Consider the following 115,343-nt stretch of genomic DNA (forward strand, 5'->3'; position numbering starts at 1 on the left):
CCAACGGCGCGGGCGCCGAGCAGGCCGACGACGCGCACGTACGGGTCTGGGGGCGGGCTCCGGGGCCGGACGTGCTCATCGGGCCAGGCGATCCCGGGAGCGAGCCCACCCGGTTCGGGTCGCTCGCCATGCGCCTGTGGGCACCCTTGCTGACGGCAGAGGACGTGGTACGGCTGTGACGACAACCATCGGCCGCACCCCCGTACTCGCGCCCGCCTCGTTCGACGTCTGCGGTCCCCTACCCACCGGCACCACGGTCCTCGAGGCGAGCGCCGGCACCGGCAAGACCTTCACGATCGCCGCGCTCGCCGCCCGCTACGTCGCTGAGGGCCACGCCACGCTGCCCGAGCTGATGCTGGTCACGTTCGGCCGGGAGGCCAGCCAGGAGCTACGCGAACGGGTCCGTGAACGGCTCGTGTCGGCCGAGCGGGCTCTGGCCGACCCGCCGGCCGCGCGCAGCGGTGACGACGAGGTGGTCCGGCTGCTCGCCGACGTGGCCGACCACGAGGTCGCGGCCCGCAGAGCCCGGCTCGCCCGCGCGCTGGCCCAGTTCGACGCCGCCACGATCGCCACCACCCACCAGTTCTGCCAGCAGATGCTCGCCGGGCTGGGTGTCGCGGGCGACGGCGATCCGGACGCCGTGTTCGTCGACTCGATCGACGACCTGGTCACCGAGGTGGTCGACGACTTCTACGTGCGCAAGTACGGCGCGCACGCCGCGGGCACGCCCGCCTTCAGCCGGTCCGAGGCGCTCGTGCTGGCCCGCCACGCCGTGTACGACAGGCAGGCGCGGCTCGAACCCCTCGACGCCGCCCCGGGGAGCACCGCACATGTCCGCCACCGCTTCGCCGTCGCGGTGCGGGGGGAGGTGGCCCGCCGCAAGCGGGCGCAGCGGATCTACACCTACGACGACATGCTCACCCGGCTCGCCGACGCACTGGCCGACCCTGCGCGGGGAGCGCCGCAGCGGCTGCGCGACCGGTACCGCGTCGTGCTCGTCGACGAGTTCCAGGACACCGACCCGGTGCAGTGGGACATCCTGCGCCTCGCCTTCCACGAGCACACCACGCTGGTGCTGATCGGCGACCCGAAGCAGGCGATCTACGCCTTCCGTGGCGCCGACGTCGTCAGCTACCTCGACGCCACCGAGAGCGCGCGTCAGCACGCCACGCTCGCCCGTAACTGGCGCAGCGACGCCTCGCTGCTCACCGCGCTCGACGTCGTGTTCGCGGGCGCGGCGCTGGGCGACCGGCGCATCACCGTGCATCCCGTCGAGGCCGCGCATCACGGCAGGCGGCTGGCCGGAGCGCCGGTCGACGCGCCGCTGCGGATCCGGGTGGTTTCCCGCGTCGGGCTGCCCCGGGCGCCCAAGCGCGACCTCGCCGTCGTCGGCCCGGCGCGCGATCTCGTCGCACGCGACGCGGCGGCAGACATCGCCGCGCTGCTGGCGAGCCCGGCACGCGTCGCGGGCGAAGCGGTGGTGCCGGGCGACGTGGCCGTGCTGGTGCGCACCAACGAGCAGGGCTCGCGGATACGCGACGCCCTGGCCGCGGCGGGTGTCCCGGCCGTGCTCTCGGGCACGGCGAGCGTCTTCGGCACCCCGATCGCCCGCGAGTGGCTCACCCTGCTCGAGGCGCTGGAGCAACCGAGGGCGTTCCGCGCCCGCGCGGCAGCTCTCACCTGTTTCCTGGGGCACACGGTCGAGGAGCTGTGTGGTCCCGGTGCCGACGATCTGCTCGACGCCCTCGGCGGCACGCTGCGCCTGTGGGCCGCTGTGCTGCACGACCGCGGCGTCGCGGCCCTGCTGGAAGCGGTCACCACCGCCACCGCGCTGCCCCGTCGCCTGCTCTCCACATCCGACGGCGAGCGGCGGCTCACCGACCTGCGCCACGTCGCGCAGGCTCTGCACGCGGCGGCCGTAGCCGAGCACTTGGGCCCGGCGGCGCTCACCGACTGGCTGCGCCACCGCATCTCCGACGCCGCGGAGGACGTCGGGGCGGAGCGCAGCAGGCGCCTGGAGTCCGACGCCGCCGCGGTGCAGATCATCACCATCCACCGCAGCAAGGGCCTGGAGTTCCCGATCGTCTACGTGCCGTTCGGGTGGGACCGCAACGTCCGCGACCCCGAGGTGCCGCTGCTGCACGACGAGTCGGGCGCCCGCGTGCTCGACGTCGGCGGCGAGACCGGCGAGGGCTGGAAGGAACGGTGCGCGCGGCATCGGGTCGAGGAAGCCGGGGAGGACCTGCGCCTCTTCTACGTGGCGCTCACGCGCGCGCGTTCCCAGGTGGTCACGTGGTGGGTGCCGGCCACCACCACCGCGACGTCGCCGGTACACCGGCTGCTCATCGGGCGCCCGGCCGAAGGCACCGAGCCTGCGGAGGCCTACCGGGTGCCGCCCGACGCTGCGGCTCTGGCCGCGCTGCGTGAGCTGGCCCGCGCCGAGATCGCGGTCGAGGAGGTCGGGCAGCGGCCCGCCGCTGATTTCACCGCGGCCGGGTCCGAGCGGGGTGACCTGCGCGCGGCCGAGTTCATGCGGCGGCTCGACAGCGACTGGCGCCGCACCTCCTACAGCGCGCTCACGGCCACCGCGGGCCACGGCCCCGGGGTCGGCAGCGAGCCCGAAGAGCCCGGCACCGACGACGAGGGGAACCCGGAGGGCGAGGAGGCGGACGGCAGCGGAGCGATCGGGGAGATCGGGGAGACGGACCAGCCCGCCGAGGGCGAGGGGGTGGCGTCGCCGATGGGCGAGCTGCCGGTCGGCGCCGGGTTCGGCACCCTCGTGCACGCGATCTTCGAAGCAGCCGATCTCACGGCGGCCGACCTGCCGGCCGAGCTCACTGCCCACGCCCACGAGCAGCTCGCGATTCACCCCGCCCCCGGCGTCGACGCCGACGTGCTCGCCACCGCGTTGCTGCCTGCGGCGCTCACGCCGCTGGGGCCGCTCGCCGGTGGGCTCCGGCTCGCCGACATCCCCCCGCGCCACCGGCTCGCCGAGCTCGACTTCGAGCTTCCCCTCGCAGGCGGCGACGGGCCCGGCGCCGCCGTGCCGCTCGGCGCGGTAGCGCCGTTGCTGCGCCGCCACCTGGCGGCCGACGACCCGCTGGTGGGCTACCCGGATGTCCTCGCCGGGCTTCCCGAGCAGCAGCTACGCGGCTACCTCACCGGCAGCATCGACGCCGTGCTGCGGCTACCGGACGAGCGGTTCGCGGTGGTCGACTACAAGACCAACTGGCTGGGCCCGCTCGGGCCTGACGGCCGGGCGCCGCTCACCTCGGCCCACTACACGCCCGCGCGTCTCGCCGACGCGATGATCGCCGCGCAGTACCCGCTGCAGGCGCTGCTGTACTCGGTCGCGTTGCACAGGTTCCTGCGCTGGCGACAGCCCGGGTACGAACCGGGGCGCCACCTGGGCGGCGTGCTCTACCTGTTCGTCCGTGGCATGTGCGGCGCCGACACACCCGTGGTCGACGGTGTTCCGTGTGGGGTGTTCAGCTGGAAGCCGCCCGCTGCACTGGTGGTCGAGCTCTCCGCGCTGCTCGACGGCGAGGTCGCGCGATGACCGGAGTGGCCGAGGCCCCGGCCGGGCCGACATCCGCCGTGGCCGCCGAGGCCGGGCCCAGGCACGACGGTGCCGCCGCCACCGGCGCGGCGGGGGCCGGGAGCGCCGCCACGCCGGTCGATCCGGGGGACATGCGGCTCGCCCATTCGGCCACCGGCCTGCTCGCCGCGTTCAACGCCGCGGGTGTGCTGGAGCCGTCCGACGTCCACGTCGCCACGAGGGTGGGGCGGCTCGGTGGTGAGGCGCGCGAAGAGGTGCTGCTCGCGGTGGCGCTGGCTGTGCGTGCGGTGCGGCAGGGCTCGGTGTGCGTCGACCTCGCCGACGTCAGCCGCACGGTCCTGGGCGAGGGCGACGAGCTCGTCGACGTATCCGCCCTGCCCTGGCCGGATCCCGCGGGCTGGCTCGCGATGTGCACCGCCGGGCCCCTCGTCGCCGACGGGGCGGACGCGCCGCCCGGCCGGCCGCTGCGGGCGGTCGACGGGCTGCTCTACCTCGACCGCTACTGGCGTGAGGAGGAGCAGGTGCGGTGCTCGCTCGGTGAGCGGGCAGCAGCCGCCCCGCCGCAGGTCGACCTGCCGAGGCTCGCCGCCGGGCTTCACCGGCTCTTTCCGGCCCCCGGCTCGGAGAAACAGCGGCTCGCGTCGGCGGTGAGTGCGCTGCGCAGGGTCACCGTGCTGGCCGGTGGTCCGGGCACCGGCAAGACCACCACCGTCGCGCGGTTGCTGGCGCTGCTGCACGACCAGCCCGGGCCCCCACCCCGCGTCGCGCTGGCCGCTCCCACCGGCAAGGCCGCGGCACGCCTGCAGGAGGCGGTGGCGGCGGAGCTCCCGGCGCAGCTGCGAGGGCGTGTGCCCGAGGCGGCCACCCTGCACCGGCTGCTCGGGTGGCGGCCCGGCACCCGACGCTTCCGCTACGACCGCACCCAGCGGCTGCCGTTCGACGTGGTGGTCGTCGACGAGACGTCCATGGTGTCGCTCACGATGATGGCCCGGCTGCTCGAAGCTGTCCGGCCGCAGGCGCGGCTGGTGCTGGTCGGCGACCCCGACCAGCTCGCATCCGTCGAGGCCGGGGCGGTGCTGGGCGATCTCGCCCGAGCTCCCGGCCGTCCCGAAGCCGCCCTTGATGCAGCGCTGGCCGAACTCGGCCTGCCCGGTGGGGTGGTGAACGGTGTCGTCACGCTCGACCACGTCTGGCGTTTCGGCGGCGCGATCGCCGAGTTCGCCAGAGCGGTGCAGGCAGGCGACGCCGACGCCGCGGTCGCTCTGCTGCGCAGTGGCCGCCCGGACCTCGCCTTCGCTGCGGCACCCGATGCGGTGCGCGACGACGTCGTGCAGGCGGGGCGTGAGCTGGCCAGGGCGGCAGCCGCGGGCGAGGTGGAGACCGCGCTGGCCGCGCTCGAACAGCACCGGGTGCTGTGTGCCCACCGGCAGGGCCCCTACGGGGTGGCGCGGTGGACCATGGAGATCGAGCGATGGCTCGGCAGCCCCCACGCCGCGCGCGCCGGCGCCCCACGAGGGAGCGCGCCGGCCGGCCCCTGGTACCCCGGCCGCCCGGTGCTGGTCACCGCCAACGACTACGACACCGGCCTGTTCAACGGCGACACCGGCGTGGTCGTGGAACGGCCCGAGGGGCTGCGGGTCGCCTTCGCGCGGGGCGGGCCGCCCACGCTGCACGCGCCGGCGCGGCTGTCGGAGGTGGCCACGGTGCACGCCATGACGGTCCACCGCGGGCAGGGCAGCCAGTTCCGCCGGGTCACCGTGGTGCTGCCCCCTGCCGAGTCACCCTTGCTCACCCGGGAGCTGCTCTACACCGCCGTCACCAGGGCGCGGGAGTTCGTGCGGGTCGTCGGCACGGAGGAAGCCGTCCGCGCAGCGGTGCAGCGCCCGGTCGGGCGGGCGAGCGGGCTACGACGCCGGCTCGGCCTGGAGAGCTGAACGGGCCTGTCCGTGCGGAGCGCGGTGATCGAGGGGGCGGTGATCTTGTCCACACTCGGTAGCCCCGGCCCTGCTGGTGCGCTCGGGTTGAGAGGCAAGGGATTCGTAGCCCTCCGACCGACCGCCCGGATGCCGTATCGCCTGCACGCCTTGGAGCGCCGCTCATGCACGCACCACGCCTTGCGCCGACCCTGAACGACTCGACCGACAGCACTCGCGCCTCTCTTCTCGATGCCGCGCGGGCGATCGCACCCGTGCTGCGGGACAACGCGGATCAGGCCGAGCGCGAGAGCCGACTGACGGCCGAAGCCACAGAGGCGCTCCGCGCGGCGGGCCTCTTCCGTCTCGGTGTGCCCCACGCCGTCGGCGGATCGGAGACCGACCTGGCAACCTGCATCGACGTCGTGTCCGAGGTGGCCGTGGCGTGTCCGTCGAGCGCATGGATCGTGGCCCTCTCCTACGGCATTCAGCACATCGGGGCGTCGTTCGGTGACGCCGTCCGCCGCGAGGTGTGGGGCGATGGCCCCGACGTTGCCATGTGCGGTTCGTTCACCGGGCACGGCCTCACCGCCACTCGCACCGAGGGCGGCCAGATCGTTTCCGGTCGCTGGGCCTCCAGCTCCGGCTGCTATCAGGCGGGCTGGTCCGCGATCGGCGTGCCGATCCTGGACGAGAACGATGTGCCGGTCGACCGGGCACTCGCGATCGTGCCTCTCGACGCCCTCTCCATCGAGGACACCTGGGACATGGTCGGGATGCGCGGAACCGGCAGCCACACGCTCGCGGCCGAGCGTGTCTTCGTGCCGGACCACCGGATCCGCCGTTTCGCCGACATCGCGGAGGGGGCCTCGCAGCCCAGCGAGCCGGTGTACCGGATCTCCACCGGCGCCTTGAGCCTCGTGCTCGTCGCGCCCCTGCACGGAATCGCCCGAGCGGTCTTCGCGCAGACGATGGAACTGGTCGATGGCGGCAAGCCCCTCGCCCTGTCGATCTACACGCGGCTTGCCGACTCACCGAGCGTGCAGGCCACGCTCGCCGATGCCGTGAACCTCATCGACTCGGCCTGGTTGCACATGAGCCGTTCCGCGGATTTTCTCGGCGCAACTGCTGCGGCGGGACAGCAGCCGGACATGGTCGAGCGCACACGCGTACGGATGGATGCCGCCTATGCGTGTCGATGCCTGAGCGACGCGGTGCAGCTTCTCCTGACGGTGAGCGGTGCGAGCTCGCTCTCGCGGGCGAAGGTCATCCAGCGCTACTGGCGGGATCTCGAGACCGCAGCTCGTCATCCCGCCCTCAACGGTGGCCTCAGCCGGGAGATGTACGGCCGGGCGCTCGTCGGCGCCCAGGATCAGGTCAGCCCTCTGATCTGAACTCCGACTCCGAACTCCGGCCGATTCGATCACGTTCGCCGGCGGGACGGCGCGGCGGAGATCTGCGGCGCTCCCCGGCCCCGATCATGTCCCGGTGACGGACAAGCACGAGACTCCGGCCCGAGCGGACCTCGGCGCACAGCAGCACCCGGACACCCACGGCGATCGGCCGCGCCGTCCGGTCCCTGATCCCGCTCAGGTGACGGACAAGCACGAGACTCCAACCCGAGCGGACACCCTGGCAACGCAGCGGCATCCGGACGCTTCCGGTGATCGGGCGCGTGCCGCTGCCGATGTCCGCAACGTTCCCGTCCGCGGCGACGGCGCTGCGCCTCGGCGGCCGAAGTTGTCGTCCCAGGTCCTCGTGCGGTTCGGGATCGCCGCGGTGGGTGTCCTCGCTCTGATCGCCGGTGGTGTGGGCTCGTTCGTGCTGGGCAGCGACGCGGCCGCGGTGGCCGTGCTCGCCGCCGGGACGGCGTTGCTGATCGTCGCCGTGGTACTGCCCCGGCTCACCGAGCTCGACGTGCGGAAGGACGGCGTGAGCCTGAAGCTCACGCAGGAGGCCGCCGCCTCGGGAGCACCCGTCGCCGCGGCCGTGATGGAGAACTCCGGGTTGTCCCGCTTCGCGATCGCCTACGAGATCGTCCACGCCGAGCTCCGGGGCGACCCCGAGCTCGATCACGCGCGGGTGCACCTCCAGGACGTCCTTGTGGAGCGGGCCCGGGCCATGGCCTTCGGTTCCAAGATCCCCGCCGCTGAGGTGCGCGCCCTCGTCCTCGAAGGATCACCGGTGCTGCGCATCCTCGGTATCGGGTTCATGAAGGGCGACCCGGCGACCGCCGACGTGGGGCTCCTGGCGTCGGCGGTCGCCGCCCCGGCGTCGGCGAACGAGCAGTTCCAGGCCCTCGCCGTGATCGAGCAGCTGTGGTCGAGGTGGAGCCGCGACGAGCGGCAGTACCTCCGGAGCCGCATCCGCTCCACGGACTTCCCGCCCGGCACGGGGCGGTCGGCCCGTGCGGCAGGCATCCTCGATCTGCCCGTGGAGCCGCGGCCGCCCCGGACCTGAGCTCATGGTGCGGGGCGGCCGTCAGGCCACCGCCACCGGCTGTGCCTCGCGCTCGCGGACCGCAGCCCGGCGCAGCGCCCGGTACAGCAGGTTGGGATCCCCCAGCCGCCTGCGTAGCTCCCGCTCGAGGCCCGCGATCGGATAGAGGTTCTGCGGCGCCCGCGAGTCCTTGTACTCCGCCGAGGCGAACCGCCCCAACGTCACCTGGCTCCGCGACGCGAGCGTGACGACGTCCCCGGCGGGAAGCTCCGCGCTGCACTCCACCCGCACCACCCCGGCCCAGGGGGCGCCCGGACGGCAGGGCAGCCGGAGGTACCAGGTGTGGCGCCGCCACGGAGCCTCGATCCGGAACACCGGCGTGCGCTGGCCCGCGCCGAGCGTGGCGATCACGGCAGCGAGCTGCGGCGGGAGGTAGTTGCTGTGGTGGGTCTTGACGTAGCCGATCGTGCGGGGCAGGTGCTGGCGGCCGCGCAGGGAGCCATCGAGCACGAGCAGGTCGTCGAGATCGCCGTCGGCGCCGGGATGCTCAGGGGCCAGGTGGCCGCCACGGGCGGCGGTGGCGGCGGCGAACTCCGTGTCGGCGAGCGCCCTCTGCAGGGCAGAGCTGAGCACCTGGCCGGGAGCCACGCCACTGCGCTCGTCGGTGCGCTGCGCCTGGTACGTGCCGGCGCCGGTGGAGATGTCGTCGGCCTCCGGGGCCGTGCTGAACAGACCACGGCGGACCTCGGGCGGCAGCAGGTGGGCGCCGTCGCGGCAGCAGCACACGGCCCCGGCTGCGTAGGAGGCGCACAGCGCGGGGGATGCCTGTCCTTCCTGCTCCTCCACCCACACCTGCGCATCGACTCGCCGCACGCCGTCGACGAACAGCACCGCGGCGGGTGGCCGGATCGATGGGTCGGGATCGATCGGGTGCCAGGTCTGCACCGGCTGCTCGACGTCGAGGACGACCTCGGCGGCCGACTCGCTGAGCTCGGACTCGACGCTCGCGCCGTAGGACGGGTCCCAGGCCTCGACGGCGAACCTCACAGGCCCTCCCGCGTGACGGATGAGGTGCGCTGGTCTCGGCGCACGGCGAACCGTACCGGTACCCGTTCGGCCAGCGCGGCCACGTGCGTGATGACACCGACCATGCGATCGCCCCGCGTGGAGAGGCTCTCCAGCGTGCCCGCGACGACCTCGAGGTTGGTCTCGTCGAGCGTGCCGAACCCCTCGTCGAGGAAGATCGACTCCAGGCGGGCCGCTCCCTTCGCGGCGAGCCCGGACATCTGCGCCGAGAGGGCCAGGGCCAGTGCGAGGCTCGCCTGGAACGTCTCGCCGCCCGACAGCGTTTTCACCGGCCGCCGTGCGTCGGCGTCGGCGTGGTCGATCACCAGGAACTCGCCGCCCTCATGGGTGAGCTCGAACTGGCCGGCGGAGAGCTCGGCGAGACTCCTGGAGGCATCGGCCACGAGCGCGTCGAGGGCAGAGGCCACCAGCCAACGTGGGAACCCGTCGGAGCGGAGCAGGTTGCCGAGCAGCTTCGCGACCTGCTGGGCGGACTCCGCCTCGTCGCGATCGGCGCGGATCTTCTCGGCCGACGCCCGTCGCTCCGCGATGCGCTCCTGCGCCGACCGCGAGCGCGCGAGCACCGCGGCGACGGCGGCGGGCGCGCTGGTGCCGACCGGCGGGGCAGCGGTGACCTGGTGGGCGAGAAGGTCCTCCTCGATCCGTCGTTCGACGGCATCGCGGGCCTCCCGGACCGACCGCGCGGCCCGCTCCGCCTCGGCGAGCCGTTCGGTTCGAAGCGCCGCCTCGCGCTCGGCCCAGCCGGTGAGCGCCTGCCATCCCGCCAGCAGTTCGTCGCCGCCCACGGCGGGCGCACCGAGCGGGACGAGCGGGTCGCGGGCCTGGCGCAACGCCTCCCAGGCCGCCCGGACCTCCCGCCCGACGTCGTCGGCGGTGCGTTCCGCGGAACGCAGCGCCGCCCGGGCGCCACGCAGCTGCGCGTCTGCCTCCCGGCACGCGACGTCAAGGGCGTCGAGCCGGGTGAGCTCCTCGGCGGCCTCGGCGTCCGACGGCGCATCTGCGAGGGCGGCCTCGAGCTGCGCGGTGCGCCGCTCGATCGTCTCGACGGCACCGCGGGCGTCCTGTTCGGCGCGGGCGGCGGAGGTCTCGTCACGCCGGCGCTCGGCTGCGGCCCGGTCGGCCGCGGCCAGTGACTCTTCGGCGGTGTGCCGGTGGCGCTCGGCCGACACGGCGGCCTCCTGCGCGGACGGGAGGCCGGCCGCGCGCTCCTCGGCGGCCTCACGCGCCCACGCGACCAGTGCCGTCCAGCCGCCGAGGACGTCGCCGTCGGCGACGGCGGGGACCCCCAGCGGTACCAGTGGGTCGCGCGCAGCTCGCAGGCCTGCGGTGGCCGCGGCGACCTCGGAGCGCAGCTCTTCCACCCCGGCTGCGGCGTCGTCGCGGCTGCGCCGGGCGCCACGCACCGCGGCGGCTGCCTCGTCGGCGGCGGCGGCGAGCCGGTCGAGTTGGCCGAGCGCTGCGTCGATCTCCGCCGCCTCCGGCACCGCGCCGGGGACCTTCTCATCCGCCCGGCCGGGCAGCACGCCCTGCAGCGCCGACGTGAGACGCACGACCGTGGCGTCGAGCCGCTCCGACTCGGCGGCGATCCGCTCGCGTGCCGCGGCCGCGGCCGCCTCCCGGCGGCGGGCCTCGTCGAGGGCCCGCTCAGCTGCGGCGACGGCCCGTCGCGGAGCGTCGGGGTCGGCGCCGGAGCTGCTCGGCAGCGGCGGGGGCAGCGTCGCGACCACCTGCGCACACACGGGACACGCATCGCCTGCGACGAGTGTGGGCCGCAGCGAGGCGGCGAGGTCGGCCCGCTGCGCGAGTGCCTGCTGCTCGTGGGCGTGGTCGAGGCGATGGCGGGTCTCGGCGACCAGCGCTGCGGCGGCCGCGATCTCCTGCTGGGCAGCGGCGGCACGTTCCGCGACGGCGCGCTGCTCCACCCTGACGCCGTCGAGATCGTGGCGGTCGCGCCTGGCCTGCTCCAGCGGCCCGCGTGCCGGCGCCGTGGCGAGGGCCGTGCGTGCCTGGGCGTCGGCGCTCTCGGCCTCGGTGAGCGCGGCGGCGGCCCGGTCGAGAGCGGTGGCGGCCGCGGATCGGCGTCGATCGAGCGCATCGAGCCCTGCAGGCACAGTCACCGACCGCAGGGTGTCGCGTTCGACCGTGAGCCGGCGCAGAGACTCCTGGGCTTCGGCGAGCGCGGCCACCGAAGCGTCACGGTGCGACCGCGCCTCGTCGACGCTTGCCCGGGCGTCGGCGGCGTCGCTCACCGCGGTGGCATAGGCCGCGCTCGTCTTCTCGTGGCGCTCCCGTGCGCCCGGCAGCTCGCCGGACAGGCTCGCGAGCTCGGCGTGGTGGCGCCGCGCCTGTTCGAGCGGCCCTCTGGCCGGGGCCGCGGCGAGCCGCTCCCGGGCGGTGGTGTCGGCGGACTCGGCGACGGCGGCGCGCTCGGCCGCTGCGGCTCTTTCCTGGGCGACGGCGCGCTGCCGCGCGTCGAGCTCGGCGAGGCCACCGGGCACGGTCAGCGCACCGAGCTGCTCCCGCTCGCGGCGCAGCCTGGTGACCTGCTCCTCCGCGGTGTCGAGCGCGGCCGCCGCGCCCGCCAGTTCAGGAACTGCTACGCCGACGCGCTCCGCGAGCGTCTCCAGCTCGCTCACCCGCGCGGAGGCCTCCTCTTCGGCCTCCGGCGTGGCGTCGGCGTAGGCGGCGAGTTGCTCGGACAGCACCTCCGCCCGCTGCCGTGCCGCCGCCGCCTCGCTGTTAGCCTCCCGCGCGATCACGTCATAGACACCGAGTCCGAGGATCCGCACCAGCTTCTCCTGGCGCTTGCGCGGCTCGGTGTGCAGGAACTCGGCGAAGTCGCCCTGCGGCAGCACCACGCAGGTGCAGAAGTCGCCGAACGGCAGCCCCAGGAGGTCCTCGACAGCCTTGGTGACAGCGCCTGCGCCATCGGCGAGCGGCTCGGTCTCCTCGTCCGGGCCGCCGATGCCTGCGGCGTCGCGCAGCCGCTCCAGCCGGGCGCTGCGCACCGACACGCCCCCGGTGGCCGCCCGCCGCAGCTCGCGCGCTGCGACGTACCGCGCACCGCCCACGTCAAACACGAGCCGGACCGTGCCGCGGTTGACGGTGGGCGCGAGCGCGAGCGCCACCGTGCGGCTGTTGTCCCAGCGCGGTACCGAGCCGTAGAGCGCGAACGTCATCGCGTCGATCACGGTGGACTTGCCCGCGCCCGTGGGGCCGACCAGCGCGAAGTACTCCGCGCCGGTGAAGTCGAGGGTGGTGGGCTCGCGGAAGGACCCGAACCCGGCGATCTCCAGCAGGACCGGTCGCATCAGTGGGCTCCGGTGACACGGTCGTGCAGCCGCGCGAACAACTGCTCGACGCGGGGGTCGGCCACGTTCCTCGTGCCGAGGTACTCCCGGAACAGTTCGGACGGAGCGCGTTCCACCCCGGACGCAGGCCGCGACGACGTGACGGGCGCGGCGAACTCGGGGTCGATCCGCACCTCCAGTGCCCCCGGCAGCATCGCCATCACCTCTTCTCGTAGCCCGGCGCGGGCGGGCTCGCGCACCCACACCCGCAGGAAGTCCTCGCCCACGGTGCCCGCGAGCACCGACAGTTCGGCGACCGTGCCGCGCAGCGTCCGCAGCCGCCGCCCGGCCGTGATCGGGATGTCGGTGACCTTCGCCGGGGTGCCCGGCGCAGCCTCGACCAGGCAGACGACCGGGGTGTTGTCCTGCTCGCCGAAGTCGATGGCGAGCGGCGCGCCGCAGTAATGCACGGGGCAGGGCGCGTCGACGCGCTGGCGGCGGTGCAGGTGGCCCAGGGCCACGTAGTGCGCCTCGATGGGGAAGATCGTGGCAGGCACCGCGTACTCGAAGATCGACTGTGCCGCCCGTTCGCCGCCCCCGAAGGTGGCGTTGAGGATCGTGAGGTGGGCCATCACCAGGTTCACCGCATCGTCGCGGAAGCCGGCGGTGAGTCGCTCGAGGATGTCGCGAAGCTGCTGGTCGTAGGCACCGGTGTTCTCGGCGGGTGTGTTCGTGACCAGCTCGGCGGCGCGCACCGCGTAGCGCTGCGACAGGAACGGCAGCACCGCGACGGTGGCCCGCTCCCCCGTGGACCGGGCCGTGAACTCGACGACCCCGCCCCGCTCCGCCGTGCGCACGGACCCGACCAGCGTGATTCCCGCGACGCCCGCGAGCGGCCGGTAGGCGTCGATGGTGGGGGCGTGGTCGTGGTTGCCCGCGATCGCGATGACCTCCGCGCCTCGGGCGAGGCCCATGAGCGTGCGGATCACGAGCTGCTGGGCCTGCGCCGACGGCGCCGCGGTGTCGTAGAGGTCGCCCGCGACGAGCACCGCGTCGACCTCGTGCTCACGCGCGATCGCGACGATCTCGCGGAGCACCTGCTCCTGCTCGTCGAGGCGCGAATGGCCCTTGAGCGTCTTGCCGACGTGCCAGTCGGACGTGTGCAACAGCCGCATGAGGTGGTCATCGTAGGCGCGGGCTCCGTCAGGATCGGGGACGCACGCCGCAAGCGGTCCCGGAGCCGCTCGTCCGACGGGTCGAAGCCCCCGATGCGAGCATGGGCGCGTGAAAAAGGACGTCGGCGTCGTCGTCGCAGTCAGCCGCAGCTCGGAGCACGAGTTCAGCAAGCCGGTCGAGGACAGCATCGAGCTGCTGGCCGGCCTCGGCGTCCGCGACGACGCGCACGCCGGCGTCACGGTGCAGCACCGTTCGCGCGTTGCGGTGGACCCGACCCAGCCGAACCTGCGGCAGGTCCACCTCATCCACGCCGAGCTGCACGACGAGCTGCGGAGCAGGGGCTTCGACGTAGCCCCCGGCCAGTTGGGCGAGAACATCACCATCCGCGGTCTCGATCTCCTCGGGCTCCCCCGCGGCACCCGGCTGCACATCGGCGCCGAAGCGATCGTGGAGGTCACCGGCCTGCGCAACCCCTGCGCCCAGATCGACGGTCTGCAGCGCGGGCTGATGAAGGCCGTGCTGGACCGTGACGTGGAGGGCCGGCTGGTCCGCAAGGCGGGGGTCATGGGCGTCGTCATCGCCGGTGGTCACGTCCGCCCCGGCGAAGAAATCCAGGTGGAACTCCCGACGGGACGAGCGGTCGCCCTAACCCCCGTCTGACACCACCACCGAACGAACGGCACTCTCGTCCGATAGAGCGGGACGAACGCGCCGTCCGCCCAGCAGCACGCCCGCTGGCATCCCGCCCCAGCGATGGACGACCGGCACCCTCGCCCACGAGGCCCGAACGAGCGGGCCACTCACCCAACAGCACCCGTCACGCCCAAAGCCCGGCCCAGCACGGAACGAGCGGCCCATCCATCCATCAGATCCGCACAAACGGGCCAACCGTTCAACGCAGCGCTGGCGCACCCGGCCCCACCAAGGGCAAGCGGGCCGTGCATCCAGCAGTACTAACGCGCCGTTCACCCAACAGCACCTCTCACACCCGCACTCGCCCCCAAGGCTGGCTCAGCACGAAACGAACGGCCCGTTCATCCACTAGGTCCGCACAAGCGGGCCAATCGTTCAACCGCAGCGCTGACCGCCCCGGCCCACACCACGGGGCGAGGGGCTCGTGATCTACTCCGGCGCGCAGTCCACCCAACAACACCCCTCGCGCCCGGACCCGCCCCAAAGCCCGGCTCGGCATGGAACGAGCGGCCCATTCATTTACTAGATCCGCACAAGCGGGCCAACCGTTCAACCGCAGCGCTGACCGCCCCGGCCCACACAACGGGGCGAGCGGCTCGTGATCTACACCAGCGCGCCGTCCACCCAACAACACCCCTCGCGCCCGGACCCGCCTCAAAGCCCGGCTCGGCATGGAACGAGCGGCCCGTTCATCCACTAGGTCCGCACAAGCGGGCCAATCGTTCAACCGCGGCGCTCGCCCCACCCGGCCCCACCACGGACGAGCGGGCCGTTCGTCCGATAGGTCCGGGCGAGGGGGCCGTTCGTCCAGTCCCGGCGGCGCTGTCGCCGCCGCGCTCGGGCGTAGCGTCGGGGCGTGGCTTCCGGAGTGGTTGCGGCGCTGGCGTATGCCGGCCCGCCGCCGTTGACGCTGGTACGGACGTTCACGTCCTGGCGGTTCACGCCCGGCGTCGCGGCAGCGGTGGCCGTTCTCGGCGGCGGCTACGGAGTGGGGTTGCGCCGCCGGCCGGCGGCTGCGGGAGCGTGGCCGCGCGGGCGGACCGTGAGCTTCGCCGCCGGAGTCGTGATCATCGCGCTCGTCGGGATGTCGTTCCTCGGCGTGTACGACGACACGCTGTTCTGGGTGCGTGCCGTGCAGAACATCGTGCTGCTGATGGTGGTGCCGATGCTGCTGGCGATGGGGGCGCCGTTCACGCTGCTGCGCGACCTGCTGCCCGTTCCGGCGCGCGCCCGGCTGTCGCGGCTGCTGCACAGCAAAGCGGCCCGGCTGCTGACGTTTCCGCTGGTCGTGACGGTCGTCCTCACCCTGCCCCTGCTCGTGCTCTACCTCAGCCCGCTCTACGAGTTGACCCTGCGCAGCGCCGTGGCGAGCGCGGTGGCCGGGCTGGTGCTGGCCACCACCGGGTTCATCTACTTCTGGACGCGCTTCCGCATCGACCCGGCCCCCCGCACGGACCCCTACGGCGTGACGCTCGCGATCACCGTGGTGGAGATGATCGGGGACGCCGTGCTCGGTGTGGTGCTCTGGCTGGGCCCGCTGGTCGCGGCCGGGTACTACACCGCGCTCGCGCGCGACTGGGGGCCGAGCATTCAGGTCGACCAGTGGCTCGGGGCCGGGGCGCTGTGGATCGGCGGCGACGTGGTGGGGTTGCCCTTCATCGGCGTGGTGTTCGCGCGGATGACCCGCGAGGACCATCAGAAAGCCGTCGTGATCGACGCCGAACTCGACGCACGCGACGCCGAGAGAGCCGCCGCGACGGCCGAGCCGGACGGCCCGCAGGAAGCGGACCGTCCGCGGCTGTGGTGGGAGGACGACCCGGAGCTGTCGCACCGGTTCCGGCGGCGTTGAAGCCCGGCGGCTAGGCGATGCCGGCCGCGTGGGGTGAGGCCGGAGTTTCCGGCTCGGCGGGCCGGGCGGCGTCAGCGCGGCGTGCGGCGACGACCGCGATGACGAACAGCCCGATCGCCACGACGCCGTGCAGGACCCCCAGCCCGGCGACCGCGCTGCCGAAGATGCCCAGCAGCACCTGGACGACAACCGTGACCAGAGTGATCGCGGCCCACAGCACGCCGCCCGGCACCTTTGCGAAGAAGGACGCGATCAGCAGCAGCACCGCGATCACCGGCACGATCATCTGCCCGTTGATCCCGTGCACCATGATTCCTTCGGCCCCGGTGTACGTCGCCGTGTGGTTCCGGATGGCGGCCGCATCCAGCACCCCACCGTCGGCGATCCACTTCCTCAACCCGAAGAAGGCGAACGCGATCAACGCGGTCTGGATGACGACCTCGAGCGCCACCAGGTAGGCGAGAACGCGATAAACGGACCTCATGCACAACTCCTTGCCGCTGAGCGGATTGTGATCGGCGGCAGCACCGGCGCCATCGCCCGGAACGGGCGTATCCCCCCAATGTGCACAATTCACGGCGGCGTACCGGAATCTGCACTGCCCGCGCGGTTCGCACGCGGAACCGCACCAGCGCGGCCTTCGCGGCGCCACACTACCGCCATCGACGTGGATAGTTCGCCGGCCTTGCGCCGACGCCCCATCCGGACGAACTCGGCCCATCTCCCGAGGTCGGAGCCATCTCGGCCGCGATCTTCGAATCCGGGCGTTCTGCGCACCCGAGCCCGATGCGTCGATCATTTCCGGGGGCGAAGTGATCGCCGACACTTCCGGCTTACAGTGCCAGCCAATCCGCTGCTACATTTTTGACCGTCACAACTGACTGTGAAATGGCCGCTACGGGCGATCTCAAAACTGTGCCGCACTGGTGCGGATGAATCCGAAAGCACAAGAGTCGATCGGCACCGCGCCGGGAGCGGCGGCCGGCGTTCGACCGCGATGGAGGAACACCGTGCCCTGTGCCCACAGCCACCCGAGCGTGACCCGATTGCTGCAGCACTGGGCGGTCACGCAGCCCGTCACGGTCGCGCTGCGCTTCGAGGATCGAAGCTGGACCTGGACCGAGCTGCTCGATCGGGTCCGTCGTCTGGCCGGTGCGCTCAGGGAGGCGGGGATCGGCGCCGGCGACAGGATCGCCTTCCTGGGAAGGAACCATCCGGCAGCCCTGGAGCTCGTGCTGGCCGGGGCCTGGATCGGGGCGGCGACGGTGGTCGTCAACTACCGGCTCGCACCGGCCGAGATCGACCACGTCGTGCAGGACGCCGACGCGGCGGTCGTCGTGGTCCGCCCGGAGTTCGCTCCCGTGCTCGCGGATCTCGGGTACCAGCGCCGGGTCGTGGCGGTCGGCCCGGAGTACGAGGAGTGGCTCGAATCGGCAGCGCCGCCCGGTGAGCCGCGGGACGCCGACGTCGACGAGCCGTTCCTGCAGCTCTACACGTCAGGCACGACCGGCGTCCCCAAGGGCGCCATGCTGACCCACCGCAACCTCGCGGCCCACAGCGAGGCCGTCTCCACGCACGTCGGCCTCACACGCACGAGCGTGGACCTCGTTCCGATGCCGCTGTACCACGTCGGCGGGCTGGCCTGGGCACTTCTGGCGCTGCACCGTGGGGCGACGCTGATCCTCGTTCCCGATGTCAGGCCCGCCCAGTTGGTCGACATGATCGAGACCTTCCGTGTCACACACGCCTTCGTGGTGCCGACCGTCCTCGCCGGGCTGGTGGAGCTCCCCGACCTCGCCGAGCGGGATCTCTCCTCGCTGCGGGGTCTCACCTATGGCGGCTCACCGATGCCGCTCCCGCTGCTCCGCCGCCTGCTGGCCATGACCGATGCCGGCCTCTACCAGGTCTACGGAGCCACCGAGGTCTCCGGCGTCGCCACGGTGCTGGACTCCGCGGACCATCGCGCACCGATCGACGACCGGCACCTGAGTTCTGCGGGCCGGCCCCTGGCGGGCATCGAGGTGGCCATCGAAGCGTCGACCACCGGTGAGGCCGTCCCGTCCGGGGAGGTCGGTGAGATCCTCCTGCGGGGCGAGCAGGTGATGGCCGGCTACTGGAGGCAGCCCGCCGCCACGAAGGCCGCCCTGCTTCCCGGCGGCTGGCTCCGCACCGGCGACGCCGGCTACCTCGACGACGACGGCTATCTGTTCGTCGTCGACCGGATCAAGGACATGATCATCAGCGGTGGGGAGAACATCTACGCCGCAGAGGTGGAACGCGTGCTGGGCGAACATCCCTCGGTTGACGAGGTGGCGGTGATCGGCGTGCCCGACGAGAAGTGGGGCGAGGTCCCGAAGGCCGTGGTCGTTCCTGTCGGGCCGCGCCACCCGGACGCCGCGGAGCTGCTCCGGTTCTGTCGTGGGCAGCTCGCCGGATACAAATGCCCGAAGTCCCTGGACTTCGCATCCGCCCTGCCACGCAACGGGGCCGGGAAGATCCTCAAGCGAGCGCTCCGCGAGCAGTACCGACGCGGTGCTACGTACTGAACGGCCGATCCCGTCGGCGCCGGCGCCGGCGGCCTAGCTCGTGGATCTGATCACCCCTGATCGGCCCACATCGGCGGTGCCACGAGAAGCCGGCAACGACCTGGCACCGGATACATGCGCACTGCGTGCCGCGAACAGCGCGAAGGCGAACAGCAGGATCCCGTTGATCCCGTGCAGGATCCCCAGTGCGGGTGCATCGATCGCGAACAGGCCCAACAGCACCTGGACGACGACCGAGAGCAGGACGATCACGGCCCACCCCACGGCCTTCGACACCTTCGCGAAGAAGGCGGAGATCAGGAGCAGGACGGCGATGGCCGGGACGATCATCTGCTCGTTCGTGGCGTGGAGTTGGAATCCGACGACTTCACCGAACCCCTCCGCATGGTGCTGGACGATGGCCTCGTCCAGCACGCCGCCCTCATCGATCCAATGCCTCAAACCGAACACCGCGAAGGTCATCATCGCGCCCTGGACCAAGACCTCGAGCGCGATCGCGTAGGCCAGGACTCGATAGACAGTTCTCATGCGCAAACCCCGATGCCGAACCAGTTGATGACCGGATGCCGAGCCCGCGCCACTGCGCCGTCGTCCGGAAGACTGACAATTCCGCCGGTCCGCGTTATTCGGCAGATCCCCCCAACACCACCGCCGGCCACGAGGCTCGCTCCAGGAGCCGCACCACTGCAGTTCCCCCGACGCGCAGCCTAGTCGCCACCTACCCGACCGAGGGACCGCGGCACCGGTTTGCCTGGTTTTCGACATTCCTGCAGAACGAACCGTGCGCCCTGATCGAGCGGTCCGCATCAGAAAAATCAGAGCAGCCGAGGAGGAATCCTCGTCTCGCTCACCGTTCCGTCGGACCCCCGCTCCACACGGTAGGCGTACACGCCGGGTCGATCCGCCACCGCCTCGACGAACTCGGTGCCCCGATAGTGGATGCCGACACCGTTGTCCGTGGCGTAACCGGCGCCGAACGTGCCGTTCCCGATCAGATCGTGAAAGAGTGGCCGACGCCTTTTCTCGGCGTCGTAGTGCACCCCGTTCGAGTACGGAAGAAAGCCCAGCCCATTGGTGAGAGGCGCGAGCTGCCGCCCGAACGAATCGGTGGTGCCGCTCTCGTGCCAGCAGATCGACCCGGCCGAGACACCGCCCAGCACCACCCGGGATTCCCAGCATTCTCGAAGGATCCGGTCCAGCCCATGCACCCGCCAGACCGCGAGCAGGTTGGCGGTGCTCCCACCGCCGACCCAGATCACGTCCTGGGAGAGCAGGTGCCCCCGCACGTCCTCGACGTTCGGCATCGCGAACAGGGCCAGGTGAGACGCCTGCACGTCGTGGGCGGCGAAGGCGGCGTAGAAAGTGGCGATATCGGTGACCGCATCGCCGGTGGCGGTGCCGATGAAGCACACCTTCGGACGCGCGGACGCCCGCGCCAGCTCGAAGGCGTGGGAGAAGATCGGACCGGGGTCGTAGTCGATCTCGTTCCGGTCCCGGAAGGCGAAGCCCATCGAGGTGGCGAGGATCGTGGGAGCGTCAGCGGTCATGCGCTGATCGAATCATCACTCTCAGAACGGGGCGTCGTCTTCGTCGTCCGGCGCCACCGGGAGCCGCGCGAACGGGTCGCGCCGCACCGCACCGTTGGTGGCTGCGCCGGCGCGTTCCGGGTCGCCCGCCGACTCCGAGAGCCGGGTGGCCCAGGCCGGGAACGGGAACTCGACGGCCAGCGGCACCGGGATCTCCGGCTGCGAGACGAACATGGTGCCCGGCTTCGCGATCGTGGCGCGCTGGCGCTGCGACGCCGGCAGGAAGCCGTACTCGGGCCGCCCGGCCTCGGCGGGGTCGAGCCTGCCGACCACCTTCACCGAGGAGTTCGAGACGATCCGCCGCTCCACCTCGCTCGCCGTCTGCTGGGCGCCGATCAGGATGATCCCCAGCGACCGGCCGCGCTCGGCGATGTCGAGCAGCACCTCCTTGATCGGGCTCGAGCCCTCCCGCGGCGCGTACTTGTTCAGCTCGTCGATCATCGTGAACAGCAGCCCGCCGGGCCCGGCTGCCTCCTTGCGGGCGGTCTCGGACGCGAGCACCACGCCGACGACGAACCGCTGGGCGCGCTCGGGGAGGTTGTGCAGGTCGACCACCGTGACCTGGTGCGCGTCGGTGCTCACGCGACGGCCGGGTGTGTCGGTGAGGTCGCCGCGGACGATCGTGCGCAACGGCTTGAGGCTCGAACGCAGCCGGCGAAGGAACGCGTTGATCGTGCCGGTGCCGGTGACGGGGCCTGCCCAGTCGCGGCGGTCGTCCTCGTCGGTGAGCCGGTCGGAGACGAACTCCACGAGGTCGTCGTAGGTGCGCAGCACCTTGCCGCCCACCGCGACGGCGCCGTCGCCGACGGCTTCCGCCTCGCGCCGCAGCCGCGCGGCGACCTGGTGGATGACCATCGTGTACTGGTTGCGCTCGTCCTCCGCGTCGGCGAAGACGTAGGGCAGCAACTCCTCGGCGCAGAACTCGGCGAGCGTCCACCAGAAGGCGGTGACGCCGCTGGTGCGGCCGGTGACGTGCGGACGTCCGGAGAGGTCGTCGGGGGTGGGCGGGGCGAAGAAGCCGGCCGAGGCGAACGGTGCGGCGAGCAGGCCGAGCTTGGCGTATGCCTCGCGCAGGTCGTCGTCGAGGCGCCTGTTGGCCTGGTCGAGGAACAGCAGGTCCTCGCCCTTCACGCTGAAGACCAACGCCTTCGCGTTGACCGACCGCCGCCCCAGCACACCACTGCGGAAGATCGAGTACAGCAGGAAGAGGGCGAAGCTCGTCTTCGTCGCGACGCCGGAGATGCCGCTGATCGAGACGTGGCCGCCGCGGGTGCCGTCGAGGAACTCCAGGTTGACGTAGATCGGCTCGCCGTCACGTCCGAGCCCGACGGGCACCTTGAGGCTCATCTGGTCGAAGTACAGCGCCCGCGCGCGCTCCTCTCCGGTGGCACGCTGGGCAAGCGATCCGGGCGTGGGCGGGACGTAGCACTCCGGTTCCACCCGCGTGGTGGTGACCTCCGCGACCTCCTGCACGTGAGCGGGCAGCACGCCGTCGGCGATGAGGAAGACGTCGGAGCCGAAGGTGGCTCCCTCGTGCCGGGCCCGGACCTCGGTGACCACCCCGGACGTCAGCACCGGACCGATCCCCGGCACGGGACGGACGGTGACCACGACGTCGTCGAGCTGCAGATACTGCTCGGGCGCGAGCGCCACGCTGAACTGGAGCGGGGTGGAGTCCTCGGTGCCGACGACGCGGCCGACAGGCGCTTCCTCGGACACGGTGCCTCCTCATCACTGCTGGTGGGACCCTAACCGGCCACGACCGCTCCACGACCGGGGGGCCGTGACCGTGAGCAGCCGATTGGATGACGCATTGTGTCGGGGACCGGTGGTTGGCTGTGCGCCGTCCCAACTGTCCTCGCGTTCCACTCCACTGGAGGCGCGCCATGCCGACGCGTGACGATCCGTGGCCCCCCGGCACCCCGTGCTGGGCCGACCTCGCGGTCCCCGACGTCCGGGCGGCCACGGAGTTCTACGGCCCGGTCTTCGGGTGGTCGTTCGTCGACTCGGGAGCGCAGTTCGGCCATTACCACGTCGCCCGCACGCACGACCGGGCCGCGGCGGCGATCGGGTCGCTCCAGCAGGAGGGCCAGCCGTCGTCCTGGACGGTCTATCTGGCCAGCGACGACGCCGACGCCACCGCGAAGCTCGTGGGCGCGGCCGGGGGCAGCGTGCTCATCGATCCGTTCGACGTCCCGGGCAACGGCCGCATGCTCGTCGGGCTCGACCCCTGCGGCGCCTCGTTCGGCGTCTGGCAGGCAGCGGGGCAGATCGGCATCGAGATCTACGACGAGCCGGGCGCGCTGGTCTGGGCAGAAGCCCGGCTCACCGACCTCGAGGCAGGCAGACGCTTCTATGCAGCGGTTTTCGGGCACACGTTCCAGCCGAGCCCGGACATGCCGGGCGACTACGAGACGTTCCAGGTGGGCGGTCGGACGGCAGGCGGCATGGGCGGGAAGGTCGGTCCGGCCGGGATGCCCGCCCATTGGCTGCCCTACTTCGCCGTCGCCGACGTCGACGCGGCAGTGGGCACCACCGAGCACGGCGGCGGCGCGGTGGTCACCGGGCCACAGGACACGCCGTTCGGTCGGATGGCAGTGCTCATCGACCCGTTCGGGGCCGCGTTCGCCGTACACGGCGAGCCCTCGGCGGAGCCGCACGACTCCTGACGGTCGGCCACGCTCACCCGTCGGAGCGGGCCTGCCGGGTCAGCTCCGTGATGCGCACGTGGGCATCGGGGTACCGGGCGAGGAGGTCCACACGCTCGCCGAGCCGGAAGCCCGTCCAGTCGAACGGAGGCGCGGTCGTCGTACCCACCAGCGACCACTCCCCCTGCGGTCCGGAGCCCTGCCACGTACCCGCCGGCACCACCACCTGCGGCCGCTGCCCGGCCGCGAGGTCGGGCCCGAGCACCGGTTCGTCGACCCGGCCGCCGGGATGCAGCAGGAGCAGTCGCAGAGGTGTCCCGGCGTACCAGTGGTAGGTCTCGGTGGAGTCGAGGCGGTGCAGAGCGGAGAAGTCGGGGGCCAGCAGCAGGTAGTAGATCGCCGAGGAGTGGGCGTCGAGGTGGGTGCGCCGGAACAGGCCGCCCTCGCCGGGCAGCGGCTCCAGGCCGAGCAGCGCGGCCACCCGCTCGCCCTCGGCGCGGGTCACCATGCCGGCACCGCCGACATCCCGCCGTCCACCACGAGGTCGTGCCCGGTGATCCAGCGGGCCATGGGCGATGCCAGGAAGACGCACGCGTCGCCCACATCGCGGCTCGCGCCCAGCCTGCCCAGCGGCGCGGCCCGTTTCCAGCTCTGCACCCCGTCGGGCCAGTCCTGTGCCAGGCCGGGGCGGTCGATCAGCCCGGGCGACACCGTGTTGACCCTGATCCCGGCGCCGCCGTATTCGAGCGCCGCGCTGCGGGCGAGCATGATCGTCGCCGCCTTGGACGCGGAGTAGTGCGCGTGCCCGCCGGCCGGGCGGGTGCCCTCGACCGACGCGATGAGCGTGATCGACCCGCCGTGTCCCGTCATGACGGCGGCCGCCGCCTGCACGGTGGCGAAGGCGCCTGTGGCGTTGGCATCGAGCACCTCGCGCCACGCCTCGACGCTCATGCCGGGAAGCGCCGCCACGGGCTGCACGCCTGCGGCTGCGACCACGGCGTCGAGCCGTCCGTATCGCTCCACGGCCACCGCCATCAGCGCCGCGCACTCCTCGGGCCGGGTGAGGTCGGCCATGGCGGTCGCGGCCTGGCCGCCCCGGTCCGCGATCCCGGCCGCCACCGCCGCCGCTCGGTCCGCTCCCCGATGGTGGTGCACGATCACGGCCGCTCCCGCGGCCGCCAGACGCGCAGCGATCCCGGAACCGATGCCACCACTCGCTCCGGTGACGAGCCCGACGGTGCCGGAGAGGTCAGGGAGGCCACAATCCTGGCGTGGAGGCACGGCTGGAGTGTGCCGGACGGGGCCGGAGAGCAGGATCGGCCCGCGTTCGGCGTGGCGCGCGATCGTGGGGCGAGTTGATCACGGTAAGTAGTCATTATCGTTGCGAACTGCACGTTTGGACGAACTGCGGGGTGTCATGACCGCCCCTTCAGCCGAATACGTCAACCACTACTAGTCTTATTGCGTTGGATACGTCACTCGCGATTGACAGGACTCCGCGCCCGGCGACATCTCGTTCGCCGATGAGCGCACATGCGCCTGCACGTGCGGGTACTATTCGTAACACTCACACGGTAGGGGGTAGGGGAATGGCTGCTGGCGAGCTCGATCGGCTCGCAACAGGCCTCCTCGAAGGGTTGGGCAAGGAGTACTGGGGCTTCGTTCCCCGGCTCGCGGGCGCCACCGTCGAGCAGTTGGGAGCCACCCGAGCGGTGGGATGGAGCCTGGGAAGCATTCACCGTTACGACCGCACCCTGCGCGCTCTGGGGCCGTTGCGCACCCAACTGATCTGCATGAGCATCTCGCTGCACAACGGATGCCGGTACAACGCCTACGGCCACGCCTACGCGGCCGAGCTCATCTATTTCCGCAAGCGTGGACGGCTGCTTCCGATCGACCCGGAGACTCTGTCCGAGTGGGTCGACCTGCATCCCAACGAGCTGCGCGACCGGCTGTGCGACATGCTGCAGCACGCCGACCTGCACGTCGAGGTCATCTGGATCGACCGCACGCTCGCCCTCGCCACCGGCGAGCAGGAAGCGGTCGACCAGGACGAGGCGCGTATCGCCCATCTCGTCCGCATGTTCAGCGTTCTCGACGCCGTCGCGATCGCCGGCAAGATCGAGCCGGACGAGGCCCACGACCCCATCAACAAGGACACCGCGCTCAAGGCCCGGCACGCGGCCATGCGTAGCACGATGGCGTGAGCTAGAACTGGGCGGTGCTCGCGCCCACCCGCCTCCGCACGGAGGCCCCCCACCGCGAGATCACCCGACTTCCGACGCACCCGGTCGTCGCGCTCGCGCTCACGGCCACCGCCTATCTCGCCGCGTCGCTCGCACTGCACCATCGCGTGCTGGGCGACCTGGCCGGCTCCACCACCGGCTGGACCTCCGACGCCCACCTGTTCGTCTGGTGGTTGAACTGGTTCCCCTGGGCTGCCGGCCACGGCGAGGACCCGCTGTTCACCACGTTCCAGCACTACCCGACCGGCGTGAACGCGATGTGGAACACCTCGGTCCCCCTACTCGCGTTCCTGCTGGCCCCGATCACCCTGACCGCTGGGGCGGTCGCTGCCTTCAACATCGGAATGATTCTCGGTCCGGTGGTTTCCGGTCTGGCTCTCGTACTGGCACTGCGGCCGTACATCAATCGATGGCTGCCGCGCTCAATCGCCGGGCTACTGTATGCATTCTCGCCATTTGTCGCGGCGCACAGTTCGGTCGGCCACATCAACCTCGTCTGGGCCATCCTGCCGCCCATCCTCCTGTGGGCGATGCACGCCATCTTCGTCACGCCGGGTGCCCGCCCGGCCCGCGCGGGCATGCTGCTCGGTGGCGGATTCGCCGTACAGACCGGGATCTACTCGCAGACCGCGGCGCTCGGCGGCGTCGCACTTGTGGTCGCCGCGGCGTGCCTGGCCATCCGCCGGCCCCAGCTCGCCGCCGAGCGGATCCCGAGCGTCGCCAGGGCGGCAGCGGCGTGCGTCGCCACGTACGTAGCGCTGGTCCCCTACCCCCTCTACCTGCTCCTCGCCGGGCCGGCGCGGCCTCGGGGGCAGATCCGGGACCCCGCCACCAGCGGAGCCGACGTCGCCAACGTCGTCGTGCCGAGCCCGCTGTCCTCGCTCCGGTTCGGCACCGGGCGGCTCGGGGAGCAACTGCACTCGCATCCGGGAGAGCAAGGCGGCTACCTCGGCGTGGCACTGCTGATCGTCCTGGTCGTGGCGGTGGTCGCGCTCCGGAGCGCCCTGGTGCGGGTCACCGCGACGGTCGGGCTGGTGCTGCTCGTGCTGTCCTTCGGGATCAACGCCGTGGTGCTCAACCACGACACCGGTATCCCGCTGCCGTGGCATCTCGTCGAGCGGGTGCCTCTGCTGGCCGAGATCGAACCCGTCCGGTTCCAGGTCTTCGTCGCGCTCTGCGCGGCCGTGATCGTCGCGGCCTGGCTCGACCACCTGGCCGACCGGCCCCCCGGCCCGGGCCGCACCGCCGCCGTGGCCGCGACGCTGCTCGCGGCCGCCACCTGGCTCCCGTCGAACTCGCAGGCGTCGGTGCCGGCTACGGTCCCGGCGTTCTTCACCCGCTCCGCGCAGCAGTACCTCGACGACCGCGACGTCGTCGAGACCGTCCCGAGGATCACCGGCGAATGGGTGGGCGGAGCGGATCCGCTGCTCTGGCAGGCCGCCTCCGGAATGGCGTACCGCACGACCGGCGGCTACTTCATCGGCTCCGACCCCCGCCACGACCTGCTGCTCGAGGCGCCGTCGAACCTCTACCAGGACGTCGCCGAGCAGATCTCCGCCGGGCGGCCCACCTCCATGGCGGGCGCCGGCGCCGCGGCACGCCAGCTCCGCACGGCGGGGGTCACGGTCGTGCTCGTCGTCGACCGGCCGGGGATCGACTCCGCTCCGCTGGTCGAGTGGACACGGACCGTAACCGGATCACCCGGGCGGCGCATCGACGACGCCTGGCTCTTCCCTCTGCGCCGGTCGGCCTGACGAGCCCGACAGGCGTGGCAGGAGACCCCTCAACGTCACCTCGACGACCCGCTGCAGCGCCGGGGTGAACTCCACCTGCCCGTGCGCGAGCTGCGGATCCTCGGCGTAGAGGGCGACCAGCGCAGGCGGCGGGTGGGCGGCCTGCCAGAGCGCCGCGGCCACCCCCGTGACCACGACCATGAGATCCATGACGTCGGACTCGGTGAGGTCCGGCAGGACCCGGAGCAGCAGCGCCGTGCCGTCCGCGAGCGACGCGAAGGTCGCAAGCTTGTAGGCGCGCACGGACTCGAGCGACACGTTCCGCTCCAGCGTGAGCGGGGTGTGCATCATCAGATCGCAGAGCAGTGGCCGGTCGGCCAGCGTGCGGGCGACCACGCCCGCCACCCCCTCGATCGAGCCGACCGGCAGTTGCTCGAGCTCGCCGCGCATGCCCTCGACCCACTCCTGCCAGCCCTCGGCCATGAGGTGGAGGTAGATCTCCTCCCGGGTCTCGAAGTAGCGCAACAGCGCCGACTTGTGCACACCGACCTCGGAAGCGATGTCCGCCAGGCTGACGTTGCGCACCCCTTTCCGCAGGCCCTGAGAGCGGGCGGCGGCGAGGATGGCGTCGTAGCGCTGCTGCTTGTGTTCGGGGCTACGGGCACGCCGGAACGTCATCCGGTCACTCGCCATGGACTCATCACAACAGCTTGTCCAGGGTGATGGGCAGGTCCCGGACCCGCTTGCCGGTGGCGTGGTGCACGGCGTTGGCGATCGCCGCCGCCACCCCGGTGATGCTCACCTCGCCGATCCCGATCACGCCCAGCGGCATCGTGGGGTCTGGATCGCCCAGGTAGAACACGTCGATCGGCGGGATGTCGGCGTGCACCGGGACGTGGTACTCGGCGAGGTTGGCGTTCATGATGCGGCCGGTGCGCCGGTCGACGAGGCTCTGCTCCTGCAACGCCATGCCGATGCCCATCACGATCCCTCCGCGCAACTGGCTGCTCGCGGTCTTCGCGTTGATCACCGTGCCGACGTCGAACACGCCGAGCCAGCGCGACACCCGCACCTCCCCGGTGTCCGGGTCGACACGCACCTCGCAGAACTGCGCCCCGGCCGCGGCCTTCACCCAGCGGCGGTTGTCGAGCAGGAACTTGGTCAGGAACCGTGCCTGGCCGACGACGCTGCCCAGCCGGGTGTCGGAGCCCACCGCGGCGTCGACGGAGACCTGGGCGGCCCGCCCGAGGATCGCCGCGTAGGACTCGCCGCGCGCGTCGTCGGTGCGGTAGAGCCCGGCGTCCCTGGCCCGGACGTCGGACAGGCGCTGCCCCCGCAGCGGGGACTCCGCCGAGCGCGCCGCCAGGGCCAGCACCGACCGCTTCAGCTTGTCGCACGCCTCCAGGAGGCTCGCGGCCACGCTCGCGGTCTGGCCCGAGCCGCCCGCGCCCGGTCCGGTGGGGAGCGCGCTGTCCCCGTACTCCACGGTGACGGCCTCGAACGGCACGCCGAGCGCGTCGGCGGCGATCTGGGCCTGGGCCGTGGCCCCGCCCATGCCCATCTCGTGGAACCCGCACCGCACGAGGACGCTGCCGTCGGCCGCGAGCCGGACCGTGACGTTGGCCGCGAACTGCCACGCCGGGTGGTACGCCGACGCCACACCCATGCCGACCAGCCATCTCCCGTCGCGCATCGAGCCGGGCCGGGGCGTGCGGGCCGACCAGCCGAACAGCTCCGCCCCGCGGGCGTAGGCCTCGCGTAGCGCTCGATGGGCGAACCGCTTGCCGTCGATCGGGTTGCGCTCCGGCTCGTTGCGCATCCGCAGCTCGATCGGGTCGATCCCCAGCTCGTAGGCGAGCTCGTCGACCGCGGCCTCCAGCGCGAAGGTGCCGATGGACTCACCCGGGGCGCGCATGAAGGTGTTGGGCAACGTGTCCAGCGTGACCTGGTGCTGCTGCACCAGGATGTTCTTCGCGTCGTAGAGGTGCCGCGACTGGGACGTCACCTGCTCCGGCCCTCCGCCCGCCCGGCCCACCTGCGTCACACTCGTGTGGATCAGCGCGGTCATGCTGCCGTCGGTCTCCGCACCGATCGCCACCCGTTGCGTCGACGGGGTGCGCCCGCCGACGGTGCGGTAGACGCCCTCGCGGGTGAGCATCATGCGGACCGGCCGGCCGGTGACCCGCGCCGCCAGCACCGTGAGGACGGTGCCTGCCCAGATCGTGGTCTTGCCGCCGAAGGCGCCGCCGACGTATGGGGCGATCACGCGCACCGCGGCCGCGGGCACGTCGAACCTCCATGCGAGCTGATCACGCACCCACGCGACGTTCTGAGCGCCCTCGTGGACCACGAGCCGGTCGCCGTCCCATGCCGCCGTGGTCGCGTGCGGTTCGAGGGCGTTGTGGTTGTGTCCCGGGGTGGTGAAGCGCAGGTCCACCGACACCGGAGCCGCGGCGAGCGCGGCCTCGGCGTCGCCCTTCTTCGCGCTGCCCGAGTCCATGGCGGTGTTCTTCTGTGGGACGGCGTTGCGCTCCTCCGCGGCGAAGTCCACCGCAGCGGGCAGCTCCTCGTAGGAGACGGAGACCAGCCGGGCGGCCTCTTGGGCCGCGTCGAGCGTCTCGGCGACGACGACGGCCACCGGCTGCCCGTTCCAGTGCACCTCGTCGGTGTTGAGGTAGTTCACCGACGTCCCCGAGGCGAGCGTGCTCAGGTTCATGTAGTTCACCGGGCGGGGCGGCTTCATCGGCGGCGCGTTGAGGTGCGTGATCACCGAGAGAACCCCGTCGACCGCGAACGCGGCGGCGGTGTCGATGCCGGTGATCCGGGCGCGGCTGACGGTCGCGTACACGAGTGCGGCGTACGCGAGGTCGGCGTAGGGGTACTCCGCGGAGAAGCGGGCCTCGCCGGTGGTCTTGGCCGTGCCGTCGACGCGGTCGATGGGCCGGCCGACGACGGGCCCGAACGTCGTCGTCAGTGGCCGGTTCTCCACCTGGGTCATGCGGCACTCCCCTCGGTGAGCAGCTGCCGAAGCGTGGCGACGATCGTCCGCTCGGCCAGCTCGATCTTGAACGCGTTCTCGCGCTGCGCGACGGCAGGAGCGAGCTCGGCCGCCGCGGCCCGCCGGAACGACTCCGCGGTGGCCGGGGCGCCGACCAGCGCCTCCTCGGCCACGCGGGCGCGCCAGGGCTTCGGTGCGACGCCTCCGAGCGCGAGGCGGGATGCGCTCACGGTGCCGTCGCGGACCTCCATCGCGGCAGCGACGGACACGAGCGCGAAAGCGTAGGACGCCCGGTCCCGCACCTTGCGGTAGCGGGACGTGGCCGCCAGCGGCAGGGGCGGCAGCTCGACAGCCGTGATCAGCTCGTCGGGGGCGATCTCGGTCTCCACGTGCGGAGTGGCGTCCGGCAGCCGGTGGAACTCGACGAGCGGGATGCGCCTGCTGCCCCGGATGCTCTCCACCTCGACGACCGCGTCGAGCGCGGCCAGCGCCACGCACATGTCCGAGGGGTGCGTGGCGATGCAGCTCTCGCTGGTGCCGAGCACGGCGTGCCCCCGGGTGAAGCCACCCACCGCGTCGCATCCGCTGGCCGGCTCCCGCTTGTTGCAGGTGGCGGAGCGGTCGTAGAAGTACGGGCAGCGGGTGCGCTGCAGCAGGTTGCCGCCGACCGTCGCCATGTTCCGCAGCTGACCCGACGCACCGGTCAGGACGGCCTGGGACAGCACCGGGTAGCGCCTGCGGATGACCTGGTGGGCGGCCAGACGGCTGTTGCGGACGAGCGCGCCGATCCGCGCCCCGCCCTCGGGCAGCTCCGTGATCTCCGTGAGCGGGAGCCCCGTGATGTCGACGACCGTGTCGGGCTGCTCGATGTCCTCGCGCATGAGGTCGACGAGGTTCGTGCCGCCCCCGATGAACTTCGCCCGGGGCTCCGACGCGATGGCGCGGACCGCGGTGGCGACGTCCGGCGCGCTGACGTAGGCGAACGGCCTCATCGCGCACCCTCCAGCAGGTCGAGATCGCCCGAGGCGACCTCCTGGATCGACTCGACGATCCCGTTGTAGGCGCCGCACCGGCACAGGTTTCCGCTCATGCGCTCCCGGATCTCCTGCCCCGAGAGCTCTGCGGGCCCGGCAGCGAGGTGTTCGGTGACGGCGCTCGGGACGCCGGCACGGTGCTCGGCGAGCATCCCGATCGCCGAACAGATCTGCCCGGACGTGCAGTAGCCGCACTGGAACCCGTCGTTGCGGATGAAGGCCGCCTGCAGGGGATGCGGCCTGCCGTCGGCGGCGACACCCTCGATCGTGGTGATCTCGCGGCCCGCGTACTGCACGGCGAGAGTGAGGCAGGAGTTGATCCGCTCACCGTCGACGAGCACGGTGCATGCACCGCATGCTCCCTGGTTGCAGCCCTTCTTGGTGCCGGTGAGCCCGAGTTGCTCACGCAGCAGGTCGAGCAGGCTGACCCGCGGTTCCACCTCGATGGACCGGACGGTCCCGTTGATCCGCATCTGAACCTCGACCACGTGGCTCCTCCGTCTCGTCAGTGCGGCGAAAGTTAACACTACGGCGTAGCGCTAACAAGTGAACGGCGGTGACTTAACTGAGAGGATCTCAGGCGCCACCGGCCACTGCGGACGGAGGGGGCACTGCCGGCGACCGGGGGACGTCCCCCGATGGGTCGTGCAGGTCGGCACACCAGCTGGGAGAGTCGCAGGCATGTGCCGCTGGCTGGGCTACTTCGGCGCTCCGATTCGCCCCGAGGAGCTGCTCTACCAGCCTGCGCGGTCGCTGATCGAGCAGAGCAAGAGCCACGCACCGGACCTCTCCGTCGCCAACGCCGACGGCCACGGCCTCGGCTGGTACGGCACGGCGGACGCGCCGGGCCTGTTCCGCAGCGCGTCACCGGCATGGGGCGACCGCAACCTCCGGGAGGTCAGCGCACAGATCAGCTCGCCGCTGTTCCTCGCCCACGTCCGCGCCTCGACCGGCACACCCGTGCAGCAGACCAACTGCCACCCGTTCCGGTACGGCCAGTGGATGTTCGTCCACAACGGGTTCATCGACGCCTACGACCGCCTGCGCCGCGACCTGCTCCTCAGCGTCGATCCGAAGCTCTTCCCCGAGATCGAGGGCACCACCGACTCCGAGCTGATGTTCTACCTCGCGCTGACCTTCGGCCTGGCCGACGACCCGGTCGGCGGCCTCGAACGGATGGCCGGGTTCATCGAGGCCGAAGGACGACGCGCCGGCTCCGCGCACCCGCTGCAGATGACCGTCGGGATCAGCGACGGGGTGCGCCTCTACGCCGCCCGGTACGCGAGCGACGCAGAGGCGAACACGCTCTACGTCAGCTCGTCCGTCCGCGACCTCCGCCTGCTCTACCCCGCGGACGAGCGCCTTCAGCACTTCTCCGACGAGTCCCGGGTGATCGTCTCCGAGCCGCTGGTCGACCTGCCGGGGCTGTGGCGGGAAATACCGCCGGGCACAGCGCTGGTGGTGCAGGAGGGCGATGATCGGGAAGTGCCCTTCCGTCCGTCCGAGCCGTAGCCCGCGAGGCGCTGCGCTCGGTGGGCGCCGCCAGCCTCTACCGTCGTGAACGTGAACACGGGCAACGCGACCGGCGAGGCAGCGCCCCGGCGGCGCAATGCCGCGTCGACCAGGGAGGCGATCCTGCGGTCAGCGAAGATCGCCTTCACCCGGTACGGCTACGACGGGATCGGCGTACGCGAGATCGCGCAGGGCGCCGGTGTGACCGCCATGCTGGTCAACCGCTACTTCGGCTCCAAGGAGCTGCTTTTCACGGAAACCGTGGAGGCCGTCTTCGCAGAGCCGACCCTGCTCACGAACGACGCTGCCACGCTCAGCCGGTTCGCGGCCGCGGCGCTGGTCGGGAACGAATCCCACGGAAATGATCACGTCGACGGGTTCCTGCTGATGCTGCGCTCGGTCTCGAACCCGCGTGCCGCCGACATCCTGCGAGACAGCATCGAACGGCATTTCGAGCAGCATCTGGCGGCCCTGCTGCCCGGGGCGGACACCCACGAGCGCGTCGCGCTGTTCCTGTCCCTCATCGCAGGCTTCCAGCTGATGCACAACGTCCTGGGCAGCACCGCGACCACCCGGTCGGACCCTGCTGCGCTGGCGCGGCGACTGGAAGCCCTGTTCCAACAGCTTCTGGAACGGACTCCCGCCTGACGACCGCCCGGATGCGGGACGGGATCGGTAGCTCAGTCGGCCGAGCAGATCCACTCGGTCGCCAGGTCGAGCGCGCGGCGGTGCAACGCGTCGAGATGGTGCACAGCGGCCACGGGGACCCGGGCCTCGTGCAGACGGGTGCGGCACAACGACGCGTGCTGGCGAGCCACCTGCGTGGAACGCAGCTGCTCGAGGAGTTGGTCGGTGAGCTCGTCGAGCCGCTCACGGATCGACTGCAGGTCGGGCGGGGTGGAGGGAGCCTCCTCAGGATGAGCCTGCCATCGTGCGAGCATCCCCCGCTGCACGACCTTGCTCGCGTCGATCTGGCTGCGGAAGAAGCGGATCGCGAACTCCCGGTCCAGCCCCATCTGCGCCGCCCGGCGGCCGGCCTCGGCGAGCACCTGCCGCTCCCGGAGCAGATCCTCCACGGGAGCACCCGAGCGGTACTTCGTCGCGGCCACGTCGTCACTCACGAGAATGCGCTGAACAGCGAGATCGACCAACGAACCGAAGTCATCGAGTTCGACGGGGGAGTCGACAGGCATGCCAGTTTCCTTACCCAATCTTGAGGGTTTCTTTGGATTCGACCGACTTCCCCGTCGGGGCGGGCGCGCACCACGCCGGACGCGAATCAGTCACTCTCGCATGCTAGCGCCGGGCCTACCCACGAGAATCGGTGCCGATCGTGATCCGCGCCATTCGACGGGACCGGCGCCGGAAAGGCGACGTACGGGTCCTTTCATTTCTCAGCAGGCCCCCAGCTACGGACGGCCAAACGCGTGCGACACCTGCGTCATCCGACCCGACACTGCCACCCCGATCGCCCGGCTCGGCGGCCTGCGTCCGCCGGTCCATCCGGGAAAGGCCTTCGACCCACTCGGACACGGCCCGATCGTGCCGGATTCCTGCATTGATCACGACACGCACGGATTCCTCGGAACAGGGGCAACCCCGAGTCGAGACCGAGCCGGACCCGGCTCGTACACGGCCTCGATGACCTCCCGGCCGGCGTTCGCGGCGTGACTCATGGCCGCTCGGAACTCCGCTCGCTTCTCGACCGTCACCGGGGTGCGCTGCTCGGCGGCGGCATCGACGGACCGGACCAACTGACGCGCGGCCGCGACGGCCGCCGGACCTGGCGAGCGTGGACACCTGTACAGGTACAGGCCTTCTGCGCTACAGATTCTGTTGCCTAGCAGAACGGGCGGCACGAGTACCGCCCCGAATCGCAGTTACCGACCAGGACAAACAAACCCGACGACCGACACATTTCTCGGCAATAAAATGCACGATGTTCATCCGAATCCCGTCGGGTGTCACGTGCGGGCGAACAGAAAAATTCCATACTGCCATACGGCGTCGATCCACTGGTCGTCGAGCACGAAGCCGAGGGCGGAGACGTCGGCGACGAACCGGGGGCGATGGAACTTCGCCGAGTACCCGACGTTGATCGAGTCGCCCCGCCCCATGTGGAGGGTGACACCGAGGCTCTTCAGCGAGACCGTGTGCTCCTCGGTCGCGTAGAGGTGTCCCTCCACCGTGGACGTGGCGTCGTCGTAGTGCGCACGGGGATAGAAGCGGTGGAGCACGAAGTCGCCGGCGAAGCGGCGGTTCAGGTGGGCGAGGTGGTTCTGGCGGAACCGCACGAACGCCGAACGTCCGGCCGGGTCGTTGTAGCAGGCCTCCAGCACGTCACGTGGTTTGTCGAGGTCGGCCGACATGAGGAACCGGTCGCCGGGCCGCAGGGTCGCCGCGATCTCCCCCAGCAACGCTGTCCGCTCCGCCGGCGTCGTGTTGCCGATGTTGCTGCCGAGGAAGGCCACCGCGACCGGAGCCTCGTCGCGCTCCCGCAGGCTCGCCAGCCCTGCCTCGTACCGGCCCCAGAGCGCACGCACCCTGAGCTGCGTGAACTCGGCGGTGAGGGTCTCCGCGCTGGCGACGAGCATCTCGCGGCTGACGTCGATCGGGAGGTATGTGGTGGGGCGGCGGTCGGTGCACGCCGCGAGCAGCAGCCTGGTCTTCTTCGCGCTCCCGCTGCCGAGCTCGGCGACCGACCCACAGCCCAGCCCTTCGGCGATCTCTCCGGCGTGCTGACGCAGGAGGTCGTGCTCGACGCGGGTCAGGTAGTAGCTGGGAAGCTCCGTGATCTCCTCGAACAGCTCAGATCCGAGCTCGTCGTAGCCGAACCACGGGGGGATGCGGGGCGGGGACTCCTGCAGCCCGGCGAGCAACGCGTCCTGGTCCTCCCAGAAGGCGTTGTCGACGGGCACGATCTCGACCCTGCTCTGCGTCACTTGCGCTCCACCGGCCGTCCGTAGGGATCACGACGGCTACACGCTTGCGCATCACGCGCTCTCCCGCAGGACGAGCTCGGAGGGGTACCACGTGGCGGAGGGAACGCGAGCCTCGTTGAGCACGGCCGTGGCAGCTCCGGCTGCGATGCGGCTCACCGGATGGGTCGCGGTGGTGAGCGCGGGGCCGGCCCATGCGGCCGCCGGGACGTCGTCGAACCCGGCGACGGCCACGTCGTCCGGCACGTCCACGCCGAGCCCGCGCAGCGCGACGATCGCGCCGAAGGCAACGGTGTCGCAGATCGCGTAGATCGCGTCGGTGTCGGGCCAGCGGTGCAGCGCCTCCAGGGCACCCGACCGGCCGTCCTCGAAACCGAAGTCACCAGGCAGGATGCGCGCGGGGAGCCCCGCGGCCTCCACCGTGCTTCGGTACGCCTCGACCGATCGCCACGAGCACGGCAACCAGCTCGGCCCCGTGAGCATCGCGATGTGCCGCCTGCCCGACGAATGCAGATGACGGACGACGGCAGCGGCGCCGGAGGCGTTGTCGACGTCGAAGGACGGGACGGCCGCCGAGCCGATCCCGATGGATGCCACGCGCCCGCGCAGAACGTCCGGGACCGCGGCGAGCAGCGGCTCCGTGGTGTTGCACAGCACCACTCCGCGGACGCTGCGGTCGGCAGCCAGCCTGCCGAGCGACGCTGGGGCGTCGAGCGGTAACCACTGCAGGGAGACGCCGACACCTGCGCCGTCACACACGGCTGCCGTGGCCCCGAGCACGCGCCACATGTACGGGTCCTCGAGCACGTCCGGCCGGGGCCCGGCAACGGCGACGACGACACGGGTGCCGGAGCCGCCGGCAAGCGCCCTGGCCAGCGGGTTGGGGGCGTAGCCCATCCGCTCGGCCACGGCTCGCACGCGTTGCCGGGCGGGGGTGGACGTGGTGTCGGATCCGGTGAGCGCTCGCGACGCCGTTGCCCGCGACACTCCCGCGGCGCGCGCGACGTCCTCCAGGGTCAGCGGGTCGCGGATCTCCTCACCCATGACTCCCCCACTCGACGGACTCCGAACCCCTGCCCCAGCACGTGTTGCCGGCCGTCAGTACATCATCCGCGGGTCGTCGTAGTACTTGAATTCGAGCAGGTTGTTCGACGGGTCGGCGAGCACGAACGACTCGTGTTCCTCGGCCCGGCCCGCGAAGCGGTGGAACGGCTCGGCGAAGAACGACAGACCCCGGGTACGTGCGAGGCGCAGGAGCCGCTCCCAGTCCTCGGGACGGCGGAACGTCACGCCGAAGTGCCGGGGATAGAGCTCGGGCGCCTCGTCGACGCGGTCCGAGAGGTGACAGACGACCTGGTCGCCGAAGAAGTCCAGGGTGATCCGGTCGGCGTAGCGGCGGGCGAGCTTGCAGCCGAGCCCCCCGACGTAGAACTCCTGAGTCGCGTCCAGGTCCGCCGCCGGGATGGCCAGGTGGAACACGTCCTCGTGGTCGCGCATCAGGCGTCCATGCTCCGCAGGGCCGGCTGCCCCGCCTCGATCGCGTCGTTTCCCCCGGTCCGCGCAGCGGCCCGGGTCCGACGGGGCAGACCCCACCCGCGGCCCGGAGCGCGGGACTTCCCGGTCAGGGGCAGGCTGACCGCCGTCCGCTGCAACACCTCGACGATCACCAGAGCCCCGACCACCGCCACCGCGTACACGGCGAAGCTGGACCAGGGGGCCGGCAGCCGCGCGGCAGGCGAGGCGGCGCCCGCCACGGTGAGCGCCCACAGGATCGTCGGGTGCAGCAGGAACACCCCGAAGGACCGGTCCGAGGCGCGCTCGACGAAGCGCGACGCGCGGCCGCCCGCTCGCCTGTCGGCCCATGCGGCCCCGATCGCATAGAAGCCCGCGGTCACCGCCACCGACCACGGCACCATCACCGGCTGGAACACGTCGGTGGCGAACTCGGCGCCGACGCCGTGCGCGATCGACCACTGGTACCGGCCCTCGGCGAGGACGCCGCCCAGCAGCACCGCCGCGACGATGAGCGCGGTGTGGCCCCGGATCCACGAGTCGACGCGCGAGGCGTGCACCGCGGCGACCCCGCCGAGCACGAGGAAGAACTGGTAGCTCAGCAGGACCGACCCGAGGTAGGGCAGCAGCTCCGCCTTGGCACCGGTGGGCACCGGGTCGTGCAGCCACAGGTCGATCAGCACCTGCAGGAACGCGCTCGCGGCAAGCAGCATCCCGTGCCGGCCCCGGGTGACCAGCAACAGCCGCCGGAACAGCGGGAACACCAGGTAGAACTGCAGCGACACCAGCAGGAAGTAGAGGTGGAACCACGCCGTGCCGGTAGCCACGTTGCGCAGCAGCCCGAGCAGCGCCGGGCCGATCGGAAGCGGTGCGGTGACCAGTCCGAGTCCGGTGTAGACCACCGACCACACCACGTACGGCACGCCGACCAGCAGGAGCCTGCGGCGCCAGAACGGCACCGGGCGCACACCGGCGTCCCGGTAGCGATGGGTGAGCACGAACGCGGTGAGGACGAAGAAGGCCTCGCGGGTGAAGTGCAGCAGCATCACCACGGCACCGCCGGGCACGCTGTCGAGCGGGTTCACCGTCGAGACCGTGTGGACGCCGATCACGCAGGCGAAGGTCAGCACCCGGACCATGTCAGCCGGGTAGATGTGGACGGTGCGGCCCATGGGGCGCCGGAGCTCGAAGGCGCCCGCCGTCATCGGCCGCTCGCCGCGAGCTCGTCGGCGAGCTGGCGGCGCAGCTCGGTGCGGCGCACCTTCCCCGTCGGTGCCAGCGGGAAGCCTCCGACCAGCCGGATCTCGGCGGGGCGCTTGTAGCGGGCCAGGTGAACGGTGCAGCGCTTCACCAGCCGCCGGACGAACTGCGCGCCCGCAGCGGCGTCCAGCTCGTCGACGGGGCGGATCAGGGCGATGGGAACGGCGCCCAGCACGTCGTCGGGCCGCCCGATGACCACCGCGTCGGCGACACCGGGCTCGTCGAGCAGGATCTCCTCGATCTCGCGCGGGTAGACCAGCTCACCGCCGCGGTTCACCACGTCGTCGGCGCGCCCGACCAGGTACAGGTACCCGTCGTCGTCGAGCCGGCCCATGTCGGCGGTGTCGAGCCAGTGCGCGTCGTCGATCCGGTCGGCACCCCTCCCGTCGGCGTAGCCGCGGATCACCCCGGCTCCACGGATCCGCACCCGGCCGACCGCACCCGGCGGGCACACCGTGCCGTCGGGTCCGATCACCTCGAGCTCCACGTCGACCGGCAGCCCGACCGACCCGGGCCGCGCCGGGGCGTCGAGCGGGGTCGCCGTGATCTGGCTCGCGGCCTCGGTCATCCCGTAGCTCTCGACGACCGGCACCCCCGTGGCTGCCGCGATCAGCCGTCCCACGCTCTCGGAGAGCGGCGCGGAGGCGGACCGCACGAACCGCAGCCGCTGCGGAAGCACCGGGATCTCCTCCCGGGACAGGATCGTCAGGACGGCAGGCACCGCGTTCAGCCACGTGATGTCGTGCGCCGCGAGCAACGGCCAGAACCCCGTGCGGTGGAAGCGGCGGTCCAGCACGAGGGTCGCCCCCGAGACCAGCGTCGCGAGCAGGCCCACCACCTGGCCGTTGATGTGGAACAGCGGTAGCGGGTTGAAGCCGCGGTCGGCGGCGGTGAGCCGGTGGTGGCGCGCCACGGCCCCGGCGACGTGCAGCAGTTGCTCCTCCGCCAGCACGACCGTCTTGGGGGCTCCGGTCGATCCGGAGGTCAGCAGGGCGGCGGAGCCGGGCGGGCCGTCGTCGGGCACCGGGGCGGCCGGATCCGCGACCGGGTCCACCGGCAGCCCGGTGCCGACCTGCACGCGGAGCCCCGGGCGCAGCGCGCGGTCGGTGATGACGAGAACGGGACGCAGGGCCATGCGGGCCCGGTGCGTCTCAGCCGGGGTGGCCTCCGGGTTCACCGGCGCCGAGCAACGCCCGGCGGCGATCACCGACAGGTGCACGACGGCGAATGCGAGGGGGTCGTCGATGTCGACCAGTACCCGCGCGCCCTGCGGCACGTGGAGCGCGTCCAGCTCACGCGACCATGCGCGGGCAGCCGCGTCGATGCCGGCGTTGTCGATGACCCGGTGGGTGCGGGCGTCCTCCAGGAACGTCTTGTGCGGGTGGCCGGCGGAGCGGGAGCGCAACAGACCGCGCAAGCGGATGGGCACGAGAGTCCACGCTGGACGAGCTTGCTGTGCGCGTGCTGTGCAGGGCATGTGAAGAGCCGGTCCGTCCGCACCGCGGTCGATGCCGTGCGCCTGACGGCTGTGGCGCCCCCCACCTCACACCGGATGCCGCCGTCATGGCGATGACGGTCCCTCACGTCCGTCGCGATGACGAGGTTCGTGTCCAGGAGGCTCACGCCGCGACCGCGGAGCGTGGAAGACGTCGTCGACGCGGTCCCGGTCGGCGCTCCACTCTGGGTCGGCCGGGCCACTGAACAAATCGGACACCTCCGTGTACGTGCGCCAGACCGCCCTGTACCCGGGAGCCACCGCAGTGGCGAGCGGGGGCCGGGCCGCGTGCGCGGCCCGGCCCCACCCCCCTCGGGCCAGGGATCAAGCGTCGCGCGACTCGGGGCTCCCAGACCGGTTCGCGTCTGATCGACCCCTCGTCGGCTGTGAATACAGTCGACCAGCCCGGGGTTTCAACGTGAATAACGATTCCTGTTCGACACCATGCGTTTCCTCTAGCACGGTCGCGGGAGCAGCCCGGCGAAGTGCTCACGCCGCCATCCGGTCGGCGTCGTCCCGAACTGCCGCCGGAATGCTCGTAGGAACGTACTGAGGTCGCGAAAACCGACGGCAGCGGCGATGCTCGATATCGTGCGGTCGTACCTCGGGTCGGACAGCATCACCTGTGCTGCGAGCAGCCGCTGCTCGCGAAGGTAGGCACCTGGCGTGGTCCCGATCCGCTCGAAGAGGGTGTACAGGTGGGCAACCGACACGTGATGCCGCCGCGCCAGCTCCTCGACCCGCAGTTCTGGGTCGGCCAGGTGTTCGCGAACGTGTATCCGCATCACGTCGAGCAACACTTGTGCGGCGCCGTCCCCGCCCGGTATCGAGGGGCTGACGTCCCGCAACGCCATCGCGAGCAGATCGATCGCGGCGCGCCCGGCGTCGAGCCGCTGGTCGTCGGTGAGGTCGTCGGCGACCTGAAACAGCCGGCGGAGGTAGGTGGACAGCATCTGCATGGCCGGGTTTGCGGGGTCCACGGTGCGTGCACAGGCCTCGGTGATCTCCACGGTACGGAGCGGGAGTAGCTCACGGGAGAAACGCAAGGCCAGGCTCCGGGCCGCCGTCGGCGAGGCCCGCTTCCACGGGCTGCACACCTCCGATAGCACTCCCGAACCGGCCGTCAGCTCGGCGAAGCGGTCGTGCTGGCGTACGTAGGCCCGGCCGGCCATCTGTACGCAGAAGAGCATCAGGTTGTCTCCCGTCGCCTTCGCTGCCATCCGGTCGGTCCGGACCGACGACATCGGCCCTCCCCAATGCGACCGAGAGAGGGTTAGGGCGTCGCCCAGCTCCTGGAACGCCACACACCCGTGATACTCGGGACGCGTCCAGGCGATCACCGGCATGAAGGACTTACTGGCGACGTCCTCCAACTCCTCACCGTAGAACTCGTGGATCTGCACGGCCCGACGCTAACTCCGGATCATCCGCCCAGGCAGGAACCACAAGACCGCTTGTCAGACCCGTTAGATACGGGCGGGCGTCTCGTAAACGATCCGTTCCCGACTGGATCCCCGCCATCGGCCACGCCACTCGTCCAGGACCACTCGATCCCAGAGGCAGCCCTTCGGCCGCAGGGCCCGGGCAAGCCGCCAGGTACTCGACGTGGTGGGCCGACGCCAGCCCGACTCAAGCCGCTTGATCGCCGTCGGGTTCATCCCTGCTGCCCGCGCGAGATCGTCGACGCTACCGTGGCCGCGCTGACGCGTTGCGGCATCAGAGGCGTTCACCTCACCGAGCAGGCCGGTCTGTGGTACGTCTCCGAGATGAGCCCCGAGAGGAGCACTGCCCCGGAGCGGGTGGCGTGGAGGTGGGCCGGGGTAGTCCCGGCCGCGCTCGCCGCGTGCGCCGGCGGGGTCGACCTGCTCGCACTCGCCGGGCTCGGTGGCGCGTTCGCCAGCATCGTCACCGGCAACCTGGTGACCACGGGCTACGGACTCGGCACGGCGAACATGGCACTTGCGGCGCCGCCGGGCATCTCCGTGGTCTGCTTCACCGTCGGCGTCGTCGCCTCGACGCGGGTGTGGCGACATCGCCCGGAGGCCGTCATCGGGCTCCTGCTCGCCGAACTGGTGCTGCTGGCAGGCGTGGCCGCGGGCTGGATCCTCACCGGCGCGCACCCCGGACCGCTCGTGTCGTTCGTCCTGCTGGGCCTCGCCTCGGTCGCCATGGGCGGGCAGAGCGTGGCGGCGTTGCGCCTGAAAGCCTCCACCACCTACATGACGGGCACGCTGGTCAGCGTGCTGCAGGACGTCGTGACGGGCCGCGCCGGGCGTCGCCGCTCGGCGTTGCGCCAGCTCGCGGCGCTGGTGGCGGGAGCATGCGCGGCCGCCGCGCTGCTGCACCCGGTGCGCTGGGCCGTCCCGCTGCTCCCCGTCGTCCTGCTCGCTGTGTCGATCGGGCTGGTGCTCGCCGACCGCGCGTCGATCCGCTGATCAGGACGACGACGGGTGGCTTTCCGTGGCGACCCCTCTGACCGCCACGGAAAGCCACCCTCTCCGGCTTCGCCGGAACATCGGACGGAGCCCGCTCCCCAGCCCGCTCCGTCCGCCACAGGGCGACTCCCCAGTCACCCGTGGTCGTATCGATGGCCGCCGCGGGCGGCCGGGTCTCAGGCGGCGGCCGGAACGTGGTGGTTGGCGAGCATGAGCCCGTCCGGATCCACCCGCCGCCGAATCCGCTGCAGCCGCTCGTAGGCCTCGGGGGCGAACCCGAGAGCCGCGTCCACCGGTCTCTCGGCGAAGTTGAGGTAATGCCCGCGGCTCCAGGGCGCCATCGCGTTCTCCACGCGTTCCGCGTCCCGTTCGCCGATCCTCACGGCCGCCGGCTCGGCGACCAGGGCACAGGCGAACATGGCGAACTCCCCGTGGAGCATCGCCAGCGCCCCGGCACCGGGGTGGGGCCTGCCACACGCGCCACCGAGCTGGCGCAGCTCCGCCACGGCGAGGCTCGAACCGGAGTCCGGTCCGGCGGCCTCGACGAACGCGTCCACGCCCGCTGCCGGCAACGAACCGAGCATGCTCGCGGAGGCCACCGCGGGCGTGGGGCCCTCGGGGTCACCGTGCAGGCGGCCCAGGTCACGGGCCGGCATCCGTCCGAAGGTGTCGATCTCGGGTCCGAGCTCCCGCAACGGGGCGAGGATCTTCTCCGCGGCCTCGTCATCGGCCAGGACGGCACCGTCGATCATTGCGACCTGGCGCCCCCGCAGCGGCGGCGGCACCACCTCGATCGAGGGAAGCTGCAAGATCCGGCAGGACGTCGACACCTCGTCGGGTGCCTCGGTCGTCCACTGCGTCCACCGGGCGAACACCCGGCTCGCGTCCCGCCAGTCCCACACGAGCGCCCCGCCGTAGACCGACGTCACCGGGTAGAGCGCGAACTCCAGAGCGGTGACGACCCCGAAGTTGCCGCCCCCGCCACGCAGCGCCCAGAAGAGCTCCGGGTCGGAGTCGGCGTCGACCCGCGCGAGCTCACCGTCGGGAAGCACCAACTCCACGGCCAGCAGGCTGTTGCACTGCATCCCGAACCGGCGGGCGAGCCACCCGATGCCTCCGCCCAGCGAGAACCCGGCCACCCCGACGTCCGGGGACGACCCGTGCAGCGCCACGAGCCCGGCCGGGGCAACCGCGACGCCGACGTCGCCCCACAGCACGCCGCTGCCGACTCGCGCCCGCCGCCGTTGCGGATCGACCGTGACCTCACCGAGCAACGACGTGCGTAGCAGTACCGCGTCCTCGAGCCCCTCCAGCGGTCCGGCGTTGTGGCCGGTGGACTGGGGCGCGACCCGCAGGCCGGCCCGCGCGGCCGCACGGACCACAGCAGCCACCTCATCCGCTGTACGCGGCTGCGCGACCGCAGCCGGCCACTGCTGCACCATGAGTTGCCATGGGTGCCGGGCGCCCTCGTAACCGGGGTCCTCGGCCAGGTGGACCGTGGCGCAGGCCGCACGCAATTCGTCGAGACCGCGGTACACGCCGATCGGGTTGCTCGTCACGCCCTGCCACACGACGCACGGGCACAAGCGGTTCACAGCGCCGCGCGTTGCGTCCGGCGCCGATTTCTCCTAGTCCTTGAGCTGCAGAGACGCATTACGGCATGACCGGTATCACATTTCGCGGTCGACGCCGGAATGATCACTGTGCGTAGCTAAGTACGGCTGCCGAGGCCCCTGATCGTTCCGAGATCAGGGTTTCCGCCTTCCCGAGGGCTGATCGGCAGATCTCGCAGCGATCACCTCGCGGACGAAGCGCTCCTTGCCCGCGGTGTAGGCAGCGAGCGGAACGATCTCGTCGGCGACATCGAGGGTGGCGACCTGCGCCTGCAGATCGATGATCGGCTTCGCGGCCAGCCCTGGCACGGAGGTCGAACCGACGTGCTCGACCGCCGCTGTGAGCCAGGGTGCGAGCAGCTCCTGCAGAAAATCGCGTTCCCGGAGACCCCGGCCTGCCCATGCCGGGTCGTGGTCGACGACCTCGACACGCTCGGTGGCCCAGACCGGCCATGCCGCCCTCTGCACTCGGTCCGGTTCAGGCATTCGGTGACCTTATCGACGAAAACTCTGCACCGACCCCAACGAATGCCGCTGCGACGAGTGTGGGATCTCGGGGTTGTGATCGGGGCCGTCCCGGAGGTCTCGGACTCTCGGGATGCTTAGCGTTCGGGGCCATGATTACAGCACCGTTTGTCACAGTTCCCACGCAGGCTCGGACGGTACAGGGCGTCTGCCTCATCCTCGGCCCCGTCCTCAACGCGGCAGCGACGTTCCTCTGGACGGACGGGCGGCACGGCGTCGTGGGCGGCGCGTTGGTGGCGTGGTCGTGCGTGCTGTGGCTCCCGGGCCTGCTCGGCTTGTGGGAGATCGTCCGCTCGAGCAGGCCCGTGCTCGGGTCGGTCGGTGCCGCGCTGGCGGTGATCGGCTCGTTCGGCGGCATCGCGTTCGGGCTGCAGGGGTTCTACGAAGGCGCGTTCGGGCTGGACAAGCAGCAGAGCCTCGACGCCCTCGCCGCGTACCCGCTGACGTCGCAACTGGTGCTGTGGCTACCGGGGCCGATGTTCCCGCTGATGCTCGTACTCCTGGCTGTCGCCCTCGCCCGGACGCGGAGCGCGCCCATGTGGATGTGGGCCGTGCTCGGCATCGGCGGCGTCCTGTGGCCCGTGAGCCGGATTCCTCGGATCGAGGCGATCGCCCATGTCGCGGACCTCGCGGTGCTCGTCCCGTCCGTGGGCCTCGGCGCGATGCTCATCGCGAGCGCGCTGCCGCTGCGCCCGGCCCGGTCGGCGGCCTCGGCATAGTTGCTGCGGAGTGACCCGACGGTGAGATGTACCCGGGTGGCGGCGTCCGAGCAGGGCTTTCACAACTTCGGAACAGCGACAGAGCGCCCCAACAGGTGCACTCTGGACGGGACAGCCTCGACAGGAGAACCGTAATGCGGACCGTACTCAACGTGATCTGGCTCATCCTCTGCGGCGTCTGGCTCGCCATCGGCTACGTGCTCGCCGGAATCATCTGCTGTCTGCTGATCGTGACGATTCCGTTCGGGCTGGCCGCGTTCCGAATGGCCGACTTCGCGCTGTGGCCCTTCGGCAGAAGTCTCGTCAAGCGCGCGGACGCGGGCGCGCCGTCCACCATCGGCAACATCATCTGGATAATCTTCGCCGGATGGTGGCTCGCGCTGGCGCACCTCACCACGGCCATCGCGCTGGCCATCACGATCATCGGGATCCCGCTGGCGTTGGCGAACCTGAAGCTGATTCCCGTCTCGCTCGTCCCGCTCGGCAGGGTCATCGTGGACAACGACGACGCGCAGGCCCGGTACCCGACCGTGTACTGAGTACGTGGGTAACTGAGCACGTGGGTACTTGTCGCCGAGCGAGGAGCTGATCTGGCGTGGAGCACGTCGCCCGTGGCCGGAACTACATCGACGGCCGCTGGGAGGAGGGCGACGGCACGGCTCTGGAGGTACGCGACCCCGCCACGGGGGACGTCGTCGCCCTCGTGCCCGACTCCACCGAGCAGGACGTCGACCGAGCCGTCAGCGCCGCGAGGCGCGCGTGGAACAGCTGGCGCTGGGTCAACCCGACGGTCCGGGCCGGCTACCTGCACGCCGCGGGCGACGCTCTCGCCGCTGCGAAGGTACAGGTGGCGGCGGCCATCACCCGGGAGATGGGCAAGCCGATCCCCGAGGCCACCGGCGAGGTGGAGAAGCTCGCGAAGACCTTCCACTTCTACGCCGAGGAGGCCACGCGGATCACCGGCGCCACCCTGCCCAACGAGGAGGACGGGTTCACCAGCCTGGTCGAGAAGGAGCCGATCGGGGTCGTCGCGGCCATCACGCCGTGGAACTACCCGGTGGAGCTCATCGGCTGGAAGCTGTGCGCAGCGCTCGCCGCGGGCTGCACGATCGTGGTGAAGCCATCGGAGTACACGCCGTCGGCGGCGATCGAGGTGTTCCGCTGTCTGGAGGCGGTGGAGCTGCCCGCCGGTGTGGCCAACCTCGTCACGGGCGCCGGCGCGACCGGACGGGCGCTCGTGGCCCACCCGGCGATCAGCAAGGTGGCCTTCACCGGTTCCGCAGCCACGGGGGAAGCGATCTTCAAGACCGTCTCCGGGGTGAAGCCGCTGTCCATGGAGCTGGGCGGCAACTGCCCGCTCATCGTCACGGCGCGGGCCGACATCGACCAGGCGGTCGCCGGGGCGCTGCGGCGTTCCTTCCGCAACGCCGGACAGATCTGCATCGCCATCAACCGCGCCTACGTACACGCCGACCTGTACGAGGAGTTCGTGCAGCGGCTCGCCAAGGCTGCAGAGGGCCTGGTGGTCGGCGACGGTCTGCGCGAGGACGACGTCGACGTCGGCCCCGTCACCAACGTCGAGATCCTCGAGAGGTGCGAGCGGCACGTCGCCGACGCCCGGTCGAAGGGAGCCCGGGTGCTGGTCGGCGGTGCCCGTCCCGGCGACCGGCCCGTCGGCAACTACTACCTGCCGACCGTGCTGGCCGACTGCACGCAGGACATGCAGGTGATGCACGAGGAGACCTTCGGCCCGGTCATCGGGGTGAGCCCGTACGACGACCTCGAATCCGCGATCGAGCTGGCCAACAGCACCCCCGCCGGTCTCGCGGCCTACGTCTACTCCGAGGACCTGAGCGAGGTGTTCGCCCTCGGCCGCCGCCTGGACTTCGGCAGCGTCGCGGTGAACAACGTCGACGCGGGCACGATCAACGCCCCCTACGGCGGGCGCAAGGGCAGTGGCTTCGGCTACGAGCACGGCCGGGAGGGCATGGAGGGATACCTCCAGATGAAGCACGTGCGGGTTCGTCACCGCAGCTGACACCCACCGGACGCCGGGAGCGGCTCGACGGCGAGCCGCCGGACCAGGGAGAGACGCATGACGACGTGTTTCATCGGGATCGATCTCGGAACGTCCGCCTGCAAGGTGCTCGCCCTCGACGCTAGCGGGCAGGTCCTCGCCACCAGCGTGCGCGACTACCCGGTCGTGACGACCCGGCCCGGATGGGCGGAGCAGGACCCCGCGCTGTGGTGGCGGGCCACCGACGACGCGGTCCAGGAGCTGATGGGTCGGCTGCCGGCCGGTGCCTCCGTGCGCGGGTTCGGCCTGAGCGGACAGATGCACGGCCTCACCGCGCTCGACGAGGAGCGTCAGGTGATCCGCTCGGCCATCCTGTGGAACGACCAGCGGGCGGCGCCGCAGTGCGCGGAGATCACCGAGCGGGCGGGCGGTTTGCCGGGACTGCTGGACCTGGTGCAGAACCGCATGTTGCCGGGGTTCACCGCCGGCAAGATCCTCTGGCTCCGCCAGCACGAGCCCACGTCGTTCAAGGGCATGCGGCACCTGCTCAACCCCAAGGACTTCATCCGCCTGCAGATGACCGGTGAGCTCGCCACGGAGGTCTCGGACGCGTCGGGCACCGGCCTGTTCGACGTCCGCGAGCGCCGCTGGTGCAGCGACCTGTTGCGGTTGCTGGACATCCCGGAGGACCTCATGCCGCCGGTCGTCGAGTCGCCCGAGGCGACCGGCACGCTGTTGCCCGAGGTGGCGCGGCGCTGGGGCCTGCCCGCGTCGACGCCGGTGTTCGGCGGGGGCGGGGACGCGGTGATCCAGACCACCTCGATGGGAATCATCGACGACGGCGCCATCGGCATCACGCTCGGCACGGCGGGCATCGTGGCGGGCGCGAGCGGCTCCTGCCCCGATGACGTCGACGGCACGTTGCAGATCTCCTGCGGGAACGCGCCGGACCGCTGGCACGTGATGGGCGTGTCCCTGGTGGCAGGCGGCGCCTTCCAGTGGCTGCGGGACATGCTGCGGACGCTGGTCGGGCCGCAGCTGCAGTACGGCAGCCTCGTGGAGCTGGCCCGCCAGGCACCACCTGGGTCCGAGGACCTGCTCTTCCTCCCCTACCTGCTCGGCGAGCGCTGCCCGCACGTGGCGCCCGACGCGCGCGGCAGCTGGGTGGGCCTCACCCCGATGCACTCGGCCGCCCACCTCTCCCGCAGCGTGCTGGAAGGGGTGCTGCTCAACCTGCGCCAGATCGTGGAGGTGTGCGAATCCACGGGCCTGGACTGCACGCAGGTGCGGGTGTCGGGTGGGGCCACCGTCGAGCCGTTGTGGCTGCAGATGCTGTCCGACGTGCTGAACCGGGAGGTCGTCACGGTCACCGGTGCGGCCGAGGGCGGCGCGTACGGAGCCGCGCTGGTCGCCGGGGTCGGCACGGGTGACCTCGGAACGCTCGCCGACGCAGCGGGTCTCGTCCGGGAGACCTCCCGCTTCACCCCCGACGCCGGCAACGCCGAGGTCTACGAGCGGTTGTTCACCGTGCACCGCGGCCTCTACGGCACCTTGGAACCCACCTTCGCCCTGCTCGCGGACGCACAGCGATGACCGGCGCAGCGATGACGGCAGTGCGGCGATGACGGCAGTGCGGCCACGCACCGAGCAGGACCGGGCCAAGGTCGCTGCCGGTGTGCACGCCCTGGACACCCAGGTCCGCAACGGGATGCTCCTCGGACTCGGCTCCGGAACGACCTCCCACTGGTTCGTGCGCTCGCTCGCCGAACGCGTGCGGGAGGGCCTGGAGGTGGTGGGGGTCCCCACCTCGACCGCGACCAGGGACCTCGCGCTGGAGCTCGGCATCCGCCTCGCGGACCTGAACGACGTCCCCGAGCTCGACCTCACGATCGACGGCCCCGACGAGATCGACGGTGCCGGCAACATGATCAAGGGCGGCGGGGCCTGTCTGCTCTGGGAGAAGGTGGTGGCGCGGGCCTCGCACCGGATGGTGACCGTCCTCGACGACACCAAGATCGTCGCCACGCTGGGTCGGTTCCCGCTGCCGGTGGAGGTCGTGCCGTTCGGCTGGGTCTCCACGCGCCATCACCTGGCCCGGCTCTTCGCCGACGCCGGCCTCGGCCAGGTGCGGATCACGAACCGGATGCGGGACGGCGAGCTGCTGGTGACCGACAGCGGCCACTACATCCTCGACGCCCATCTCGAGGCGATTCCCGACGTCGCCGGGCTCGCTGCCGTCCTCAACGACATCCCGGGGGTGGTCGAGCACGGCCTCTTCGTGGGTGTCGCGGACGCGATGGTGGTGGGTCACCCCGACGGGAGCGCGGAGGTCCGGACCTTCCGATAGCCGCACCCGAGCCTGCACGCCCCGGTCCGGCCGGGGTGCGAAGGCTCACGGCGTGACGCCATCCATATTGTGGAACTGTGGGTGCAATGTACGGTCATTACCGGTGATCGTCGCTGCGGCCGCAAGGGAGCCATCGTGTGGATGTCGGTCCTCACCAGGGAGCCGGCCCGCCCGGCCGGGTTGCGCGACCGGCCGAACGCCTGGCTGCTCGCCGTGGGCACCGTCTGCTTCGGCGCGTTCATGGGCTAGCTCGACGCGAGCATCGTCACCCTCACCTACGGATCCCTCGGTGCCGAGTTCGACTCCTCGCTCGCCGGGGTCCAATGGGTCTCCCTCTCCTACCTGCTGACGCTGGCCGCGCTGCTGATCCCGGTGGGACGGCTGGCCGACGCCTACGGGCGCAAGCTGCTCTACCTCTACGGCTTCGTGGTCTTCACGGTCGCCTCCCTGGCCTGCGCGCTGGCGCCGGACCTGGGTTGGCTGATCGTGTTCCGCGTCGTGCAGGGCGTCGGGGCGGCCCTCCTGCAGGCCAACAGCGTCGCGCTGATCACCACGAGTGCTCCCCCGCACCGGCGGCGGGCAGGGCTGGGTATCCAGGCAGCCGCTCAGGCCCTCGGCCTCGCGCTCGGCCCGACGATCGGCGCACTGCTCGTCTCCAGCCTCGGCTGGCGGTGGGTGTTCGGCATCAACGTGCCGATCGGGGTGCTGGGTGTGGCCGCGGGAGTGTTCCTGCTCCCTCGCACGCACGAGCGGACCAGCGCCACCCGCTGGGACGTGACCGGCCTCGCGCTGATGGTCACCGCCACCACCGCCGGCCTGCTCGGCCTCTCCACGCTGTCGGGTCTCGCCCTGCCGGACGGGGCGCCGGCTTGCCTGTTCGCGGTTGCGGCGGGTGCGGTGATCGGCATCCTCGCCCGGCGGGGACGGTCGAAGGCGCCTCTGGTCGACCCCCTGCTCCTGCGATCGCGCACGGTCGGGGCCGGACTGGTCGGAGCGCTGGGCGGCTACCTGATCCTGTTCGGCCCGCTCGTCCTCATCCCCGTCGCGCTCACCTCGGCCGGGGTCTCGGAACTGCGGGCCGGGCTCGTACTGACCGCACTTCCGGCCGGTTTCGCGCTGGCCGCCACCACCGGCGAACGACTACTCCCGGCTGCCTGGAGCGACCGGCAACGGTGCCTTCTCGGCGCCCTGCTCATCGTCGCGGCGACCGGCCTGCTCGCCGCCGTGCCCTTCACCGAGGAGTGGCTCGCACCGCTGCTGGCCGTGCTCGGCATCGCGCTCGGAATCTTCACCCCCGCGAACAACAGCGTCGTCATGGGCTTCGTCCCGACCCGAACGGCCGGCACGGGCGGCGGGCTCGTCAACATGGCCCGCAGCCTCGGCACGGCACTCGGCGTCGCGTGCGTGACGCTCGCACTGCACGCGCGGCCCGCCGACGGCGCGTTCAGCGGTCCGCGCACGGCGCTGCTCACGCTGACGGCGGTCGCGCTGGTCCTCCTGGTCTCCGCCCGACTGATCCCCCTCACGACTCCGTCTCGGGACCGAGATCGCTCGCAGCCACACTGAGCACGCCGTAGAGGTTGTTGAGGTCCGAGATGAGCTCCTGGTGGTCGAGCGATCCCCTGAGCTCGAGCATCACCGACACCGGCCGGACGCCGGGCACGTGACGCGGACCGGCGCCGCCGTCGACGAGGGCGTCGACCGGCGACTGTTCGACGCGGCGTGTCGTCAGCTCCACGACGGTCCATCCGCGCTTGGTACAGGTGCTCACGATCTCCCGGAGCAGGCCGCGTCCGTCCTCGTACGTCACCTGGACGAAGCGGCTCAGCTGCCGCCCGTCCGGCAGCCAGGAGGTCAGCCACGGGAACGCGAAGACGACGATGAAGTAGCCGATGGTCGCCGCCACCGCCAGCACCGGCAGGCCCGCGCCCGCGGCCATGCCGACAGCGGTGGTCACCCAGACGGCCGCGGCGGTCGTCAGGCCGCGCACAGCGTCACGGCGCACAAAGATCAGCCCGGCGCCGATGAACCCGATACCGGACACGATCTGCGCTGCGACGCGGGACGGGTCGAGGACGACGTGGTCGCCCAGGACGTCGGTGAAGCCGTACTTGGAGACGAGCATCATCAGAGCTGAGGCGAACCCGATCAGGGTGTGCGTCCGTAGGCCGGCGCTCTTGTTGCGCAGCTCCCGTTCCAGCCCGATCGCCGCCGACAGCACGAGCGCGATCGCGAGCTCCAGGATCTGCGTCCAGCCCTGTCCGGTCGGCTCCCCGAGTTGTAGTGCGAGGCCCACGCCCACCCCTCCCATTCGTCGTCGTGTTCAGCGGCAGTACCCCGCACGACGCGATGTAAGTGAAGGGGTCGTGCTCCGCCGACGACGACGCCGGGGGGAGCAGCGGCACGACAGCTGCGCCGACCGCGGAACACGCCCGTCCGTGACGAGCAGCCGACCACAATACGCCGCGTTAACGCGGGGCCTCCGCGCGACCTGTTGCGTCGATACCCCCCAGGGGTGTAAACATCAGGTACGGATACGGCACCCCCCTAGGGTATCCAGAACTACCGGAGAGGCAGCAGCACGATGAGCACGAGCACCTACACGGTCGTCGGGATGACCTGCGCGCACTGCGTCGCATCGGTGAGCGAGGAGATCGGCGAGATCAGCGGCGTCCGTGACGTCGCGGTCGACCTGCCCACCGGCGCCGTCACCGTCACGAGCGACAACCCCGTCGACGACGCGGACGTGCGCGCCGCGGTCGAGGAGGCCGGCTACCAGCTCGCGGCTTCGTAGGCCGCCATCCACCGCCCGGCCTCCGACGACGGGGCCGGGCCCGAGCAAGGACGGCAGATGAACACTGCAGCGAGACTCTCCGTCTACGGCGCGGTGCTCGCCCTGCTCACCGCAGGCGCGTACGTCACCGGATCCGCTGTCGGTCCCCTCTCCTCCGCCGCTCCCGCCGTCACCATCGGTGCGGAGCACGCGGAGACGTCCGGCGCCGAGGACGCCGGCCACGGGGACAACCACAGCGGCGCTGTCACGGAGGTCGTCGACCAGCCTGCGGGGCTGGCGTCGAGCAGGGGCGGCTACACCCTCACGCCCACCACACCGACGCTCACCGCGGGAACCCCCACCGACTTCGCGTTCCGCATCACCGGCCCCGACGGCTCCCCGGTCACCGCGTTCGACGAGGAGCACACCAAGCGGCTGCACCTGATCGTCGTGCGCCGCGACACCACCGCCTACCAGCACCTGCACCCCGCGATGGACGCCGACGGGACGTGGCGGACATCGCTGACCGTGCCCGCAGGCGGCAGCTACCGGGCCTTCGCCGACTTCGTCCCCACCGGAGGTTCACCCACGACTCTCGGCGTCGACCTCTCGGCGGCCGGCGACTACGCACCCGCCACGCACCCGACGAGCACCACTGCGCAGGTCGACGGTTACGAGGTCCGCCTCGACGGCAACCTCGCCGCGGGCCAGGCCTCGCCTCTCACCCTCACGGTCACCCGCGACGGTGTCCCCGTCACCGACCTGGAGTCCTATCTCGGCGCCTACGGGCATCTCGTCGCGCTCCGCGCGGGCGACCTCGCCTATCTCCACGTTCACCCCGACGGGAGCTCCACACCGGGGCCACAGATCCGGTTCATCGCCGAGGTCCCGTCGGCGGCGACCTACCGGCTGTTCCTGGACTTCCGGCACGCCGGAGTCGTGCGTACCGCCGAGTTCACCCTGCCCACTGCCACCGCCGGTGGTGCACCCGCGCAACCCGCCGGGATCACCGAGCAGCCGGGACACGGGCACGACGCACAGAACGGACACCGGTGATGACCACCACAGCCGCACAGGCCACCGGGGCGACGAGCGCGCCGGCCGGGCAGGAGGTCGAGCTCGTCATCGGCGGGATGACCTGCGCTTCGTGCGCCAACCGCATCGAGCGCAAGCTCAACAAGCTCGACGGCGTGACCGCCACGGTGAACTACGCCACCGAGAAGGCGAAGGTCGTCGCGCCCGGCGGGGTCGACCCGGCGGAGCTCGTGGCCGCGGTCGAAGCCGCCGGCTACACCGCGCTGTTGCCCCGCCCGGCGTCCGACGAGCCCGGTGCCGGGAGCGCCGACGACGAGCCGGACGACACCCGGGCCCTGCGGCAGCGCCTCATCGGGTCCACGGTGCTCTCGGTCCCGGTGATCGCACTCGCGATGATCCCCGCCCTGCAGTTCACCTACTGGCAGTGGATCTCACTGGCGCTCGCCGGGCCGGTGGTCGTGTGGGCGGCGTGGCCGTTCCACCGCGCGGCCTGGGCGAACCTGCGCCACGGCGCGGCCACGATGGACACCCTCATCTCGCTGGGCACCCTCGCGGCGTTCGCCTGGTCGCTGTACGCGCTGCTCTGGGGCACCGCGGGGCTGCCCGGCATGACCCACCCGTTCGAGCTGACGGTCGGGCGCAGCGACGGCGCCGGCAACATCTACTTCGAGGTCGCCGCAGGGGTCACCACCTTCATCCTCGCCGGCCGCTACTTCGAGGCCCGCTCGAAGCGCCTGGCCGGGGCCGCGCTGCGGGCGCTCCTCGAGCTCGGCGCGAAGGACGCCGCCGTCCTGCGCCGACGTGGCGACGTCGACGCGGAGGAGCGGATCCCGATCACGCAGCTCGTCGTCGGCGACCGGTTCGTCGTGCGGCCCGGGGAGAAGTTCGCCACCGACGGAATCGTCCTCGACGGCGCCTCCGCGGTCGACGCCTCGATGCTCACCGGCGAGTCGGTCCCGGTCGAGGTGCGCCCCGGCGACCCGGTCGTCGGCGCCACCGTGAACGCCGGTGGACGGCTCGTGGTCCGTGCCACCCGCGTCGGGGCCGACACCCAGCTGTCGCAGATGGCGAAGCTGGTCGAGGACGCCCAGACCGGCAAGGCGCAGGTTCAGCGGCTCGCCGACGCGATCTCCGGGATCTTCGTGCCGGTCGTCATCGCGCTGGCCGTGATCACGCTCGGGTTCTGGCTCGGTACCGGAGCGGGGGCCGCCACAGCGCTCACCGCCGCCGTCGCGGTGCTGATCATCGCCTGCCCGTGTGCACTGGGCCTCGCCACGCCGACCGCGCTGCTCGTGGGGACCGGCCGCGGTGCGCAGCTCGGCATCCTCATCAAGGGCCCCGAGGTGCTCGAGTCCACGCGCCGCGTCGACACCGTGGTGCTCGACAAGACCGGCACCGTCACCACCGGCCGGATGGGTCTGCTCGCCGTGCACCCCGCCACCGGCACCGACGAGCAGACGGTGCTCCGGCTCGCCGGAGCCCTGGAGAACGCCTCGGAGCACCCGATCGCCGCGGCGATCACGAACGCCGCTCGTGAGCAGGTCGGCGACCTGCCCGACGTGACGGAGTTCTCCAATCACGAGGGTCTCGGAGTTCAGGGGATCGTCGACGGGCACGCCGTGCTCGTCGGCCGGCCCGCGCTGCTCGAACAGTGGAGCGTGCCCCTGACCGGAGAGCTCGCCGCCGCCGAGGAGGCCGCGGCCGCGCAGGGCCGCACCGCGGTGGCGGTGGCGTGGGACGGCGAGGCCCGTGCGGTGCTCGTTGTCGCCGACGCGGTGAAGCCCACCTCGGCCGAGGCGATCGCGCAGCTTCGTGGGCTCGGACTGACGCCGGTGCTCCTCACGGGCGACAACCGCGCGGTCGCGGAGTCCGTCGCACGGGAGGTCGGGATCGACGTCGGTCCGGAGACGGTGATCGCCGGCGTGCTGCCGGCCGACAAGCTCGGAGTCATCGAGGAGCTGCAGCGGCGCGGCCGGGTCGTCGCCATGGTCGGCGACGGCGTGAACGACGCGGCCGCCCTCACCCGCGCCGACCTGGGCCTCGCCATGGGCACGGGAACGGACGTCGCCATCGAGGCGGCGGACATCACCCTCGTGCGCGGTGACCTCCGTGCCGCCGCCGACGCCATCAGGCTCTCCCGCCGCACGTTCGGCACGATCAAGGGAAACCTGTTCTGGGCGTTCGCCTACAACCTGGCCGCCCTGCCCCTCGCCGCCACCGGCCTGCTCAACCCGATGCTCGCCGGGGCCGCGATGGCGTTCAGTTCGGTGTCCGTCGTGGGGAACAGCCTGCGGCTGCGCCGGTTCCGCAGCCACGCAGGCTGAGCACCGACCGCGTGCGGCCGGCCGGTTCGGGTCCTATGACCACCCGAGCCGGTCGGCCGCCGCGAGCTCGGCGGTGAGCAGCGCGGTCGCGGCCGGGCGGTCGAGGGCGCGGCCCTGCTCGTAGCGGCCGGTGAACCGGCCGCCGAGGGCGCGGCGCAGCTGCGCCGTCAGCCGGGCCACGTCCGGATGGTGGGCATCGGCCGCGCCACGCACCGCGTGCCCGGCGCCGAGCACCACCGCAGCGGCGTCGGAAGCACCCTGGCAGGCCCGCAGCGAGGCGATCGTGGCGGCGACGATCCCGAGCAGCGTGGCGTCGGCGGTGGCCTCGGCCCCGGCGAGGGCGGCGTGCAGGTCGTTGCGGGCGCCCGCGACGTCACCGCGGGCCAGGGACAGCTGCGCGAGGCACGACCGGTACTTCACCCGGAACTGCCGGTCGCTCTCACCGCCCGCGGCGTGCAGCGCATGGTCGTACTCACGGGCTGCCGCGACGAGGTCGCCGTCCTGACGGTCCATGTCGCCGAGCCGCATCCGCGCCAGCGCGAGGTGGTGGGCAGCGGGGTGACCCGCGATCACGGTGCGCAGCTCGGCCCGGGCACTGGCGGTGTCGCCGCCGTAGATGTACGCGGTGGCCAGCCACACGCGCTGGTGGTCGTCGTTGCCGAGTTCGGCGGCCGGCACGCGGGCGTCGAGCAGAGCAGCGAGTGCCCCGTCCCGATCGCCGAGCACGAGTTGCACGGCTCCCAGGTAGGTCAGGGACACGGCGCTGCCCCAGCGCTCGCCGAGGGCGCGGAACTCGCCGGCAGCCGCCGTCAGGTCCCGGCGGGCCCCGGACAGATCGCCGTGGCCGCCCCGCAGCAGCGCCCGCACCAGCCAGAACATGCCCTTCCCGAACCGGGCGGCCCCGGGCGGTGGCTCGGTCTCCAGGAGACCGCCTGTGGCGTCGCCCGACAACGTCGCCAGCAGTGGACCGATCACCAATGCCGAGGGGTGACCGCTCCCGGCCGCTGCCCGGAACCTGTCCAGTTCCACCGCGTCCTCGACCGCGTCACCCGAGAGCACGGTGTTGATGAGGTAGGCGGCCACGGCGGGAGCGCGGATCGTGACCGGTGTCGTGGTGGGCACCGCGAGTGCCTCGCGCAGCAGCCGCGCCGCCTGGGCGTGGTCGCCCTGGAGGGTGAGGAAGAACGACAGTGCGGCCGCCAGCCGCACCGCGGTGTCGTCGTCGCCTGCGGAGCACGCCTGCCGTAGGGCACCCAGGAGGTTCTCCCGCTCGGCGGTCAGTGCGGGGATCCACCGGAGCTGCTCGGGTCCGCGCAGATCGGGCATGGCGGTCTCGGCGAGCTCGAGGAAGTGACGTGCGTGCGCCGCCCTGGCCCGGCCGACGCCACCGCTCGCGGTCAGGCGCCGGAGGCCGTACTCCCGGATCGTCTCGAGCATCCGGTAGCGCACGCCGGGCCCGGCCATCCGGTGCAGCAGCGACTTGTCCACCAGCGCCCCGAGAGTCGGCGCCACGGGAACCCCGGACGGGCCGACACGCTCCGCGGCGGCAGGGGTGATCGTGCCGGGGAAGACGGACAACGCCTCCGCGAGGCGTCGCTCGTCCTCGGTCAGCAGCTCCCAGCTCCAGCCGATCACGGCGGCCAGGGTGCGGTGGCGGGGCAGGGCGGTGCGGCTGCCGCCGGTGAGGAGCTGGAAGCGGTCGTCGAGCATCGTGGCGAGGTGCTCGACCGGGACCGAGCGCGCTCGCGCCGCCGCGAGCTCGATCGCGAGCGGCAGCCCGTCCATGCGCCGGCAGACGTCGGCGGCGGCACTCGTGTTCTCCGCAGTGAGCGTGAAAGCGGGATCCGCGGCCGCCGCCCGCTCCGCGAAGAGCCGGACGGCGGGGCTCTCGCGGGTCTCCTCGACGCTCGCGGTGGGGGCCGCGAGCGGCAGTGGGGGGACCGGGACGAGCGCCTCTGCCGTGATGCCGAGCGGTTCGCGGCTGGTGGCGAGCACGGAGAGCGCGGGGCACCTGCCGAGCAGCTCCTCGCAGACCGCGGCCGCAGTGTCGAGGAGGTGCTCGCAGTTGTCCAGCACCAGCAGCGTGGGGGCGGGCGAGACAGCGTCGACGAGGCGGTCGATCGGGTGGCCCGCGGCGGAGCCGGTGCCCTGGCTGCCGAACGCGTCAAGCGCGGCCTGCGCGACGCCGGCAGGATCCGTCACGGCGGCGAGCTCGACCAGCCATGCTCCCCCGCTCAGCCCGCCCGCCATGTCCCCCGCGACGGTCGTCGCGAGGCGCGTCTTGCCGGCACCACCCGGCCCGGTCAGGGTGACGAGCCTGCTCGCGCCCAGGCGGCGTGCGACCAGTGCGCGTTCCTCCTGCCGTCCGACGAACGTGGTCAGTGCCGTGCGGAGGTTGCCCCGCCGGTGCCGTGCGCCGTGGGGTTCCTCCGCGCGCAGCACCGCGAGATGGGCCGCACGCAGCTGCGGTGACGGATCGGCTCCCAGCCCGTCCGCGAGCGCGGAGCGCAGCTGTGCATAGCGCTCCAGTGCCTCGGCTGATCGGCCGTCCGCGTGCAGGGCGCGCAGGAGCAACGCCTGGGCCCGCTCCCGTCTCGGGTGTGCGGTGGTCAGCGCGGTGAGCTCCGCAACGAGGACGGCCGGCTGGGCGCCGCCGAGCAACTCCGCCTGCGCCCGGTCCTCCGTCGCGGCGAGCCGCAGCTCGTCGAGCCGGGCGATGTCGGCCGCGGCGAACGGCTCGTCCGCGACGTCCGCCAGCGCCGCGCCCCGCCAGAGCGCGAGGGCCTCCCCCAGAACGCTTCGAGCCGTGTGGGCGTCCGACTCCTGCAGGGCGGCGCGCCCGGCGCGGGCGAGCCGCTCGAAGCGCACGGCGTCCACCGCCTCGGGCGGCAGCTCGAGCCGGTAGCCACCCGCGACCGAGCACACCTGCCCGTCGACGGGGAGCGCTCGGCGCAGCCGCGACACCAGCGAGTGCAGGGCGTGTATCTGGCGTGGTCCTGCCCCGGGCTCCTCCGGCCAGAGAGCCTCGACGAGCGCGGCCACCGGCACGGTTCGCCCGGCGTCGATCGCGAGCCGGATGAGCAGGGTGCGCAGCCGGGCGCCGCCCAGGGCGACGTCAGCGCCGCCGACCCGGACCTCCAGCGGCCCGAGGATGCCCACCTGCACCCGATCACTGTGCCAGCATCCGATCGATTCCCGTGTGCGCCGTGTGTGCGGTTTGTGAGCGGGCGGCGGCAGCGTGGTGCTCATGCAACGCGTGATCTCCACGAAGACCGCCGCAGCGGCGGCACAGCTGACGACCGGTCTGCTCGCCGGGGCACTGTTCTACGGCTTCGCCAACGTCAACCCGACCTTCGCCGCGGTCCCGCTGGACGTGCACCTCACGTTCCGGACGGAGCTGATGAACCTCAACGCCATCGTCATGCAGGCGCTCATGGCGGCGTCGTTCGTGACCTCCGCCGGGCTCGCCATCGGGGCACGTGGCCGGGCTCGCGCCTGTGCCGTGGGCGCCACCGTGCTCACCATCGCCACGTTCCTCGTCACGAGGTTCGGCAACGTCCCGTTCAATGCCGAGATCAGGGCATGGGCCGCTGGTGCTCTCGTGCCCGACTACCAGGAACGGCTGGCCACCTGGGGCGTCTTCAACGACATCCGCGTCGCCACCGCGGTGGGTGCGTTCGCGCTGGTCATCGCCGCGGCCGGGCTCCTGCGCCCGGCCCGCGCCGCGGTGCCGGTGTGAGCCGAACCCGAGCCCCGCTGGCGAGGCGGATCATCGTCGTCGCGGTCGTCGTGCTGATCGGTGTTCCGGCGCTCGTCGTCCTCGGCCTGCTGGCCTGGAACGACACCCCCGCCGACCAGCGGGCGCTCCTGCCCGGCGTCGAGATCGACCTGAAGACCGTGGAGACCGCGCTCGGGCCCGTTCAGTACGACATGTACGGGACGAGCGGGCCGGTCGTGCTGTCCGTGCACGCCGGGCTCGGCGGCGCCGACCAGGGCCGGCTGTTCGCCGGTTGGCTGCAGGACGACGGGTTCCGGATCCTCTCCCCGTCACGGCCCGGGTACCTGGGCACCCCGCTGTCCTCGGGCCGGACCCCGCAGGAGCAGGCAGACCTCTTCGCAGCTCTGCTGGACGAGCTGGGTATCGCGAAGGTGGGCGTCCTCGCGGCGTCGGCCGGTGGCCCCGTGGCCTACACGTTCGCCGCCCGCCACCCCGATCGTGTGTGGGGCCTGGTGTCCGTCGGTGCGCAGAGCAGGCCGAAGCCCGGCCCCGAGCCGGGTTCGTCGGCGCGGACGGTGTTCATGGACACGATCGGCGACAAGCTGGTGCGGCTGACCGCCACCTTCTCCCTGCGCTCGGTCGTGACCAGCACGCTCGACGAGACCAGCACCTTCACCGACGAGCAGAAAGCACAGCGCAGCGATCACATCATGGACACGCCCGAGGTCCGGGAGCTCTTCGCGGCCATGCTCGACACGACGTTCCCCTACGACCTCCGCAACGACGGCACCCGCAACGACGCGACGCAGGTCCGGACGATGGCGCCGCTCCCGCTGGCCCAGATCACCGCACCGACCCTGATCGTGCACGCGACGCGGGACGGCGACGTCTCGTTCGACGACGGCCTGAACGCCGTGCAGCAGATTCCGGGGTCGCAGCACTTCTGGATGGAGGACGACGACCATCTGGGCTTCTGGCTGAGCCCGGCCGCACCCACCGCACAGGACGTGGCCCGAACGTTCTTGCAGGAACACGCCGTCCGGTAACCGCCCGCGAACGCGACATGGTCACGTATCGCTGTTCTGATCGCGTTCGAACAGCGTCAGGTGGCCATGTCGCGCCCGGGCCGGGATCGCGCTGTCAGCTCAGGCTGATCACGCGGGCCGGGCAGGCGTGCTCCGCCGCGTGGGCCGCGGGCTCCTGCTCCGGGGACGGCTGCTCCTCCAGCACGACCACCGTGCCCTCGTCGTCCTGGTCGAACAGCTCCGGGGCATTGAACACGCACTGGCCCGCCCCGATGCAGCGGTCCCGCTCGACCGTGATCTTCACGTCACTCATGTCATCACCAGCTCACCGGGAGTTCCTGCACCCCGTAGACGACCATCTTGTCGCGGTAGCGGATCTCCTCCAGCGGCACCGCAAGGTGCAGATCGGGGAACCGGCGCAGCAGCGCCGGATAGGCGATCTGCAGCTCCAGCCGGGCCAGCGGCTGCCCGAGGCACTGGTGCACACCGAACCCGAACGCCACGTGGTGGTTCGAGCCGCGGTGGATGTCGAGCTCGTCCGGGGACTCGAACGCCGACGGGTCCCGGTTGGCCGACTCGCCCGCGGTGATGATCCCCTCGCCCGCGCGGATGGTCACCCCGCCGATCTCGATGTCCTCGAGCGCGACCCGGCGCCGTCCGGTGTGCACCACGGTGAGCAGGCGCAGCAGCTCCTCCACCGCGCTCTTGACCACGGCGGTGTCGCCGTCGCGCACCTCGGCGGCCTGCTCGGGGTGCTCCAGCAGCGTGAGCGTGCCGAAGGCGATCATGTTCGCCGTGGTCTCGTGACCGGCGACGAGCAGCAGCAGGCCCATCGTCGCCGCATCGGAGCGGCTCAGCCGGCCGGTCACCACGTAGCGCTGCGCGAGCCGGCCCAGGATGTCGTCGGTCGGCTCGGCCTCTTTCTCCGCGATCAGAGTGGTCAGGTAGTCGCGGAGCTCGTCGTTGGCCCGCACGGTCTCCTGCGGGTCGGCCGTGATGTCGAGGATCGCGCGGGAGTGGTCCTGGAAGAAGTCGTGGTCGGCGTAGGGCACACCGAGCATGTGGCAGATGACCATCGACGGCAGCGGGAGCGCGAACGCCTCCACGAGGTCGACCGGCCGGGGACCGCGTTCCATCGCGTCGAGGAGGTCGTTCACGAGCTTCTCGACCAGCGGTCGCAACGACTCGGTTCCGCGCACCGTGAAGTCACTGATGATCATCTTCCGCAACCGGGCGTGGTCCGGGTCGTCCATCCCGATGAAGCTCCGCGAGGCCCGGCGCCGCGCGCGCAGACCGGGTGACGGGAAGGGGTAGTTCGGCAGGAGCGTGTCGGCACTGACCCGTGGGTCGGCGAGCAGGTTGCGGACGTCGTCGTAGCGGGTGACGAGCCACGGCGAGCTGCCGTCCCACAACCGGATCCGGGTGATCGGTTTCTCGGCCCGGAGCTGCGCGAGCTCGGCCGGTGGGTCGAACGGGCAGGTGCGCGCCATCGGGTAGGTCGGCTCCGCCGATGCATTCGCGTCGTTTCCGGCCGTGATCGTGGTGGGTGTCATGACGACCTCCTCATCCGTGCTACGCCTCTATATTAGCTAAGCTAAGTAGTTACCGTCAGTAACATCAGCTTGAGGTTGCGGCCCGTCCGACATTCCGACCCAGCCGCTCGACGTGCACATTTCGGATCTTCCGAGCGGAACCCGCACCGCCGAGCGAACTCGCTCCGTGAGGGAACGCGACGCGTTCGGGCCGTGGTGGTTGCGGCGGGCCGGGTACAGACTGGACGTGGGCCTCCGGACCGCGGGCTCCTGAGAGCGGGAGGCGAGGAGGACACGTGTCCGGCAACAACGACCGATCCGACGAGCGGGAGAACCCGCACGTCGTGCTTGCCGTCGATCCCACTGCGCCGGGAGATCCGCCGGCCCGTGTCGTCGTCGAACTCGTGCAGCGGTCCGCGACCGAGGCATCCCCACCTCCGACGGTCACGATGGACGGAGCGCGGCCGCTCGTGGTCCGCGCCACCGAGGCGGGTACCGGCCCGCACCTCGCCGCCTTCCAGCGGATCGCCGACGAGAACGGCGGCAACCGGGCCTGCCCCAGCCCGGGCTACGAGGCGAGCGTCCGGTACGTGGCCGACGTCCTCGGCGCCGCGGGCTACGACGTCAGCACGCCCCGGTATCCGCTGCCGAAGCGCCGCAGGCGTCCGGGCGAGACCTCGTGCTGCAACGTCCTCGCCCAGACGCGCACCGGGGATCCGGCGCGGGTCGTCGTGATCGGCGCACACCTGGACTCCGTACGAAGGGGGCCGGGGATCAACGACAACGGCTCGGGGGTCAGTGCGTTGCTCGAGATCGCGACCCGCCTCGGCGCCTCACCCCCGATCCGCAATGCCGTGCGGTTCGCCTTCTGGGGTTCCGAGGAGGACGACATGGGGGGATCGACGCACTACGTGCGGACCCTGTCGCGCAGCGATCTCGACGACCTCATGCTCTACATCAACGTCGACATGATCGCCTCGTCGAATGCGGGCTACTTCGTGCAGGGCGGCGAGGGGAAGAGCCGCAAGAAGTTCGGGCCGCCCGGCTCTGCGCAGGTGGCGGTCGTCCTGGTCGAGCAGCTCGCGGCAGCAGGCGTCGTCGCCAGGACCGTGGCGTTCGACGGCGAGTCCGACTTCGCGCCCTTCATCAGCGCGGGTATCCCGTCCGGTGGGGTCATGACCGGCGACCGGCAGAAGAAGACCGAGAAGCAGGCCCTGCGCTGGGGTGGTAAGGCGGGCGAGCGGTTCGACCCGCAGTACCACACGCCCCGCGACCGGATCGACAAGCTCGATCTCGTCGCGATGGACCGCTTCACGCGCGCACTTGCCGGCACGGTGGCCCATTTCGCGATGTCGGCGGACGGCCGCCCGGCCGGAGGACGGGCCGCGATCACCTCCGGATGAGGTCGACGGCCCGCTCGGCGATCGCGACGACGGTCGCGTTGTTGTTGGCGGAGATGGGCGAGGGCATGACCGAGGCGTCGGCGATGCGCAGTCCGTCCACCCCGACCACTCGCAGCGTGGGATCGACCACGGCCTCCGGGTCGGTGCCCATCCGGCAGGTGCCGGCGGGGTGGAAGTAGGACATGGTGCTGCGCCGCAGGTAGTCCATGCAGGCGTCGTCGTCCTGGATGTCCGGGCCCGGCAGTGCTTCCCCGTCGTGCCAGGCTCGCAGGAGCGAACGACTACCGATCGCGCGGGCCAGGCGCAGTCCGGTGATCATGCGGCTGCGGTCGCGGGGATCGGCGAGGTAGTTCGGGTCGATCAGCGGCGGCGTGGTGATGTCGGCGCCGGTCAGCCGGACGGTGCCGCGGCTCGCCGGGGTGAGCAACGCGAAGACGATCGAATAGGCGTCGACCGGCGCGGCGACGGCCGCGGAGTGGAACGACGAGTCGACGGCGACCAACTGCAGGTCGGGCTCTGGGGCCTCGGCATCGCTGCGCCACCGCACGCTGAACTGGTCGAGCCTGCCCGACCGGACGAACGGGAGCGCGGCCTCCGAGCCCTGGTAGACCACGCTGCTCATGACGTGGTCGTGCAGGTTCTGCCCCACTCCTGGCGCCGGCGCGACGACGTCGAGACCGACTTCGGCGAGATGGTCCGGCGGCCCGATCCCGGACGCGAGCAACAGGTGCGGGGATCCGATGGCGCCCGCGGTGAGCACCACCTCCGTGCTCGCGACGTCCTCGACGGCACGCCCGTGCACCGTGTACTGGACTCCGCAGCAGCGACCGTCCTCGACGACGAGACAGCGGGCCAGCGCCTCGGTCACCACGGTCAGGTTCGGCCGGAAGAGAGCGGGGAGCAGGTAGGCGTCGACCACCCCTCGCCGCTTTCCGTCCACAACGGCCGTGTCGTGCCAACTTGCGCCGTCCGGGGTGCTTCCGTTGATGTCGTGACTTTTCGGGAATCCGGCGGCGAGCGCTGCGTCGAAGGCGTCGGCGATCAGGGCGCTGGGCCGGGGTAGGGACGTCACCACCAGGGGCCCGTCCATTCCCCGATAACGCGGGTCGCGGCCGCTCGCCTGTTCGCTACGCTTGAAATAGGGAAGCAGCGTGTCGTGGTCCCAGCCCGTTGCGCCGGCCGCCACCCAGGCATCGAAATTGGCGCGGTGGGCGCGCACGAAAATCGATGCGTTGATACTTCCCGAACCGCCCAGGATCCTGCCGTGCGACACCTGCATCGTCGCGCCGCCCAGGGCCTCCTGCGGCACGGTCGTGTGGCTCCAGTCGACGTCGGTGCCGAGCAGCTTGGGCCAGAGGTGGGGATCCACCATCGCCTGTGGGTCCGCCCCCTCGGCCCGGCCCGCCTCGAGCAAGAGGACCCGCACGGACGGATCCTCCGACAGCCTCGCCGCCACAACGCAGCCTGCCGAGCCCGCACCGACCACGATGTAGTCGTACACCGACATTCTTTTCTTATCCCCCGTCGGACCCGTACCGGATGAACGTCCCGAGCCGGCCCGCAGATCGGACGATCGCCTCGGACTCCCTCGACAATCACATTTACCACCCCGTTCGACCGGTCGGCCGAACGGCACGGGCGATCACTTCGATATGAGTGCCGGCGTTAACGTGACTCCATGATCTCCGTTCCGCTGTCCGTCCTGGAACTCACGTGGGTACAAGAAGGACATTCGGCGCAGGAAGCATTGGCCGACACGGTCGAGATGGCCCGGCGGATCGAGCGGCTCGGTTATCGGAGGTTCTGGGTCGGCGAACACCACAGCACGTACATTTCCGCCGGTGTCGCGCCGGCCGTGATCATTGCGCAGGTCGCCGCATCGACCTCGTCGATCATGGTGGGCTCCGGGGGCGTGATGCTGAGCAACCACTCACCGTTCGCCGTGGCCGAGCAGTTCGCCACCCTCGACGCCCTCCACCCCGGACGGATCGACCTGGGGGTCGGCAGCGGTGCCGGCACCACGAACGAGCGCGCCGTGCAGGCGCTGCGGCGCTCCTCGATGGGCCGCGGCGCGACCGACTACGCGCGAGATGTGCGCGCCCTGATCGAGTTCCTCGCCGGCGGAATCTCGACCGACGACCTCATGCTGCTCCCGTGGTACGAGAGCTCGACGCCGCTCTGGCTGCTGGCGACGAGCCAGCACGGCGCACAACTGGCCGCGGACCTGGGACTGCCGCTCGTGGTCGGCCACCACATCCGCCCGGAGAACACCGCTGCAACCGTCGCCCGCTACCGCGAGGTCTTCCAGCCTTCGCGATGGTCCGGGCGGCCCTACGTGATGCTGTCGGTGCAGGCCGTGTGTGCGGACACCGACGAGCGGGCGGAGGTGCTCTCCCGGCCCGCCGACCTGCTTCGGGCGGACCTCGTGGCCGGCCGGACACCGACGTTGCTGTCACCTGAGGCGGCCTCGTACTACGAGCCGACCGGAGCGGATCTGGACGTCATCGCTCAGGCGCGGATGCACCAGGTGCGGGGCGGACCCCACACGGTCGTCCGGCGGCTGGCGAAGCTCGTCGCCGAGTGCCGCGCCGACGAGCTGATGATCATGACGCCCGTCTACGACCTCGCCGACCGCACCCGGTCCTTCGAGCTGATCGTCACCACGGTGGGCGCCGAGGTCGCGAACCGCGGCTGACCGTGTGGCCAGCGGGTATCAGTGGGAGTGATGGCGTCGTCGGTTCCAGCTTCGCGGCGCGGGCCCTCTTCGTGTCTGCTCGTCACGATTCGACGCCCGTGCGTGTCGTCGAGTGACCAATTCGACAGCTCGACTTTCCGGTTCTCCTTCCATCAAACGGAAATCGCGTTTCGCCGCCCCCCGCGATCCGGGTGAACATCTTGTGGGCGTTCGTGTACGCCGCGTCGCCCCCGAAGCCGGGGGCGGCGTTCCCCCGAGCTGAACGAGCCAACTGAACCGGAGGGAGCTCGCCATGTTGACGGCTCCGCGGAGCGCCGGCACACGCGTTGGGGCGATCCGCCCGGGTCCGGGCTATCCCCGCCCGTACCCGGGCCGGCCACCCACCCGCCCCCGCCACCCCTGGAGCTTCTCGTGAAAAGCACGCATGCCGAGTCCGAGCTCGACCTCCTGGTCGCCGACCGTCACGTCGCCGCTGACGGGGTCGTCGCCCTCACCCTGCGCCTCCCCGATGGCGGCGAGCTTCCCGGGTGGACGCCGGGCGCGCACGTCGACTTGATCCTCAGCGACGACCTGACCAGGCAGTACTCGCTGTGCGGCGACCCGGCCGAGCGCACTGCGTGGCAGGTCGCGGTGCTGCAGGAGCCCGACGGCCGGGGCGGCTCCGCCTTCGTCCACGACAAGCTGAGCACCGGCACGACCGTGCGGGTGCGGGGTCCGCGCAACCACTTCCCGCTGGAACCCGCCGGCCGCTACCTGTTCATCGCCGGCGGGATCGGGATCACGCCGATCGTGCCCATGCTCGCGGCCGCCACCGCCGCAGGCGCCGACTGGCAGCTCGTGTACGGCGGCCGCACCGCCGCCTCCATGGCGTTCGTGGAGCAGCTGCGCGCCACACACGGCGAGGAGCGGGTGGTGCTGCGCCCGCAGGACGAGCACGGCCTGCTCGACCTCGACTCGCTGCTCGGCGTGCCGGCCGACGGCACGCTCGTCTACTGCTGCGGCCCCGGCCCCCTGCTCGACGCGGTCGAGCAGCGCTGCGCGAGCTGGCCGTCCGGCTCCCTGCACACCGAGCGGTTCACGCCGAAGGAGCAGGGCGAGCCGGTGCTGTCGGGCTCGTTCGAGGTGGAGCTGGCCCAGAGCGGAACCACCCTCACCGTGCCCCCTGACCGGTCCATTCTCGAAGTGCTGGAGGACGCCGGCATCCAGGTCCTCTCCTCCTGTCAGGAGGGCACCTGCGGCACCTGCGAGACCGTCGTGCTCGCCGGAGAGGTGGACCACCGCGACTCCCTGCTCACCGACGAGGAGATGGCCGCCAACGACACGATGTTCATCTGTGTCTCCCGCGCGGCAAGCCCGAGGCTCGTGCTCGACCTCTGACACCCCTCCAACCCGAACGGCAGGCCACGATGACGACCGCGCAGACCGTGCCCGCCCTGGGCGACGACCCCTTCGGCACCGAGGTCCTCACGGACCCCTACCCGTTCCACTCCCGGCTGCGCGAGGCCGGGCCGGTCGTACATCTGCCGCGCTACGACCTGATGGCGATGGGGCGATACGCGGAGGTTCGCGCGAGCCTCACCGACTGGTCGACCTTCGTGTCGGGCCGCGGGGTGGGTCTCGCCGACTTCGCCCGCGAGACGCCGTGGCGCCCGCCGAGCCTGCTCCTGGAGGCCGACCCTCCGGATCACACCGTCGTCCGCACCGTGATGAACGACGTGATCTCGCCGCGGGCGGTCCGTGCGATGCGCGCGACGTTCGCGGCCGCTGCGGACGAACTGGCCGACGCTCTCGTCGCGCGGGGCCGCTTCGACGCAGTCACCGACCTCGCCGAGGTCTACCCGCTTCGGGTGTTCCCCGACGCCGTCGGGCTTCCGGCCGACGGCCGGGAGCACCTGCTGCCCTACGGCGCGGTCGCGTTCAACTCCTTCGGACCGCCCAACAAGCTCCGCACCGATGCGCTCGCCGGCGCTGCAGCCGCCCACGAGTGGGTCCTCGCCAACTGCGAGCGGGAGGCGCTCGCACCCCGTGGCCTCGGGGCCGACATCTGGGCGGCCGTCGACCGCGGAGAGATCACCGGGGAGCAGGCGCCGGTGCTCGTCCGCTCACTGCTCACGGCGGGCGTCGACACCACGGTCTACGGGCTGGCCAACAGCGTGTACGCGCTGGCCCGGCACCCTGAGCAGTGGGCAGCCCTGCACGCCGACCCCAAGCTCACGAAGTTCGCCTTCGACGAGGCGCTGCGCTGGGAGTCGCCCGTGCAGACCTTCTTCCGCACCACCACCACCGACACCGAAGTGGCCGGCACCACCATCCCGAAGGACACCAAGGTCCTGCTCTTCCTCGGCTCGGCCAACCGCGACACCCGCCACTGGGGCGACGACGCCGAGACGTTCGACATCCGCCGCTCCGCGGCCGGGCACGTGGCCTTCGGTATGGGCATACACCAGTGCGTCGGCCAGGCGATCGCACGGCTGGAGGCCGAGGCCATGCTCGGCGCGCTCGCCCGCCGCGCCGTGCGGATCGAGTTCGACGGGGACCCGGTCCCCAAACTCAACAACACGCTGAAGGGGTGGGCGAGTATCCCGGTCCGGGTCACCGCCGGCTGACGGGGTCCCCCACGATGACCACCACGCAGAACGTGCCCGCCCTGGACGACGACCCCTTCGGCACCGAGATCCTCACCAACCCGTACGAGTTCCACAGGCGGCTGCGGGACGCCGGCCCTGTGGTGCGCCTGCCACGGTATGACCGCCTCGTGGCGATGGGTCGGTACACGGAGGTCAAAGCCACGCTCACCGACTGGGAGAGGTTCGTGTCGGGCCGCGGCGCGGGCCTGTCGGACTTCGCCCGGGAGAAGCCGTGGCGCCCGCCCAGCCCCATCCTGGAGGCCGACCCGCCGGACCACACGACGGTGCGCGCCGTGCTGAACACGGTGATCTCGCCACGCGCGGTACGCGGGATGCGGGCGAGGTTCGCGCCGTTCGCCGACGAGTTGGCCGACGCCCTCGTGGCCCGGGGTCGCTTCGACGCCGTCACCGACCTCGCCGAGGTCTACCCACTGCGGGTGTTCCCGGATGCCTTCGGGCTCCCGGTCGAGGGCAGGCAGAACCTCCTGCGCTACGGCGAGCTGGCGACGAACGCCCTCGGCCCGCGCAACCAGCTGATGCTCGACGCGGTCACGGCGGCAGCCGAGGCCCAGGAGTGGGTGCGCGCCCACTGCGAGCGCGACAAGCTCGCACCTCAGAGCCTCGGGGCGGAGATCTGGGCGGCCGCTGACCGCGGGGAGATCACCCACGAACAGGCTCCGCTGGTCGTCCGCTCGGTGCTCTCGGCAGGCTTCGACCCCGTCGTGATCGGCCTGGGCAACGCGTTGTACGCGCTGGCCCACCACCCGCAGCAGTGGGCCGCGCTGCACGCCGACCCCAAGCTCACGAAGTTCGCCTTCGACGAGGCGCTGCGCTGGGAGTCGCCGTTCCAGACCTTCTTCCGCACCACCAGCGTCGACACCGACGTCGCCGGCACCACCATCCCGAAGGACACGAAGGTCCTGCTCTTCCTCGGCTCGGCCAACCGCGACCCCCGGCACTGGGGCGAGAACGCCGAGGAACTCGACGTTCACCGCTCCACGAGCGGGCACGTCGTGTTCGGCACAGGAATCCATCAGTGCGTCGGCCAGTTGGTCGCCCGGCTCGAGGCCGAGCTCATGATCGGCGCGCTCACCCGCCGCACCGCTCGGCTGGAGCTCGACGGGGAACCGGTCCCCAAGCTCAACAACATGCTGAGAGGGTGGGCGAGCATCCCGGTCCGGGTCACCGCCGCCTGACGAGAGCCCTCACGAGCTCGGGAGGGGCGTGCTGCGCAGCACGGGCACCTGCTGGCGCTCCACGGGACACAGCGCGAGGAAGTTGCGCACGAGCGGGTCGGTCTCGCCCAGCCACGCGGCAGCCATCGTCAGCCGCATCGCCGTGCCGACCAACGGGACGCACACGACGCCCGGCTGAGCAACGCGCCTGCCCGACCGCGGCACGAAGCACACACCCAGTCCGCTCGCGACCAGCCCGAGGGCCACGTGAGTGCGGTCGACCTCGTGGGAGATCCGCGCGCTGAACCCCGCCGCGGCGCACTGGGTGACGTAGTAGTCGTGCAGCTCCTGCTCCTGGGAGCGCGCGATGAGGATCATGTCCTCGTCCGCGAGCTCGGCGAGGTCGACCGCCTCGCGCGCGGCCAGCGCGCTGCCCTCCGGCACAGCGAGCATCACCGGCTCCGACCGCACCGTGACGAGCGAGAGCTCGCTGACCGGCTCGATCGGCAGCCGCACGAAGGCGAGCTGCACGTACCGGCTGCGGACCGCGTTGACGGCCTCGGTGTTGTGCATCTCCTCGAGCGCGAGACGCACACCCGGATGGCGTGCCCGGAACACGCGCAGCACCGGCGGGAGCAGGTCGTAGAGGGCGGGGGCGATGAAGCCGATGCGCAGGATCCCCGTGGCGCCCCGACCGGCCGAGCGCGCGCGCTCCACGGCGCCGTCGGCCTGCGTCAGGAGCCGCCGGGCGTCCTCGAGCAGGGCGGCGCCCGCCGTGGTCAGCACGACCTGGCGCTTGTCGCGCTCGAACAGGCTGACCGCCAGCTCCTTCTCCAGTGCGGAGATCTGCTTGCTCAACGCGGGCTGCGCCAGGAACACCCGCTGCGCGGCCCGTCCGAAGTGCAGTTCCTCGGCGAGAGCGACGAAGGAGCGCAGATGCCTCAGCTCCATGCCACCCGCCCCTCTGTCCCGTCCGGCGATCACAGCACGGAACGTGCAGATGGCGCCACGCCGGTGCGGGTGATTCCTATACGGCATGAGGGCACTCGTAACCGGTATTTCCGATCGGGGCCCACCTACGTTCACAGTTGCGATCGTGACCACCGTGGACGCCGGCACCGGGCTCGTCGCACTGCTCGACGACGACATCGCTCTCGCTTCGGCCATCGCCGGTGCCGAGCTACCGGCCCTGCTCCCCGCTCTCGCCCACCTGACCGGCGACATGTCACTGGTCGCCGACGAGCTCCGTCCGCCGTTGCGCCTGCGCCCTGACCTGGTGGAGCCGCAGGGCGGGATGTCCGAGGAGGCACAGGAGCTCGGCCGCCGCCGGGCGCTTGCCGCCCTGCAGGCCTTCCGCGACCGCGGCGCGGTGCCCGCACCCGATCCGGACGATGCGACCCTGCGCCGGTTGATGCGGTTCGTGGCGGGCGACGTCGCCGACGACTACCTGCCGCTGATGTCCCACGAGCTCGGCCTGCCCGCCGACGCGGGCGCGCCGGACTGGACCGCCGCCGAGATGGCAGCCGACCGCACCTTCGAGGTCGTGGTGATCGGCGCCGGGATGTCGGGGCTGGCGACTGCCCACCGGTTGCGTCAGGCCGGGGTCCCGGTGACGGTTCTGGAGCGCAATGACGACGTCGGCGGGGTGTGGCTGGAGAACGGCTACCCCGGCGCCCGGCTGGACACCCCGAACTTCGCCTACAGCTTCTCCTTCTCCCAGCGGCCGGACTGGCTGCACCTGTTCTCCGCCCGCGACGACATCTGGGGCTACTTCCGTGACGTCGCGGAGAAGTTCGACCTGCGCGACTGCGTCCGGTTCGGGCACGAGGTCGTGGAGGCGGTGTTCGACGAGGACACCCTGCTCTGGACGGTGCGGGCGCGGCGCGCCGACGGATCCGACGCGGTGTTCGAGGCCGACGTCGTCGTCAGCGCGACGGGGCAGCTCAACAAGCCCAGCTACCCCGACGTTCCCGGCCGCGACCGGTTCGCGGGCCCGAGCTGGCACACCGCCCGCTGGCGCGACGACGTCGACCTCACCGGTAAGCGGGTGGCCGTGATCGGCACCGGGGCGAGCGCCTACCAGGTGGTGCCCTCGATCGTCGACCGTGTCGGCGCACTCACCGTCTTCCAGCGGACCCCGCCGTGGATGCTCCCGACGCCGACCTACCACGACCCCACCCCCGAGGAGCAGCTGCGACTGCTGCGCGAGCTGCCCTACTACCACCGCTGGTTGCGGTTCCTGCAGTTCTGGACCTCTGTGGAGGGACGGCGGCCGTTCATGGAGGTCGACCCCCGCTGGGAGCACCCGATCTCGGTGTCGCCGGCCAACGAGGCACTGCGGCAGGCTCTCGTGACGCACCTGCGGCGCCAGTTCGGCGACCGCCCCGACCTGCTCGCGAAGGTGATGCCGGCCTACGCCCCGGGCTCGAAGCGGATGATGCGCGACAACGGCGTGTGGCCCGCGGCGCTGAAGAAGGACCACGTCGACCTGGTGACCGAGACCATCACGGAGATCACGCCCGAGGGGGTGCGCACGGCCGACGGCGTGCTCCACGAGGTCGACGTCCTCATCTACGCCACGGGCTTCCGCGCGTCGGACTTCCTCGCGCCGATCACCGTGCGCGGCCGCGACGGTGTCGACCTGCACGAGCAGTGGGCCGGTGACGCCCGCGCCCACCTCGGCGTGCACATACCGGGCTTTCCCAACCTCTTCTGCGTCTTCGGGCCCAACACCGGCCTCGTGATCAACGGGAGCATCCTGCTCTTTTCAGAGATCGCGGTGGAGCACATCCTGGGATGCGTGCGGCTGCTGCTGGAGTCCGACGCATCCACCGTGGAGGTGCGGCGTGAGGTCCACGACGCCTTCAACGAGCACGTCGACGCCGGCAACCGGCGCATGGCCTGGGGCGTTGCCACCGTGAACAGCTGGTATCGCAACGCAACCGGCCGGGCCTCGCAGGTGTGGCCGTTCACCGTGCTGGACTACTGGCACATGGTGCGCAAACCCGTCCCGGCGGACTTCCACATCGACTGATCCACGATCGCCCGATAACCGACACCGTCCCGTCCCCCGATTCCCCATCCCCCGGCCCCCGAACCTCAGCCCCCAGGAGCGACCGTGAGGACTTCCGCGTCTCGCAGTGCCGCGAGTCCGCAAGAGCACACCCGGCGGGTCGCCGCCGCCACCTTCGTCGGCACCGCGATCGAGTGGTACGACTTCAACATCTACGGCGCCGCCGCCGCACTGATCTTCGCCCCCCAGTTCTTCCCGAACATCAACCCGGTCGCTGCCACGCTCGCGGCGTTCGGCACGTTCGCCGTCGGGTTCCTCGCCCGCCCCATCGGCGGCATCGTCTTCGGCCACTTCGGTGACCGGCTCGGACGCAAGCAGACCCTCGTCGTCTCACTGATGCTCATGGGCATCGGGACGTTCCTCATCGCGCTGCTGCCCACCTACGCCCAGATCGGCATCGCCGCGCCGATCCTGCTCGTCGTGCTCCGGTTCGTGCAGGGCCTGGGCGTCGGCGGGGAGTGGGGTGGCGCCGTGCTCATGGCGATGGAGCACGCCCCCGAGGGCCAGCGCGGGTACTACTCGTCGTTCCCGCAGATGGGCCTGCCGGCCGGGACGCTGCTGTCGAACCTTGTCTTCCTGGGTGTGTCGCTGTCGCTGGGCCAGGAGCAGTTCGCGGCGTGGGGCTGGCGCATCCCGTTCGTACTCAGCGCCGTGCTCGTCGTGGTGGCTTTGGTGGTCCGGCTCCGGCTCGCCGAGAGCCCCGAGTTCGCGCGCACTCGGCAGCGGGGCCGGGTGCGTCGCCTTCCCGCGCTCGATGTGCTGCGCAACAACCCCGGCACGGTGATCCTCGGGATGGGCATCACCCTGGCCCCGTCCGGGCTGGGCTACCTGCTCTCGGTGTACCTGCTCTCCTACGGCACCGGGACCGTGCACGTGCCGCAGGTGACGATGCTGCTGACGATCACGGCGGGTTCGGTGGTGTACCTGGTGGTGGCCTACTTGACGGGCCGCGTGTCCGACCGCGTCGGCGCCGTGCAGATCTTCACGGTGGCCTCGGTGCTCTCGGTGCTCGTGCCCTTCGCGGTGTTCGGCCTCATGGACACCGGGGCGGTTCCGGCGGTGCTGCTGGCCATGCTCGCGATGGGGCTGGTACTCGGCCTGCTGGTGGCGGTGCAGGCGATCATCGTGTCGCGCGCCTTCACCACCGACGTGCGGTACACGGGCGCGTCGATGTCCTACCAGTTCGGCGCTGTTCTCGGCGGCGGTCTCACGCCGTTGCTGGCGGCCGCGATCCTCGGAGCCACGGGCTCGTCGATGTGGGTGGCCGCCTATATCGCGGGGCTCGCCCTGCTCTCGGGGATCGCGGTGTGGTTCCTGCCCCGGGAAGCCGGCACGGAGACCGACCCGGGAGCCTCGCTCACCGGTGGCGCGGGCGACGAGCCCGTGCGCGACGGCGCACCCGCCTGAGCGGGCGCTCGCCGCGCTCGTCCGGCCTTCCGGACGAGCGCGGCGGCGAACCCGTCAGCGGCTCATCGACGTGGCGGGCGTCCACGCCGGGTCACGCCCGCTGAGCCCGACGAGCCGGTCGAGCACCGGTGCATCCCCCGGCACCGGGACCGGCGGGCCGAACAGCCCGGGCACGCCCTCGGGCTGCGCCGCCGCTTCCACGAATCCCAGGCAGGCCTGCACGCTCTCCTGGTCGACGGCGTAGGCCTGGCCGGTGGCGCGGGCGAGGTCCCAGCCGTGCAGCACGAGTTCGTCGAGCGCCACGGCCGCTATGGCGGCTGCCGGCATCTGCACCCCGCCCACAGACGTCATGCCGTCCCGCGCAGCGGGGTCGCGCCACGCGGCGACGAGCGCGTCGAGCTTTTGTGGCAGGAGCGTGCGCCACTTCGGGTCGAGCGGAGGTTGCACGGCCGGTGGTGTGCCGAGGTCGGGTTCCTTGGCCGCGGCCGCCCGGAACGCCTCCGCGAGCCCGAGAAGGTGGCTGAGCAGAGCACCGACCGTGGTGTCGGCACACGGGGTGGGCGCCTCCAGCCGGTCGTCGGTCACCGCGTCCAGCAGGCGCGTGAGGCGGTCGGCGGCCGGAGCGAGATCGACGAACGATGCGGATGTCATACCGGTATGACCAGGCCCGCGGCCGGGACTCATCGGTCGCGGGCCCGCCCCGTCACCCCATGCCGCTGACCCGGAGAACCTCGATCGAGAGGAGCAGCCGGATCTGGTCCCGGCCGCCGTACCAGGGGTAGGGCCCTCCGAGGTAGCGCTGCGCCAGCTTCTCGATGTGCTCGGCGGCACCTTCGGTGGTGACGTCCAGGACGCGGCCGCGCACCGCGTAGTACCGGGCCGCGTGGTCCGGGTCCGACACGGTGAGGGCCACCCGCGGGTCGCGTTCGATGTTCCTGATCTTCTGGAACCCCTGCACGCTGTTGATCAGCACGTGCTTACCGTCCGTGTCGACCCAGGTCTGGGTCAGCTGCGGCGACCCGTCGGGCATCGTGGTGGCGAGGTAGCAGGGGCTCGGGCGCTGCAACAGGTCGAGCAGACCGTCGGGAATGTCCACGACCCGCATCGTTCTCGGTCGTGGTCCTCCCGGCGGCAGGGGTCAGACGCGCGCGCGTTCGAGTTCCGCGCCTGCAGCCCGCGCGGTGGCGTCCAGCAGCGCAACCACGTCGTCGGACGTACGCACGGGCTCGTCGTTCCAGCGCGTGAGGTCCCGGACCTGCGCCGAGCGGATGGGCGGGGCCGGACACCAGCGGATCGGCTCGCGGTCGTCGCCGTAGAGCGTGTGCCAGGTCAGGTCGAGCGCCCGCTGCACGGGCTGGGACCGCACCGCGGCGAGCCCGCCACCCGCGTGAACGATCGCCCCGACCAGGCAGGCCCCGGTGATCGGCCGATCACCGATGCTCCGCAGGTTGCCGGCGTTGATCGTCCGCTGGTGGCCCTGCGGGTCGCGGTAGGTGAACCAGCCTTGCTGTACCCAGCCCGACACGATCACCGCGCGGGCGTCACCGAGGAGAGCCCGGATCCGGTGGAGCTCGGCGAGGTGCGCGGCGAGCCGGTCCTGGCGGGCGAGACGCTGCCGCTCCCGGCGGCGCTCCCGCCACCGCTGCCGAACTCCGGCAGAGCGTTCCTGCAGGGGCGGTGCGATACGCAGTTCCATGGTCACGGCGGCTCCTCCCGGGCTCATGCAGGCCGGGCCTACGTCGACGGTCCATCGCAGGTTACGTCTCCCACGCCGCACCTTGTGGGTCATGAAGCCGGTGCGAGCAGCACCGCGTTCGGGCGTGCGCCGTGGCGCATACCGATTACCACGTCCCCGTCAGGGAGGTCCGGGTTCATGTGGCGAGCCAGGACACCGGCCGCCGCACGGTCGACCATGAACAGGCTGAGCACGAACGGCACACGCGTCGTGACCTGCTGTCCGGACTCCCGATCGCGGAAGGGCATCGTGATGCGGCCGGGCTCGACGCGGCGCTGGAGGACCAGAGGCGACTCGCGCGCCGCATCGGCAACGGCCGACTGCCAGTTCCGCGCCGACGTCTGGTTTCCGAAGACCACATCGTTACTGGACTGGCCGACGGCCGGCTTCGCGACGAGCTGGTCCCGCTCGCCGGCCGCCATGCGCAGCAGGCTCCTCTCGACCTCCGGATCCCCGTCCAGACCCAGGCACACGGTCCAGGGAACATGGGCACGCACCAGTGCGCGATCCGCTGGGCCGAGCACGCCCGCATCACAGTCCTCGCGCAGCCAGGACAGCACCGCCTTCGACGAGACGAGCGCTGACTCCGGGCGGGGGAACAGCCCGACGGTCCCGGCACGGTCCGCGGTACAGAGCGCGGCGAGCCCGCCGTCGTCCTCGATGATGCGATCGCTGCCGTACCACCGGAGCAGCACGACGTCGAGCGGCACATCGGAGGCGAGCAGGCGGCCGGCGGCATCGAGGCTCAGGTCGGCGAGATCGGCCTGGAAGACCTCGAAGCCCACCTGCTGCGCACCGGCCACGATGGGCGGCCTGATCCTGTCGCGGCGCTGACGTGCGCCCGTGATGTCGATCGCCGAATGAATCGGAACGAGCAACCGTCCCGATCTGCCGTGCCCGTTCTCGGATTGCAGCGTGCGGTTCAGCGCCTCGCACCGCGCCACCACAGTGGAGGGCGGCGTACGCAGACCGATCTCCGGGCACAACCCGACGTAGGATTCCGCGAGCCAATATGCCACCGCGTCGCCGCCGAGCCGGGTGCTGATGTTGAGCTCGAGAAACCGCGGCCGTCCCTTGTCGATCAGGATGTCGGGCCGGGCATACCGGTTGAGTTCCGCCGGCATCAGCGGGCGATCAGGATCCATCAGAGGGATGTGATGGGGGAAGCGGAGTACTCGATGCAGTTCACCCAGCGTCGAAGCACGGCGACAGCACGCGTCCACGGCCAGGCACAACAGCCGGGACGCGAGGGCCTCGAGGCCCCGGTAGGCCCGTTCCCGGATGACCATCGGCCGGAGTGGTTCCCACCGCCTGCCGGGCCGGCCCTCGCGTGCGTAGGGCCCCCATTCCGACGATGTCGTCCGGCGCTCGATGAGCTCTCGGCAGAGCTCATCGGGGAGCGCATCCCAGACATCCTCGACGACCAGGTCGAAACCTTCGTTATCGGCCATACCGCGATTTTCCACCACAAACGTGGATGACGTCGGTTCAGAACTTGTGCCGCTGTTCCGTGGAACAGTCGTAACTTCGTGGTCATGACGCACCACGCAACCCGCACGCAGGCGGTCGCCTACCTGCACAGCCGTCCGATCGACGCGCCGGACGCACTGGTCGACGTCGAGATCGACGTCCCGGCGCCCGGTCCGCACGACCTGCTAGTCGAGGTGCGCGCCGTGTCGGTCAACCCGGTCGACGTGAAGGTCCGTGCCTCGGCCGACCCGGGCGGCACCCCCAAGGTTCTCGGCTTCGACGCTGCCGGCGTCGTGGTCGCCACCGGCGACGCGGTCACCGCCTTCTCCATCGGCGACGAGGTCTACTACGCGGGCTCCATCGCCCGGCCCGGCAGCGACGCGAAGCTGCAGCTCGTGGACGAGCGGATCACCGGGCGCAAGCCGAAGAGCCTCGACTTCGCCGAGGCCGCAGCTCTGCCGCTGACCACGATCACGGCCTGGGAGACGCTCTTCGACAAGCTCCGCTTCACCACGGAGAGCCGCGGGACGCTGCTCGTCATGGCCGCCGCCGGCGGGGTGGGCTCGATGGTGGTGCAGCTCGCGCGCCGTCTCACCCAGCTGACGGTGATCGGCACGGCGTCGCGTCCCGAGTCGGTCGCGTGGGTCCGTGAGATGGGCGCCCAGCACGTCGTGAACCACCACCACCTGCGCGAGGAGCTCCGCGAGGTCGCTCCCGGCGGGGTGGACGCGATCTTCTCGCCCTTCTCGGCGGGCAACATCGAGACCTACGCCGAGATCCTGCGCCCGCGTGGCGAGATCGTCGCCATCGACGAGCCGGAGGGGCTCGACCTGCTCCCGCTCAAGGACAAGAGCCAGACCTGGCACTGGGAGTTCATGTTCACGCGTCCTCTCGTCGAGACCGAGAGCACCTACCAGCGGGAGCTGCTCGACGAGGTCGCCCGCCTCGTCGACGAGGGAGTGCTGCGTACGACCCTGACCAGCCGGATGAGGCCGCTGAACGCCGAGACGCTGCGTGCGGCGCACCGGCAGCTGGAGAGCTCGGCCGGCGTCGGCAAACTCGTGCTCGACGTCTCCTGACCGTCGCCGTCCGGGTCCGGATCGCGCTGGTAGAAAGTGTTGATGCCCGCCGTGCCCCAGGCCGCGCACCCGCTGCGTGGGCGGGACGCCGAGCTGGGCACGGTGCTGGGCGCATTGCGCCACGCACAGCAGGGCCGGGCGGCGCTCGTCGTGGTGCAGGGCGAGCCGGGGCTCGGCAAGAGCGCGTTGCTCGACGCCGCGGCGGAGCAGGCACGGGCGCTGGGGTTCACGCTCGCCTGCGCGGCTGCACACGAGACGGACGAGCTGAGCCCGCTGGCGTCGCTCGGCCCCGCGCTGCGGTCCGGCGACGTGCCCGTGCTCGGCTCGCAGGAGTTCCTCGAACTGGCCCCACTGACCGCCCAGCCGCTCTGGCTCGCCGAGCATCTGGCCGTGATGCTGCCGCGCCGGGCCGCATCCAACCCCCTTCTGCTCCTCCTCGACGACGCCCAGTGGGCGGATCCGTTGACGACGTTCGTGCTGCGGATCCTCGTCGGCAGGCTCGCCGGATCACCGATCGCCGTGCTGATCGGCACCCGCGCGGCGGTCGGCGGGCCGGCCGACCAGATCGCAGGCGCCGCGGAGCGGGGGCAGCTGGTGCGCCAGATCGACCTGGCCCCGCTCGACGACGACGCCGTCCTCGCCATCGCCGCCGACCATCTGGGGCGCCCCGCTGATCCCGAGCTCGCGCGGCGGCTGACCGGCACGGGCGGCAACCCGTTCCTCGCGGTCCAACTGGTCGGCGGCCTGCTCCGTCCCGACGGCGGGCGCACGGGTGGGGACAACCTCCCCGCCGGCCTGCTCGACGGTGTCCGGAGGCGCACCGCGGGGGCGTCGGAGCGATGCCGCGCCCTGCTGCGGGCGGCCGGCGTGCTCGGCGCCCGGTCCCGGCTCGACGACGTCGCACAGCTGATGGGCGAGCCGACCACGCAGCTGACCGAGCCGCTCGAAGAGGCGATCGCGCTCGGACTGCTCAGCGACGACGGCGCAGGCATCACGTTCCGCCACGAGCTGCTGCGCCGCGCCGTCTACCAGGACGTTCCACCCTCGGCGCGGGCGGCGCTGCATCGGGCAGTCGTCACGCACCTGCTCGAGAGCGGGCGCGGCAACGCGGCAGCGGCCCCGCACGTCCTCGCCTCGGCGATCCCCGGCGACACCACCGCGGTGCGGGTCCTGCGACGGGCCGCGCAGGAGCTGCTCGCCACCATGTCGACCACTGCGGTCACCTTCATCCGCAGGGCGTTCGAACTCGTCGGCGACGACGACCCCGAGCGGGAACCGATCGCCCGGGACGTCGTCGCGATGCTCGTCGCCGCCCGACAGCACCACGACGCGGCGGCGTTCGCCGACGGGTTGCTCGACGGCGAGGCCTCGCCGGACACGGCGGCCGTCGTGCAGTTGCATCTGGCTCCGCGCCTGTGGGCGACCGGACGCCGGGCCGAGCTCGCCGAGCGCGTCCGGCACGTGCGGTGCGCCGGGGCCGTTCCCGAGCTGCGCGCGCGGCTCGCCGGCTACGAGGCGCTGGCCGGTGGCTTCGCCCCGGAGGACCCGGGTCACGATCCGGTTGCCCGGTCGCTCGCACTGCTCGCTCGCGCGGAACAGGCCGAACGTGCCGCCGACCTCGCCACGGCGCGTCTGTCCTACGCGGAAGCACGGTCTGCGGCCGAGCAGGGGGCGGGCGAGCCGGGTGCCCTGCCCTACGTGCGACTCGAACTGTGCGAGCTCGCGATGCGCGGTCGTCTCGACGACATCGACGGCGCGCTGGCACGCCTCCTGGAGCTCGACGCGGAGGGCGGCGACTCCTGGCAGGCACCGCAGGTGGCCGTGACACGCGCGGTCCTGGAGCTCGGTGCCGGACGTCTCGACGCCGCGTTCGACGCCGCGAGGGCGGCGGAGCAGTGGTCGGGCGACATCGGGGACACGGACGTCGACGCCCGGCTCTGGCACGTCCTCAGCCTGGTCGCGATTCATCGGGGCGAGCCCGCCGAGGCGAGGTCGCGGATCGCGGAAGCCGAGCGGCGCGGAGTCCCGACGGGCGTGGAGCGCACCCTGCTCGCGGCGCCCGACGATGCGGGAGCCGCGGCCGCCCTCATCCGTGAGCTCGCCCAGCAGACGGCGCCGTGGCCGGAGGAACTCATCGTCCAGGCGGCCTGCACGGCGCACCACGGTGGCGACATCACCACGGTGCGGGACGCCGGGGAGATGCTGGCCTCGCTCGCGGCCCGCAACCCCGGCGTCGCGAGCATCGCGGGCGCTGCCGCGCTGGTGGACGGTCTGGTCGTCGGGGATCCGTCAGCCGCCGTCGAGCTGCTCCGGCGGGCTCCGCGACCGCTCTTGCTGGCCCGGGCCGAGGAGGAGCTCGGACGCGCGGCGCTCGGCGCGGGCGACCGGTCCGGCGTTGAGTCCCTGCTGCGGGCACGGGACGGATACGCGGCGTGCGGCGCCACGGCCGCCCGAACGCGGGTGCAGCGGTTGCTGCAGTCGGCCGGGGTGCGCCGTCGAGGCAAGGAGCAGCGCAGCCGGCCCGAGAGCGGGTGGGAATCGCTCACGGAGATGGAGCGCCGAGTCGCCGTGCTGATCTCCGACGGCCACACGAACCGGTCCGCCGCCGCCGAGCTCTTCGTGTCCCCGAGCACGATCAACACGCATCTGCGTGCCGTGTTCAGCAAGCTCGGCGTGCACTCCCGCGTGCAGTTGGCGAAGCTGGTGCTGGCCCGGCCGGTCGATCAGGACCCCGCAACGCCGGCTGCCCGCCACCAGGAGCGGTGACGGGCGGACGCGGTCCGGTCCGGCTACGAGGCGGTCGCGGCCTTCTCGATCACCGCAGCGACGGTCTGCGGGTGCGAGACGGGCAGGTCGTGGGCCGAGCGCACCTTGGTGATCGCGGCGTGCGCGCGCTCGGCCATGAACTCCTCGGCGGCCGGCGCGATCGCGCGGTCCTGCGTCGCGACGATCGCGTACTCGCGGATCGAGTCAGGAGCGGTCGTGGTGACCTTGTCCGTGAACGCCGACGCCAGGATCGGGCGCTGCCCCGCGGCTCCGACGGCGGCCTCGGCCGCGGTGACGTCGGCCGCGATGACCTGACGGAACTTGTCGGTGTTGACGAAGAGCTCCGGCCCGTCGGGGCTCTCCACCGTGTGGCTCGTGTCCGGGCCCAGCTGCGAGCCCGGGAACTGCGCGTTCAGATCGCCCACGGTCTCCCCCTCCCGCGGGATGAAGGCAGCCACGTACACGAGCGCCTTCACGTCGGGGCCCGACGCGAGCTCGGTGACGATCGCGCCCCCGTAGGAGTGCCCGACAAGGATCTTCGGGCCCTTGATCGCCTCGACGGCGCCCTTGACCGCGTCGCGGTCGGGAACCGGCCCGCGCAACGGGACGGCCGGGGCGACCACGGGGTATCCGTCGTGCTGCAGCCGCTGCGTCACCTTGCTCCATGCCGACGCATCCTCGAACGCGCCGTGCAGGAGGACGATGGTCGGCTTCGCCGCCTGCTGGGCGGCCGGAGCAGCCGATGCCGTCGAGACCGTGCCCAGGCTCAGCGCGGCGGTGGCCGCCAGTGCCAGGGCAATGCTCCTGATCTTCATGTCTTCCCTCGATCGGTAGGACTGTCGTTTCCGCCCACCAGAGAACTCCGGGCGCCGAGCACTGGGTATCGAGTGAAGACGCGAGATCCCTCCGGCATCCGCGGGCGCCGCGGCGGCGGCCCGACCGATGCCTGACGCGTTCGTAGGAGATCCCGCGGCGCGCGTGTGACGCCAGGCACGATCGACGTGACGCCGGGCCGCCGCCGCGGCGTACCGATGAGATCCGGTCCCTCGTCGGGTCTGCAGAGTGTGACCGAGCAGATCCTGACATCCAACGGCGTGCAGCTGTGCGTGGAGACGTTCGGCGACCCGGGCGACCCTGCGCTCCTGCTCATCAGCGGCATGAGTGCGTCGATGGATTGGTGGGACGTCGAGTTCTGTGAGCGCCTCGCGAACGAGGGCCGGTTCGTGATCCGGTACGACCATCGCGACACCGGTCGCTCGGAGACGTCCCCGGTCGGCGCGCCGTCCTACACCGCAGCCGACCTCTCCACCGACCCACTGCGCATCCTCGACGCTCTCCGCATCGCCCGTGCCCACGTCGCCGGGATCTCGATGGGCGGCGGCATCACCCAAGACCTTGCCGCGCTGCACCCGGACCGGATCCTGACCGTCACCCTGATCTCGACCAGTCCTGCCGGAGCGCGTGCCGACCGGAACGCGCTGCCGTCTGCGGAGCCTCGGATCGCCGCGACTTTCGCGAACCCCGGCCCCGACCCGGCATGGGACGACCGCGACGCCGTGGTCGAGCACCTCGTCGAGAACGAGCGTTGCTGCGCCGGCTCGCTCGGGTTCGACGAGGAACGGGCCCGCCGGCTGGCGAAGATCGTGGCCGGCCGCAGCCACGACGTTGAGGCGAGCCTGAAGAACCACTGGGCCGTCGTCGTGGACGCCGAATCGAACGAGTACCGGCTCGCCGACATCCACGTGCCGACGCTGGTGCTGCACGGCACCGCCGACCCGCTCTTCCCGATCGGCCACGGCGAGGCGCTCGCCGCGGAGATCCCCGGCGCCTCGCTCCTCGCGCTGGAGGGAATGGGCCACGAGGTACCTCCGCCCCGGCTGTGGGACGTCGTGGTGCCGGCAATAGTGCGGCACACGTCCTGAAGGCTCTCGAGCCGGCGCGTGTACGAGCGGCGCGCTCGTCCAATAGGTTCGCCCCGCCGCGCCACTCGCCCACCCCAACCCGCGGACGGGGCCGGGGCGACGCACCTGTACGACCGGCACGCCTGCCCGATAGGTTCGCCCGGCAGCGCCGCTCGTCCAGCCACGCCGGGCGAGCCGCAGCCGCGAGAGCCGTACCAGCGGCGCGCTCGTCCAATAGGTCCACCCCGCCGCGCCACTCGTCCACACCAACCTGCTGGAACGGACGGGACCGGGCATCGGCGCGACGGGCCACTGGCCCGCACCTGTACGACCGGCACGCTCGCCCAATAGGTTCGCCCCGCCGCGCCGCTCGTCCACCCCAGCCCGCCAGCGCGGACGGAGCCGGGCACCGGCGCAAGACCCGCTGGCCCCGCACGTGTACGACCGGCACGCCTGCCCAATAGGTTCGCCCGACAGCGCCGCTCGTCCACCCACACCCGGCGAGCCCCAGCCACGCAAGCCGTACCATCGGCGCGCTCGTCCAATAGGCCCGCCCCGCCGCGCCACTCGTCCACCCCAACCCGCCGACGCGGACGGGACCGGGCATCGGCGCGAGAGGCCACCGCCCCCGCACCTGTGCGAGCGGCGCGCTCGTCCAATAGGTCCGCCTCGCCGCGCCGCTCGTCCAGGACGGCTCGGGGGAGTCCCCTATCCGACCGCCGCTGTCGGAAGGGCGAGTCCGGCTGCCGGTATCGCCGACATCACCGCGTCGGGCATGTCGCGGTGGAGTCGTTCGAGGCCGATCTGCGCCCGCCGCACCCGTTCGCGGCCCAGCGCGATCGTGACCGCGTCGAGGTGTGTGCCGCTCGGGTAGATCACCGGCGTGTTGGCGAGCCCGAACTTGAGGTACACCGGCGCGGCGACCCGCACGATGTCGGCGATCTCGGCGTGCCGGACGAACCCACCGAGGTCGTTCGGCGACTCGATGTAGACGTCCAGCGGGATGTCGACGGCCGCTCGGACCGCGGCGAGCTCGCCGAGCGTCATGTCGGTGGGCACGTTGTACGTGTCGGCGCCCAGCCGCTCGGCCAGCCGGATCGCGGCCGGGTTCGACAGCCCCATCTGCACGCTGATCTTGAACTGCAGGTCGGCGGGGAACTCACCGGCCGTGCGGAGCGCCGCCGCGGTCTCCAGCACCCCGAGGTCGGTGACGAGCACGCTCCGGACGCCCGCGTCGACCGCCCGTGCGATGTCCTCGAGCACGTGCACGAGCTGCTCGGTCCCCCGCGCCTGTGCCCCCAGCGCCGCGCCACCAGGCGCGTGCGAGGCCGAGGACGCCGCGCCCCAGCCGGTGAGCGGCCGGGCGAACAGGCTCAGCTCCACCGGGCGGCGGGCCGCGGTGGCAGCCATCCGTTCCAGCTCGGCGTCGGTGAGCAGCAGCGCACCGCTGCCCTGCGACACCCGATGCACCGGGACGCCACGCGCGTCGGCCTCCTCCAGCACCGCGTCGAGCACGTCCGGGCCTTCGGTGCTCGGGATCTCCACCCGGCACTGCGCCCCGTCCGGGAAACGCTTGGTGCTCTCGGGCACGCCGTGGTCGGACCGGGCGAACCCCCGTTCGACCAGTGCCTCGCGGATACTCCGCTCCACTCCCGCTCCCCTCACTCGCCCTGACCGAGCCGCAGCACGCTCCACGACACCGGCGGAAGCTGCACCCGCAGCCGCCCGTCGGTCAGCTCGGCGGTTCCGTTCGGCCGGGGCACCACCCGGTCCGGCTGCGCGGCCGTGTTGGTCGCGGTCCGGTCGTCGTCCGAGAGCGTGAGCGCCTCCCGCACCGCCGACACCGGCAGCCCTCGCACGTCCACCTCCAGTACAAGCGGCTCGTCCTGGTGCCGGTTGACCGCGAACACGGTCGCCTCGTGGGAATCTTCGTCCCACGTCGCGACGGCGTCGAGTACCGGGACGTCCCCGAACCTGGCCGTCTCGTAGCGCGGGGACGACGGCTCGACCCGCAGCACCTCGCCGCGGGCGTGCCGGGAGGTCAGGGCGAACGGGTGGAAGATCGTCTGGCGCCAGGCCGGGCCGCCGGGCTCGGTCATGATCGGCGCGATGACGTTCACCAGCTGCGCCTGCGCCGCCGACGTCACGCGGTCGCTGTGGCGCAGCAGCGAGATCAGGAGGCTCCCGACGACCACGGCATCGGTCACGTCGTACTGGTCCTCGATCTGCCGCGGGGCCACGGGCCAGTCCTCGGGCACGGGCGTGCCCTTGAACCTGCTCTGGTACCAGACGTTCCACTCGTCGAACGACAGCATGATCTTCTTCGGCGACCGCAGCTTCGCCCCGATGTGGTCGGCCGTGACGATCACCGACTCGATCATGCGGTCCATGTCCACGTTGGACGCGAGGAAGCTGCCGATGTCGCCGTCGAGCGGCTCGTAGTAGGCGTGCAGCGAGATGAAGTCGACCTGGTCGTAGGTCTCGGCGAGGACCTCGGCCTCCCACGCCGCGAAGGTCGGCATCCGCGAGTTGGAGCTGCCGCAGGCGACGAGCTCCAGGTTGCGGTCCATCATCCGCATCGCGCGGGCGGTCTCGGCGGCGAGGCGGCCGTACTCGGCGGCCGTCTTGTGCCCGACCTGCCACGGGCCGTCCATCTCGTTGCCCAGGCACCACATCCGGATCCCGTGCGGCTCCTTGGATCCGTTCTCCACCCGCTGGTCGGCCAGCGCGGTTCCCGCGGGGAGGTTCGCGTACTCGAGGATGTCGAGCGCCTCGGCGACCCCGCGGGTGCCGAGGTTGATCGCGAGCATCGGCTCGACGTCGGCCTTGCGGGTCCAGCGCACGAACTCGTCGAGCCCCACGGTGTTGGGCTCGGTGGTGTGCCAGGCCAGGTCCCGCCGTCGCGGTCGCTGCTCCAGCGGGCCGACGCCGTCCTCCCAGCGGTAGCCGGAGACGAAGTTGCCTCCCGGGTAGCGGACGGTCGAGACGCCGAGCTCGCGGGTCAGCGCCAGGACGTCGCCGCGGAAGCCGTCGGCGTCGGCGGTGGGGTGTCCGGGCTCGTGGATGCCGGTGTAGACGCAGCGTCCGAGGTGCTCGACGAACGAGCCGAAGGTGCGCCGGCTGACCGGCGCGACGCGGAAGGCGGGGTCAAGGGTCGCGGAGGCGTGGAGCACGCTGTTCTCTCCCAGGGTCGACGGAGCGGTCATTCCTTGAGGCCTGCGCTGCCCACGCCGCGGATCACCTGGCGCTGGAAGAGCACGTAGATGATCAGCAGCGGGAGCCCTCCCAGCAGCGCCAGTGCCATGACCTGCGCGTACTGGAGCTGGAACGTGGTCTGCCCGGCCAGCAGGCCCAGCGGCAGGGTCATGAGGTCCGGGTCGGTCGTCGTCACGAACGGCAGCAGGAAGTTGTTCCACGTGGTGATGAAGGTGAAGATCGCGACGGCGGTGAGCACCGGCATCGACATCGGGACGATGATCGTGAGGAAGATCCGCAGCCGGCTCGCCCCGTCGATCTGCGCGGCCTCCTCGTACTCGCGCGGGATGCCGTCGAAGAACTTCTTCAGGATGAACACCATCGCGGGCGCCACGAGCTGCGGGAGGATCATCGCGAAGTAGGTGTCGACGAGCCCGAGCGTGTCGAGCTCGTCGAACAGCGGGATGATCAGCACCTGCGACGGCACCACGATGGCGGCCACGACCGGTGCGAAGAGCCAGCGCCTACCGCGGAACTCGGTGCGCGAGAACCCGTAGGCGGCCAGGGAGCACAGCACCAGCACACCGGCCGTCACCGACACCGACACGAGGGTGCTGTTCAGGAACCAGCGCAGGAGACCGCTGTTGCCGAACGCAGCTGCGTACGCCTCGCCGGTGACACGGCTGGCGAACCACTCCGGCGGGATCGCCCTGGTCTCCTCCTCGGGCTTGACCGACGTCGACAGCGCCCACAGCAGCGGCACCAGCCACAGCACCGCCATCAGCAGCGCGAGCACGGTCAGGATCACGCCACCGACGGTGGGACGCGGGCCGCGCCGCCGGGCGACGGGCGAGTCGGCGGATCGTTCGGAGACCAGGTCGGCGGTGGCGGTCACGACTCGCTCCTGTTCCGGACGGTGAGCCGCAGCTGGAACACCGCCAGCAGCAGGATGATGACGAACAGCAGGTAGGAGATCGCCGAGGCGTAGCCCAGCCGGAACGAGGTGAAGCCGGTCTCGTAGATGTACTGCAGCACGGGCCGCGTCGTGCTGTTCGGGCCGCCCTCGGTCATCAGGTAGATCTGGTCGAACACCCGCAGCGACGCCAGCACCTGGAGCACGACGATCAGCCCGGTGGTGCGCCGCAGCTGCGGCAGCGTGATGTGCCAGAGCTGCTGGCGGGCACTCGCGCCGTCCAGGGAGGCGGCCTCGTACAGGTCCCGCGGGATCTGCTGCAACGCGGCGAGGTAGAGCAGGAAGTTGAAGCCGACCGTCCACCACGTGGTGGCCACCACGATCGCCACCATCGCCACGCCCTCGGTGGTGAGCCACGGCACCGCCGAGCCCCCGAGCGCCTCGATCCAGCTGTTGAACAGGCCGAACTCGGGCTGGTAGAGCCACACCCAGATCAGCGAGACCACCGTGGCAGGCAGCACGAACGGCGCGAAGTACGAGAAGCGCAGTAGCCAGCCCAGTCGCCGCGCGCGGTGGGCGAGCAGCGCCATCGCGAGGCCCGTCACCACCAGCAGCGGCGTGCTGAGCAGCGTGAACAGTGCGGTGTTGCCGAGCGACTTCCACACGGCGGGGTCGCCGAACAGCTCGCGCCAGTTGGCGAGGCCGAGGAACTGTGAGGGCTTGCCGGCCAGGCTCTTGTTGAAGAAGCTGTTGACCAGGCCCGCGATGACCGGCCAGACCATGAATACCGCGAACACGATCATGAACGGCAGCACGAAGAGCAGCCCCGAGGTCTCCCCGGGACGATGGCGCAGGCCGCGGTCGGACGTGGCTGGTCTGGTGGGTGGGGCAGGGGCTGCCGGGGTGGCTGTGACCATGTCGGCTCCGAGTGGCTCGGCGGGACGCGGGACGGGCGAGGCGGGATCAGACCGGCGAGGGGATCGACACGAGCCGCTGCAGCGCGGTTTTCAGCTGCGCGGCAGCCGCCTGGGGCTGCAACGCCCCGGTCATGACGCTGCCCAGCGCGTCATTGGCCACGGTCTCCAGCGTGGAGCCGGAGCCGCTGAACCACCCCGGCGGGTCGAACGCCACGGCGCCTGCGGACGCTGCGTACTCCGACTGCGGCCGCAGCGCGGCGTACTGGGCGCTGCGTGCCACCGGTTGGTATGCTGGGACGTGCCCGCCCTTGGCCCACTCGAGGCTGTCCTCGAGCATCGCGGCGATGAACTCCACAGTGGCCCGCAGAACCTCGGGATCCCGGACGGCCTGCTTCGGCAGCACGTAGGTGTGGCTGTCGCCGAGGGCGAGCCGGCTGCCGTACACGTCGGGCATCTGTGCCATGCCGAACGGGAGCTCGGCGTCCACATAGGTGGTCACCTCCCATTCGCCGTTGAACGACATGCCCGCCTGCCCGCCGCCGAACAGGGCCACGGTCGCCGGGTAGTCCGCGCTGCCCGGGATGAGCTGTTCGTCGATCGCGAGACGGCGCAGGAGTTCGAGCGCCTCGGTGGCGCGGTCGACGTCGAGCAGGACGCGGGTGCCGTTCGCGTCGATCATCTCCCCGCCCATCTGGGCGTAGAGGCTCGCGAAGAAACGCCACGGTTGCTCCGCTTCGAGCGAGGCCCCGAAGTTGCCGGTGACCTCCTTGACGGCGCGGAGCTGCTCGAGGAGCTCGTCCGGCCCGCGTGGGGAGACGAGCTTGCCGTCCGCGCCGATCAATCCGGCCTGTCCGCAGATCTCCGTGTTGTAGTAGTGCACGATCATGTGCGTGTCGAGCGGCACGGCGTAGACCTGCCCGTCCACCGCGCAGCGGTTCCACACCTCGGGCAGGAACTTGTCCTGGGTGATGCCGTACTCGGCCAGCAGGTCGGACGGGTACGGGTCGAGCAGCGTGGCGGGGCTGAACCCGGGCAGCCGGCTCAGGTGCATCGTGGCGAGGTCGGGGCCGCGCCCGCCGGCGGCTGCCATCGCGAGCTTCGTGTAGAAGGGCGCACCCCACGGCAGGACCGTCGCCTGCAACGCCGTGCCGGGTGTGCGCTGCCGGAACGTGTCCTGCATGGAGACGTGGCGCTGGCCGTCCCCTCCGGAGAACAGGTTCCACTCGCGCACGAGCGTGGCGCCCGGTCGCGCGCCGCTGCTACAGCCCGAGAGCAGGGCGGTACCGGCGAGCGCGGCGCCTGCGGCCGTCAGGAACCGACGGCGCGACAGCGCCGGCCGGACGTACTGGTCCATCACAGTGATCTCCTCGACGATGAGGCCGGTCACGACAGGTGAAGCAGGTCAGGCAGGTCAGAGGGCTCCGGCCAGCCGGTAGTAGGCCTGGTTCCAGCGCAGCTCGCGGGCGAAACGGCGGGGTGTGGTCTCGGCGTCGATCACGACGAGCTCGGTGCGCGCCAGCTCGGCGAGGTCGTCCAGCTCCTCGACACCGAGCGCGGTGGAGAGCACGGTGTGGTGCGGCCCGCCCGCCATGATCCACGTCTCCGCCGACGTCCGGAGGTCCGGCTCGGGCTCCCACACCGCTCGGGCGACGGGCAGGTTGGGCAGCGGCTCGTCGGCCGGCACGACCTCGATCGCGTTGGCCACCAGACGGAACCGGTCGCCCATGTCCGACATGCCGATCACGACCCCGGCACCGGGCGCGGCGTCGAACACCATGCGCACCGGGTCCTCGCGGCCGCCGATCCCGAGGGGGTGGATCTCCACCCGCGGCCGGTCCGCGGCGATGGACGGGCAGACCTCCAGCATGTGCGCCCCGAGCACCTTCGGCCGTCCAGGGCCCAGATGGTAGGTGTAGTCCTCCATGAACGAGGTGCCGCCGGGCAGCCCGCCTGCCGCGACCTTGAGCGTGCGCAGCAGCATCGCGGTCTTCCAGTCGCCCTCCCCCGCGAAGCCGTAGCCGTCGGCCATCAGTCGCTGCACGGCGAGCCCGGGAAGCTGGCGCAAGGCGCCGAGGTCCTCGAAGTTCGTGGTGAACGCCATCGCCCCGGACGCGGCCAGTAGCTCGCGAAGGCCCAGCTCGATCCGCGCGGAGTAACGCAGCGAGTCGTGCCGGTCGCCGCCGGCGCGCAGTTCCGGCACCACCTCGTAGCGGTCCTCGTACTCCGCAACCAGCTTGTCGACGTCGGCGTCGAGGCTCGCGTGCACGGCGTCGGCGAGGTCGGTGACGGCATAGCCGTTGACCGTGACGCCCCAGCGCCACTGGGCTTCGGTGCGATCCCCCTCGGTGACGGCGACGTCCCGCATGGTGTCGCCGAAGCGCGACAGCCGCAGCGAGCGCACCTCGGCCCAGCCCAGCGCCGCACGCGCCCACGCGCCGACCCGGCGCTGCACCTCGGGGTCCTCGACGTGTCCCGCGACGATCTTGCGGACCACCCCGAGCCGCGCCTGGATATAGCCGAACTCCCGGTCGCCGTGAGCGGCCTGGTTGAGGTTCATGAAGTCCATGTCGATCGTCGCCCACGGCAGCGACCGGTTGGCCTGGGTGTGCAGGTGCAGCAGCGGCTTGCGCAGGGCGTCCAGGCCGGCGATCCACATCCGTGCCGGGGAGAACGTGTGCATCCAGGCGGTCACGCCGATGCAGCGCGGGTCGGCGTTGGCCTCGAGTGCCATGCGGTGGATGCCGTCGGAGGTGGTGAGAACCGGCTTCCAGACGATCCGCACGGGCGCCGCACCCGACGCGTCGAGCGCCTCGGCGATCGCCTGTGACTGCCCGGCCACCTGGGCGAGCGTCTCCTCCCCGTAGAGCCCCTGGCTCCCGGTGAGGAACCAGATCTCGCGGTCCGCCGTGGTCGATCCCGTCACTACTTGGCTCCCGTCTGGCCGTACACGTTCTGGTAGCGATCGAAGAGCGCGTCTATGTCGTCCTGCGGGATCGGCGTGAGCGGTCCGAGCTGGCGAGCGATGTGGGTGGAGCGGGCCACGTCCTCGCACATCACGGCCGCCTTGACCGCGGCCTTCGCGTCGGGGCCGATCGAGAACACCCCGTGGTTCTGCATGATCACCGCGCGGGAGCGGTGGCCCGACAGCGTCTCGACGATGCCGCGGCCGATCGAGTCGTCCCCGATGCGGGCGAACGGGCCGAGCGGGATCGGGCCCCCGAACTCGTCGGCCATCGCCGTGAGCGCGCAGGGGATCGGCTCGGCGCGGGCCGACCACGCGCACGCGTAGGTCGAGTGGGTGTGCACGACGCCGCCGACCTCGGGCATGTTCCGGTAGACGTAGGCGTGCGCCGCGGTGTCACTCGACGGGGCGAGCTCACCGTCGACGAGCTCGCCGTCGAGGTCGCAGGCGACGATGGCGTCCGGGGTGAGGTCGTCGTAGGACACTCCGCTGGGCTTGATCAGGAACAGGTCGTGCCCGGGCACCCGGGCCGAGACGTTGCCCGCCGTCCAGACGACGAGTCCGTAGCGCACCAGCTCGGCATGCAGGGCCGCGACCTGCTCACGCAGCTCGTCGACGAGTTCCTTGGCGGACTCGGGGATCACCGGCCGTCCTTCCCGCTCGTGTTCTTCCGGTCTGAGTTCTTCTTTTCCAGGGCCTGCGTGCGCAGGGCATGCAGGCGGTGCATCACGTCGTTCCCGCCGCCGGCGCCACGGCGACCGAAGTGGTCGTGCAGGCGGACGTACTCCGCGTAGAGCTCGTCGTAGGCGCGCGCCCGCTCGGGGTCGGGCCGGTAGACGGCCCGGTTGACCTTGCCCATCGCCGCGGCGGCCGCGCGGACGTCCGGGTGCGCGCCCGCGGCGACGGCGGCGTGGATGGCCGAGCCGAGCGCGGGGCCCTGGTCGGACCCGATGGTCGAGAGCGGGCGGTCGCACACGTCGGCGTAGATCTGCATGAGCAGCTCGTTCTTCAGCAGTCCGCCCGCCACCACGAGCTCCGCGACCGGCACGCCCGAGCGTTCGAACGCCTCGATGATCGTGCGGGTGCCGAAGGCCGTGGCTTCGAGCAGTGCGCGGTAGGTGTCCTCGGGCCGGGTGGCGAGCGTCTGCCCCACCACCAGCCCGGACAGCTCGTGGTCGACGAGTACGGAGCGGTTGCCGGAGTGCCAGTCCAGCGCGACGAGTCCGTGCTCGCCGACGGCCTGGTCGGCCGCCAGTTCGGTGAGCAGCCCGTGGACGTCGAGCCCGCGTTTGGCGGCGCGCGCGTGGTAATGCGGTGGGACGCTCGTGTCGACGAACCAGCCGAAGATGTCGCCCACGCCGCTCTGCCCGGCCTCGTAGCCCCAGAGTCCCGGCAGGATCCCGCCGTCGACCACCCCGCACATTCCCGGCACCTCGCCGAGGCGGTCGGACACCATCACGTGGCACGTCGAGGTGCCCATGATCGCCACCATCTGACCGGGCTCGACGGCCTGTGCCGCGGGCACGGTGACGTGCGCGTCGACGTTGCCGACGGCGACGGGGATCCCCTCGGGCAGGCCCGTCCACGCGGCCGCCTGGGCCGTGAGGCCGCCCGCACAGTCACCGAGCCGGCCGATGGGATGCTCCAGCTTCGCCTCGACGAAGTCGGCGAATGCGGGATTCAGTGCGGCGAGGTAGTCCCGGCCCGGGTAGCGCCCGTCCTGGTGGATGCCCTTGTAGCCCGCGGTGCAGGCGTTGCGCAGGTAGGTCCCGCACAGCTGCCACACGATCCAGTCGGCGGCCTCCACCCAGCGCTGCGTGCGGTCGTAGACCTCCGGGTCCTCCTCCAGCAGCTGCAGCGCCTTGGCGAACTCCCACTCCGAGGAGATCCGCCCGCCGTAGCGCGCGAGCCACGGCTCGCCGCGTTCCTCGGCGACGGCGGTGATCCGGTCGGCCTGGGCCTGCGCGGCGTGGTGCTTCCACAGCTTCGGATAGGCGTGCGGGCGGTCGGTCAGGTCGGGCAGCTCGCACAGCGGTGTGCCGTCGGCGAGTGTCGGCAGCACGGTGCAGGCGGTGAAGTCCGTGCCGATACCGACGACGTCACGCGGATCCGCCCCGGACGCCGCCAGTGCCTTGGGCACGGCGGTCTTGAGCACCTCCACCCAGTCGGCGGGCACCTGTAGCGCCCAGTCGGGTGGCAGCACGGCGCCGGTGGCGGGCAGCGCACGCTCCACCGACCCGTGCGGGTACGGGTGCACGGCGTCGGCCAGTTCCTCGCCGTCCGCCACTCGGACGACCACGGCCCGCCCGGACAGCGTGCCGAAGTCGATCCCCACAGCCACGGCGCGGCGCGGGTCGACGGTGCGCACTGCGCGACCACTCACGGAGCAACTCCCCCCACAACGTTGTGAGCGCTAACAATGTGAGCGCTAACACGGAATGTCAACCCCTTGGGGAAACCCGACGGATCAGGCATGCGGCAGCATGAGACACATGCCCGACTCGCCACCGGCCCCCGTCATGACCGACGTTGCGCGGCTGGCCGGCGTCTCCCACCAGACCGTGTCCCGCGTGGTCAACGACTCGCCCCACGTCAGCGCGCAGACCAGGACCCGTGTGCTGGCAGCGATGGAGCAGCTCGGCTACCGGCGCAACGCCGTGGCCCGTGCGCTGGCCACCCGCCGGTCCGGCACGCTCGGCGTGATCACCTTCGACACGGTGCTGCACGGGCCGGTCACCACGCTCTACGGCGTCGAGCAGGCCGCCGGGGCGCTCGGGCTGGGTGTGAGCATCGCCGTGGTCGACCGGGTCAGCTCCGACGCCGTCGTGCGCGCGCTGGGCAGGCTGGAGGACCAGTCCGTCGAGGGCGTGGTCGCACTGGCCACGCAGGAGGACGCGGTGCGGGCCCTCACCGCCGGGCTGCGGGCGTTGCCGGCTGTCTTCGTCGGCGGCCTGGCCGGAGCGGCCGAGGCCGGTGCCCCCGCCGTCGGCACCGACCAGCTCACCGGAGCCCGCGACGCCACCCGGCACCTGCTCGAGCTCGGGCACCGCACGGTGCACCACCTGGCCGGTCCGCAGGACTGGCTCGACGGCCGGTGGCGCGTGGAGGGCTGGCGGGAGGCGCTGCGAAGCGCCTGCGCCGAGGAGCCCGCGCTCGTCGAGGGCGACTGGAGCGCCCGTTCCGGCTACGTGGGAATGCGGGAGATGCTGGCCGCCGACCCCGCCCTCACCGCGGTCTTCGCCGCCAACGACCAGATGGCACTCGGTGCCCTGCGCGCGCTCGACGAGGTGGGCCGTCGTGTCCCCGACGACGTCAGCATCGTCGGTTTCGACGACATCCCGGAGGCCGAGTTCTTCCGCCCGCCCCTCACCACGGTCCGCCAGCACTTCGCCGAGTCCGGACAGCTCGCGGTGCACCTGCTGCTGGGCCTGATCCGTCCCGAGGACGCTGCCGCAGGCGCGGCGCCCCCTCCCCTGGTGCCCACGGAGCTGATGGTCCGCCGCAGCTCCGGCCCCCCGCCCACGTGATCGCTGCGAGATCCCCGTTTCCGCCCTCGACAGGGCGAACACGCCGATCTCGCGGCGATCATGGTCAGTCGGCCAGCGTCGAGCCCCGCACGACGAGACGGGTGGGCAGCTCCACCGCACCGCGGTGCGGCCGGCCGTCCACGGCGTCGAGCAGCATCCGGGCCGCGCTCCGGCCCAGCTCCTCCAGCTCCAGGTCCACCGTGGTCAACGGGGGGCGGCAGGCCAGCGCCATCACGTCCCAGTTGTCGAAGCCGGTGACGGCGACGTCGTCGGGGATGCTCCTGCCCAGCTCACGGAGCCGGTCGCACACACCACGCGCGATCTGGTCGCTCCCACACGAGACCGCGTCGAGATCCGGGTGGGCGCGCAGCAGCAGGTCGACGGCCTGCCGCCCCCACCGCTCGCTCCACTCCCCGTACATCGGTGGCCCTCGGAACGCCGGCCCTGCCGTCTCGGCGGCGGCCCGCGCCCGCTCGACGGCGCTGCGATGCCGTTCCGGGCCGGTGACGTGCGCGATCGCCGTGCGTCCGATGTCGCCGAGGTGCGTGACGGCCGACGCGGCACCGCCCCGATCGTCCACGAGGACCGCGGCGTCGGCCGGATCGGTGGAGCCGTTGAACGCGTACACGACGGGAATCGGCACGGCGATCGGCGGACGCGGCTCGGTGCGCCGACCGGTGACGATGATGCCGTCGACGCGGCGGGCGAGCAGCGTGCGCAGGTAGTGCTGCTCGCGCAGCGGGTCGTCGCGGGTGTCGCACAGGAGCAGCGCCATCTCGCCTGCGCTGAGGGCGTCCTCGGCGCCCAGCATGATCGGGATGCTGAACCGCCCGGAGCTGTCGGTGGTGACCAGCCCGACGGTGTAGCTGCGCCCCGACGACAGCGCCCGGGCCCGCCCGTCCGGCGTGAATCCGAGCTGTTCGGCGGCCCGCCGCACCCGTTCGCGGGTCTCGCGCCGCAACTGGCCGGTGTCGTTGAGGGCCTTCGACGCCGTGCCCGGCGAGACACCGGCCAGCGCCGCGACGTCGGTGATGCGCACGACGGCGCCGGCCCGGCCGGCAGAGCTGGTGGTCAGCAGACGGCTCCTTTTCCGCTCGTTCCGTGGGTGGTCGATCCTATCCCGCGTATCAACAGGATTGATGAGCACAGGCCTTGACCCGACCGGGTGGCCGCCTTAGCGTCACTCCCGGAAAACGAATTCCTGATTTTCCGTGACCGGCCCGGCGACGCGTACTGGAGCGGCATGACGGCGACCTCGTCCCCCACCACCGGCACCACGCGGGCACCCGCGGCACCCACCCCCGCGGCCGCCGTACGACTGCGCCCGCTCGGCCTCGGCGAGGCCAGGATCACCGGCGGCTTCTGGGCCGACCGGCAGCGCGCCAACGGCGACGCCGCCATCCGGGTCGGCCGCAGGCGCCTGGACGAGGCCGGCAACCTGGAGAACCTGCGGATCGCCGCCGGTGTCTCAACCGGAGAGGTCGTCGGCCCGATCTTCGCCGACTCCGACGTCTACAAGTGGCTCGAGGCGGTGGCGTGGGAGTACGGCCGCAACCCCGCTGACGAGCTGCTCGCGATGCAGCGGGAGGTCACCGCCGTCGTGGCCGCCGCCCAGGCCGACGACGGCTACCTCAACTCCGTCGTCCAGGTCCGCCACAGCGACAAGGGACGCTACTTCGACCTGCCCTGGAGCCACGAGCACTACTGCGCGGGCCACCTCATCCAGGCCGCGGTCGCGCAGGTGCGCTGCACCGGCGACACCGCACTCCTGGACGTGGCCGTGAAGCTCGCCGATCACCTCGCCGCCACGTTCGGTGAGGACCGCCGCCACGACGTCGACGGCCACCCGGTGATCGAGACCGCGCTGGTGGAGCTCTACCGCGAGACCGGAGAGGCCCGCTACCTCGAACTGGCCCGCTACTTCGTCGAGGCGCGGGGCCACGGCCTGATGGCAGGCTACGGCCAGGAGCCCACCTACTTCTCCGACCGCGTCCCGGTCCGCACGGCCACCACGGTCGAGGGCCACGCGGTGCGCGCGGTCTACCTCGCCGCGGGCGCGGCCGACGTCGCTGCCGAGCTGGGCGACGCCGAGCTGCTGGACGCGCTGCGCACGCAGTTCGACCACATGCTCGCCACGAAGTCCTACGTCACGGGCGGCCTCGGCGCGCGCTGGGACCGTGAGTCGTTCGGCGACCCGTACGAGCTGCCGACCGACCGCGCCTACGCCGAGACGTGCGCGGCGATCGGCGGCGTCCAGTGGGCGTGGCGCATGCTGCTCGCCACCGGCGACGCGCGCTACGCCGATGCCATCGAGCGCATGCTGTTCAACGGCTTCATCGCCGGCATCTCGCTCAGCGGCGCCGAGTACTTCTACGTCAACCCGCTGCAGCTGCGCGCCGACGCGCACGCCGACGGGGACCGCTCACCTGCCCACGGCCGCCGCGGCTGGTTCGACTGCGCCTGCTGCCCGCCGAACGTCATGCGCACCCTGGCGAGCCTCGACGGCTACCTGGCCACGGGCGACGCCGACGGCGTGCAGCTGCACCAGTACGCGCCCGGCACGGTCACCAGCGGGGACGTCGAGCTGACCGTCGAGACCGAGTACCCGTGGGACGGCCTGGTGCGGGTCCGGGTGATCGCCTCACCCGGCCGGTTCGCCCTCTCGCTGCGGGTGCCCGCGTGGGCGACGGGCGCCAGCGTCACCGCCGGCGGTGAGACGCAGCACGTGGATCCGGGATACGCACGCCTCGAACGGGACTGGAGCGCGGGCGACATCGTCGAGCTGCACCTGCCGATGGACGTCCGCACCACCGCGGCCCACCCCCGCGTCGACGCCGTGCGCGGGTGCGTGGCCGTCGAGCGCGGGCCGCTGGTCCACGCCGCCGAGCAGGCCGACCACGCCGCCCCCGTCGACGACCTGCAGATCGACACGTCCGCCGCCACGGCCGCCGAGCATCGCCCCGACCTGCTGGGCGGCGTCACGGTAGTCACCACCCGGGGCCGCACCGAGGCGGCCGGCGAGCTGGACCTGACCCTCGTCCCGTACTACGCGTGGGCCAACCGCGGCGCCGCAGCCATGCGGGTCTGGATTCCCACGATCTGACCCAACCCGCCAGGAGAGGACAATGACGACCTCGCCGACGACCTCACGCCGCAGTTTCCTCACCCTCGCCGGGCTCGGCGCCCTCGCCGCCGCGCTCCCGGCCTGCAGCTCGGTGCTGCCCGAGCCGGACACCGGGGCGTCCGGCTTCGGCACATCGGCCACGGGCCGGGTCGAGGTGTGGTGCCGGGCGGCCACCCAGACCGGGCTCACCACGCTCGTCGACACGTTCAACGCCTCCCAGGACCGGCTCACCGTCGAGCTGGTCCCCGTGCCCGACGCGCAGTACGTCACCAAGCTCGCCACCGCGATCCGGGGCCGGAACGTGCCTGACCTCGTGGACATCGACGACATCAACTCCCTGCTGTTCGTCCACCGCGACGCGTTCACCGACCTCACCCCGCTCATCACCGATCTCGGCTTCGCCGATCAGCTGAGCCCCGGCCACCTCGCACTGGCCACAGTGGACGGACGGCACTACGGCGTGCCGTACCTAGCCGACAACTCGGTGCTCTACTGCAACACCGAGCTGTTCGACCGGGCCGGAATCGACGTCGACGAGGCCACCGCCGACCTCGACGCGCTGCTGGGCGCGGCCCGCCGGATCACCGCGCTCGGCGGCGACGTCCGCGGCTGGACCTTCCCCGGCAACGCGTCCGGCGCGCTCGGGTTCATCGTGCAGCCGCACATCTGGGCCGCCGACACCGATCTGATCCGCGGCGAACCCGGCGCGCAGGAGGGGAACGTCTCCGGCAACGACGCACTGGCCCGCACGCTGGAGTTCCACCGTGCGCTCTGGCAGGACCAGCTCGTCCCGCCCGGCTGCTACACCGACGAGGCCGCGCGGTGGGCGTCCGACTTCCACGCCGGGCGGATCGGCATGTTCCCCTCGAGCCTCGACACCGTCACCACCAACGCAAGCCCCGAACTGCTCGCGGCCACCACCGTCCGCCTGCTCCCCGGCCCCGACGGCGGGCGCGCCTTCTTCGACGGCGGCGACAACATGTGCATCCCGCGCGGGGCCGCCAACGCCTCGGGCGCGTGGGAGTTCGTGCGGTACGCGCTCGACCTGCCCCAGCAGTCCGTGCTCCCCGAGGGCGGCTACACACCGGTGCGCGCCGACGTCGCCACACCGGAGTTCGCCGACCGATACCCGCTCACGCTTCCCCCGCTGCAGGCGCAGGAGGAGGGCTACGCGCCCAAGACGCTGTCGTACAACGAGCTCTACAACCAGCCCGACGGGCCGTGGCTGACGATGTTCCGCCGCGCGGTCTTCGACGGCGAGATCGAGGGGGCCATGACGCAGGCGCAGGAGTCCTTCGACCGCATACTCGGGCAGGCCCGGACATGAGCACCGTGGTCTCGGCGCCGGTCGCCCGGTCCCGCACCGCCGCCCGCTCCGCACCCGCACGGCGACAATCCCTGACGCACCCACCGCGCACCGGGCTGCTGCTCGTCGCACCCGCGGTGCTGATGGTCGTGGTGTTCGTGCTGGCGCCGCTGCTGTTCGCGCTCGGCATCTCGTTCACGGACTGGCCGCTGATCGGCGACGTCTCCCCCGCCGGGTTCGCCAACTACGTGAGCATCGGCTCGGACGCCGGCTTTCTGCGGGCCGTGCTCTACACGCTGCTCTACACGGCGATCGTGACGATCCCGCTCCTCGTGGTCGGCTACGCGCTGGCCGTGCTCGTCCGCAGCAGGAGAAGAGGGGCCACCCTGCTGCGCACCGTGTCCTTCCTGCCGTTTGTGGTCGGGCTCACGACCCTGAGCTTGATGACCGTGCTGGAGGCGCAGCCGGGCAGCGGGGCGATCAACATCGTCCTGCGGGCACTCGGGATCACCGACGGCGACACAGGCTGGCTGGTGGACGGGCCCCTGGCGACCGGGCTGGTGTCGGTGCTGGTCATCTGGGGCGTGGCCGGGCTGACGATGTTGCTGCTGATGGCAGGGATGCAGGCGATCCCGCCGGAGGTCTACGAGTCGGCCGACCTGGACGGCGCGAGCTGGTGGCAGCAGGAGTGGCGGATCACGATCCCGATGCTGCGGCGCACGATCGCGATGAGCCTGGTGATCTCGGTGGTCGGCTCGCTGCTCGCATTCACGCAGTTCTACGTGCTCACCGACGGCGGCCCGGGCTCGGCAACCACCACCGTCGTGCTCTACATCTACAACCGGGCCTTCGTGCAACTGCAGCTCGGAGCCGCTGCAGCGCTGTCGGTCGTGCTGGTGGTCGTGGTGGCGCTGGTGACCGCGCTGCAGGTGTGGCTGCTCCGGGGCGAGGAGTGATCGACGTGACCATCGCAGCGCCGCGAACCGCCCGCACGTCCCGCTCGTCGAGCGGCCGCCGGGAGACGTGGACGAAACGCGTGCTCTACGCCGTCGGGGGCGGCGGTGCGTTCCTCGTCTTCACCGTGCCCCTCGTCTGGGCGCTGCTGCGCTCGGTGCAACCGAACGAGGTGATCGTGGCGGCGCCGGACCCCGCCACGTTCTTCGGACTGACCTTCGAGAACTTCGCCGCGCTGCTCAGCGGGCCGAACAGCCTCGTCGGGGCTTTGGCCAACAGCCTGGTCGTGGCACTGGGCACGGCGGCCCTCACCACGGTGCTCGCCACCGCCGCGGGCTACGGCTTCGCGCGCTTCCGTTTCCGCTCCGGTCCCGTGCTGTTCGCGCTCGTCGTCGCGTCGATGATGGTGCCGTTCCAGGCAATCCTCACCCCGCTCTATCTGCAGATGAACCTCATGCGGCTCACCGACAGCCTGGTCGGCCTGGTGTTCTTCTGCACCACGGTGAACCTGCCGTTCGGCGTGCTGGTGATGCGCAACTCGTTCTCCTCGGTGCCGGGCGAGCTGGAGGACTCCGCGCACATCGACGGCGCGGGCACCCTGCGGATCATCACGTCGGTACTGCGCCCGTTGATCACGCCGGGCGCGGCGACCGTGGCCCTCTACGCCTTCCTCGCGGCGTGGACGGAGTTCCTCGGGGCACTGACTTTCCTCACCGATCGCGACCTCTACACGCTGCCGGTGGCGCTGGTGAACCTGCAGCAGGGCGCGTACGGACAGATCAACTTCGGTTTCCTCGCCGCGGGCTCGGTGATCGCGATGATCCCGTGCGTGGTGCTCTATGTCGCGCTGCAGCGGTTCTATGTCGCCGGGCTCGCCTCGGGGGCGATCAAGGGCTGAGCCTCGGCGATTCCCGGCTCATCCGGCTGGCCCCTCCACCCGAGCGGCTCCGCCACTGGCCGAGGCCGAGTGGCCTGTGATCTGATCGCCACCCCCGACAGCGGAGGACATCGGTCCGATGCGTCGGGCACGTGGTGGCCGGATCCGGGATGCGGTTCCGACGTCTCTGGTGGACGGCGCCGCCTGAGCGCCGCGAGAGGAGACGACCGTGAAGTACATGATCTTGCTCTACGGCAGCCAGCAGGACTACGACGTGCTGGCGGGCAAGTCCGGCGACAAGCCCGCCATGTCCGCCGAGCAGGTCTCGGCGATGCACGCGTACATGGAGTCCTTCCACCAGAAGCTGGCCGAGTCCGGCGAGCTCGTCGACGCGCAAGGCCTCACCGCTCCCGTGCACGCCCGGCGCGTCCAGCTGCAGCAGGGCGCTCCGGTGGTGACGGACGGGCCGTACCCGGAGACGCAGGAGGTGCTCGCCGGCTACACGGTGGTCGAGTGCGTGAGCTTCGACCGCGCCACCGAGATCGCCGCCGGCCTCGTCAACCCCGATGCGCCCGGCGAGTACGTCGACGTGCGCCCGATCGTCGGAAGCGTCGAGGAGCTCGAGGTCTGAGCATCCCGTGACCGATGACGACGCCGAGGGCCAGCTGCGCCGGCTGGCGCCGCAGGTCCTCGGCGCGCTGGTGCGGCGGTACGGGCACTTCGACACCGCGGAGGACGCCACGCAGGAAGCGCTTCTCGCGGCGGCGGTGCAGTGGCCGCAGGAGGGCGTGCCGCAGAACCCGCGCGGGTGGCTGATCACGGTGGCCTCGCGCAGGCTGACCGACCTGTTGCGCAGCGAGCAGGCCCGCAGGCGCCGAGAGGACACGGTGGCGCGCTGGACGCTGCCCGACGGATGGCTGACGCCCGTCCCCGATCAGCCGGCGGCGGAGTTCGACGACACCCTCGTGCTGCTGTTCCTGTGCTGTCATCCCGCGCTGGCGCCGGCCTCGCAGATCGCGCTCACCCTGCGGGCCGTGGGCGGGCTGACGACGGCGGAGATCGCCCGCGCGTTCCTCGCGCCGGAGGCGACGATGGCCCGGCGCATCGGCCGGGCCAAGCAGCGCATCAGGGAGAGCGGCGTCCCGTTCGGCATGCCGTCCGAGACGGAGCGTGCCGACCGGCTCGGGGTCGTCCTCCACGTGCTCTACCTGATCTTCAACGAGGGATACGCCAGCACGTCGGGGCCGAACCTGCAGCGCACCGAGCTGTCGGCCGAGGCGATCCGCCTGGCCCGCACGGTCCACGGTCTGCTTCCCGACGACGGCGAGGTGGCCGGGTTACTCGCGTTGATGCTGCTCACCGACGCGCGCCGGCCCGCGCGATCCACCTCGGACGGCGCGCTGGTGCCCATGGCGGAGCAGGACCGGCGCCTGTGGAATGCCGATCGGATCGCCGAGGGCGTGGATCTGCTCACCACGGCACTCCCGAGGGGAGCGACCGGCCCCTACCAGCTCCAGGCGGCGATCGCCGCCGTCCACGACGAGGCACCGAGCGCCGAGGCCACCGACTGGCCGCAGATCACGGCGCTCTACGAGCTGCTGATGCAGATCTCCGACAACCCGGTGGTGCGACTGAACCACGCCGTGGCGGTGGCCATGGTGCACGGCCCGGCCGCGGGGCTCGTCCTGCTCGACGATCTCCGCGCCGACGAGCGCATCGCGAACGACCATCGCATCCACGCGGTGCGCGGGCACCTGTTGGAGAGGCTGGGCGATCACACGGCCGCCCGCGACTCCTACCGCACCGCCGCCGGGCGGACCACCAGCGTGCCCCAGCAGCGCTATCTCCACGAGCGCGCCGATCGCCTCGTTACATGAGAGGCCTCGGCCGCGGCGGCGGCCACCTGCCCGAACGGGCCGCCCGACACTGCCCGATCGTCTCTTTCTCCTGCACTCCGCCACACGTATACATGACGGCTACCGACGATCTCCGGGGGGACTTCGTGCGCGTGCACCATCACGAGGGGATGTCCGGGACGAGGTCGCCCGATCCGGCCGCCCACTGCTCCCCCATCCCGGCTGCGGGAGGGCTACCAGCACTGCAGCGCATGGCCGGCAACGCCGCAGTGAGCCGGTGGCTCGGTGAGAGGAGAGCAACTCCGGCCTCTCCTACCGCAGCAATCCAGCGAGCACCGCAGGACTGGAAAGGCACCGCGACGAAGAAGGCGTTGGCGAACGAGAAGGTGCTCGCGCCGAACGACCCGTTCGTCCACACGCTGCACCACATCGTCCCCAAGTCGATGCTCGCCACCTTCGCCGGCCTCCTCACTCCGGCCCAGAGGACGCTCGTCGTGCAGGAAGTGGGCCCGCACGCCAACAAAGCCTTCACGACGACCAACGACAACCTCGCTGCCGTCACCAAGGCCTTGCAGAACCTCCCGGCCAATTTCGTTCTCGGTCCCGACCCGGCCGACCGAGAGGACGACCCCGGTGCACAGCCGGACTACAACTATGCGGACGACGGATCCATCACGCCTCGCTCGGAGCATCTGGAGAAGGCGTACGAGTTCATGAACAGGAAGATCAACGGGGGCACGCCCGTCACGATCACCGACGCCGAGCTGACCGACGAGTTCATCCAGCCGCTGATCGACGCTTCCGAGGAACACAACAAGGTCGCCGCCGGCGGCGTCGGGCTCGATCGGGGCCGCGCCGCCTGGTCCGGGGACCCGGCACACGGGCAGGCCCGCCGACCCGCCCCGATCGAGCCTCTCCTCTGACCCCGAGCGTTCAGCTCCGGGGCGATCGCAGCCGCCCACGAAGCACCGAGCGCCGGGGCGACCGACCCGCTCTCCGGCCCGCGCCGTCAGCAGAGGCTCTTGGCCGTCTCCCAGAGCAGGTCCAGCTCCGCTGGTTCGAGACTCGTCGGCTCCAGGATGAGGGTGACCTCGGGCGCATCTACCGTCCGGAAACCGGCCAGCAGTTCTGTGCACTCCTCCGGAGTGCCGTGGATGACCGAGCGATCGACCTCGAACGTCGGCCCGTAGTAGCGCCGCCAGTGCGAGTGGGCGCGTTCCCTGGCCTGCTTACCGTCTCGGTGGACGCTCACACCCTGCACCTTGGCGATGCCGAGCCGATCGGGATCACGGCCGCTCTCCGCGGCCCGTTCGCGCACCATCGCGGTGCCTGCGACGAACTCCTCGACGGTCCAGTGGCCGCTGGCGATCCAGCCGTCGGCCACGCGGGCGAGGCGGTGGAGCATCGGCGTGCTCCGTGCGCCGAAGTACACCGGCAACGGATCCTGCCGCGGCTTGGGCCGGACGCTCGCGGCAGTGAGGTGGTGGTAGCGCCCGACGTGGTCGACGCCGTCCTCGCGCCAGAGCCGGCGGGCGATGGCGACGTTCTCCAGCAGCAGCCCCAACCGCTGCTGAATGGGCACACCCAGGCTCGTGACCTCCTCGGCGGTGCCGCCGAGGGACACACCCAGCACCAGGCGCCCGTCCGAGAGGTGGTCGATGGTGGCGGCGCTCTTCGCCATCAGCACCGGGTTGAGGTACGCGGCGAGCACGACCGCCGTGCCCAGCCGAACCCGGTGCGTCTGCCCGGCGACCCAGCTCAGCAGCTCCAGCGGGTGCAGGACGTCGGTGTGGTGGAAGACGTGGTCGCCGACCCAGATCGACTCGAAGCCGAGTTCCTCCGCGCGCTGCACGAACTGGCGCAGGTCGGCCGGGTCGGGTGCCTCGCCGGACGGGATCCGCACACCGATGTTCAGCGTCGGGCTCACGTGCCCGCCCTCGGTCGCCGACCGGACTGCACTGCTCGACCCACGTGCCCTCCTCGGCGGTCCGACGTTCGCGATCAAATCCTCGCGGACCGGACAGAAACATCGCCAGGGGACACTCCTATCGGGGCAATCGCGTCGACTGATCGGGCTCGGCGGAGGGGGCCGGTGCACGATTCGACGGCGACCTCGCTCTCAGGAGGGCTCGGAGGCCGGGTCCGCCGCTGGGGCCTCCTCGACCTGGCGGATGAGTCGTTTGAGCTGGGAGATCTCCTCGTACAGGGCTGTCTTGCCGGTGGCGGTCAGGTGGATCCAGGTGCGTCCGCGTTTGCCCTCGTAGCCTTTCTCGATCTCCACCAGCCCGGCCTTCTCCAGTACGGACAGGTGTTGGGAGAGGTTGCCGGTGGTCAGGTCCAATGTGGTCCGCAGAAAGCCGAACTCCACTCGCCGGGCTTCGTGGGCGACGGCGAGGATGCCCAGCCGGACGCGCTGGTGAACGACGTCGTCGAGTCCGTTCGCGGGATGGGTCATACCCGGCGCCGTTCGGCCAGTGCGAAGCCGACGCCGCCGAGGAGCAGCACACCGCCGGCGACGACCAGGCTCGGCAGGAAGCTCCACGTCGGGGCCAGGCCCCAGCCGGCGTTCAGACCCAGCCTCCGGGTACCGATCCCACAGGCCAGGAGCGCGACCACCAGATAGCCGACGGCGAACGCCAGTAGCGGCCAGTTGCGTTCCACCCAGGACAGCACGAACAGCGCCAGGCTGATGGAGATCAGCGGGACCAGGCCGACAGCGACCGGACCGGCCGGGAAGTAGCCCACCAGGTCGAGTTGCTGGGCCCAGGCCGAGGCCACACCGAAGACCAGTCCGGCGACGATTCCCGACCCCACGTACGGCAGGACGCGGGCGCCGACTCCACGGCGGCTGGCCCGGTACGCGTAGAAGGCTGCGATCGCCACGTACGCCAGCACGAAGGCGACGATCCAGTAGACCCCGACGGGCCAGCCGACGACCTGGATGCAGGCACCCCCGCTGATGATCTCCACGCCGCCGCGGGCGCCCAGGGCCGGATCGCATGTGACGACGTATCGCCCCAAACGGTAGAAGGGCGCTGCTGCGACGACCACCAGGCCGAGCAGCACGAGCGGGAACCAGGTACTGCGCTGCGCGCGGCGGACACGTCGGGTGAGTTGCCGGGTGGTCGAGAGCATCTGTCGGGCGGCATCCACGGAGGCAGCCGATCGGTCTGTCATGGCAGCAGGTTTGCATCACAAGCAGATTTTTGCAACACGCCAGAATGTCGGGGGTGAGACCCCGCAGTGAGACATCGTCAGGTCGCACCCGAGTTGACCCCGCCGAACCCTTGGCGAGGGCGGTTTGCTCGGCGTGGAGGCATTTCCTGCGTCAGGTCTGCGGGACCGAATCCGGCGTGGCAGCGCTCACGCCGCCAGCCGGCCGGTGTCATCCCGTACTGCCGCCGGAACGCCCGATCGAACCCGCTGAGGTCGTGAAACCCGACGGCATTCGCAATGTCGGACACCCTGAGCCAGCAGTGCCTCGGGTCGGACAACATCGCCCGTGCCGCGAGCAGCCGCTGCTCGCGAAGGTAGGCACCCGGCGTCGTCCCGATCCGTTCGAACAGCGTGTACGCCCGACGGACCGACACATGGTGGCGCCGCGCCAGCTCCTCCACACGCAGGTTCGGGTCGGCCAGGTGATCTCGGACGTACACGAGCATCATCTCGAGCAACACCGCCTCGGGGCCTTCCCCGCCCAGCACGGAGGGTGTGGCGTCCCGCAACACCATCGCCAGCAGATCGAGCGCGGCCTGCCCGGCGTCGATTCGCTGCGGCGCCGTGAGATCGTCGGCAACCGCGAACAGCCGATCCAGGTAGCCGGCGAGTATCTGCATGGCCGGGGCAGCGGAGGCCATGCTTCGCGCACAGGCTTCGGTGATCTCCCCGGTGCGGAGCGGGAGCAGCGCGCGGGAGAAACGCAAGGTCAGGGTCTGACTCTCGGTCGGCGAGACCCGCTCCCACGAACTGCGCGCCTCCGACAGCACTCCGGCATCGGCCGTCAGCTCGACGAGGCGGTCCTGCTGGTGGACATAGCCGCGCCCACCCAGATGTATGCAGAAGAGCATCGTGTCGTCGCTCGGTGCCCTGGCTACCATCCGGGCGGTCCGGACCACCGACATCTGCCCCCAGTGCGATCGAGACACAGTCACGGCCTCGCCCAGCTCGTGCACCGTCACCCGCCCGCGATAGTCGGTACGCGTCCGGGTGATCACCGGCATGAAGAACTCACGGGCGACCCGTTCCAACTCCTCACCGGAGTACTCGAGGATCTGCACGGCTCCGACGCTAGTCCAGCCATCTGCCCAGGTAGGGGCCTTCATTCGTTGATCAGAGCCTTGGGCAGGGTCCCAGAAACGATGCTCGTCGCCGCAGCGGACAGCGAGCTCACGAGTCGAACGGACACCACGGCTGGGTGAGGGGATCGCCCCGACCCGCGCAGACGATGTTGTCCTGCGCAGTCGGACCGCCGCCCGTGAAGCGGATCACCGTGATCGGCTTGTCGATCGGCACCCGTCGTCCGACGGTGCCGCCGAAGTCGATCGGCCCGGTCACGCCCAGGTATCTACGTTGGGCGCCCGCTGCGTCGGTCACCGACATCAGCGCCGACCACACCGTCCCGCCGTCGATGGCCACACCGTCGCGCGCCAGATAGCTCACGGCGAGGATCGCCGTGTAGGCCGCGTCGTGATTGAGCGCCGCGTGCCCGTCGAGCGAGCGACCGCGGTCGGACGTCTGTTCGTAGGGAAACATCGAGTTCAACCGGGCATAGAAGTCGCTCGACTCCGACGGCGGCGTGCTGAGCAGCTCCGGAGCCGTCGCGAAGGACAGGTACTCGAACGGCACGGCGGTGTTCGTGCTGCTGATGTTGCGGTCGGCCACGTAGCGGGTCACGTCGTCGTTCGCGAGGATGTACGGCGGCCGGTCCCGGCATCGGTTGCTGACCCCGTTGACGAACGCCGGGTAGTCCGGGAGTCCCCGTGCCGCGTACAGGACGACGCCGTCGAAGTCGCAGGCGTCGCGGCCGGCGACCACCGCGTCGCTGACGTGACGGTCGCCGGCCGCCGCGCCCTGGCTGGTTCCACCGGGAGTGAAGGTCACCGTCTCGACGTCGAAGCCACGTGAGCCGAAGCTCGCCGTGAAGTCTGCCGCGAGGTTCTGGCTGTAGAGGTCCTCCGCGTCGTCGGACAGGTAGATGCGGGCCTGGCGGGTCAGCGGACGCTCGACCCGGCCGGCTGTGACCAGCTGGTCGGCGTAGGCGGCCGCGACGTCGGCCTCTCGCCGGTTCTGGGGAGCGATCTGGAAGTAGAGCTTGCTCTCCTCGACCAGGGAGTCGGCGCTGAGCGTGGCGGAGACGGTGGGAAGTCCGGCTGCGCCGAGCGCCGCGATCGTGTCGGCAGTGGTCTGCCTGCTCTCGCTGAGCCCGACCACGGCCACGATGCTCGGGTCGGTGCGCGCCATCGCGCCGAGCTGCTGCGCGACCTCTGTGCCGTGGCGCATCCCCGGACCGGCGTTGGCGATCAGTACGCGAACGATCGGCTCGTACTGCTGCTCCGGCTTCGTCAGCTGCACGGCCTGCGCCACCGCCATGCCGGCCAGCTGCTCACGTTCGGCCGTCAGCACGTCACTGCCCGATGTGGACGGCGCGGTGAGGGATCCGAGGAACACCAGCGTGACGAATGGGCGCTCGGGCTGGTCCTCACGGAGCTCGAGAGCCGCATTGTTCTGCCGCAGGATCGTGGTGCGGACCTCGTCGAAGACCTCGACGTCGGGCAGCACATGCGGATTGCTCCCGTCGGTGACGCCGATACAGACGTCGCCGTCCACCCGCCTGACGTCCGAGGCCGTCGACTCGACCCCCAGCCATGTGAACCCGTCGCCGCAGGTGCTCGCACTGTGCGCCATGCCCGCCTGCCAGTAGCTGCCCGACGCGAGGATCAGGATCGTGGAGACCACCAGAATCGAGGCCCGTCTCGTGCGTAGCGCAGGCCGCGATGGGCGTCTCAGGGTGATCCGCTGGGGCGGAATCACCGGCTTCTCGGCGCGCCCGGGGATGTTGACGATGACGATCCACGCCCGGACGTCGCGTTTGCGTCGTCGCTGGAGCATCCCCTTCCTCCACTCGGCCAGGGCCGCCGGCGCGGCGGCCGCCGGGCGGCCCTGCGCGTCGGGTGCCGGCTGTGGGTTCTCGGCGAGGGGAGGCACCCGCGTGCTGGTGGTGACCAGCAGGAGGGGGTCGAACGACCCCGTCTCGTTGCGCACCGCGCTCACGGTGCGCAGGAGCGCGTAGCCGCCGTTCGTGCGGGTGATGCCGTCCAGGAGCACGACCGGGCACGTCGTGCGGTAGCGGCGCGTCCACCCGCCGCCGCGAAAGGACTCCCGCAGATCCTCGAGGAATGCGTTGACCATCAGCCGCAGAACCTGCTCGGGATTCTCCGTCTGCCACTCCCCCTCCGTCAGGCGCTCGGCCATCCCGACGAAGCTGCGGAACTGTCCGGGCGCCATGTTGGGCTGGCGCAGGAACCAGCGATACCGCCTGCCGAATCCGGGTATGCGGCCGCTCTGGCGGGCCCGGAAGTAGAACGGCGTGAGGAGCACTCCCAGCAACCGCAACCAGATCGGCAACGCCTCGGAGACGACCCCCTCCGGGACGGCGATCGACCACAGAGCCCGTTCGCGCAGTCGCACCCGCAGCTCGCGGAGCCGCTGCTCCGTTTCCGGGTTTCCCTCGAAGGTCTGTGCCATCGACCAGGTGACGAGCCGGAAGCGCGGAAAGCGGTAGGCGCCGCCCTGATCGCGCGCCAACTGGTTGGCGGCGTCGACCAGGATGCCGCGCACGGCGACGACGTCGGCCGGGGTGAGCGGTACGAGGTCCCGGTCGGCCGGATGCGTGGGTGCGGGGTCGGGTCCGCAGGAGACCACGGCGTACGGGACGTGGCGCCGTCCGTCCCTCGACGTCAGCCGGTCCGCGATCGACCGCAGCAGGCCGGGATCCTCGTGGAGCCGCGGCTGTACGCACGCGATGATCGGCCGGGTGCGACTCCGCGATTCCGTGCGGCGAGGACGGCAGTAGATCTCGTCCAGCATCGTGATGAGCGCGTCGAATCCCTCGAACTGCTCGAAGCGCGGAGACTCCTGCTGCTGGTCCATGTGGTCCTCTCGCAGATCGTTACCGTGCCGACTCGAGCTGCAGCGAGTCCGTCCGTCCTGGAGCGCCTCATGATCATCACTGCGCTCTGGTCAAGATCGTCGAAGGAACCTACACAGTTACAGACCAACGGGAGGGTTGGGACGCACCCGGACCATTCGGATCCCGGCATGGCGCATCCTCGAAGCAGGGACTGTCAGCTGTCCCCGGTTACGAAGGAGCCCCTATGAGCGTGCCTCTGCCATCCACCTTCACCACCCGCACGATCGACGCCGACGGCGTCGGCATCCACACCGCGGTCGCCGGCGACGGCCCGCCCGTCCTGTTCCTGCACGGCTACCCACAGACCCACCTCATCTGGCACGAGGTGGCACCCGCCCTCGCGGAAACGCACACCGTCGTGCTCACGGACCTGCGGGGCTACGGCGACAGCGCCCACCCGGACCCGGTCACCGACGACGTCTACGCGAAACGGGCGATGGCCCACGACCAACTGCTCGTCATGCAGGCGCTCGGGTTCGACCGGTTCGCCGTGGTCGGGCACGACCGCGGTGCACGGGTCGGGCACCGGCTCGCGCTCGACGCGCCCGAAGCCGTGCGCGGGCTCGCCGTGCTCGACATCGTCCCGACCCGGTACACGTTCGCCCACGTCGATGCGACCTTCGGCCTGGGCTATTACCACTGGTTCTTCCTCGCCACGGGCAACGGGATCCCGGAGCACCTGCTCGGGCAGGACCCCGAGTTCTGGATCCGCACCCGGATGACCGCGCGGCAGGCGAACGGACGGGGCTTCGACGAGAACGCCGTCCGTGAGTACGTGCGGTGCTTCTCCGATCCCGCCGTGATCGCGGCGACCTGCGCCGACTACCGCGCCGGCGCAGGCGTGGACCTGCTCCACGACGACGCCGACGCCGATGCGGGGCGCCGCGTGAGCTGCCCGCTACTGGCGCTCTGGGGGGAACACAGCTTCGTCGGACGCACCTACGACGTCCTGCAGGTCTGGCGCGAGTACGCCGACGACGTGCGCGGCACCGCCGTCCCGTCGGACCACTACCTGCCCGAGGAGGCACCCACCGAGGTCACGAGCGCGCTGCGGGAGTTCCTCGCACCTTGATCGCCGCGAGATCGGGATGTGCGCCCTGGCAAGGGCCGAAACGCGGATCTCGCGGTGATCACCCCGCACCTCACGACACGGGCTGCTCTTCCTCGACCATCGCGCTCGCAGAACTCGACGCACGCCAGAAGGCCATCCGGTCGAGCACCCGGTTCCGGAACACGATGGTGTGCAGCAGCACGCCGGCCAGGTGCGCCGCGAACACCAGGTACAGCAGGTACGCCGCGACGATATGAGCGCGCAGCAGGTCGGCGAACAGGGTGACGTTCTGTGGCGCGATGTCCGGCAGGTACAGCGATCCGAAATGCACGATCGGCTCACCGGACGCGGACACCATCGCCCAGCCGATCAGCGGCTGAACCAGCAGCAACACGTAGAGCAGCCGCTCCGAGTACTTCGCGGCCAGCCGGTCGATTCGGCTCATCCCGGGCGGGAACGGCGGCGGCACGTGCGTCAGCCGCCAGCAGATCCGCGCCAGCACGAAAACGAGGATCGCGATGCCCAGCGGCTCGTGAATGGTGACCAGAAATCGGAAGTCGGCGATCGAGGTCACCATGAACACACCGATGAACAGAATGGCGATCACCATCACCGCCATCGTCCAGTGCAACGTCCGCGCGACAACGGTGAACCGCGTCGGAACCGGCGCCTGCTCAGTTCTCATGATTCACCTTTTCGACGTCGGCCCGGCTCGGCTGCGGCGGCGTGACGGTGACCTCGCTCGGGGAATGGGGTTCGCCGGTCCTGCGCTGGTAGGACTGCGCGTACACGGCGGACCGCGCGGCGAGCAGCGGGTCGTCGGACAGCGCGATCCCGTCGGGCAGCACGGTCGGGTCGAAGTTGACGTCCCGCGCGTTGCCGGGCGCCTCGGTCTGCAGCGAGTGGATCGTGAGCGTGCCCACGTCGACCTGGCGCCGGTCGGCAGGCCACGGCGTGGTGGCGTCGTTCGTCGGGTCGCCGGGTTGACCGACCGTGATCAGGAACCGCCAGCGCATCGCCCCCTGCGCCAACTTGTCGATCAGTGCGTCGAAGAGGTAGTCCTTGCCGGGCGCATGCGCAGCGTCCGACACCGTCTGGATCGGCCCCTCCGGCATCATCGTCCAGCGCACCGGCACGGTGATGCCCGCGGAGTTGGTGAAGCGGAATGCGTTCAGGCCGTGGTACGGGCTGTTGTAGAGGCCGGTCGACGGGGGCGTCTTGCTGATCACCGCCATGGCACGCGCGGTCTCCGGGTACTTCGACAGGAACGCTGCGACCTTCGCCGGGTCGGGCTGGCCCGTGCTCGGCACCGGTTTCGTGGCCAGCAGCCGCTCGTAGAAGCCCTGCGGAACGCGGTCGGTGAACACCGGCACGTTCACCATCGCGGTGCGCCACTGCTCACCCCCCGCCATGTGGAACAGCACACCGAGCCCCCGGACCGCGGCGTTGGTGTCGGCGGCGGCGGGCATCCCACCGGAGATCGAGAAGCGGGCCGTGACGGGAGTGGTACCCATCTGGAAGACGGTCGCCTTCGACAGGGCGGTGCCGGCGCCGTTGCTGGTGAACAGCCCGGTGGCGCTGACGCCCTTGGCATGGTTGCGGCGAAACCCGTCGTGCTTGCCGAACACCTGCTCGAAACGGTCGACGAACCGGGACGTCGTGAGGGTGTCGGGCGTGAACCAGCCACCGGCGCCGAGGAAGGCACCGACGTTGACCGCACTGATTCCGCCGACGGCCGCGAGCCCGAGCAGCATGGTGCGCCGGCTCAGCGGCGTGCGGCCGGTCGGAGGCTCCTCGCCCGGTGGAGCCGGTGGCTCCGTCCCACCGTCCATCCGCTCTCCTTTCCTGCCTTCCCCAGCAATTCTCGAATCGCGACCGAAAGTGCTTTTCGCGCGTTTTCCGCGCCCACCACAACTCTACGTACACGCCCACCAGGGAACGTCGGACCGCGGGCCACCTTGTCCAATTGTTAAGAATTGGCCCGCCGACCTTGATCGCTCACTGCACACACCCGGTGACCGCCGCACACATGGCAGGACGTCTGTGCGGCGGCCATCCGGTATGTGCGGTCACCCCAGGACGAGGACGACCAGGTGGGTTCCGGCCAGTGCCACCGGGATCCGGCGAGCCACCTGGAAGTCCGCCGGGGTGGCGTGGCCCTCCGGGATCAGGACCACCGCCGTTCCACCTGGCTCCAGTACCCGGCGGATCTCTCGACCGAGCAGATCGGGCCTCCGGGCCAGAAGTCCCGACGGTTCGACCACCCGGCCCCACGGCGGGTTCAGCAGTACGCGCTTGACGGAGGCGGTCGCGACGGGGAGAGCGGCCGCGTCGGCGCGAGCCCACCGCACAGGCGTGCCCTCCCCGTTCCGAGCGGCGGCGGTGAGCGCCCCGGCATCGAGGTCCACACCCATCGCCACCGCTCCCGCGTGGGCCGCCTCGATCGCAAGGGTTCCTGCTCCGCAGCACGGGTCGAGCACGCGCTCGCCCGCCGCGGCCCCGGCAAGGGCGACCATCGCCGCCGCCAGCGGCGGATGCAGCGTCCCGGGCACGCCCGCGACCTTCCAGGTACGCCGATGCAACGGCCGCGCCCCGACCCGAACGGCCACCGTCGCGCGATCACCGACGACCGTCACCCGCCAGGTCAGACCGCCCTCCGGCGGGCGGGCACCCGAGCGTCGCGAGTGATAGCGCAGTCCCAGCCGGCGGGCCAGCACCGTGCCGACGGCGTCCTCCACATCGAACCGGCTGAACGACCTGCGCCCCAAAAACGATGCCGAGACGTCGACCGATCCACCTGGCGGCCCACCGCACCGAGCCCGCAGCGCCAACGCCGCGCTCAGATCCGCGGCCGCGACCGCCCGCGCCAGCCGCGCGAGGTCAACCCGAGTCCGCCCGATCCCGTCGACCTCCACGCCGACGACGAACACGTCATCAGCCGTGGCCAACGCCGTGACGTCGGGGGCGGCCGTCTCCGACGTGACGAACCAGACCTCCCGATGCCCGGTGGCCACCACCTCCCCCAACCCCCGCCTGCCGATCTCGACGGCCACCAGGTCTTCGATTCCACGCACGCTTCGCGCCACAAGGCACGCCCCAGCACGCACTGCCCATCTCCCACGCCGCGACCCGGGGCGGCCACAAGCCGTCCCGCATCGCCCACGGCGGGGTGCTCCCCGTCGACCGCAGGCGGGTCAGTGGCGTCGGAAGAAGAAACTCATCGGGCGGGAAACTAGATCAGCCGAGCAGGCTGCGCGACCGGATAACGGGGCAGCGTGAGTGCGATCCCTTATTTCCTCTCCGATGACGGACGATCAGACCGGCTGTTCCGGATCCAGCGCCTCCAGCCGGGCCAGTGCTTCTTCGCGGCCCAGCTGGAGCTCTTCCCGGTAATCGAGGCGACGTTCCCGGCGGTCGAGCTGCTCCTCGCGCATCTCGATTGCGAGCTCACGCTGGTCGAGCTCGCGGGCTCGGTCTTCAACCTCGCGACGCACCACTGCGACCCGGCCCCACGCAGCCTGGAGAGTGCGCGACTCGAGGATGCCGAGCACGATCGCGAGTCCCACCATGATGAGCCCGCCGACCACCACAACCACGAGCATTCCGACCACCCGACCCTGTGAGAGGAGGACCAGACCTGCCCTGCAACATCATGTTACGTTCCGATCATCCGATCTGCAATTTCAGATCGCAAGCTCGTGCCAGTCGCAGGTGACGGACCTCGTGATCGCCACTCGCCGTGCGAGATACGTAGCGACCGTGTGAAGGACGGTAGCGGCCGAGTGACAGGAGACCCCCGGGATAGCGGGACCTCATGCGCGTTGACTAGGCTGTCTAGGTGATCGGGCGTCCGACGCCCGCAGGGCACGCGGTCGGGAGTAGCGGGCTACCGCGGCCAGGTCCACCTCGACCTGGCCAGCCGCACTCCAGCCCGCAAGCCCTCGGGTAACACGTTCGATTCATCAGCGATAGTGAGGTCGTCTGTCGGCCCTTGCGGGTCGACATTGCATAGTGCGGTTCAGCCGACGGCCGGTACGGCCGCGGCGGGCCGAGCGTAGGTGGAAGGACTGCGGGTGGGCGCTGACGGCAGGGACGGCCGCGAGCAGATCGACGCTGTCCCGGGCCTGAGCCCTACCGCCGCGCGCAGGCGGTTGGGCACGGCGCTGCGTGAACTACGGGAGAGCACACAGCTCACTCTCGACGACGCGGGCAAGCCTCTGCAGCGGTCGGCGGCGACGATCAGCCGGCTCGAGAACGGCAAGGTGAAGCCTCGACTCATCGATGTCGGAGTGCTGCTGGATCTCTATGCCGACCGCCGTCCCGACGTCGTCACGGAGGATCAACGGAGTCGAGTACTCGAACTCGCGACCGAGAGCCGCCGGGAAGCGTGGTTCAGTCCGTTCCGCGATGTGCTGGCCGGGTCGATGATCTCCGACCACGTGCGTCGTTACGTCGAGTTCGAGACGGACGCGTCGCGTATCGAGTCGTACGAGCCGGACGTGGTCCCTGGGCTGCTCCAGACGGAGAGCTACATCCGGGCCATCGCGGAGAGGTACTACGAGGA

The 115,343-nt window shown here is 71.4% G+C and carries 96 protein-coding genes (2 of these 96 only partly in view); 45 read left to right on the forward strand and 51 right to left on the reverse strand.

Features of this window, described 5'->3' with window-relative positions:
• The 5 genes from recC to ABD743_RS01330 form a co-directional block, all read left to right on the forward strand.
• Positions 1–179, forward strand: the final stretch of a protein-coding gene (gene recC, locus ABD743_RS01310) for an exodeoxyribonuclease V subunit gamma (RefSeq protein ID WP_344717885.1). It extends 3,151 nt beyond the left edge of the window; 179 of the gene's 3,330 nt are visible here — the last part of the coding sequence; the start codon falls outside the window, past its left edge; the stop codon is at positions 177–179.
• Positions 176–3,559 carry a UvrD-helicase domain-containing protein gene (locus ABD743_RS01315; protein WP_344717887.1) on the forward strand — a complete coding sequence of 1,128 codons (3,384 nt, stop codon included), beginning with the start codon at positions 176–178 and terminating at the stop codon, positions 3,557–3,559. The genes recC and ABD743_RS01315 overlap by 4 nt, the downstream gene beginning before the upstream one ends.
• Positions 3,556–5,493 carry an exodeoxyribonuclease V subunit alpha gene (gene recD / locus ABD743_RS01320; protein ID WP_344717889.1) on the forward strand — a complete coding sequence of 646 codons (1,938 nt, stop codon included), beginning with the start codon at positions 3,556–3,558 and terminating at the stop codon, positions 5,491–5,493. Before ABD743_RS01315 ends, recD begins: the two co-directional genes overlap by 4 nt.
• Positions 5,494–5,657: 164 nt before the next feature.
• The gene (locus ABD743_RS01325; RefSeq protein WP_344717891.1) at positions 5,658–6,866 is read left to right on the forward strand and encodes an acyl-CoA dehydrogenase family protein; all 1,209 of its coding nucleotides are present in this window, start codon (positions 5,658–5,660) and stop codon (positions 6,864–6,866) included.
• Positions 6,867–6,960: 94 nt separating this feature from the next.
• Complete coding sequence (locus ABD743_RS01330) at positions 6,961–7,932, forward strand: hypothetical protein (RefSeq protein ID WP_344717893.1); 972 nt, start codon at positions 6,961–6,963, stop codon at positions 7,930–7,932.
• Positions 7,933–7,953: 21 nt separating this feature from the next.
• Here the strand turns inward: ABD743_RS01330 and ABD743_RS01335 are convergent, their stop codons facing one another.
• The 3 genes from ABD743_RS01335 to ABD743_RS01345 are packed head-to-tail and all read right to left on the reverse strand — an operon-like array spanning position 7,954 to position 13,462.
• Positions 7,954–8,958: a hypothetical protein gene (locus ABD743_RS01335; RefSeq protein ID WP_344717895.1), complete on the reverse strand. Its 1,005-nt coding sequence runs from the start codon at positions 8,956–8,958 to the stop codon at positions 7,954–7,956.
• Positions 8,955–12,308, reverse strand: a complete 3,354-nt coding sequence (locus tag ABD743_RS01340) for an AAA family ATPase (RefSeq protein WP_344717898.1) — start codon at positions 12,306–12,308, stop codon at positions 8,955–8,957. The genes ABD743_RS01335 and ABD743_RS01340 overlap by 4 nt, the downstream gene beginning before the upstream one ends.
• On the reverse strand, positions 12,308–13,462 hold the full coding sequence (locus ABD743_RS01345) for a metallophosphoesterase family protein (protein ID WP_344717901.1): 1,155 nt from the start codon (positions 13,460–13,462) through the stop codon (positions 12,308–12,310). Before ABD743_RS01345 ends, ABD743_RS01340 begins: the two co-directional genes overlap by 1 nt.
• Before the next feature lie 109 nt (positions 13,463–13,571).
• On the opposite strand from ABD743_RS01345, the gene ABD743_RS01350 reads away from it, so the two are divergent.
• Both ABD743_RS01350 and ABD743_RS01355 read left to right on the forward strand, forming a co-directional pair.
• Entirely contained in the window at positions 13,572–14,123 is a 552-nt protein-coding gene (locus ABD743_RS01350; RefSeq protein WP_344717903.1) for an MOSC domain-containing protein, read from the forward strand.
• 889 nt (positions 14,124–15,012) lie between these two features.
• The gene (locus ABD743_RS01355) at positions 15,013–16,005 is read left to right on the forward strand and encodes a cytochrome c oxidase assembly protein (RefSeq protein WP_344717905.1); all 993 of its coding nucleotides are present in this window, start codon (positions 15,013–15,015) and stop codon (positions 16,003–16,005) included.
• A 10-nt stretch (positions 16,006–16,015) separates the two neighbouring features.
• On the opposite strand, the gene ABD743_RS01360 is transcribed toward ABD743_RS01355, so the two are convergent.
• Complete coding sequence (locus ABD743_RS01360) at positions 16,016–16,489, reverse strand: hypothetical protein (protein WP_344717907.1); 474 nt, start codon at positions 16,487–16,489, stop codon at positions 16,016–16,018.
• 553 nt (positions 16,490–17,042) lie between these two features.
• Between ABD743_RS01360 and ABD743_RS01365 the strand changes: the two genes are divergently transcribed.
• Positions 17,043–18,551, forward strand: coding sequence for a long-chain-fatty-acid--CoA ligase (locus ABD743_RS01365; RefSeq protein WP_344717909.1), 1,509 nt, complete (start codon positions 17,043–17,045; stop codon positions 18,549–18,551).
• 33 nt (positions 18,552–18,584) lie between these two features.
• Here ABD743_RS01365 and ABD743_RS01370 read toward each other — a convergent pair whose 3' ends face one another.
• From ABD743_RS01370 to ABD743_RS01380, 3 genes are all read right to left on the reverse strand, one after another.
• Positions 18,585–19,079: a hypothetical protein gene (locus ABD743_RS01370; RefSeq protein ID WP_344717911.1), complete on the reverse strand. Its 495-nt coding sequence runs from the start codon at positions 19,077–19,079 to the stop codon at positions 18,585–18,587.
• A 287-nt stretch (positions 19,080–19,366) separates the two neighbouring features.
• Positions 19,367–20,098 (reverse strand): Type 1 glutamine amidotransferase-like domain-containing protein, encoded by a 732-nt coding sequence (locus ABD743_RS01375; protein WP_344717913.1) that lies wholly within the window; start codon positions 20,096–20,098, stop codon positions 19,367–19,369.
• A gap of 21 nt (positions 20,099–20,119) precedes the next feature.
• Positions 20,120–21,856: an ATP-binding protein gene (locus ABD743_RS01380; protein ID WP_344717915.1), complete on the reverse strand. Its 1,737-nt coding sequence runs from the start codon at positions 21,854–21,856 to the stop codon at positions 20,120–20,122.
• A gap of 167 nt (positions 21,857–22,023) precedes the next feature.
• Between ABD743_RS01380 and ABD743_RS01385 the strand changes: the two genes are divergently transcribed.
• Positions 22,024–22,806, forward strand: coding sequence for a VOC family protein (locus ABD743_RS01385; protein WP_344717917.1), 783 nt, complete (start codon positions 22,024–22,026; stop codon positions 22,804–22,806).
• A gap of 13 nt (positions 22,807–22,819) precedes the next feature.
• Here ABD743_RS01385 and ABD743_RS01390 read toward each other — a convergent pair whose 3' ends face one another.
• Entirely contained in the window at positions 22,820–23,293 is a 474-nt protein-coding gene (locus ABD743_RS01390; RefSeq protein WP_344717918.1) for a cupin domain-containing protein, read from the reverse strand.
• The gene (locus ABD743_RS01395) at positions 23,287–24,066 is read right to left on the reverse strand and encodes an SDR family NAD(P)-dependent oxidoreductase (RefSeq protein ID WP_344717920.1); all 780 of its coding nucleotides are present in this window, start codon (positions 24,064–24,066) and stop codon (positions 23,287–23,289) included. Before ABD743_RS01395 ends, ABD743_RS01390 begins: the two co-directional genes overlap by 7 nt.
• Before the next feature lie 308 nt (positions 24,067–24,374).
• Here ABD743_RS01395 and ABD743_RS01400 point away from each other — a divergent pair, with 308 nt between their 5' ends.
• Positions 24,375–24,992, forward strand: a complete 618-nt coding sequence (locus tag ABD743_RS01400) for a hypothetical protein (protein WP_344717922.1) — start codon at positions 24,375–24,377, stop codon at positions 24,990–24,992.
• 14 nt (positions 24,993–25,006) lie between these two features.
• A complete protein-coding gene (locus tag ABD743_RS01405) occupies positions 25,007–26,785 on the forward strand; it encodes a hypothetical protein (protein WP_344717924.1) in 1,779 nt (592 codons plus the stop codon).
• Here ABD743_RS01405 and ABD743_RS01410 read toward each other — a convergent pair.
• Genes ABD743_RS01410 through ABD743_RS01425 form a run of 4 tightly spaced genes read right to left on the reverse strand, consistent with a single transcriptional unit; the run spans position 26,729 to position 31,284 of the window.
• Complete coding sequence (locus ABD743_RS01410; RefSeq protein ID WP_344717926.1) at positions 26,729–27,457, reverse strand: TetR/AcrR family transcriptional regulator; 729 nt, start codon at positions 27,455–27,457, stop codon at positions 26,729–26,731. The two genes, ABD743_RS01405 and ABD743_RS01410, sit on opposite strands and share 57 nt — an antisense overlap.
• A 7-nt stretch (positions 27,458–27,464) precedes the next feature.
• Complete coding sequence (locus ABD743_RS01415) at positions 27,465–29,762, reverse strand: xanthine dehydrogenase family protein molybdopterin-binding subunit (RefSeq protein ID WP_344717928.1); 2,298 nt, start codon at positions 29,760–29,762, stop codon at positions 27,465–27,467.
• Entirely contained in the window at positions 29,759–30,754 is a 996-nt protein-coding gene (locus ABD743_RS01420; RefSeq protein ID WP_344717930.1) for an FAD binding domain-containing protein, read from the reverse strand. Before ABD743_RS01420 ends, ABD743_RS01415 begins: the two co-directional genes overlap by 4 nt.
• The gene (locus tag ABD743_RS01425) at positions 30,751–31,284 is read right to left on the reverse strand and encodes a 2Fe-2S iron-sulfur cluster-binding protein (RefSeq protein WP_344717932.1); all 534 of its coding nucleotides are present in this window, start codon (positions 31,282–31,284) and stop codon (positions 30,751–30,753) included. The genes ABD743_RS01420 and ABD743_RS01425 overlap by 4 nt, the downstream gene beginning before the upstream one ends.
• 193 nt (positions 31,285–31,477) lie before the next feature.
• Between ABD743_RS01425 and ABD743_RS01430 the strand changes: the two genes are divergently transcribed.
• Together ABD743_RS01430 and ABD743_RS01435 are read left to right on the forward strand one after the other, a co-directional pair.
• A complete protein-coding gene (locus tag ABD743_RS01430; RefSeq protein ID WP_344717934.1) occupies positions 31,478–32,308 on the forward strand; it encodes a class II glutamine amidotransferase in 831 nt (276 codons plus the stop codon).
• 51 nt (positions 32,309–32,359) lie between these two features.
• Positions 32,360–32,956, forward strand: coding sequence for a TetR/AcrR family transcriptional regulator (locus ABD743_RS01435; RefSeq protein ID WP_344717936.1), 597 nt, complete (start codon positions 32,360–32,362; stop codon positions 32,954–32,956).
• Between the two features lie 32 nt (positions 32,957–32,988).
• Here the strand turns inward: ABD743_RS01435 and ABD743_RS01440 are convergent, their stop codons facing one another.
• The 7 genes from ABD743_RS01440 to ABD743_RS01470 all read right to left on the reverse strand — a co-directional run bounded on the left by ABD743_RS01440 (position 32,989) and on the right by ABD743_RS01470 (position 40,917).
• The gene (locus ABD743_RS01440; protein ID WP_344717938.1) at positions 32,989–33,501 is read right to left on the reverse strand and encodes a chorismate mutase; all 513 of its coding nucleotides are present in this window, start codon (positions 33,499–33,501) and stop codon (positions 32,989–32,991) included.
• 771 nt (positions 33,502–34,272) lie between these two features.
• Positions 34,273–35,250, reverse strand: coding sequence for an L-histidine N(alpha)-methyltransferase (locus ABD743_RS01445; RefSeq protein ID WP_344717940.1), 978 nt, complete (start codon positions 35,248–35,250; stop codon positions 34,273–34,275).
• 51 nt (positions 35,251–35,301) lie between these two features.
• Complete coding sequence (locus ABD743_RS01450) at positions 35,302–36,291, reverse strand: LacI family DNA-binding transcriptional regulator (protein WP_344717942.1); 990 nt, start codon at positions 36,289–36,291, stop codon at positions 35,302–35,304.
• 54 nt (positions 36,292–36,345) lie between these two features.
• The gene (locus tag ABD743_RS01455) at positions 36,346–36,744 is read right to left on the reverse strand and encodes a VOC family protein (RefSeq protein WP_344717943.1); all 399 of its coding nucleotides are present in this window, start codon (positions 36,742–36,744) and stop codon (positions 36,346–36,348) included.
• A complete protein-coding gene (locus ABD743_RS01460) occupies positions 36,744–37,964 on the reverse strand; it encodes an acyltransferase (RefSeq protein ID WP_344717944.1) in 1,221 nt (406 codons plus the stop codon). Before ABD743_RS01460 ends, ABD743_RS01455 begins: the two co-directional genes overlap by 1 nt.
• The gene (locus ABD743_RS01465; RefSeq protein ID WP_344717946.1) at positions 37,961–39,448 is read right to left on the reverse strand and encodes a class I adenylate-forming enzyme family protein; all 1,488 of its coding nucleotides are present in this window, start codon (positions 39,446–39,448) and stop codon (positions 37,961–37,963) included. Before ABD743_RS01465 ends, ABD743_RS01460 begins: the two co-directional genes overlap by 4 nt.
• A gap of 521 nt (positions 39,449–39,969) precedes the next feature.
• Positions 39,970–40,917 carry a helix-turn-helix domain-containing protein gene (locus ABD743_RS01470; RefSeq protein ID WP_344717948.1) on the reverse strand — a complete coding sequence of 316 codons (948 nt, stop codon included), beginning with the start codon at positions 40,915–40,917 and terminating at the stop codon, positions 39,970–39,972.
• A gap of 288 nt (positions 40,918–41,205) precedes the next feature.
• On the opposite strand from ABD743_RS01470, the gene ABD743_RS01475 reads away from it, so the two are divergent.
• Complete coding sequence (locus ABD743_RS01475) at positions 41,206–41,949, forward strand: YoaK family protein (RefSeq protein WP_344717950.1); 744 nt, start codon at positions 41,206–41,208, stop codon at positions 41,947–41,949.
• 176 nt (positions 41,950–42,125) lie between these two features.
• Here ABD743_RS01475 and ABD743_RS01480 read toward each other — a convergent pair whose 3' ends face one another.
• Both ABD743_RS01480 and ABD743_RS01485 read right to left on the reverse strand, forming a co-directional pair.
• The gene (locus tag ABD743_RS01480) at positions 42,126–43,508 is read right to left on the reverse strand and encodes an FAD-binding oxidoreductase (protein ID WP_344717952.1); all 1,383 of its coding nucleotides are present in this window, start codon (positions 43,506–43,508) and stop codon (positions 42,126–42,128) included.
• Positions 43,509–43,697: 189 nt separating this feature from the next.
• Positions 43,698–44,048, reverse strand: coding sequence for a GrpB family protein (locus ABD743_RS01485; protein WP_344717953.1), 351 nt, complete (start codon positions 44,046–44,048; stop codon positions 43,698–43,700).
• Between the two features lie 131 nt (positions 44,049–44,179).
• Between ABD743_RS01485 and ABD743_RS01490 the strand changes: the two genes are divergently transcribed.
• The 6 genes from ABD743_RS01490 to ABD743_RS01515 all read left to right on the forward strand — a co-directional run bounded on the left by ABD743_RS01490 (position 44,180) and on the right by ABD743_RS01515 (position 50,736).
• Entirely contained in the window at positions 44,180–44,806 is a 627-nt protein-coding gene (locus tag ABD743_RS01490) for a hypothetical protein (RefSeq protein WP_344717955.1), read from the forward strand.
• Positions 44,807–44,940: 134 nt separating this feature from the next.
• Positions 44,941–45,345 carry a YccF domain-containing protein gene (locus tag ABD743_RS01495; protein ID WP_344717957.1) on the forward strand — a complete coding sequence of 135 codons (405 nt, stop codon included), beginning with the start codon at positions 44,941–44,943 and terminating at the stop codon, positions 45,343–45,345.
• 56 nt (positions 45,346–45,401) lie between these two features.
• The gene (locus tag ABD743_RS01500; protein ID WP_344717958.1) at positions 45,402–46,844 is read left to right on the forward strand and encodes an aldehyde dehydrogenase family protein; all 1,443 of its coding nucleotides are present in this window, start codon (positions 45,402–45,404) and stop codon (positions 46,842–46,844) included.
• Positions 46,845–46,901: 57 nt separating this feature from the next.
• Positions 46,902–48,416, forward strand: coding sequence for a xylulokinase (gene xylB / locus ABD743_RS01505; RefSeq protein WP_344717959.1), 1,515 nt, complete (start codon positions 46,902–46,904; stop codon positions 48,414–48,416).
• Between the two features lie 28 nt (positions 48,417–48,444).
• Positions 48,445–49,170, forward strand: coding sequence for a ribose-5-phosphate isomerase RpiA (gene rpiA / locus ABD743_RS01510; protein ID WP_344717960.1), 726 nt, complete (start codon positions 48,445–48,447; stop codon positions 49,168–49,170).
• 261 nt (positions 49,171–49,431) lie between these two features.
• Positions 49,432–50,736 (forward strand): MFS transporter, encoded by a 1,305-nt coding sequence (locus tag ABD743_RS01515; RefSeq protein WP_344718767.1) that lies wholly within the window; start codon positions 49,432–49,434, stop codon positions 50,734–50,736.
• Here ABD743_RS01515 and ABD743_RS01520 read toward each other — a convergent pair.
• A complete protein-coding gene (locus tag ABD743_RS01520; protein WP_344717961.1) occupies positions 50,693–51,466 on the reverse strand; it encodes an MgtC/SapB family protein in 774 nt (257 codons plus the stop codon). The two genes, ABD743_RS01515 and ABD743_RS01520, sit on opposite strands and share 44 nt — an antisense overlap.
• 288 nt (positions 51,467–51,754) lie before the next feature.
• Here ABD743_RS01520 and ABD743_RS01525 point away from each other — a divergent pair, with 288 nt between their 5' ends.
• Genes ABD743_RS01525 through ABD743_RS01535 form a run of 3 tightly spaced genes read left to right on the forward strand, consistent with a single transcriptional unit; the run spans position 51,755 to position 55,302 of the window.
• Positions 51,755–51,964: a heavy-metal-associated domain-containing protein gene (locus tag ABD743_RS01525; protein WP_344717962.1), complete on the forward strand. Its 210-nt coding sequence runs from the start codon at positions 51,755–51,757 to the stop codon at positions 51,962–51,964.
• 57 nt (positions 51,965–52,021) lie between these two features.
• Positions 52,022–52,999, forward strand: coding sequence for a hypothetical protein (locus ABD743_RS01530; protein ID WP_344717963.1), 978 nt, complete (start codon positions 52,022–52,024; stop codon positions 52,997–52,999).
• Entirely contained in the window at positions 52,999–55,302 is a 2,304-nt protein-coding gene (locus tag ABD743_RS01535) for a heavy metal translocating P-type ATPase (protein ID WP_344717964.1), read from the forward strand. Before ABD743_RS01530 ends, ABD743_RS01535 begins: the two co-directional genes overlap by 1 nt.
• A 33-nt stretch (positions 55,303–55,335) precedes the next feature.
• On the opposite strand, the gene ABD743_RS01540 is transcribed toward ABD743_RS01535, so the two are convergent.
• Positions 55,336–58,467 carry an AfsR/SARP family transcriptional regulator gene (locus ABD743_RS01540; RefSeq protein ID WP_344717966.1) on the reverse strand — a complete coding sequence of 1,044 codons (3,132 nt, stop codon included), beginning with the start codon at positions 58,465–58,467 and terminating at the stop codon, positions 55,336–55,338.
• An 82-nt stretch (positions 58,468–58,549) separates the two neighbouring features.
• On the opposite strand from ABD743_RS01540, the gene ABD743_RS01545 reads away from it, so the two are divergent.
• Together ABD743_RS01545 and ABD743_RS01550 are read left to right on the forward strand one after the other, a co-directional pair.
• A complete protein-coding gene (locus ABD743_RS01545; RefSeq protein ID WP_344717967.1) occupies positions 58,550–59,041 on the forward strand; it encodes an anthrone oxygenase family protein in 492 nt (163 codons plus the stop codon).
• Positions 59,038–60,066: an alpha/beta fold hydrolase gene (locus tag ABD743_RS01550; protein ID WP_344717969.1), complete on the forward strand. Its 1,029-nt coding sequence runs from the start codon at positions 59,038–59,040 to the stop codon at positions 60,064–60,066. Before ABD743_RS01545 ends, ABD743_RS01550 begins: the two co-directional genes overlap by 4 nt.
• Before the next feature lie 94 nt (positions 60,067–60,160).
• On the opposite strand, the gene ABD743_RS01555 is transcribed toward ABD743_RS01550, so the two are convergent.
• Positions 60,161–60,358: a ferredoxin gene (locus tag ABD743_RS01555; protein WP_379659050.1), complete on the reverse strand. Its 198-nt coding sequence runs from the start codon at positions 60,356–60,358 to the stop codon at positions 60,161–60,163.
• A 4-nt stretch (positions 60,359–60,362) separates the two neighbouring features.
• On the reverse strand, positions 60,363–61,598 hold the full coding sequence (locus ABD743_RS01560; protein ID WP_344717971.1) for a cytochrome P450: 1,236 nt from the start codon (positions 61,596–61,598) through the stop codon (positions 60,363–60,365).
• Between the two features lie 275 nt (positions 61,599–61,873).
• On the opposite strand from ABD743_RS01560, the gene ABD743_RS01565 reads away from it, so the two are divergent.
• Positions 61,874–62,980 (forward strand): M28 family peptidase, encoded by a 1,107-nt coding sequence (locus tag ABD743_RS01565; protein WP_344717974.1) that lies wholly within the window; start codon positions 61,874–61,876, stop codon positions 62,978–62,980.
• On the opposite strand, the gene ABD743_RS01570 is transcribed toward ABD743_RS01565, so the two are convergent.
• Positions 62,967–64,487 (reverse strand): GMC family oxidoreductase, encoded by a 1,521-nt coding sequence (locus ABD743_RS01570; RefSeq protein ID WP_344717976.1) that lies wholly within the window; start codon positions 64,485–64,487, stop codon positions 62,967–62,969. The two genes, ABD743_RS01565 and ABD743_RS01570, sit on opposite strands and share 14 nt — an antisense overlap.
• A gap of 171 nt (positions 64,488–64,658) precedes the next feature.
• Here ABD743_RS01570 and ABD743_RS01575 point away from each other — a divergent pair, with 171 nt between their 5' ends.
• The 4 genes from ABD743_RS01575 (at position 64,659) to ABD743_RS01590 (ending at position 69,498) form a co-directional block, all read left to right on the forward strand.
• On the forward strand, positions 64,659–65,675 hold the full coding sequence (locus ABD743_RS01575; protein WP_344717978.1) for an LLM class flavin-dependent oxidoreductase: 1,017 nt from the start codon (positions 64,659–64,661) through the stop codon (positions 65,673–65,675).
• Positions 65,676–66,086: 411 nt separating this feature from the next.
• Positions 66,087–67,052 (forward strand): PDR/VanB family oxidoreductase, encoded by a 966-nt coding sequence (locus ABD743_RS01580; RefSeq protein WP_344717980.1) that lies wholly within the window; start codon positions 66,087–66,089, stop codon positions 67,050–67,052.
• Positions 67,053–67,081: 29 nt separating this feature from the next.
• Positions 67,082–68,281: a cytochrome P450 gene (locus ABD743_RS01585; RefSeq protein ID WP_344717982.1), complete on the forward strand. Its 1,200-nt coding sequence runs from the start codon at positions 67,082–67,084 to the stop codon at positions 68,279–68,281.
• Positions 68,282–68,295: 14 nt separating this feature from the next.
• Entirely contained in the window at positions 68,296–69,498 is a 1,203-nt protein-coding gene (locus ABD743_RS01590) for a cytochrome P450 (RefSeq protein WP_344717984.1), read from the forward strand.
• A 9-nt stretch (positions 69,499–69,507) separates the two neighbouring features.
• On the opposite strand, the gene ABD743_RS01595 is transcribed toward ABD743_RS01590, so the two are convergent.
• Positions 69,508–70,428: a LysR family transcriptional regulator gene (locus ABD743_RS01595; RefSeq protein ID WP_344717986.1), complete on the reverse strand. Its 921-nt coding sequence runs from the start codon at positions 70,426–70,428 to the stop codon at positions 69,508–69,510.
• A 145-nt stretch (positions 70,429–70,573) separates the two neighbouring features.
• On the opposite strand from ABD743_RS01595, the gene ABD743_RS01600 reads away from it, so the two are divergent.
• Positions 70,574–72,511 (forward strand): flavin-containing monooxygenase, encoded by a 1,938-nt coding sequence (locus ABD743_RS01600; RefSeq protein ID WP_344717988.1) that lies wholly within the window; start codon positions 70,574–70,576, stop codon positions 72,509–72,511.
• 84 nt (positions 72,512–72,595) lie between these two features.
• A complete protein-coding gene (locus ABD743_RS01605; protein ID WP_344717990.1) occupies positions 72,596–73,957 on the forward strand; it encodes an MFS transporter in 1,362 nt (453 codons plus the stop codon).
• Between the two features lie 54 nt (positions 73,958–74,011).
• On the opposite strand, the gene ABD743_RS01610 is transcribed toward ABD743_RS01605, so the two are convergent.
• From ABD743_RS01610 to ABD743_RS01625, 4 genes are all read right to left on the reverse strand, one after another.
• Positions 74,012–74,608 (reverse strand): TIGR03086 family metal-binding protein, encoded by a 597-nt coding sequence (locus tag ABD743_RS01610; protein WP_344717992.1) that lies wholly within the window; start codon positions 74,606–74,608, stop codon positions 74,012–74,014.
• 52 nt (positions 74,609–74,660) lie between these two features.
• Positions 74,661–75,053: a TIGR03618 family F420-dependent PPOX class oxidoreductase gene (locus tag ABD743_RS01615; protein WP_344717994.1), complete on the reverse strand. Its 393-nt coding sequence runs from the start codon at positions 75,051–75,053 to the stop codon at positions 74,661–74,663.
• Positions 75,054–75,095: 42 nt separating this feature from the next.
• Positions 75,096–75,653: a DUF6197 family protein gene (locus ABD743_RS01620; protein ID WP_425566874.1), complete on the reverse strand. Its 558-nt coding sequence runs from the start codon at positions 75,651–75,653 to the stop codon at positions 75,096–75,098.
• An 89-nt stretch (positions 75,654–75,742) separates the two neighbouring features.
• The gene (locus ABD743_RS01625; RefSeq protein ID WP_344717998.1) at positions 75,743–77,239 is read right to left on the reverse strand and encodes a hypothetical protein; all 1,497 of its coding nucleotides are present in this window, start codon (positions 77,237–77,239) and stop codon (positions 75,743–75,745) included.
• Here ABD743_RS01625 and ABD743_RS01630 point away from each other — a divergent pair.
• A complete protein-coding gene (locus ABD743_RS01630) occupies positions 77,228–78,241 on the forward strand; it encodes a zinc-binding alcohol dehydrogenase family protein (protein ID WP_344718000.1) in 1,014 nt (337 codons plus the stop codon). The genes ABD743_RS01625 and ABD743_RS01630 overlap by 12 nt on opposite strands.
• A 42-nt stretch (positions 78,242–78,283) precedes the next feature.
• On the forward strand, positions 78,284–81,007 hold the full coding sequence (locus tag ABD743_RS01635; protein WP_344718002.1) for an ATP-binding protein: 2,724 nt from the start codon (positions 78,284–78,286) through the stop codon (positions 81,005–81,007).
• A 23-nt stretch (positions 81,008–81,030) separates the two neighbouring features.
• On the opposite strand, the gene ABD743_RS01640 is transcribed toward ABD743_RS01635, so the two are convergent.
• On the reverse strand, positions 81,031–81,822 hold the full coding sequence (locus ABD743_RS01640; protein WP_344718004.1) for an alpha/beta hydrolase: 792 nt from the start codon (positions 81,820–81,822) through the stop codon (positions 81,031–81,033).
• 249 nt (positions 81,823–82,071) lie between these two features.
• Between ABD743_RS01640 and ABD743_RS01645 the strand changes: the two genes are divergently transcribed.
• Entirely contained in the window at positions 82,072–82,929 is an 858-nt protein-coding gene (locus tag ABD743_RS01645) for an alpha/beta fold hydrolase (RefSeq protein WP_344718006.1), read from the forward strand.
• A 687-nt stretch (positions 82,930–83,616) separates the two neighbouring features.
• Here the strand turns inward: ABD743_RS01645 and ABD743_RS01650 are convergent.
• From ABD743_RS01650 to araB, 8 genes are read right to left on the reverse strand one after another with little or no spacing between them, the layout of a single operon-like run.
• Positions 83,617–84,558: a U32 family peptidase gene (locus tag ABD743_RS01650; RefSeq protein ID WP_379659052.1), complete on the reverse strand. Its 942-nt coding sequence runs from the start codon at positions 84,556–84,558 to the stop codon at positions 83,617–83,619.
• A gap of 11 nt (positions 84,559–84,569) precedes the next feature.
• On the reverse strand, positions 84,570–86,114 hold the full coding sequence (arfA, locus tag ABD743_RS01655; RefSeq protein ID WP_344718008.1) for an arabinosylfuranosidase ArfA: 1,545 nt from the start codon (positions 86,112–86,114) through the stop codon (positions 84,570–84,572).
• Positions 86,111–86,998 (reverse strand): carbohydrate ABC transporter permease, encoded by an 888-nt coding sequence (locus ABD743_RS01660; protein WP_344718010.1) that lies wholly within the window; start codon positions 86,996–86,998, stop codon positions 86,111–86,113. Before ABD743_RS01660 ends, arfA begins: the two co-directional genes overlap by 4 nt.
• Positions 86,995–87,933: a carbohydrate ABC transporter permease gene (locus ABD743_RS01665; protein ID WP_344718012.1), complete on the reverse strand. Its 939-nt coding sequence runs from the start codon at positions 87,931–87,933 to the stop codon at positions 86,995–86,997. The genes ABD743_RS01660 and ABD743_RS01665 overlap by 4 nt, the downstream gene beginning before the upstream one ends.
• 46 nt (positions 87,934–87,979) lie before the next feature.
• A complete protein-coding gene (locus tag ABD743_RS01670; RefSeq protein WP_344718014.1) occupies positions 87,980–89,320 on the reverse strand; it encodes an extracellular solute-binding protein in 1,341 nt (446 codons plus the stop codon).
• Positions 89,321–89,344: 24 nt separating this feature from the next.
• Positions 89,345–90,856 (reverse strand): L-arabinose isomerase, encoded by a 1,512-nt coding sequence (gene araA / locus ABD743_RS01675; protein WP_344718016.1) that lies wholly within the window; start codon positions 90,854–90,856, stop codon positions 89,345–89,347.
• Entirely contained in the window at positions 90,856–91,539 is a 684-nt protein-coding gene (locus tag ABD743_RS01680; protein WP_344718018.1) for an L-ribulose-5-phosphate 4-epimerase, read from the reverse strand. Before ABD743_RS01680 ends, araA begins: the two co-directional genes overlap by 1 nt.
• Positions 91,536–93,278, reverse strand: a complete 1,743-nt coding sequence (gene araB / locus ABD743_RS01685; protein ID WP_344718020.1) for a ribulokinase — start codon at positions 93,276–93,278, stop codon at positions 91,536–91,538. Before araB ends, ABD743_RS01680 begins: the two co-directional genes overlap by 4 nt.
• Before the next feature lie 109 nt (positions 93,279–93,387).
• On the opposite strand from araB, the gene ABD743_RS01690 reads away from it, so the two are divergent.
• On the forward strand, positions 93,388–94,422 hold the full coding sequence (locus ABD743_RS01690; RefSeq protein WP_344718022.1) for a LacI family DNA-binding transcriptional regulator: 1,035 nt from the start codon (positions 93,388–93,390) through the stop codon (positions 94,420–94,422).
• Positions 94,423–94,486: 64 nt separating this feature from the next.
• On the opposite strand, the gene ABD743_RS01695 is transcribed toward ABD743_RS01690, so the two are convergent.
• Complete coding sequence (locus ABD743_RS01695; RefSeq protein WP_344718024.1) at positions 94,487–95,461, reverse strand: LacI family DNA-binding transcriptional regulator; 975 nt, start codon at positions 95,459–95,461, stop codon at positions 94,487–94,489.
• Between the two features lie 204 nt (positions 95,462–95,665).
• Between ABD743_RS01695 and ABD743_RS01700 the strand changes: the two genes are divergently transcribed.
• The 7 genes from ABD743_RS01700 to ABD743_RS01730 all read left to right on the forward strand — a co-directional run bounded on the left by ABD743_RS01700 (position 95,666) and on the right by ABD743_RS01730 (position 103,462).
• Entirely contained in the window at positions 95,666–97,525 is a 1,860-nt protein-coding gene (locus tag ABD743_RS01700) for a glycoside hydrolase family 127 protein (protein ID WP_344718026.1), read from the forward strand.
• A gap of 22 nt (positions 97,526–97,547) precedes the next feature.
• The gene (locus tag ABD743_RS01705) at positions 97,548–98,873 is read left to right on the forward strand and encodes an ABC transporter substrate-binding protein (protein WP_344718028.1); all 1,326 of its coding nucleotides are present in this window, start codon (positions 97,548–97,550) and stop codon (positions 98,871–98,873) included.
• Positions 98,870–99,808 carry a carbohydrate ABC transporter permease gene (locus ABD743_RS01710; protein ID WP_344718030.1) on the forward strand — a complete coding sequence of 313 codons (939 nt, stop codon included), beginning with the start codon at positions 98,870–98,872 and terminating at the stop codon, positions 99,806–99,808. Before ABD743_RS01705 ends, ABD743_RS01710 begins: the two co-directional genes overlap by 4 nt.
• A 5-nt stretch (positions 99,809–99,813) precedes the next feature.
• Entirely contained in the window at positions 99,814–100,704 is an 891-nt protein-coding gene (locus tag ABD743_RS01715; RefSeq protein WP_344718032.1) for a carbohydrate ABC transporter permease, read from the forward strand.
• Positions 100,705–100,921: 217 nt separating this feature from the next.
• Entirely contained in the window at positions 100,922–101,314 is a 393-nt protein-coding gene (locus ABD743_RS01720) for a YciI family protein (protein WP_344718773.1), read from the forward strand.
• 7 nt (positions 101,315–101,321) lie between these two features.
• On the forward strand, positions 101,322–102,560 hold the full coding sequence (locus ABD743_RS01725) for an RNA polymerase sigma factor (RefSeq protein ID WP_344718034.1): 1,239 nt from the start codon (positions 101,322–101,324) through the stop codon (positions 102,558–102,560).
• Positions 102,561–102,709: 149 nt separating this feature from the next.
• Positions 102,710–103,462 (forward strand): hypothetical protein, encoded by a 753-nt coding sequence (locus ABD743_RS01730; protein ID WP_344718036.1) that lies wholly within the window; start codon positions 102,710–102,712, stop codon positions 103,460–103,462.
• Positions 103,463–103,548: 86 nt separating this feature from the next.
• Here ABD743_RS01730 and ABD743_RS01735 read toward each other — a convergent pair whose 3' ends face one another.
• The 5 genes from ABD743_RS01735 to ABD743_RS01755 form a co-directional block, all read right to left on the reverse strand.
• The gene (locus ABD743_RS01735; protein ID WP_344718038.1) at positions 103,549–104,466 is read right to left on the reverse strand and encodes an LLM class flavin-dependent oxidoreductase; all 918 of its coding nucleotides are present in this window, start codon (positions 104,464–104,466) and stop codon (positions 103,549–103,551) included.
• A 192-nt stretch (positions 104,467–104,658) separates the two neighbouring features.
• Positions 104,659–104,994: a transcriptional regulator gene (locus tag ABD743_RS01740; RefSeq protein ID WP_344718040.1), complete on the reverse strand. Its 336-nt coding sequence runs from the start codon at positions 104,992–104,994 to the stop codon at positions 104,659–104,661.
• Positions 104,991–105,716, reverse strand: a complete 726-nt coding sequence (locus tag ABD743_RS01745) for a hypothetical protein (protein WP_344718042.1) — start codon at positions 105,714–105,716, stop codon at positions 104,991–104,993. The genes ABD743_RS01740 and ABD743_RS01745 overlap by 4 nt, the downstream gene beginning before the upstream one ends.
• Positions 105,717–105,793: 77 nt before the next feature.
• Positions 105,794–106,816, reverse strand: a complete 1,023-nt coding sequence (locus ABD743_RS01750) for a helix-turn-helix transcriptional regulator (protein WP_344718044.1) — start codon at positions 106,814–106,816, stop codon at positions 105,794–105,796.
• A gap of 109 nt (positions 106,817–106,925) precedes the next feature.
• Positions 106,926–109,688 carry a hypothetical protein gene (locus tag ABD743_RS01755; RefSeq protein WP_344718046.1) on the reverse strand — a complete coding sequence of 921 codons (2,763 nt, stop codon included), beginning with the start codon at positions 109,686–109,688 and terminating at the stop codon, positions 106,926–106,928.
• Between the two features lie 224 nt (positions 109,689–109,912).
• Between ABD743_RS01755 and ABD743_RS01760 the strand changes: the two genes are divergently transcribed.
• Positions 109,913–110,800, forward strand: coding sequence for an alpha/beta fold hydrolase (locus ABD743_RS01760; RefSeq protein ID WP_344718048.1), 888 nt, complete (start codon positions 109,913–109,915; stop codon positions 110,798–110,800).
• Positions 110,801–110,870: 70 nt separating this feature from the next.
• Here the strand turns inward: ABD743_RS01760 and ABD743_RS01765 are convergent, their stop codons facing one another.
• The 4 genes from ABD743_RS01765 to ABD743_RS01780 all read right to left on the reverse strand — a co-directional run bounded on the left by ABD743_RS01765 (position 110,871) and on the right by ABD743_RS01780 (position 114,381).
• Positions 110,871–111,464 (reverse strand): cytochrome b, encoded by a 594-nt coding sequence (locus tag ABD743_RS01765; protein ID WP_344718050.1) that lies wholly within the window; start codon positions 111,462–111,464, stop codon positions 110,871–110,873.
• Entirely contained in the window at positions 111,454–112,611 is a 1,158-nt protein-coding gene (locus ABD743_RS01770; RefSeq protein WP_344718052.1) for a catalase family peroxidase, read from the reverse strand. Before ABD743_RS01770 ends, ABD743_RS01765 begins: the two co-directional genes overlap by 11 nt.
• Before the next feature lie 237 nt (positions 112,612–112,848).
• Positions 112,849–113,853, reverse strand: a complete 1,005-nt coding sequence (locus tag ABD743_RS01775; protein ID WP_344718054.1) for a TRM11 family SAM-dependent methyltransferase — start codon at positions 113,851–113,853, stop codon at positions 112,849–112,851.
• 240 nt (positions 113,854–114,093) lie between these two features.
• Entirely contained in the window at positions 114,094–114,381 is a 288-nt protein-coding gene (locus ABD743_RS01780) for a hypothetical protein (RefSeq protein ID WP_344718056.1), read from the reverse strand.
• Between the two features lie 471 nt (positions 114,382–114,852).
• On the opposite strand from ABD743_RS01780, the gene ABD743_RS01785 reads away from it, so the two are divergent.
• Positions 114,853–115,343, forward strand: the 5' portion of a protein-coding gene (locus tag ABD743_RS01785) for a helix-turn-helix domain-containing protein (protein WP_344718058.1). 448 nt of this gene lie beyond the right edge of the window; 491 of the gene's 939 nt are visible here — the first part of the coding sequence; the start codon lies at positions 114,853–114,855; its stop codon lies beyond the right edge, outside the window.

The sequence above is a fragment of the Pseudonocardia yunnanensis genome (genome assembly GCF_039534065.1).
GTDB lineage: Bacteria > Actinomycetota > Actinomycetes > Mycobacteriales > Pseudonocardiaceae > Pseudonocardia > Pseudonocardia yunnanensis.

What these genes read in the sequence shown, in the direction of transcription:
- ABD743_RS01325 (WP_344717891.1), top strand. Translation starts at nt 5,658, where the DNA reads ATGCACGCACCACGCCTTGCGCCGACCCTGAACGACTCGACCGACAGC.
- ABD743_RS01770 (WP_344718052.1), bottom strand. Translation starts at nt 112,611, where the DNA reads ATGGACGGTGGGACGGAGCCACCGGCTCCACCGGGCGAGGAGCCTCCG.
- ABD743_RS01400 (WP_344717922.1), top strand. Translation starts at nt 24,375, where the DNA reads ATGGCTGCTGGCGAGCTCGATCGGCTCGCAACAGGCCTCCTCGAAGGG.
- ABD743_RS01780 (WP_344718056.1), bottom strand. Translation starts at nt 114,381, where the DNA reads ATGCTCGTGGTTGTGGTGGTCGGCGGGCTCATCATGGTGGGACTCGCG.
- ABD743_RS01455 (WP_344717943.1), bottom strand. Translation starts at nt 36,744, where the DNA reads ATGCGCGACCACGAGGACGTGTTCCACCTGGCCATCCCGGCGGCGGAC.
- ABD743_RS01345 (WP_344717901.1), bottom strand. Translation starts at nt 13,462, where the DNA reads ATGCGGCTGTTGCACACGTCCGACTGGCACGTCGGCAAGACGCTCAAG.
- ABD743_RS01360 (WP_344717907.1), bottom strand. Translation starts at nt 16,489, where the DNA reads ATGAGGTCCGTTTATCGCGTTCTCGCCTACCTGGTGGCGCTCGAGGTC.
- ABD743_RS01570 (WP_344717976.1), bottom strand. Translation starts at nt 64,487, where the DNA reads ATGTCGGTGTACGACTACATCGTGGTCGGTGCGGGCTCGGCAGGCTGC.
- ABD743_RS01765 (WP_344718050.1), bottom strand. Translation starts at nt 111,464, where the DNA reads ATGAGAACTGAGCAGGCGCCGGTTCCGACGCGGTTCACCGTTGTCGCG.
- ABD743_RS01545 (WP_344717967.1), top strand. Translation starts at nt 58,550, where the DNA reads ATGCAACGCGTGATCTCCACGAAGACCGCCGCAGCGGCGGCACAGCTG.
- ABD743_RS01700 (WP_344718026.1), top strand. Translation starts at nt 95,666, where the DNA reads ATGACGGCGACCTCGTCCCCCACCACCGGCACCACGCGGGCACCCGCG.
- ABD743_RS01730 (WP_344718036.1), top strand. Translation starts at nt 102,710, where the DNA reads ATGTCCGGGACGAGGTCGCCCGATCCGGCCGCCCACTGCTCCCCCATC.
- ABD743_RS01755 (WP_344718046.1), bottom strand. Translation starts at nt 109,688, where the DNA reads ATGGACCAGCAGCAGGAGTCTCCGCGCTTCGAGCAGTTCGAGGGATTC.
- ABD743_RS01665 (WP_344718012.1), bottom strand. Translation starts at nt 87,933, where the DNA reads ATGGTCACAGCCACCCCGGCAGCCCCTGCCCCACCCACCAGACCAGCC.
- ABD743_RS01410 (WP_344717926.1), bottom strand. Translation starts at nt 27,457, where the DNA reads ATGGCGAGTGACCGGATGACGTTCCGGCGTGCCCGTAGCCCCGAACAC.
- ABD743_RS01690 (WP_344718022.1), top strand. Translation starts at nt 93,388, where the DNA reads ATGCCCGACTCGCCACCGGCCCCCGTCATGACCGACGTTGCGCGGCTG.
- ABD743_RS01495 (WP_344717957.1), top strand. Translation starts at nt 44,941, where the DNA reads ATGCGGACCGTACTCAACGTGATCTGGCTCATCCTCTGCGGCGTCTGG.
- ABD743_RS01560 (WP_344717971.1), bottom strand. Translation starts at nt 61,598, where the DNA reads ATGACACCCACCACGATCACGGCCGGAAACGACGCGAATGCATCGGCG.
- ABD743_RS01490 (WP_344717955.1), top strand. Translation starts at nt 44,180, where the DNA reads ATGATTACAGCACCGTTTGTCACAGTTCCCACGCAGGCTCGGACGGTA.
- xylB (WP_344717959.1), top strand. Translation starts at nt 46,902, where the DNA reads ATGACGACGTGTTTCATCGGGATCGATCTCGGAACGTCCGCCTGCAAG.
- ABD743_RS01720 (WP_344718773.1), top strand. Translation starts at nt 100,922, where the DNA reads ATGATCTTGCTCTACGGCAGCCAGCAGGACTACGACGTGCTGGCGGGC.
- ABD743_RS01635 (WP_344718002.1), top strand. Translation starts at nt 78,284, where the DNA reads ATGCCCGCCGTGCCCCAGGCCGCGCACCCGCTGCGTGGGCGGGACGCC.
- ABD743_RS01440 (WP_344717938.1), bottom strand. Translation starts at nt 33,501, where the DNA reads ATGCCTGTCGACTCCCCCGTCGAACTCGATGACTTCGGTTCGTTGGTC.
- ABD743_RS01740 (WP_344718040.1), bottom strand. Translation starts at nt 104,994, where the DNA reads ATGACCCATCCCGCGAACGGACTCGACGACGTCGTTCACCAGCGCGTC.
- rpiA (WP_344717960.1), top strand. Translation starts at nt 48,445, where the DNA reads ATGACGGCAGTGCGGCCACGCACCGAGCAGGACCGGGCCAAGGTCGCT.
- ABD743_RS01375 (WP_344717913.1), bottom strand. Translation starts at nt 20,098, where the DNA reads ATGACCGCTGACGCTCCCACGATCCTCGCCACCTCGATGGGCTTCGCC.
- ABD743_RS01430 (WP_344717934.1), top strand. Translation starts at nt 31,478, where the DNA reads ATGTGCCGCTGGCTGGGCTACTTCGGCGCTCCGATTCGCCCCGAGGAG.
- ABD743_RS01420 (WP_344717930.1), bottom strand. Translation starts at nt 30,754, where the DNA reads ATGAGGCCGTTCGCCTACGTCAGCGCGCCGGACGTCGCCACCGCGGTC.
- ABD743_RS01460 (WP_344717944.1), bottom strand. Translation starts at nt 37,964, where the DNA reads ATGACGGCGGGCGCCTTCGAGCTCCGGCGCCCCATGGGCCGCACCGTC.
- ABD743_RS01705 (WP_344718028.1), top strand. Translation starts at nt 97,548, where the DNA reads ATGACGACCTCGCCGACGACCTCACGCCGCAGTTTCCTCACCCTCGCC.
- ABD743_RS01390 (WP_344717918.1), bottom strand. Translation starts at nt 23,293, where the DNA reads ATGGTGACCCGCGCCGAGGGCGAGCGGGTGGCCGCGCTGCTCGGCCTG.
- ABD743_RS01385 (WP_344717917.1), top strand. Translation starts at nt 22,024, where the DNA reads ATGCCGACGCGTGACGATCCGTGGCCCCCCGGCACCCCGTGCTGGGCC.
- ABD743_RS01575 (WP_344717978.1), top strand. Translation starts at nt 64,659, where the DNA reads ATGATCTCCGTTCCGCTGTCCGTCCTGGAACTCACGTGGGTACAAGAA.
- ABD743_RS01535 (WP_344717964.1), top strand. Translation starts at nt 52,999, where the DNA reads ATGACCACCACAGCCGCACAGGCCACCGGGGCGACGAGCGCGCCGGCC.
- ABD743_RS01555 (WP_379659050.1), bottom strand. Translation starts at nt 60,358, where the DNA reads ATGAGTGACGTGAAGATCACGGTCGAGCGGGACCGCTGCATCGGGGCG.
- ABD743_RS01595 (WP_344717986.1), bottom strand. Translation starts at nt 70,428, where the DNA reads ATGGAGCTGAGGCATCTGCGCTCCTTCGTCGCTCTCGCCGAGGAACTG.
- ABD743_RS01760 (WP_344718048.1), top strand. Translation starts at nt 109,913, where the DNA reads ATGAGCGTGCCTCTGCCATCCACCTTCACCACCCGCACGATCGACGCC.
- ABD743_RS01530 (WP_344717963.1), top strand. Translation starts at nt 52,022, where the DNA reads ATGAACACTGCAGCGAGACTCTCCGTCTACGGCGCGGTGCTCGCCCTG.
- ABD743_RS01745 (WP_344718042.1), bottom strand. Translation starts at nt 105,716, where the DNA reads ATGACAGACCGATCGGCTGCCTCCGTGGATGCCGCCCGACAGATGCTC.
- arfA (WP_344718008.1), bottom strand. Translation starts at nt 86,114, where the DNA reads ATGACCGCTCCGTCGACCCTGGGAGAGAACAGCGTGCTCCACGCCTCC.
- ABD743_RS01415 (WP_344717928.1), bottom strand. Translation starts at nt 29,762, where the DNA reads ATGACCCAGGTGGAGAACCGGCCACTGACGACGACGTTCGGGCCCGTC.
- ABD743_RS01620 (WP_425566874.1), bottom strand. Translation starts at nt 75,653, where the DNA reads ATGGAACTGCGTATCGCACCGCCCCTGCAGGAACGCTCTGCCGGAGTT.
- ABD743_RS01450 (WP_344717942.1), bottom strand. Translation starts at nt 36,291, where the DNA reads ATGGGTGAGGAGATCCGCGACCCGCTGACCCTGGAGGACGTCGCGCGC.
- ABD743_RS01340 (WP_344717898.1), bottom strand. Translation starts at nt 12,308, where the DNA reads ATGCGACCGGTCCTGCTGGAGATCGCCGGGTTCGGGTCCTTCCGCGAG.
- ABD743_RS01610 (WP_344717992.1), bottom strand. Translation starts at nt 74,608, where the DNA reads ATGACATCCGCATCGTTCGTCGATCTCGCTCCGGCCGCCGACCGCCTC.
- ABD743_RS01630 (WP_344718000.1), top strand. Translation starts at nt 77,228, where the DNA reads ATGACGCACCACGCAACCCGCACGCAGGCGGTCGCCTACCTGCACAGC.
- ABD743_RS01525 (WP_344717962.1), top strand. Translation starts at nt 51,755, where the DNA reads ATGAGCACGAGCACCTACACGGTCGTCGGGATGACCTGCGCGCACTGC.
- ABD743_RS01640 (WP_344718004.1), bottom strand. Translation starts at nt 81,822, where the DNA reads ATGAAGATCAGGAGCATTGCCCTGGCACTGGCGGCCACCGCCGCGCTG.
- ABD743_RS01485 (WP_344717953.1), bottom strand. Translation starts at nt 44,048, where the DNA reads ATGCCTGAACCGGACCGAGTGCAGAGGGCGGCATGGCCGGTCTGGGCC.
- ABD743_RS01710 (WP_344718030.1), top strand. Translation starts at nt 98,870, where the DNA reads ATGAGCACCGTGGTCTCGGCGCCGGTCGCCCGGTCCCGCACCGCCGCC.
- ABD743_RS01585 (WP_344717982.1), top strand. Translation starts at nt 67,082, where the DNA reads ATGACGACCGCGCAGACCGTGCCCGCCCTGGGCGACGACCCCTTCGGC.
- ABD743_RS01370 (WP_344717911.1), bottom strand. Translation starts at nt 19,079, where the DNA reads ATGAGAACTGTCTATCGAGTCCTGGCCTACGCGATCGCGCTCGAGGTC.
- ABD743_RS01590 (WP_344717984.1), top strand. Translation starts at nt 68,296, where the DNA reads ATGACCACCACGCAGAACGTGCCCGCCCTGGACGACGACCCCTTCGGC.
- recD (WP_344717889.1), top strand. Translation starts at nt 3,556, where the DNA reads ATGACCGGAGTGGCCGAGGCCCCGGCCGGGCCGACATCCGCCGTGGCC.